General features: G+C 46.8%; 79 protein-coding genes and 1 pseudogene. 33 read left to right on the top strand and 47 right to left on the bottom strand.

Going from position 1 to position 102878, the window contains the following annotated elements:
• Nucleotides 1–422 precede the first annotated feature (422 nt).
• Nucleotides 423–1001: a cysteine dioxygenase gene (locus HLM86_RS14195; protein ID WP_076589767.1), complete on the top strand. Its 579-nt coding sequence runs from the start codon at nt 423–425 to the stop codon at nt 999–1001.
• Nucleotides 1002–1069: 68 nt separating this feature from the next.
• Here the strand turns inward: HLM86_RS14195 and HLM86_RS14190 are convergent, their stop codons facing one another.
• Together HLM86_RS14190 and HLM86_RS14185 are read right to left on the bottom strand one after the other, a co-directional pair.
• Nucleotides 1070–2401 (bottom strand): aminotransferase class I/II-fold pyridoxal phosphate-dependent enzyme, encoded by a 1332-nt coding sequence (locus HLM86_RS14190; protein ID WP_076589766.1) that lies wholly within the window; start codon nt 2399–2401, stop codon nt 1070–1072.
• 28 nt (nt 2402–2429) lie between these two features.
• Entirely contained in the window at nt 2430–3236 is an 807-nt protein-coding gene (locus tag HLM86_RS14185; RefSeq protein ID WP_076589765.1) for an SDR family NAD(P)-dependent oxidoreductase, read from the bottom strand.
• Nucleotides 3237–3953: 717 nt separating this feature from the next.
• On the opposite strand from HLM86_RS14185, the gene HLM86_RS14180 reads away from it, so the two are divergent.
• The 4 genes from HLM86_RS14180 (at nt 3954) to HLM86_RS14165 (ending at nt 8440) form a co-directional block, all read left to right on the top strand.
• The gene (locus HLM86_RS14180) at nt 3954–5006 is read left to right on the top strand and encodes a hypothetical protein (RefSeq protein ID WP_076589764.1); all 1053 of its coding nucleotides are present in this window, start codon (nt 3954–3956) and stop codon (nt 5004–5006) included.
• Between the two features lie 52 nt (nt 5007–5058).
• Complete coding sequence (locus HLM86_RS14175) at nt 5059–6096, top strand: hypothetical protein (RefSeq protein WP_076589763.1); 1038 nt, start codon at nt 5059–5061, stop codon at nt 6094–6096.
• 75 nt (nt 6097–6171) lie between these two features.
• Nucleotides 6172–6447: a hypothetical protein gene (locus HLM86_RS14170; protein WP_076589762.1), complete on the top strand. Its 276-nt coding sequence runs from the start codon at nt 6172–6174 to the stop codon at nt 6445–6447.
• A gap of 181 nt (nt 6448–6628) precedes the next feature.
• Nucleotides 6629–8440: an ABC transporter ATP-binding protein/permease gene (locus HLM86_RS14165; RefSeq protein ID WP_076589761.1), complete on the top strand. Its 1812-nt coding sequence runs from the start codon at nt 6629–6631 to the stop codon at nt 8438–8440.
• A gap of 4 nt (nt 8441–8444) precedes the next feature.
• Here the strand turns inward: HLM86_RS14165 and HLM86_RS14160 are convergent, their stop codons facing one another.
• Nucleotides 8445–8969: a glutathione peroxidase gene (locus HLM86_RS14160; protein ID WP_245798231.1), complete on the bottom strand. Its 525-nt coding sequence runs from the start codon at nt 8967–8969 to the stop codon at nt 8445–8447.
• Between the two features lie 338 nt (nt 8970–9307).
• On the opposite strand from HLM86_RS14160, the gene HLM86_RS14155 reads away from it, so the two are divergent.
• From HLM86_RS14155 to HLM86_RS14130, 6 genes are all read left to right on the top strand, one after another.
• A complete protein-coding gene (locus tag HLM86_RS14155; RefSeq protein WP_076589759.1) occupies nt 9308–9982 on the top strand; it encodes an ABC transporter ATP-binding protein in 675 nt (224 codons plus the stop codon).
• Nucleotides 9972–12467: an FtsX-like permease family protein gene (locus HLM86_RS14150; protein WP_170883531.1), complete on the top strand. Its 2496-nt coding sequence runs from the start codon at nt 9972–9974 to the stop codon at nt 12465–12467. Before HLM86_RS14155 ends, HLM86_RS14150 begins: the two co-directional genes overlap by 11 nt.
• The gene (locus tag HLM86_RS14145; RefSeq protein ID WP_076589757.1) at nt 12464–13549 is read left to right on the top strand and encodes a lipocalin-like domain-containing protein; all 1086 of its coding nucleotides are present in this window, start codon (nt 12464–12466) and stop codon (nt 13547–13549) included. Before HLM86_RS14150 ends, HLM86_RS14145 begins: the two co-directional genes overlap by 4 nt.
• 146 nt (nt 13550–13695) lie before the next feature.
• Complete coding sequence (locus HLM86_RS14140; RefSeq protein WP_076589756.1) at nt 13696–13914, top strand: VF530 family protein; 219 nt, start codon at nt 13696–13698, stop codon at nt 13912–13914.
• A gap of 128 nt (nt 13915–14042) precedes the next feature.
• On the top strand, nt 14043–15695 hold the full coding sequence (locus HLM86_RS14135) for an ABC transporter ATP-binding protein (RefSeq protein WP_170883530.1): 1653 nt from the start codon (nt 14043–14045) through the stop codon (nt 15693–15695).
• Complete coding sequence (locus tag HLM86_RS14130; protein WP_170883529.1) at nt 15688–17376, top strand: ABC transporter ATP-binding protein; 1689 nt, start codon at nt 15688–15690, stop codon at nt 17374–17376. Before HLM86_RS14135 ends, HLM86_RS14130 begins: the two co-directional genes overlap by 8 nt.
• A 51-nt stretch (nt 17377–17427) precedes the next feature.
• On the opposite strand, the gene HLM86_RS14125 is transcribed toward HLM86_RS14130, so the two are convergent.
• The 11 genes from HLM86_RS14125 to HLM86_RS14075 all read right to left on the bottom strand — a co-directional run bounded on the left by HLM86_RS14125 (nt 17428) and on the right by HLM86_RS14075 (nt 47362).
• Entirely contained in the window at nt 17428–19059 is a 1632-nt protein-coding gene (locus HLM86_RS14125) for a (2,3-dihydroxybenzoyl)adenylate synthase (RefSeq protein WP_170883528.1), read from the bottom strand.
• Nucleotides 19059–20459, bottom strand: a complete 1401-nt coding sequence (locus HLM86_RS14120) for a salicylate synthase (RefSeq protein ID WP_170883527.1) — start codon at nt 20457–20459, stop codon at nt 19059–19061. The genes HLM86_RS14125 and HLM86_RS14120 overlap by 1 nt, the downstream gene beginning before the upstream one ends.
• Complete coding sequence (locus HLM86_RS14115; protein WP_076589751.1) at nt 20452–21318, bottom strand: thioesterase II family protein; 867 nt, start codon at nt 21316–21318, stop codon at nt 20452–20454. The genes HLM86_RS14120 and HLM86_RS14115 overlap by 8 nt, the downstream gene beginning before the upstream one ends.
• Nucleotides 21315–22412, bottom strand: coding sequence for a Gfo/Idh/MocA family oxidoreductase (locus tag HLM86_RS14110; RefSeq protein WP_170883526.1), 1098 nt, complete (start codon nt 22410–22412; stop codon nt 21315–21317). The genes HLM86_RS14115 and HLM86_RS14110 overlap by 4 nt, the downstream gene beginning before the upstream one ends.
• Entirely contained in the window at nt 22405–34509 is a 12105-nt protein-coding gene (locus tag HLM86_RS14105; protein ID WP_170883525.1) for a non-ribosomal peptide synthetase/type I polyketide synthase, read from the bottom strand. Before HLM86_RS14105 ends, HLM86_RS14110 begins: the two co-directional genes overlap by 8 nt.
• 61 nt (nt 34510–34570) lie before the next feature.
• The gene (locus tag HLM86_RS14100; protein ID WP_170883524.1) at nt 34571–40735 is read right to left on the bottom strand and encodes a non-ribosomal peptide synthetase; all 6165 of its coding nucleotides are present in this window, start codon (nt 40733–40735) and stop codon (nt 34571–34573) included.
• A 113-nt stretch (nt 40736–40848) separates the two neighbouring features.
• Nucleotides 40849–42111 (bottom strand): MFS transporter, encoded by a 1263-nt coding sequence (locus HLM86_RS14095; protein ID WP_076589747.1) that lies wholly within the window; start codon nt 42109–42111, stop codon nt 40849–40851.
• A 4-nt stretch (nt 42112–42115) separates the two neighbouring features.
• A complete protein-coding gene (locus HLM86_RS14090; RefSeq protein ID WP_170883523.1) occupies nt 42116–44080 on the bottom strand; it encodes a TonB-dependent receptor in 1965 nt (654 codons plus the stop codon).
• Nucleotides 44081–44351: 271 nt separating this feature from the next.
• Complete coding sequence (locus HLM86_RS14085; protein WP_076589745.1) at nt 44352–45284, bottom strand: helix-turn-helix transcriptional regulator; 933 nt, start codon at nt 45282–45284, stop codon at nt 44352–44354.
• Between the two features lie 172 nt (nt 45285–45456).
• The gene (locus tag HLM86_RS14080; RefSeq protein WP_076589744.1) at nt 45457–46443 is read right to left on the bottom strand and encodes a helix-turn-helix transcriptional regulator; all 987 of its coding nucleotides are present in this window, start codon (nt 46441–46443) and stop codon (nt 45457–45459) included.
• Between the two features lie 310 nt (nt 46444–46753).
• Entirely contained in the window at nt 46754–47362 is a 609-nt protein-coding gene (locus HLM86_RS14075) for a hypothetical protein (RefSeq protein WP_170883522.1), read from the bottom strand.
• Nucleotides 47363–47669: 307 nt separating this feature from the next.
• Between HLM86_RS14075 and HLM86_RS14070 the strand changes: the two genes are divergently transcribed.
• Both HLM86_RS14070 and HLM86_RS14065 read left to right on the top strand, forming a co-directional pair.
• The gene (locus HLM86_RS14070; RefSeq protein WP_170883521.1) at nt 47670–47864 is read left to right on the top strand and encodes a hypothetical protein; all 195 of its coding nucleotides are present in this window, start codon (nt 47670–47672) and stop codon (nt 47862–47864) included.
• A gap of 3 nt (nt 47865–47867) precedes the next feature.
• A complete protein-coding gene (locus HLM86_RS14065; protein ID WP_170883520.1) occupies nt 47868–48425 on the top strand; it encodes a hypothetical protein in 558 nt (185 codons plus the stop codon).
• Between the two features lie 192 nt (nt 48426–48617).
• On the opposite strand, the gene HLM86_RS14060 is transcribed toward HLM86_RS14065, so the two are convergent.
• Nucleotides 48618–49499 carry a LysR family transcriptional regulator gene (locus HLM86_RS14060; RefSeq protein ID WP_170883519.1) on the bottom strand — a complete coding sequence of 294 codons (882 nt, stop codon included), beginning with the start codon at nt 49497–49499 and terminating at the stop codon, nt 48618–48620.
• A gap of 109 nt (nt 49500–49608) precedes the next feature.
• Here HLM86_RS14060 and HLM86_RS14055 point away from each other — a divergent pair, with 109 nt between their 5' ends.
• From HLM86_RS14055 to HLM86_RS14045, 3 genes are all read left to right on the top strand, one after another.
• Nucleotides 49609–49818, top strand: a complete 210-nt coding sequence (locus HLM86_RS14055) for a DUF2798 domain-containing protein (RefSeq protein WP_170883518.1) — start codon at nt 49609–49611, stop codon at nt 49816–49818.
• Nucleotides 49819–50320: 502 nt separating this feature from the next.
• Nucleotides 50321–53461: a chitinase C-terminal domain-containing protein gene (locus HLM86_RS14050; RefSeq protein WP_254868812.1), complete on the top strand. Its 3141-nt coding sequence runs from the start codon at nt 50321–50323 to the stop codon at nt 53459–53461.
• Between the two features lie 145 nt (nt 53462–53606).
• Nucleotides 53607–55454 carry a hypothetical protein gene (locus tag HLM86_RS14045; protein WP_170883517.1) on the top strand — a complete coding sequence of 616 codons (1848 nt, stop codon included), beginning with the start codon at nt 53607–53609 and terminating at the stop codon, nt 55452–55454.
• Between the two features lie 86 nt (nt 55455–55540).
• On the opposite strand, the gene HLM86_RS14040 is transcribed toward HLM86_RS14045, so the two are convergent.
• The 7 genes from HLM86_RS14040 to HLM86_RS14010 all read right to left on the bottom strand — a co-directional run bounded on the left by HLM86_RS14040 (nt 55541) and on the right by HLM86_RS14010 (nt 59958).
• The gene (locus HLM86_RS14040) at nt 55541–55675 is read right to left on the bottom strand and encodes an entericidin EcnAB (protein ID WP_076589739.1); all 135 of its coding nucleotides are present in this window, start codon (nt 55673–55675) and stop codon (nt 55541–55543) included.
• A gap of 222 nt (nt 55676–55897) precedes the next feature.
• Nucleotides 55898–56830 carry an ABC transporter substrate-binding protein gene (locus HLM86_RS14035; RefSeq protein ID WP_170883516.1) on the bottom strand — a complete coding sequence of 311 codons (933 nt, stop codon included), beginning with the start codon at nt 56828–56830 and terminating at the stop codon, nt 55898–55900.
• Nucleotides 56831–56978: 148 nt separating this feature from the next.
• Nucleotides 56979–57452 (bottom strand): DUF1842 domain-containing protein, encoded by a 474-nt coding sequence (locus HLM86_RS14030; RefSeq protein WP_170883515.1) that lies wholly within the window; start codon nt 57450–57452, stop codon nt 56979–56981.
• Between the two features lie 142 nt (nt 57453–57594).
• Nucleotides 57595–57867 (bottom strand): hypothetical protein, encoded by a 273-nt coding sequence (locus HLM86_RS14025; protein ID WP_143678267.1) that lies wholly within the window; start codon nt 57865–57867, stop codon nt 57595–57597.
• A complete protein-coding gene (locus HLM86_RS14020) occupies nt 57857–58216 on the bottom strand; it encodes a hypothetical protein (protein ID WP_076589735.1) in 360 nt (119 codons plus the stop codon). Before HLM86_RS14020 ends, HLM86_RS14025 begins: the two co-directional genes overlap by 11 nt.
• 252 nt (nt 58217–58468) lie before the next feature.
• A complete protein-coding gene (locus HLM86_RS14015) occupies nt 58469–59062 on the bottom strand; it encodes a GNAT family N-acetyltransferase (RefSeq protein ID WP_076589734.1) in 594 nt (197 codons plus the stop codon).
• Nucleotides 59063–59136: 74 nt separating this feature from the next.
• The gene (locus tag HLM86_RS14010) at nt 59137–59958 is read right to left on the bottom strand and encodes a helix-turn-helix domain-containing protein (protein WP_170883514.1); all 822 of its coding nucleotides are present in this window, start codon (nt 59956–59958) and stop codon (nt 59137–59139) included.
• Between the two features lie 201 nt (nt 59959–60159).
• Here HLM86_RS14010 and HLM86_RS14005 point away from each other — a divergent pair, with 201 nt between their 5' ends.
• A complete protein-coding gene (locus tag HLM86_RS14005; protein ID WP_170883513.1) occupies nt 60160–61989 on the top strand; it encodes a PI-PLC domain-containing protein in 1830 nt (609 codons plus the stop codon).
• Between the two features lie 394 nt (nt 61990–62383).
• Here HLM86_RS14005 and gcvP read toward each other — a convergent pair whose 3' ends face one another.
• From gcvP to HLM86_RS13990, 3 genes are all read right to left on the bottom strand, one after another.
• Nucleotides 62384–65248, bottom strand: a complete 2865-nt coding sequence (gene gcvP, locus HLM86_RS14000) for an aminomethyl-transferring glycine dehydrogenase (RefSeq protein WP_076589731.1) — start codon at nt 65246–65248, stop codon at nt 62384–62386.
• A 121-nt stretch (nt 65249–65369) separates the two neighbouring features.
• Nucleotides 65370–65750, bottom strand: coding sequence for a glycine cleavage system protein GcvH (gene gcvH, locus HLM86_RS13995; RefSeq protein WP_076589730.1), 381 nt, complete (start codon nt 65748–65750; stop codon nt 65370–65372).
• Nucleotides 65751–65784: 34 nt separating this feature from the next.
• A complete protein-coding gene (locus HLM86_RS13990; protein WP_076589729.1) occupies nt 65785–67080 on the bottom strand; it encodes a serine hydroxymethyltransferase in 1296 nt (431 codons plus the stop codon).
• A gap of 379 nt (nt 67081–67459) precedes the next feature.
• On the opposite strand from HLM86_RS13990, the gene HLM86_RS13985 reads away from it, so the two are divergent.
• The 6 genes from HLM86_RS13985 to HLM86_RS13960 all read left to right on the top strand — a co-directional run bounded on the left by HLM86_RS13985 (nt 67460) and on the right by HLM86_RS13960 (nt 74152).
• Nucleotides 67460–68083: a helix-turn-helix domain-containing protein gene (locus HLM86_RS13985; RefSeq protein WP_076589728.1), complete on the top strand. Its 624-nt coding sequence runs from the start codon at nt 67460–67462 to the stop codon at nt 68081–68083.
• A gap of 256 nt (nt 68084–68339) precedes the next feature.
• Nucleotides 68340–69458, top strand: a complete 1119-nt coding sequence (gene gcvT, locus HLM86_RS13980) for a glycine cleavage system aminomethyltransferase GcvT (RefSeq protein ID WP_170883512.1) — start codon at nt 68340–68342, stop codon at nt 69456–69458.
• Nucleotides 69459–69782: 324 nt separating this feature from the next.
• On the top strand, nt 69783–70817 hold the full coding sequence (locus tag HLM86_RS13975; protein WP_170883511.1) for a S1 family peptidase: 1035 nt from the start codon (nt 69783–69785) through the stop codon (nt 70815–70817).
• A gap of 343 nt (nt 70818–71160) precedes the next feature.
• Nucleotides 71161–72261 carry a S1 family peptidase gene (locus HLM86_RS13970; RefSeq protein WP_245798230.1) on the top strand — a complete coding sequence of 367 codons (1101 nt, stop codon included), beginning with the start codon at nt 71161–71163 and terminating at the stop codon, nt 72259–72261.
• A 58-nt stretch (nt 72262–72319) separates the two neighbouring features.
• Nucleotides 72320–73327 carry a S1 family peptidase gene (locus HLM86_RS13965; protein WP_170883510.1) on the top strand — a complete coding sequence of 336 codons (1008 nt, stop codon included), beginning with the start codon at nt 72320–72322 and terminating at the stop codon, nt 73325–73327.
• Between the two features lie 156 nt (nt 73328–73483).
• Nucleotides 73484–74152 (top strand): LuxR C-terminal-related transcriptional regulator, encoded by a 669-nt coding sequence (locus tag HLM86_RS13960; RefSeq protein WP_076589774.1) that lies wholly within the window; start codon nt 73484–73486, stop codon nt 74150–74152.
• Between the two features lie 38 nt (nt 74153–74190).
• Here the strand turns inward: HLM86_RS13960 and nadE are convergent, their stop codons facing one another.
• Nucleotides 74191–75018, bottom strand: coding sequence for an NAD(+) synthase (gene nadE, locus HLM86_RS13955; protein ID WP_076589723.1), 828 nt, complete (start codon nt 75016–75018; stop codon nt 74191–74193).
• A 110-nt stretch (nt 75019–75128) separates the two neighbouring features.
• On the opposite strand from nadE, the gene HLM86_RS13950 reads away from it, so the two are divergent.
• Both HLM86_RS13950 and HLM86_RS13945 read left to right on the top strand, forming a co-directional pair.
• On the top strand, nt 75129–75641 hold the full coding sequence (locus HLM86_RS13950; RefSeq protein ID WP_170883509.1) for a nicotinate-nicotinamide nucleotide adenylyltransferase: 513 nt from the start codon (nt 75129–75131) through the stop codon (nt 75639–75641).
• A gap of 30 nt (nt 75642–75671) precedes the next feature.
• Nucleotides 75672–76160 carry a hypothetical protein gene (locus HLM86_RS13945; protein ID WP_170883508.1) on the top strand — a complete coding sequence of 163 codons (489 nt, stop codon included), beginning with the start codon at nt 75672–75674 and terminating at the stop codon, nt 76158–76160.
• 25 nt (nt 76161–76185) lie between these two features.
• Here the strand turns inward: HLM86_RS13945 and HLM86_RS13940 are convergent, their stop codons facing one another.
• Nucleotides 76186–78030: a putative bifunctional diguanylate cyclase/phosphodiesterase gene (locus HLM86_RS13940; RefSeq protein WP_170883507.1), complete on the bottom strand. Its 1845-nt coding sequence runs from the start codon at nt 78028–78030 to the stop codon at nt 76186–76188.
• Between the two features lie 84 nt (nt 78031–78114).
• The gene (locus tag HLM86_RS13935) at nt 78115–79038 is read right to left on the bottom strand and encodes a LysR family transcriptional regulator (RefSeq protein WP_170883506.1); all 924 of its coding nucleotides are present in this window, start codon (nt 79036–79038) and stop codon (nt 78115–78117) included.
• Nucleotides 79039–79154: 116 nt separating this feature from the next.
• Here HLM86_RS13935 and HLM86_RS13930 point away from each other — a divergent pair, with 116 nt between their 5' ends.
• Nucleotides 79155–80333 (top strand): multidrug effflux MFS transporter, encoded by a 1179-nt coding sequence (locus HLM86_RS13930; RefSeq protein ID WP_076589719.1) that lies wholly within the window; start codon nt 79155–79157, stop codon nt 80331–80333.
• Nucleotides 80334–80395: 62 nt separating this feature from the next.
• Nucleotides 80396–80746, top strand: coding sequence for a hypothetical protein (locus HLM86_RS13925; protein ID WP_076589718.1), 351 nt, complete (start codon nt 80396–80398; stop codon nt 80744–80746).
• Between the two features lie 78 nt (nt 80747–80824).
• Here the strand turns inward: HLM86_RS13925 and HLM86_RS13920 are convergent, their stop codons facing one another.
• The 8 genes from HLM86_RS13920 to norR form a co-directional block, all read right to left on the bottom strand.
• Complete coding sequence (locus tag HLM86_RS13920; RefSeq protein WP_076589717.1) at nt 80825–81448, bottom strand: glutaredoxin domain-containing protein; 624 nt, start codon at nt 81446–81448, stop codon at nt 80825–80827.
• A 66-nt stretch (nt 81449–81514) separates the two neighbouring features.
• Entirely contained in the window at nt 81515–82396 is an 882-nt protein-coding gene (locus HLM86_RS13915) for a DMT family transporter (RefSeq protein ID WP_076589772.1), read from the bottom strand.
• Nucleotides 82397–82555: 159 nt separating this feature from the next.
• Entirely contained in the window at nt 82556–83890 is a 1335-nt protein-coding gene (locus HLM86_RS13910) for an MATE family efflux transporter (protein ID WP_170883505.1), read from the bottom strand.
• Nucleotides 83891–83949: 59 nt separating this feature from the next.
• Entirely contained in the window at nt 83950–85869 is a 1920-nt protein-coding gene (locus HLM86_RS13905) for a monovalent cation:proton antiporter-2 (CPA2) family protein (RefSeq protein ID WP_076589715.1), read from the bottom strand.
• On the bottom strand, nt 85866–86486 hold the full coding sequence (locus tag HLM86_RS13900; protein ID WP_076589714.1) for an NAD(P)H-dependent oxidoreductase: 621 nt from the start codon (nt 86484–86486) through the stop codon (nt 85866–85868). The genes HLM86_RS13905 and HLM86_RS13900 overlap by 4 nt, the downstream gene beginning before the upstream one ends.
• An 81-nt stretch (nt 86487–86567) precedes the next feature.
• Entirely contained in the window at nt 86568–87197 is a 630-nt protein-coding gene (locus HLM86_RS13895; protein ID WP_170883504.1) for an HAD family hydrolase, read from the bottom strand.
• A gap of 21 nt (nt 87198–87218) precedes the next feature.
• Nucleotides 87219–87578: a glutaredoxin family protein gene (locus HLM86_RS13890; RefSeq protein WP_076589712.1), complete on the bottom strand. Its 360-nt coding sequence runs from the start codon at nt 87576–87578 to the stop codon at nt 87219–87221.
• A gap of 104 nt (nt 87579–87682) precedes the next feature.
• Nucleotides 87683–89272, bottom strand: coding sequence for a nitric oxide reductase transcriptional regulator NorR (gene norR / locus HLM86_RS13885; RefSeq protein WP_170883503.1), 1590 nt, complete (start codon nt 89270–89272; stop codon nt 87683–87685).
• A 240-nt stretch (nt 89273–89512) separates the two neighbouring features.
• Here norR and hmpA point away from each other — a divergent pair, with 240 nt between their 5' ends.
• On the top strand, nt 89513–90685 hold the full coding sequence (gene hmpA, locus HLM86_RS13880) for an NO-inducible flavohemoprotein (protein ID WP_076589710.1): 1173 nt from the start codon (nt 89513–89515) through the stop codon (nt 90683–90685).
• 29 nt (nt 90686–90714) lie between these two features.
• Here the strand turns inward: hmpA and HLM86_RS13875 are convergent, their stop codons facing one another.
• Together HLM86_RS13875 and HLM86_RS13870 are read right to left on the bottom strand one after the other, a co-directional pair.
• Entirely contained in the window at nt 90715–91257 is a 543-nt protein-coding gene (locus HLM86_RS13875) for a hypothetical protein (protein ID WP_076589709.1), read from the bottom strand.
• The gene (locus HLM86_RS13870) at nt 91250–91789 is read right to left on the bottom strand and encodes a YaeQ family protein (protein WP_076589708.1); all 540 of its coding nucleotides are present in this window, start codon (nt 91787–91789) and stop codon (nt 91250–91252) included. The genes HLM86_RS13875 and HLM86_RS13870 overlap by 8 nt, the downstream gene beginning before the upstream one ends.
• A 384-nt stretch (nt 91790–92173) precedes the next feature.
• Here HLM86_RS13870 and HLM86_RS13865 point away from each other — a divergent pair, with 384 nt between their 5' ends.
• The gene (locus HLM86_RS13865; protein ID WP_076589669.1) at nt 92174–92434 is read left to right on the top strand and encodes a DUF5062 family protein; all 261 of its coding nucleotides are present in this window, start codon (nt 92174–92176) and stop codon (nt 92432–92434) included.
• A gap of 111 nt (nt 92435–92545) precedes the next feature.
• On the opposite strand, the gene HLM86_RS13860 is transcribed toward HLM86_RS13865, so the two are convergent.
• A complete protein-coding gene (locus HLM86_RS13860) occupies nt 92546–92755 on the bottom strand; it encodes a cold-shock protein (RefSeq protein WP_006960450.1) in 210 nt (69 codons plus the stop codon).
• Between the two features lie 378 nt (nt 92756–93133).
• Between HLM86_RS13860 and arfA the strand changes: the two genes are divergently transcribed.
• Nucleotides 93134–93334: an alternative ribosome rescue factor ArfA gene (arfA, locus tag HLM86_RS13855; protein WP_076589668.1), complete on the top strand. Its 201-nt coding sequence runs from the start codon at nt 93134–93136 to the stop codon at nt 93332–93334.
• A 43-nt stretch (nt 93335–93377) separates the two neighbouring features.
• On the opposite strand, the gene HLM86_RS13850 is transcribed toward arfA, so the two are convergent.
• A complete protein-coding gene (locus HLM86_RS13850) occupies nt 93378–94541 on the bottom strand; it encodes a threonine/serine exporter family protein (protein WP_076589769.1) in 1164 nt (387 codons plus the stop codon).
• A 456-nt stretch (nt 94542–94997) separates the two neighbouring features.
• Here HLM86_RS13850 and HLM86_RS13845 point away from each other — a divergent pair, with 456 nt between their 5' ends.
• From HLM86_RS13845 to HLM86_RS13835, 3 genes and pseudogenes are all read left to right on the top strand, one after another.
• Entirely contained in the window at nt 94998–95354 is a 357-nt protein-coding gene (locus tag HLM86_RS13845) for an NADH:ubiquinone oxidoreductase (protein ID WP_076589667.1), read from the top strand.
• Nucleotides 95355–95574: 220 nt separating this feature from the next.
• Nucleotides 95575–96741: a D-alanyl-D-alanine carboxypeptidase family protein gene (locus HLM86_RS13840; RefSeq protein ID WP_076589768.1), complete on the top strand. Its 1167-nt coding sequence runs from the start codon at nt 95575–95577 to the stop codon at nt 96739–96741.
• Nucleotides 96742–96780: 39 nt separating this feature from the next.
• Nucleotides 96781–97029, top strand: a pseudogene (locus tag HLM86_RS13835) (DUF6817 domain-containing protein); the annotation flags it as partial.
• A gap of 123 nt (nt 97030–97152) precedes the next feature.
• Here HLM86_RS13835 and HLM86_RS13830 read toward each other — a convergent pair.
• The 7 genes from HLM86_RS13830 to HLM86_RS13800 all read right to left on the bottom strand — a co-directional run bounded on the left by HLM86_RS13830 (nt 97153) and on the right by HLM86_RS13800 (nt 102255).
• Complete coding sequence (locus HLM86_RS13830) at nt 97153–97566, bottom strand: adenylate/guanylate cyclase domain-containing protein (RefSeq protein ID WP_170883502.1); 414 nt, start codon at nt 97564–97566, stop codon at nt 97153–97155.
• A 143-nt stretch (nt 97567–97709) separates the two neighbouring features.
• On the bottom strand, nt 97710–98225 hold the full coding sequence (locus HLM86_RS13825; protein WP_076589665.1) for a Pycsar system effector family protein: 516 nt from the start codon (nt 98223–98225) through the stop codon (nt 97710–97712).
• A 188-nt stretch (nt 98226–98413) separates the two neighbouring features.
• A complete protein-coding gene (locus tag HLM86_RS13820; protein WP_076589663.1) occupies nt 98414–99361 on the bottom strand; it encodes an adenylate/guanylate cyclase domain-containing protein in 948 nt (315 codons plus the stop codon).
• Between the two features lie 106 nt (nt 99362–99467).
• On the bottom strand, nt 99468–100313 hold the full coding sequence (locus tag HLM86_RS13815) for a toll/interleukin-1 receptor domain-containing protein (protein WP_076589662.1): 846 nt from the start codon (nt 100311–100313) through the stop codon (nt 99468–99470).
• A 111-nt stretch (nt 100314–100424) separates the two neighbouring features.
• Nucleotides 100425–100928 (bottom strand): hypothetical protein, encoded by a 504-nt coding sequence (locus tag HLM86_RS13810; RefSeq protein ID WP_170883501.1) that lies wholly within the window; start codon nt 100926–100928, stop codon nt 100425–100427.
• A gap of 39 nt (nt 100929–100967) precedes the next feature.
• On the bottom strand, nt 100968–101744 hold the full coding sequence (locus tag HLM86_RS13805; protein ID WP_083949365.1) for a nucleotidyltransferase domain-containing protein: 777 nt from the start codon (nt 101742–101744) through the stop codon (nt 100968–100970).
• A gap of 115 nt (nt 101745–101859) precedes the next feature.
• On the bottom strand, nt 101860–102255 hold the full coding sequence (locus HLM86_RS13800) for a hypothetical protein (RefSeq protein ID WP_143678265.1): 396 nt from the start codon (nt 102253–102255) through the stop codon (nt 101860–101862).
• Between the last annotated feature and the right edge of the window lie 623 nt (nt 102256–102878).

Here is a 102878-nt window from a genome sequence, read left to right as displayed (position 1 = left end):
ACAACGTGAAACGCAGTGATAATAAGGTGTGGCAGCCAGGCAGATTTGTTGGTTGCGTGCTCGTGTCATGATGGTGCCTAGGGATGGAATGAGAATGTCACGACTGTAACGGTTTCTTTTCGAGAAAGCGGAATAAAGATAAGTAGTTACGAGGCAGAGTTGATTTTTCTGCTGGGCGTCATACTTTGCTTACAAGGTGCCTGTCCTTGTTAAGGGAAATCAGTGAAAAGGCTCGTGGCAGGAACTTGATCATGGTTGTCGTTTGCAATTTACATTTAAAGTAGTGACAGGTGTCTACTATTTCAATACTTGTATGACACTTTTGATGCAGCATTATGTCTATTCATTCACCATCTATTAACAAATAGGGCGAATATGCCAGTAACAAGATGTGTGAGGAGGACAATGTGCAACATTCATCAATGACTCAGCAACAAGCGCCAGCACTAGCCGCGTTACTTGATCGGGATTATCGGCTTAACTTTCAGGATTTAATGGAACAAATTCAGCTGGTCAACAAGCCACTGTCTCTGGCAACGATTCGTTTTATTCTTGAAGATGTCGACGTGAATGAACGTGAAATTAAAGCGTTGGCGAGTTATGACCAACAAAACTATTGTCGCCAACGGTTATTTAAAAATGAGCATTGTGAAGTGCTTCTTATGAGTTGGCTAAATGGCCAACGCAGCAAAATCCATGACCATCTCAATACGGCTTGTGGGGTACGTATACTGTATGGTGAAGCAACGGAGACTTCGTTTGAAACGGCCGCTAATGGTCATATTTATGCATCTCAGTCTTCACTGTTCAAACAGGGCAGTGTGACGGTGAGTCAAAATAATGATATCCATCAGATTTCCAACCTTCAGGCCAACGATGAACCTTTGGTGACCTTGCATGTGTATTCTCCACCGCTACGTCAGTTTCATTTATATCAACTCGAAGGCGGTTCTCCTGAGCTGCTCGATCTCCAGCAAGATTCGTGGTTTTACGAAATATAAATACTTAAGAGAATAGAGCCGACGAACCGCCTCGAACGCCAGCTCTATTCGCGATGTAATCGCTTCAGTTATCGGTTCTCCTCAAGAGAGGTTTGGCTCCATGACGCGTTCAATATTTTGTTGATGGCGCTTTTCTGAGAGATTTCTTTCGCAAATGCGGGCAGAAGAACGTGCTCAGTATAGCCAGCGCCCAGCTGCTCGGATTCTTTGGTGAGGCGAAGTTTGAGGCTATCACAAATGTGATTGCACAGCGCATCAATATCATCGTTAGTATGAGAAATATTCAGTGCAATGCGCAAACCAGATTTACCTTTCCCGACGGCTGGAAAAGCCCCAATATTGACGTAGATGCCTTTTCTCATTAGGTCGTTAATGACATCACGTGTGACCAGCTCATTTCCTATCGCGATGAAGCGAATTGGGCTGGAGGTTTCAGCAATCAAAGGTAACCCATGATCGCTCACTTTTTGATTGAAGTAATTGATGAGGTCAAACAGTTGTGTTTGTAGCGTTTCTAATTCTTCGCTCATAAAAAGATCGAGTGACGCGTTCAGTGCGGCTAGATTTGCTGGTTGTAGAGGCCCTCCAAAAGAAAATGCAGGGCCGCAATAACGGACCAATTCATACAATTCTTTATTGGGTAGGACAATGCCACCGCCTGCGACACCGAAGCATTTCGAGAACGAAATTGCGACGACAGACTTTTCATCAAGATCGTGTTCACCCAATACATATCCTTTACCGTGCTTACCGCGCCAACCAGCACCATGGGCGTCATCAATATAGAGCCAAAAGTTGTCATACTGAGTCAGCATAGTACGAAGTTCGTCTAACGGGGCGAGATCACCATACATGCTAAAGACTCCGTCTGTTGCGAACCAGATTTTACGGTAGTGCTGGCCCTCTTTTAAGAGTGATTCAACGGCTTGTACGTCATTATGTTTGATGATTCGGACTTCTGCACCCGAGGCCGCGACGACTTTGGCTGATAACTGAATACTGGAATGAGCTTGTTGGTCAACGATCAATAGATCGCCTTTTTCAACTAGAACAGGTAAAGCACTCATGTGACCAAGAGTGGTGGTGGACGTGAGCAAAACATGGCCGCCAAACAAACGGTCAAGTTTGGTTTCTAGGGTTTTGTATAATGGATGGGACATGTAAGCCCGCGAGGCTGATAGTTGCGTTCCAGTTCTTTCGATTTCTTCAATCGCTGCGTATTTTAGTCTTACGTCGTTTTCTACGCAGAGGTAACTACACGAACCATAGTTACGCATTTTATGACCATCGAGAGAAAGGTATTTTCCATCATCAAAAATATCGTCCAAATCTAAATGGGCGATATTGTTATTGACCATATCTTTAGCGTAAAGATAAAAGTCATTAAGTCTTTTTTCCATGTGTAACGTTCCTTTTAATAATATTGATCTAATGTTTTAAATCTACAGATGTTATTTTATCTATTGTTCTGTAATAGGCGTAAGGAAAAATATTCTTGATAACCTTTATAATTATGCTTTCCTTATTGCAAAGCACTTCAAATTTACCATTAATAATCGATGTTATAAGTTTATCCGCGACGATGTCTGGGCTAATGACTTTTCCATGTTTACTCAGTGCTTTTGCTTCTGGTATTTGAAACATCTTCTCTCTGGTATACATGTTGGTATCTGTATCGGGTGGAAATACAATATTGACGCTGATATTAAAAGGTTTCATTTCCATTCTTAAACACTCAGCAAAGCCTGTAAGTGCAAATTTGGTAGGCGCATAGCTGACGTAGCCACACGCACCAAGGTATCCAGCAACACTTGAAACAAAGCTGATATTACCTATTGGGCTTTTTTTCAAGAATGGGATCGCTGCTCTGGTCACATTCACAGCACCCCAATAATTGACCTCAAAAACATGCCTGAGCGTTTCTTCATCAAGGTCCTCGAACTTTCCATAAGCCTCGACGCCAGCGTTATTAATGATTAAATCTATACCATGGGTGGTTCCGATAGACTGAATTTTCCGTTCAATATCAGATAGGTTTTTTAGGTCGATAGCATAGGTTTCTATATTGATCTCTGAATTTACGATACTCAGTTGTTTTTTTGATTTTATTAAGTTTTCTTTGTTTCTTGCAATCAAATGTAAGTTGGCTCCTTTCATTGCAAACGATTTAGCGATGGAAAATCCTATTCCTGTAGAACCACCCGTAATAACAACATGTCGTTTTTTGAAGTTCATTTTTAATGCTTTTTATCATTGTGTGAAAAAACCTTACATCATAAAGCGAATATTAATTGTTACAGCTAGGTGTAACCTTAAGTAAACCTAGATCTCGTCGCAAAAATAGAGCGTGTAATCTATTTTAATGTAATTATTGTTCTCTTTTTTATTCACCTGATAGTATCAGGAATATTGAGATCGATAATGTTATTAAACGAGTTGTTTTTTAAGGGTTTAATTAGGTGTTTCCCTGTGGCTTTAACACATGAACAATATCTGGAGCACGGTATGCCATTGAAAGTAAAAATGTATTTCACCATGGTGTTCAAGTAGAGGCTTACTTCTACTGGACTCTGCGCTACCTAGAACACGGCTGAGTCAGTTCGTAGACTGATGGGCATCAGTCTATTCTAGATAGCTGATTAATCGACCTTTTCGCATTTATATTCAGCTATGTTGCTATTTCGTCTATCAATAAAATATTTCATTTAAGTGACGATAAAGCAGCAAAAGATACCTAAGACAATAAATAAATAGATAAATGTGATTTACGTATCACTTTTTGCAGGAGTGACTGTTGTTTTTTTAACCTGACGCAAAAGCTCTCATCTGATGATTTGAATAAAACGAGACAGGCTACTAACTGTATAGGTTCGAGCGAAGTGGTTTCGATGTTTGAATTTTGCTTACAGCGTCAAAGTAAAAAGCATATTTCAGGACGAAAAGGTAAACAACATGATGAAAGTAATTGCGAAAATGACTTCGATAGCCTTAATGTTCATCACCTCTGGTGCCACGCAAGCCGCCATTGGAGACTACAAAGTTGTGTTAATACACGGTTTTCAGTCGGATCAACTTCAATCGAAACCCGATAAAGCGCAGGTGGAAAGAGAAGGGGAAGACTACTGGAAAGACTATTGGTTACAGTATTCAGAGGCTCGAATTGACTGGCCTGCTTATGAACGAGTAGAAGGGAAAATTTCGAGTGAATATGCTTGGCCAAAGTTACAGGAGTTATCAAGAGATCGTGTTTGCCAGCCAGGGTGTGTGTTTGTCACCCATTCAACTGGGGATCTGGTCGCACGCTATATTCTTGATAATCAAGCCAATTGGTTGTCGAGTGCCGGTTTAACGCCGCTTAATATCGTCGCCACTTTCGATTTCGCAGGAGCGGGAGGAGGCTCTGAACTTAGCGATATCTTGGTTAATGTTTTTGAAGGTGGTGGCGTGCTGAATGAAGCAATGCGTTATGCACTGGCTTTGTGGCTGGGCGAGATGCCTAATAAAGAGAATGCGGGTGTGCTCAATGACTTAAAAGTTTCCAACGCACGTCAGATTGCACGACTGTCTGAACACCGTATTCCGCGAATACGTTTTGTTGGAAATGGCACTGACTACTTGAAAACCACATCGGTCTTCCTGCCCGGTAACGATGACGGCGTAGTGGCTGCACATTCCGCTTGTGGTGCCGCGGATCCAGGGCGATACAATAGCTGTTCGACTCGTTTAGCGATGAACGGGAAAATGGTTTCCCAAAACAGAGGGGTGTCCAGTTTCATGCCTGAGCACTACCCGTTTATCATGGGTAACGGCTACAGTCATAGTGATGTTGTCGGGGAGAAGCATAAAGGTAAGGTTACCTCAAGCATGTCGCAAATTGCATTAGCCGATGGCCAATCTGTTGAGATACAAACCTACAAGGCAAAAAGCTGGTGGGGGACCCAATATCTTTATGTGCAAGGATCTAACCGGAGCACGATGTCTGAAATTGCTGTCGGATTACATTGATCTCGGATAAGCCGGGACAAAGGTCCCGGCGATTGAAAGGAGGGAGCGATCTATGCAGAGCAAGTATTTACTCGTGATAGGGTTATTGTTTGCTGGGGTGTTCGGTTTTTGGTTTTGGCCAGAGGCGGTTGATACCTCACAATATGCGGCGTCTCAGACAAGCACAGATCGAGGTGGCTCTATGGCCTTGATGCAAAATAAAGTCAGTAAGCTTACCTCTATACCAACGGCACCTCAATCAACGCGCTTGCTTGAATCAAGCCAAGCGTCTTTGCAGCAGGTCGCGTTGTTGCATCAACAGTCTTTGCAATATCCTTCCTATTCACAACCGATTACTGATGCGCACAGCCCTTACCTTAGCTGGAATGATTTCGACAGTGTCGAGACGCCTGTACTGAATGGAAAAGTCACGGCGTCGCTGAGCTTGGCAAAGTACCGCTATTTCTTTCCTGAGGTTATAGAGGTTGAACTTAGGTCACAGGCTGCAAGCACAACGGCTCAGCTGGATATTGTTTCAGTCGAAACGCAAAGCGTATTGCAATCACACGTATCAGATGATGGGCAATGGGGTATTGTGCCGAACCAAAGTTGGCCACAAGAGATTCGGCTCATTGCCCGAGTCGATTTTGAACAGGGGCAAGATGTAGTCAGTGCTGACATCCGCTTGTATCATTCCGTTGCCAGTGTGTCCGACGTTGGCGAAGGCTATGCACAAGGTCCAGACATGAAGGTGCCGATGATATTGGACGTTGGAAAGGCTGGCATTTATCGCGTGAGAGCGAATCTCTATCAAAGTGGAGGTGGGGCCATCGCCTCACTGGTTGAGAAGCAGCGATTGTCTACAGGTCTACAGAATATGGAGTTGAAAGTTTTTAAAGGGGTATTGCCGTCTGGTTCGAATGCCTTGGAGTTACGCGATGTGATGATAGAACGTATGTCCAGTTATCCGGGAGAAAAAGCCGGATATGGAAAAAGCGAGTCTAAGGCTTATCCAGTTGGTACGTTTGATACGGACTCGCTGTCTGATGACGCTTATCAGATGACGGAGCAAGAGAAGCAGCAACTGACTTTCTTGCAGCAACTCCTTTAGATGGACTCATTGGGCTGGATTAGGATGGAAAGTCTCTTTATAATTGTACAGCGTTTTATATTAGAGATCGGATTGATGACCAAAAAAATGATGATGGTGGCGTGTCTTGTTGTTACCTTGGTTGCCTGTTCAAGTCCACCGAAACCTCTAGAAACACCTTCACCCTTGCCAGAGCAAGTCGTTTCTCCGCCTGAGGCCATTAAGGATTCGCCTAACAATCACAGTAGAGGGATGGATGGTGAAGCTCTACTCAACAACCCACCAACCCGACAAATTCTTCGCTCACTTGAAAGCGTTGCAGAGACGTTGAATCTCTTGACCTTTGGCCTCTTTGCCACAGAAAAACCATAAGCGCTTCATCTTAGATTTGGTCGGATTTGCTTTGCAACGGGTTAAATACAAGCCACCTTATTGCTTGAACAAAACATCGAGTGTTAAGCTTTCATGAGTTCCCCTGCCAAGTCAGCACGAAAATACTTATCTCATCTGAGCGGTGTTGTTGCCTGAACGGCCATTAAAAAAAGGCGTATTTATGGACAGTCGCGAGGATATATTGGCAAATAACAAGCCGAAGCGACCTCATTCCGAATCGGATACAAAGCGTAAAAACCTAGGTATTCTTATTGAGTTAGCTCATTTTATTCGGCCTCATAAATGGAAAGTGATTGCGGCTCTAATTGCACTGGTTTTCACGGCTTCCTTGACGCTTTCTGTTGGTCAGGGGGTGCGATTCTTGATTGATCAAGGATTCGCTCAGCAGTCCTCTGAACAACTGAACCATGCAATTCAGATGATTCTCGCGATCACCGTATTGATTGCCATTGGTACTTTTTTCCGTTTTTATCTGGTGTCTTCGGTGGGAGAGCGGGTCAGTGCCGATATCCGACTTGCCGTGTTTAATCATGTCATTACCTTGCACCCCAGTTATTTTGAAACGAACGGCAGCGGTGACATCATGTCACGCATTACGACCGATACGACCCTGTTGCAAAGTATTATTGGTTCTTCCTTTTCTATGGCCATGCGCAGTGCATTGATGTGTCTGGGCGCCTTGATTATGCTCTTTGCGACCAATATAAAGCTGACACTCATTGTGTTGGCAAGTGTTCCCTTCATCCTTGTGCCTATCCTTTTCTACGGACGGCGGGTAAGAGTGCTGTCACGTAAGAGCCAAGATTCTATGGCCAATGTGGGGAGTTATGTGGGTGAAGCGATTGAACAGATTAAAACGGTGCAAAGTTATAGCCGTGAAGCGCAGGAAAAAGCGTGTTTTGCCCAAGAAGTTGAACGTGCTTTTGAGATAGGGCGTCGCCGGGTCAAGCAGAGGGCAATACTAATATCAGGCGTGATCGTGATTGTATTCAGTGCGATTTCAGGGATGCTTTGGGTCGGCGGTAATGATGTCATTACAGGTGTGATGTCAGGTGGCGATCTGGCGGCGTTTGTTTTTTACGCGATTATGGTGGCTTCCTCTCTGGCGACTTTATCTGAAGTGATGGGTGAGTTACAAAGGGCTGCGGGTGCAACAGAAAGGTTGATAGAGTTACTTAAAGTGGACAGTCTTATTTTGGCGCCGATCGAGCAACAACCGTTGGTTGAGACTCTGGCTAGCGATGTGGCTTTTCGAGAAGTCCAGTTTTATTATCCCTCCAGACCGAACCTCGCGGCCATTGAACATCTGACTCTAACCGTTGAAGAGGGTGAGGTTCTGGCGTTGGTTGGCCCTTCAGGAGCCGGTAAAACGACCTTGTTTGAATTGCTTCAGCGGTTTTATGATCCGCAGGCGGGTGAGGTGAGACTCGGAGGGGTGGATATTCGTGCTCTTGATCCTCAGGATCTCAGACAAAAGATGGCTTTAGTGCCTCAGCAACCGGCGTTGTTTAGTCATGATGTCTTCCACAATATTCGCTATGGTAACCCTCAAGCGACGGATGATCAGGTCGTGGAAGCGGCAAAAAAAGCCCACGCTCATGAGTTTATCACCCAACTGCCTCAAGGCTATCATAGCTTTTTGGGGGAGCGAGGCGTGCGATTATCTGGTGGGCAACGTCAGCGTATTGCGATTGCCCGGGCGATTCTGAAAGACCCTGACATTTTATTATTGGATGAAGCGACCAGTGCGTTAGACAGTGAGAGCGAGCATCAGGTTCAGCAAGCGCTGGAGGCTTTGATGCAAAACCGGACGACCCTGATTATTGCCCACCGATTATCGACCATTAAACATGCCGACAATATTGCAGTGCTGGAGCACGGTCGATTGGTTGACCGTGGCGATCATGAATCCTTAATGCAAAGCTGCCCTCTATATCAAAGGCTTGTGTCTCTGCAGTTTACATCTCGGTAAGGGCTTATAACGCTTTTTCTATTGCTTGTGTCACCGTTGGGGATATGGGTGATACTGAGCTTGGAAACGTTGCTAAGACCTGACCGTTTTTGCCGATAAGAAACTTATAAAAGTTCCAGCGGGGCTCGACACCGGCTTGCGCGCTGATGCGGGCAAAGGTCGGGTTAGCTTGTGGCCCACTGACGGACGAGCGGGCCATCATGGGAAAGGTTACTCCGTAATCGAGATAACAGATTTTGGCGGTGACCTTTTCACTGCCTCTGTCTTGTTGAAAGTCATTTGAGGGAAACCCAATCACAGTGAATTGCCTATCTTTGTAGACCTGATAAAGACGTTCCAGCTCCTCAAATTGGGGGGTGTAACCGCATTGGCTGGCCGTATTGACAACCAGTAACGTCTGCCCTTGAAATGCGTCACATAAGTCAATGGTTTTGTTTTCATTAAGCAAACGGTGTTGTGATTGAAGTACCTCTGGGCAGGACGTTGCCATCACCGCACTGCTCAATGGGATGAGTAAACCCGTGATCATCCAAATTTTGTTGATATTCATTGCAAACCTTGGTCCATGCTGTGTCAAATTGTTACTTATATTAGGCGTTGAACGATCATTCGGCACACTCAGTGTTGTCTCCCCATTATCGTGGTCACACTTTCTACGCCATTTACGCTGAGCCTGCAGCGTCATCGATGAAGACACAACATTAGTGTCAGATCAAACTAATCGCTTTTCTTTCCTCCAGCGACGCGGGTTTTGTGAGCGGGCGATGAACGCGAAGGCCCCAGTATCGTATGCTAATAAGAATTGATAGAGAGTGAAAAAAGGCGCATTAACCTAACGCCCAGTCGCTCACTTGCTCCGGAGAAAGCATGGATAACACGCTAGTGGTTCTAAAGGGTGCGACCAAGAACTTTACGGATGGTAAACAGAACCATCGTGTTTTGAATGGTGTTGATTTCACATTGATGGCAGGGGACAGTGTCGCGCTCACTGGTGCGAGTGGCAGTGGTAAAAGTACGTTGCTCAATATCATTGCTGGTTTTGAATCCATGTCAGGCGGCGAACTCAGGTTAAATGGCGACAAGACGCAGTGTTGGAAAGAAGCCCAATGGAGTCGCTTTCGACACCAGCAACTTGGTGTTATTTTTCAGCAGTTTAACTTACTGACGCCACTCAACGTGAAGCAGAATATTCGGTTCCCACTTAGTCTGAACCGGCAGTCTTGGAACGACTGGTGTGACTTTCTCGTGGATAGACTGAATATTGGCGATTTGTTGACACGGCACGTTGCTTCTCTTTCTGGAGGGCAGCAACAGCGAGTGGCGATTGCACGCGCACTGGCGCACCAACCCCGTCTGCTGCTGGCGGATGAACCGACTGGTAATTTAGATCACAAGGCGGGGCTTGAGGTGATGCATCTACTTACTGAACTTCTTGAACATAGCCAAACCGCGGTCGTGCTGGTGACGCATAGTGAAGCCTGTGCCGGCTTTATGCAGGATAGGTTTCATTTGGCCAACGGGTGCTTACAACATGATGAATAGGCGGACCCACATACCAACCGTACTGGCTCTATTTGTGGCGCATTACCGTCAGGCACCCTTGCAGGCGGCTGCTATTTTGATTGGTCTTGTACTCGCGGTGACCTTGTTTGTCGCTGTGCAGGCAATTAACCTCAATGCTAAGCGAAGTTATGCGCAATCCACGGAACAACTTGGCACAAAAGCCGCTGGCTTTATTCTCCCCAGCACTGGGCAAAAAACCTTGCCCGAGTCTATCTACTTTTCACTCCGTCAAGCGGGCCAGAGCCACATTTCGCCTGTGATTAAAGGACATGTCAGAGATGAAGCAGGAAGACGCTGGTCGTTTCATGGTAGTGACCTTATCGCGGTGATGACTGCCCAATTGGCTGAAGCACCATCGTCGCCGAAACGAGCTGGCTCACCACCTTCTATGTCGTTATTCGCGCCTTCTGTGCCTCTGGCCAAATTGCTGGCAGGCGAGGCGATGGTCCTCGTCAGTCAGTCGCGATATCGACAGATGGGTGATTTGCCCGTTTTGACGTTGGAGGGCATTGAAACCCAAGTGGTGGCAGTTCCAGATGATTGGCAGCTAGGAAATCGAATGTTCGCCGATATAGGCTTCGCTCAACGCTTACTTAACCAGCAAGGTAAACTGAGCTATATCGCGGTATTCGACCTTGCAGAGGACACCCAATGGCGGGCGGTGCTGCCGAGCAAAGTACGCTGGGTCGAGAATGATCGAGCATTGAGCTTGGGGGCGTTGACAAACAGTTTCCACCTTAACCTATCGGCAATGAGCCTACTGGCTTTCTTAGTCGGGTTGTTTATTACGTACAATGGCGTGAAGTACAGCTTATTAAAGCGCAATCGACTGCTTGTTCAGATTCGCCAAGCGGGCGTAACGTCTAAGGTGGTTTTACTCACTCTGCTTCTTGAGCTAAGCGTGATAGTCACTCTGGGAGTGACACTGGGGTTTATTATCGGCATCCAACTCAGCCATTGGTTACACCCGACGGTTGCGCTGACACTCGAACAACTCTACGGGGCAAACTTGCTCCCAGATCAATGGCAGTGGCAATGGTGGGCTCAGGCATTGGCACTGACATTGGCCGCGACCTTATTGGCTTGCGGGCAACATTTTAAATATCAACTTCGCCAGCCGCTTTCGTCTTACGGAGGTTTCTATCATCGGCCTGGACCGGTAAAAGACGCGCAGCTCTTGCTGGTTGGGGTCTTGCTTTCTCTGCTTGCCTTGACGGGGTTGTGGTTGAGTGAGCATTTTCGTGCAACTTTGTTCTGGCTAGGGGCCTTGGTGGTCGCCATCCCCTTTTATTTACCTCAAACACTGAGATCACTCGCAAACTGGAGTGAACAAAGGGCCGGAACGGGGCTGTTTCACTATCTGATCGCAGAGCTCAAAGAGCTAATTACGCCGCTGTCTCTGGCTATGATGGCCTTATTGTTGGCTGTGACGGCCAATATTGGAATGAATACCTTAGTCGGCAGTTTTGAAATCACTCTCAAGAAGTGGCTAGAGCAGAAACTGCACGCGGACATTTATGTCAATCCGTCGTCGGGAGAAATGGCCTTTATCGAGCAGGCGCTGGCACAACTGCCCGGAGTTGACCGAGTATATAAGCAATATTATGTAGAAGAAACCCTTCACGGTCTGCCAATACTGCTGGGAACCAAAGACAAGGCGAGTTTGGAGCAAACTATGGTCTTTCAGTCGCACGTGGAGCAGTTCTGGACCAAGTTTTATGCAGGTGAGGTGGTGGCCATCAGTGAACCCGCGGCAATAAAAGGGCACCTAAGTTTGAACAGTGAATGGGTGTTAAGCGGGCTCTCGAACACATCGATGAAGGTCGGTGCGATATTTCATGATTATGGTTCTCCCAAAGGAGAGGTGCTGATTGCTCCTTTACTTTGGCAACAGCAGGGTTTTACTTCTGTGCCGAGCAGTTTAGGTCTCAAAATTTCCATTGACGCGATGCAAATTCAGCAAAAGCTCGTGGAAGAGTTGCAACTCCATCCGAGCCAGATTTTTGATCAAGGGGACATCAAAGCAGCGGCGCTGAGCTTGTTTGCACAAACGTTTGCAGTGACCCGTGCCTTAAACAGTGTAACTTTGTTGGTTGCTGTGGTGGGCTTATTCTGTTCGTGTTTTATGCTGTTAGATGCTCGGAAAGCAGCGATCGCTCGGTTGTACGCATTGGGTGTCTCTCGGTGGCGATTGCTGTTGATGGCGATTGGTCAAATGACGGTGTTAGTGCTATTGACATTATTACTCGCACTGCCTCTGGGCGCTTTGGTGGGCTATGTGTTGACTGACATGGTGACCTTACGGGCGTTTGGGTGGAGTTTAACCTATCGATTTAATGGAGAGGAGGCACTGATGCTTACGTTGACGACGTTGCTTGTGACCGTATTGGCCACTGGAATTCCCTTATGGCGAACGGTGCACAGCCCCGCTGTGACACATTTACAAAATGAGGTTTTGTCGTGAAGGGTAAGCAATATGGTGTCATTTTGTGGGGGGCTTTAGTCGGGCTGTTGGGGTGCGATGAGCCACCACAGCAAGGTTTTGGATCTTTCCTATCTGGGGCGTCTACGCAATATGCTCAAGCCGTGCCGGATACCCAGCTCACATTTCCAACCGATCATGGTGCACATCGAGATTTTCGCCATGAGTGGTGGTACTTGACAGCCAACCTTAAGGACAAGGATGGAAACCCGTTTGGCGTGCAGTGGACTCAGTTTCGCTTTGCGGTAGCGGCGCAGCCTCCAATACCCTCAGGGTCTTGGTCTAGCCAACAAATCTACATGGCTCACAGTGCTGTGACGATGGAAGATAAGCATTACGCCGACGAAAAATGGTCTCGTGGTCAGCCAAAGCTGGCAGGTGTTGAGCTTGATCCTCTGAGGGTGTTTGTCGACGATTGGCAATGGCGCTCGCAGTCTAGGGACTTGTTCCCTGCGACACTTAAGGTTCATTCTGGGCAGTTTTCCTACGCGTTAACCTTAGAAAGTTCAGCGCCTTATCATCTGCAGGGCATACAAGGCTACAGTAAAAAAAGTGCCAATGGTGCGGTAGCCTCGCATTATTATAGCCAGCCTTTTATTGATGTGAGTGGTGAGGTGAGGGTTGATGGCCAATCGTATCAAGTGAAGGGGAAGGGATGGATTGATCGTGAGTGGAGTTCTCAATTTCTGCTCGATTCTCAGCAAGGCTGGGACTGGTTTGCATTGCATTTAAATGACGATCTCAGCTTGGTCGTTTTCCAGCTGAGGCAGACTAAAGCCAGCGATCATGGTTATGCCCATGCTCGGCTTATGTACAGGAATGGTCAGAGCCGGGCCATTGAACAGCAAGAAATCAAACTGAGAGCTACCGAGTATACACAAATACAGGGACGTGATTACCCGACTCAATGGGCGTTAGATATTGAATCACAGCAGATTAACCTCAGGCTTTCTGCGCTTAACGTGTATGCGAAAATGCCACTCACCATTCCATATTGGGAAGGCCCGATAAGATTTGAGGGCAGCCATTCTGGGCTGGGGTATATGGAATTGACGGGGTACTAAGCCTTAGCTTGTTCTTGCTCACGCGGTTGTCGCCCTTGAAAAAGTCACCGCCTTGCTAAAGCCGGCGGTCGATAAAGTCTGTCTGTTGGGCGGCAATCTGATATTATCCGGTTTTTGTTATACCCGTACTCTTAAGGATAAATGCCATGAGTCAGCAGCAACCTCATAACCCACTCCACGGTCTGTCCCTAGAAAAGATCCTCACTCGTTTGGTAGAACACTATGGTTGGAGTGGTTTATACGATCACATCGCGATTAACTGTTTTCACAAGGACCCGTCCATTAAATCATCACTAAAATTCTTGCGCAGGACCCAATGGGCACGTGACAAAGTTGAAGCGCTTTATATTCGAACGTTGGCCTAAACGGGACTGTGTCTCTATAGGGATGTTCTCCGGTTCGATATACGTCTGAAAGCGATAAAATAACACCTGATCCCGTTAGCAGCACGGGAGGCACTGGCCCACAATGGCGACCTTTGTGTGGAGTGTTTATGTTGCTTTCCAGTAATATGAGCCGGATGGCGGCGTTGAAAGCCATGCTGCTGAGTGAGCGGCGCCGGGTTGGATTTTCAATGATCAGCGCGGTATTGTGCAGTGTCATGGAACTGCTGCCTTGGTTGTTTCTGTACTTTGCTGCTCATACTATTTATGTCGGTCAATCTCCGACTCAATATCTGTTGTTGATGGCCATTACGTTGGTCGCCCGCTATGCCCTGTATGCGTTGGCCGTTTGGTCTGCTCATCTTGCGGCCTATCATATTATTCAAAAAACCAGACAACATATGGTTTTGGCGCTGGCCAAGATGAACATTGATACCTTGCGTTGTCTCAAGAGAGGCGACATCGAGAAACGAGTTTCTGATGATTGCCAGAGCTTAGAGCCGCTGATCGCACACCATAGTACGGATATCATCAACGGCTTGTTGATGCCGTTTCTCATGATATCGGTACTGTTCTATATTGACTGGCGTCTTGCTTTGATAGCCCTCGCGCCCTTGCCCTTGGCTGTTATCGTACAAGGCATAATGATGCGTGGTTTTGGCCAACGGCAGCAAAAATACACGCGAATTGTTGCCGATATGCATCAAGCTCAGATGGAGTTTCTTCGTAGTATTGGGGTGATGAAGTTGTTTGCCGTTGACGCGAATTCTTATCTCACCCTGAGTCGCACGATTCGTTCGCACAATAAGATCGTTACTGGTTATACCAAAGCCATGATTGGCGCTTGGGTGACGTTTGTCACACTGGCTCAGACATCCTTGATGTTAGTCGTACCCGCGGCGATTGGATTCGTCAGTGCGGGGCAATTGTCGTTGGTTGACTTGGCAATGGTCGTCTGCCTCAGTGCCGGGATTCTCAAACCTTGGTTGGATCTGACTCAAGTGTTTTCACAAATCCAGCAGTCTTTCGTTTCCATCGATAGGATTTTGCCTTTGTGCGGGACCCCTGACGCTGGAGTGGAGGCTTATCGCGCTCCTTTACTTTATTTGGCGTGTCACGACCTCCAGGTTTCACGTGGAGGAGTGTGTGTCTTAGAGCAGGTTAACCTGACTTTTACCCCCGGACAAAGGGTCACCATTGAAGGCCCGTCTGGCGCCGGAAAAAGCACATTGCTGGCAACCTTATCCGGCAGTCTGAGAGCAGAGCAAGGCAATTGGCAGGTCAATAGTGCTGACCTGAAAACGCTCGATGATGATAGCCGCCGTCGCTATGTTGCGGCGGTTGATCAGCAGGTGACGTTTTTTTCTGGCTCACTGCGCGATAACCTGTCATTAGCTCATCGTGATATAGCCGATGATGAAATATGGCATCTATTGGATTTGTTCGGCTTGAAACCATTGATTGCTCAACTACCGGGCCAGCTTAACGCTGATGTTGGTGAAGCTCGCCGCGCTTTCAGCGGTGGAGAAATGCAGCGATTAGCGATTATCCGTGCCGCGCTCGCGAAAACCCCGATCCTCATTCTTGATGAAGCCACTGCCCACTTGGACCGTTGCTCAGAACAAAATGTTCTTGACGCACTTCGCGGTTACTCACCACAACAGATTCAGTTGATCATCAGTCATCGACCTCAGCATGTTGAACACGTCGATGTTCGTTTAAGGGTAGCTGAGAGGCAAGTAGAGGAAATATCCATTGAATAAAGTACAACAATTGATCCGCCACAGCGGAGCAAAGACGACCCTGTTTTGGTATGGGTTACTCGGAAAAATCGCCACGGAGTTTCTTCCGGTGCTGATCTGGCTAGTGCTCTTCTCTTATTTTTTGTCGGCGAATACGTTGTCCCTCACTGCGATGGTATGGGTGTCCGTCATTGTGGTCGCTGCGCAATGGGCACTTGGTCAGACCACCAAGTTTAGTTTTCTTGGCGCGTATGAGATCACTCATGGTTTACGGAGCCAGCTTCTCAAAGATATTCGGCGGCAACCGCTGGCGACGTTGAAAGGCAAACGCCTTGGCGAAAAAGTGAAATTACTCACATCGGATCTTAAACAATTTGAAGATATTTTTAGCCATATGCTGGCTGAGTTTTTGTCTGCTTGGGTCATCCCTTTCGCCATGCTTGTTGTACTATTGTGGATACAACCTCTTGCCGGTCTGGCGTTGTTGGGTGTATTTTCGGTGGCTTTTGGTGTATTGATCGTGGCGGAAAAAGGATTCAGCCGTCGAGCCGAGCACTACCATTCCTCTAACATGGAGAGTGCCAATCAGTTATTGGAGTACATTGATTGCTTGCCCATGTTGCGAGGATTTGGTCGTAGCGATAAATTGGCGGTTCCTCTTTGTCACCAGATAGAAGAACAGCGCAAACAAGGCTTGGGACTTGAATGGGCCGGTGGGTTAGGAGTGTTGATCGCCACGCTGATTTTGGAGTTTGCGCTGATAGTGAATTTAACGCTTTGCGCATGGTTGATTGATATAGGGAAGATGACCCAAGAACAGTTTCTTGTGGTTGTGGTCGCGAGCGTGGCGTGCATACGTCCGCTGGCGAGGATGGCGGTGTATGCTGCCCTGCTTCGCTATATGTTAAAAGCCGCGGGGCGATTGCATCAGTTGTCTTGCATGCCCCAACAGCAGGCGGAAGGCACCGTGCCCTCCTCGTTTGACGTCGCACTCACCGATGTACATTTGTCGTTAGACAATCAGCCCATTCTCAATGGTGTCAGTTTGACCGCTGAACAAGGTCAGCATATTGCCCTAGTGGGAAAAAGTGGCTCGGGTAAATCGACCTTGTTGGATGTGATCGCCGCTTTTCATATTCCATCGCATGGCCGAGTACTTATTGGTCAGCAGTCGGTCGATGAAGTGGGCACTGTGGCTTGGTATCGTCACCTTTCCTATGTGACTCAGGATGTCCAATTACTGGGGGGGAGTCTGCGTGATAATTTATTGTTGGCAAACCCTAAAGCGGATGACCGCGCCTTGTGGGATGTGATTGAGGCGGCGGGCCTTAGCGATTTGGTTGCCAAACTACCGCTGGGGCTGGACAGTCCGATCGGAGAAAATGGCGGACAGTTATCGGGGGGCGAACGTCAAAGATTGTCGATTGCTCGAGCCCTTCTGCATGACGCGCCCATTCTGCTCCTTGATGAAATGACGTCTGCACTTGATCAAGATACTCAGAACAAGGTGCTCGCTGCGATTGAAACATTGGCGCAAGGTAAAACAGTCATTTCGGTGGCACATCGTTTGGATACCATTGAACATGCAGACAAGATTTACGTTATGGAGCGCGGTCAAGTGACGGGTAGCGGCAAGCACAGTGATTTGGTTCGTCACCATCGGCAGTACAAAATGCTTTGGCAGGCAGGTCAGAGCACTTAAGAAAAAACAGCCTCGTGAAGACACGAGGCTGTTTCTTGATGGCGGCAGTATTTATGCTGAGAGTACCCAGGGATTACCACAGGGTCCAGGTACGGCTTTTTTGTCGACCTTACCTACGGCTGTTTTTGGTAGTGAGTCAACCAGATGGAGTTCGTCAGGCATTTTGTAGGTCGCCACATTTTTAGTGTGCAGGAATTGTCGTAGGCATTGTAGCGTTAACGGACGGCCACGTCCGACCAAAGCGACACCAATCCGCTCACCCAAATACGCATCGGGAACGGCAACGACGGCAACCTGAGCAACTTGAGGGTGGCTTAGCAGGTGCTCTTCAATTTCATCGGCGGCAATGCATTCCCCCGCACGATTGACGACATCTTTGATTCGACCCGTAATTGTCAGGGATTGGTTAGCATCGATCCGCACCTTGTCGCCACTTCGGTAAAAACCATCGTGGGTAAAAGAGCGAGCGTTGTGATCCGGTGCTCTATAGTACCCGCGAAGGGTGTAAGGCCCACGAGTAAGTAATTCCCCCTCGACGCCCTGCGGGACTTCGTTGCCTTGTGTGTCGACGATCCGGATCTCGTCCCAATCACTGACCGCTCGGCCCTGAGTGGAAGCAATGATGTGTGCGGAATCCTTGAGTCGGGTGCAGGCGATCAATCCTTCTGCCATGCCGAAGACTTGCTGTAAAGTGGCGGGGAAAGCCGCTTGAATGGCCCGAGCATCGCTATACGCCAGTTTGGACCCTCCCACTTGCATGACTCTAAGGCTGGATAACTCTGTGTCTTCCCATTCCGTGGCTTCAGTCCACAATTGGGCTACGGATGGTACGAGTGCGGTGAAAGAAATACGATGCTGCTCAATCAATTCAAAACAGTAGTCAGGGCTGGCTTGATCAGAAAAGACAACTTGTCCGCCTTGATAGAGGGTACCCAATATCCCCGGACACCCTAAGGTAAAGTTGTGCGCAGCAGGCAAAACGGCAAGATAGACGTCATGTTCACTGAGCTCACCTGCCGCGGCACATTGGTGGATATTCAGCAGATAGTCATTGTGGCTGCGAGGTATCAATTTCGGTAGACCAGTCGTGCCACCAGAAACAAGAAACAAGGCGGGATGATCAGGATCAACGGTTGGCGGTGTGAATAGCCGCTCATTGACTTGGTTGGGTAAGGGGCGCGGGCTCTGTGGATGATTGAGGACATAAGTCTGCGTTAACTGAGCATGGTTCTGCCTCAGCGCCTGAGCCATATCGCTTCCCGCAACACCTTCGCCGATGTAACCTTTTGCCCCTGATACGGCAACAAAGTGATCAATTTCAGTCAGGCCATGGGCGGGTAGGGCCATGATGGGAACAAGGCCTGCTCGCTGAAGGGCAAAGAAGGTCAAGGCAAATGGGGTACTGTTGGTGAGTTGCATAACAAGGCGATCGCCAGGCTGAAAGCCTTGATTGATCAGCCCTTGCGCGACCTCATCAGCCTGCTTGAGCAACTCACGATAGCTCAACGTTGAGTCCATATCGCGGACGGCGACCTTTTCAGCCTGTCCATTGGCGGCTTGGGTCAGCAAGCTCCAAAGAGGTTGGTTGTGCCAGAGACTCGCGTCATCATATCGTTGTTTTTGCTCCGTGGCATACGGGGTAAATCCGTGTAGCAACGACTCATTGTTGATGTCTGAAGGCATTATTCTTCCTCGCAGGTTATGCTGGCTTGGCAGGTCTTTGGGCTGACGGTCGTGTCTTCAAACACAAGGTGGTCAAGAACACACGCCATTTTTTCACAGGTTTCTTCCCATTCTCTTTCTGGGGTGGATAGACAGATGACACCGGCTCCAGCCTGAAGCATGGAAATAGCGTTTTGTTTATAGGCTGCTCTAAGAACTAGAGCTGCATCGAAGAAACCATTTTGGTCTGTGATCAAGACGCTACCGCTATATAAACCCCGCGGTGCGAGTTCAAATCGGGCGATGGCTTCAATCCCTTCGCGTTTTGGGATACCAGAAGCGGTAATGGAAGGAAATAATATCTTAAACGCATCCCACGACGACTTGTTGTCAGACAAGGTTCCTCTAACGCGAGAAGCAAGATGCTGAACGCTGCCTCTTTCAGACACATGCATAAATTCGGTCACGTTCACTGAGGTGGCGGGGCAGACTTGCTCAAGTTCTTCGATCGCCAGTTTTACGGAAGCGGCGTGCTCGGCAATTTCCTTGGGGTCGGTCAGCAGTTCTTGCTTGAGCTTGAAGGCTTGCTGAGCATCCTTGGGCAAAAAGCGCGTACCGGCAAGAGGTTGTGTACTGAGTTGACCGTGTTGGTCAACTTCTAAAACGGTTTCAGGGGAAAAGCCAAAGGCTTCAACGTCATTGAGTTTTAGCATAAACGATCGAGCGGGCGTATTGTTGTGGCGGCCTGCAATAAAGCTCTTTCTGATATCAATCTTCGCCGGGATCACTGCGGCACGCGATAAAATGACTTTTTTATACTCGCCTTGTTGTATTTCTTCTACCGCGGCACCGACGGTTTTCTGATAGTGGTCTTTGATCTGTTGCTGGTTGACAATATCATCTTGGGTGAGTCTTTTTTGTACTGGGTCATGACTTGGCGTTTTCTCTCGATGCAAATCGACTAGGCGAGTAATGTCGGCGATGACAGCCTTATCGATCGCTCTGATCACCAGATGGGTTGACGTGATACGAAGGTCAATCTCAGGGACAAATAACTCTAGCAATATTCGCTCAGATTCTTTTTGCTTGATGTGATGAGCAAAGTGGCTGAATTCAAAGTCAATCCGGCCAAAAATACGCCAGTTATCTAGTGTCAAAGCTTGTGAGCATTGATTAATCTTCTGACAAAGATCATGTGGCTCGACTCGATGTGTATGGCCATAAAAGTCAGTCAGTTCCCCTTGACTATTGACAGAGAGGTTGGCCAGTTTGTTTATCCCGATTGCCCACTCGTCATTATGTTCATAAAGCAGATAGTGTTGGCAAAATGGGCCGGTAGTGAGTTCAGCAGCAAGCAACATAGGAGAGCAATTGTGCTCCAGTTCGACGATGTGGTACTGCTGGGTATGGATATTAGCCATGATGTTCTCCGAATATTGTCTTAGCGGTATGATGGGCGTCGGTACATGTGTTCGCGAGTGTGACGGGTGCAGCAGCGAGCTCCAGTACTTTTTGAATGAAAGTCTGAGGTTGAGCCGTGATATAAAAGTGGTCTCCTTGCAGTGCACATACGGTGACCTCTACTTGTGTGCTGGTGTTGATCCATGCTTGCCACGCGTTCACTTCTGATGGCCATGCCTCGGGATCTTGCTCACCGTAGACTAATGTGCACGGGGTCATGTTGAGTTTGGCGCTGCTGCCTATGTCACACAAATAACCTTCAGTAGCGGTAAAGTCGGCTCTTAGCATGGGAAGAAACACGGGCAGGAGTTCTGGGTGTTGTTTGAGCACGGGGCTGCCGCTTCCAATGGCGATGAGTTGGTCTACAAACGGTTCATCATCCAAATGACTGAGTTTGCGACGGCCTTCTAGATGCGGTGCGTGGCAACCTGAGAGGATCAACTGGCGGATGGGCGAGGTTGGTCCGAAATGGTCTTCAAATTGTTTGCATACTTCAAACGCAACTTGAGCACCCATACTATGCCCACACAAACGGAGCGTTGCTGCCTGTGCTGCTGGGGTTTGTTTCCTCCAGATCAGTAGGGCGTCAAACAGTTGTTCTGCGAGTTCATTGATGCTGGAGAGTGGTTGTTCTCTCATACGTTGATCGCGGCCCGGATAGGTAGCCAGCAAAACTAGGCTTTGATTTGGCAACACATTTGGCTCTAACTGTGTCCAACTTTTGAAGGCGCTATAGCTGCCACCGGCGAAGGGAAAAATGACCCATATATCTGTGATTTTATCTTTACTTTGAGACAGTGTTTTGAATACTGGATTCATCCGTTTTGAACTCCTGAAAGTGTGTGGCTGGGTAGGCTAACCCGCGTTGCGACTGGCAGCGCTTGTTCATGAGGTTTTCCGCAAAGTGCGAGAATCTCATCCCATAGCTCGGCGACATTGATTTGATGTTGAATGGACAGGCCTAGATTGGTTTGACGGCCGTCAACCAAGAGAGAAAATTGTTCAAGTACGAACATAACGGCCTGTGGACCATCATTTTCAAAGTGGTCTTTAAGGCGACTCGGCTGGTTGTGAAGCACTTGAGTGGTGCTGGCATTGAGATAATGGCCCGGATGGTCTGTCACACTCTGGTATAAACTGAGTTCCTCATTTTGGTGATCATCAGCGTGTAATGTCGGTGTCCAGATCACGGGACCGTAGCTATCGCTGAGAGACAGGTAACCGCTTTCCCAACCAAGCATCACTCGGTGCATCGCCAAACTGTGCATATCGGGATCATTAGGATCGAGGTAGTTTTGCAGTTGCAACAGATAGTCACCATTCGGGGTGGTGAGGTTGATGATATCAAACTGCTTTTGATGGCCTAACTGGATTGGTGTGGGTTTACTCTCTTCTCCGAGCGATTGCAGCAAGATATCAAGAGTGGAGTAAAGGAGCTGACGGCTTGTGGTCAGATTACCATAAATGGCGGTTTTTCGTGTTTGGCTGCGCAAAGATTGACAGGATTCGATCAGCGTTCTGCCCGCCGTTGATGTGGCATAGAAGCTGTTGACTCGATAGTGTACGCCATGCGCTGTTGCTAAAGCATGATGCCTTTTGAGTTCAATGGCAGACACGGGATGTTCCTGAATCACGTGGATGTTGCGTTTTAGCAGCGCTTCGACCAACAGATTTCCGGCTCCGCCAATCACAGAAGCACGGATAACGACGCACGCAATATCAATGTCTTGTGGGAGCTGTTCCACCTCGTTGTACAAAGGAACACCGAATGCTTCGGCCAAGCTTTTCGATCTTGGGCTGCCTTTAGAGATAATACCGGCTAACACCAACTCTGGGTGAGCCTCAATAAAGGCATTGAGGTAAAGTTCACCAAATTTTACGCCGACGATGACGACTTTTTTTAGTCTATTCATGGTTTGATACGTCCATTGAGTGAGGTTGGGAGCTCTTCAAGCAAGGAAGAGGAACTCGGAGTAGTTGAGAAAGTTCACTGGCCAGTTGTTTGACATTGTGAGCTTGTAATAGGGTGTAATGATCGCCGGACATGGTTTTTACATCAGGGGCACAGCAGGTACTCCAACCATGGCATTCGAGAGACGCTATGGTACGGTCCTGATAGCTCATGAAATCCAGATGATTGTTTTGTTCTGCCGCAAACAGTGTGACGGGCAGCGAAGGCATGACAGGCGGTTGATAACCGAGCATTGCCCGCAAGTTGGTGCGATAGACGGCAAGCAAATGTGCAAGACTGCTGTCATCAAACACATGTTCTGGCATCGCTTGATTACATCGTTCCGCCAGTGATGTGCAGAATCTCAGGTCAGTGCTAAAGTCCGGTGACGACGCGTTGGCCAAGTCGGGAAAGCGCCCAACCCAATCGGCGTAAAAATGCTGGCGGATACTGACATCATTCAGTTGAGCTGAATCGCGAGTGCTGGGTTTGTAACTGTCGATCAAAACGCAATGGGCAACGTCTTGGCCAAGGTTTGTGAGCTGGCTGGCCAGCTCGTAGGCCACCACTCCGCCAAATGACCAACCGGCCAACTGATAAGGCCCCTGCGGTTGAATGGTTTGGATCATGGTCAGATAATGGGCAGCCAGTGCTTTGATGTCTGGCGTATCGCCGAATGTATTCTTCTCAGGGTAAGCGAGGCCGTACAGTGTCACATTGTCCAGTTCGGCTGCCAACGGCTGGTAACTGAGTAAATGCCCCCCAATCGGATGGATGATAAACAAGCGCGTTTGCTCGCTTTTCGCGTGTGGAGTGAGTAAGACCGGAGCAAGTTCACCTTGTTCCTGTTTCGCTTCGACAAGCAGGCAAAGACGCTCAATCGTGTTGTGAGTTTGCAAATGTGCAGCGGTCAACGACAGATTAAAATGCGTATTGATCTGGTTGATAAGACGCACCGCCAGCAGAGAATGGCCACCCAGTTCAAAAAAGCTCTGATTGACCATAATATTCGTGTGATTGAGGCACTCAGCCCATAGTTTCGCCAGCGTTTGTTCACACGTGGTGGCTGGTGGTCTAGGAGTGTCGGGTGTTTTTGCGATCGGTGCAGGTAGGGCCTGACGGTTGACCTTGCCATTGGCGGTCAGAGGCAGGCTATCCAGTGCGATAATTTGCTCGGGGCACATGTACTGTGGCAGAAGGGTGCGTATATGTTTGAGTAAACCTTGGTTGTTGACAGGGCTGTTCTTTGCATAGACCACATAAGCCACAAGCCCGATGTCAGTGTTTGCTTGCCGGATCGGCTGGACAATCGCATCTTGTATTTGGACTCCTAGGCTCTCTGAATCGCTCAGACGTAAGGTGCTTTCAATCTCACCCAATTCAATTCGGTAACCATTGATTTTCACCTGATGATCACCTCGGCCCAGAAACTCAATGTTTCCGTCAGGCAGACATCGCCCTAAGTCCCCTGTTTTGTAAAGGCGCGTCCCATCGATAGGATGGTTGATGAACGCGGCAGCGGTTTTGTCGTCATCCTGCCAGTAGCCTTTCGCTAGCCCTTGGCCACCGATATAAAGTTCACCCGTGACCCAGTCAGGGGTAGGGTGAAAGTTGTGATCCAAGACATAGAACGTCTGATTTGCTAAAGGTTTTCCATATGGAACGCTCGCGCAGTCGCTGTAACTTTGAGTGATAGGGTGGCAGATCGACCAGATGGCGGCCTCTGTTGCGCCTCCTAAGCTGAGCAGATCCGCGTTTGGTGTTACCTGTTTTAGTCGGTCGGGCAAGGCCACCGGGATCCAGTCACCACTCATCATAATCTGCCGCAGTTGTGGTAAGTCCGATTCACTCTGTTCAAGACAGTCGGCCAGCAACTGAACAAAGGCAGGAACGCTGTTCCAAATCGTTGCGCCACAACCTTGTGCCAGATTGACTAACCCTTGAGGGTCCTTGGCTGGTGAGGTTGGCGGAATGATAAGCTGCGCCCCTTGGCTGAGCGTTGAAAAAATATCAAAGACAGATAAGTCAAAATTAAGGGCCGAAATCGCCAATACCCGGTCAGCACTGTTGAGGCCAATGCGTTGATTAATATCGAGTAGGGTGTTGACCACCGCTTGATGATCCATCATCACGCCTTTTGGTGTCCCAGTCGAACCTGAGGTAAATATGACGTAAGCCAGATCATCAGGAGCAACGATGGCGGGTGTAAAGTCAGGTTCAGGTCTTGCCTCATGGTCTGGGACCAACACAAGGTAGCGTTGAGCGAAAGAAAGGTTCGGCTGCTGAGTGACCACCGTCTGCACTTCTCCCTGTTGCAGTAAGGCCTCAATGCGCTTATTGGGATAAGAGGCGTCGACGGGCATATAGGCTTTGCCTGCCAACAAAATGCCGATAGCCGCGATCACTTGCTCCCAGCCTTTATCCATGACGATAGCAACCAGAGGAGAGTCATCGCCGACGTCTTTTATCTGGGAGGCGAGTGCACATGAAGCAAGCCACATTTCTTGATAGCTTAGTGTGATTGAGCCTTGTGTGATCGCGATATGATCCGGCCATTGCTCCGCCCCGTGACGAATCATGTCACACAGTGTAGAGACAGCGGCAGAGTGGTTCTGGTCTATGAGTAACGCCAATGAGGCCTCTGTTGCATTGGCCTTGTGGCGTATGGCTTGTTGGGAGTCAGTCAATGCGGGCACTGGTGATTTTTCCCATTGGCACGATGGCAAAGCAGTGACGAACTTTGTGTAGGCGTTAAACATGGCGTCGAACACACCCGCTCTAAGGTGTGAAGGTTGAATCGTCCACTTGATGTCAATGCCTCCGCAAGACGAAGGGACCAACATACAGTCAAGATAAACATGCGGGGTTTGTGCGCCAAACTCGGTCAGTTTGCCTAGGGTTAGCGCCTTATGCTGGCCTACTGAGGTGGTGTCATTAAATACGACGGGCATTCCTGTGCTTAAGTTTTGATTGAGGCGATTTTTTTCTCTTAGAACGTGTTGTCCATCAAAACTGGCGTTGGCGAGATCATTGCTCATACGCTGTTGTATTTGATGCACTAGGGTAAGAAAATCGTGCGCCTCACCCGCGTTGCATTCCAGCATGGAGGTCGTGGAAAGGTTACCGATCACACTCTCTGAGGCCGGTTGCATCATCTGGCGATTGCTGTGGAGCACGTTGATGGAAAAATGGTCGGTGGCACTCCATTGGTTGAGTACGACGCAAAAAGCAGATAACAGAGTCATCGACGGTAAAACGTTGTGGGACAATGAGGTCCGTTGAATAGAGGACCAGGTTGGTGCATCAATTCTTTGGGTCAGGACGCCTTGAGAAAGATCATCGCTGCGCGTTTCTGCCAATGGCAATGCCGGAGCTTCGGGTAAATTAGCAAGCCGATCCCGCCAGTATTGGCGAGCGGTGGAATAGGCTTGAGAATCTTCCAGAGAGGTGCGTTCACGTAAGTAAGCATCTGTCGTCATGATGGGTTTTTCTAGCACGAAATCAGGGATGTCGTACAGAGATTGCCATTGCTGGAATAGGGTATTGAGGCTTTTGCCGTCAGCGACCACCAAGTCGGTGACCAAATGCACCAGACAGGTGTCGGCGTTGAGCTGCAAAATACTGATAGCAAACAGAGGCCATTGATCGGTTGGGATACCTTGAGCGGCAATCTGTTCTCTTGCCTGTGCGACGGCGTGCCCCTTTTGTTGCTCTGCCATGGGGCTCAGATCAACATAGTGAGGTTGGTATTCTGGCACCTGATCGTGAATGACGTAGTCCCCGTCACGAATGAAACCACGCAGTTGGTCATGATGCTTAACCAGAGTATTCCACGTGTCAGTCAGTCGCTGTCTGTCCAAATGCTTAATTTCTAATTCGGCATAAAAGTGTGCAATGCCGTTGCCCAGAGAAAATAGACGGCTTTCACCGAGCCAATAGGCGTTTTGCAGAGGCGTTAACGGGTAGTGTTTGTCTAAGCTTATTTCGCTTGATGGTTCGGATCTTGGGTGCGCGTCCCCCTCGCTTGAGACGACGAACGGCGCTTGGATCGCAAGACAAAAATCGGCAAACATCGGATGTTCGAAAATCTTTTGCAGACTGGCTTGATTGAACCCCATCTGTTGGAGATCGACAATCATTTTCGTCGCCATTAAGCTGTCGCCACCACTCTGGAAAAAATCACTATCCTGACGAATAGAGTCGTTGAGGTATTGGCCCCAAACTTGACGTATGAGGTCGTTATCCTGATGGGACTTCGGGTCATGATTATCGGCGATATCCGCCTGTGATTCAGCGCCCGTTAGCATAGCAACAAAGTCTTTCAGTACCGGCTGTTCAAAGATCAGTTGTAAACTTGCTTGGTCTAAACCCCGTTGATTGAGTGTTACGATCATTTTGGTTGCCATCAGGCTATCCCCCCCAGTTTGGAAGAAATCATCAGTGTCGTCGATGTGACGACCGAGCATGTCACTCCAAATCTGTCCAATATCTTCGAGCAATCCGGAAGCGAGAGAGCTTTGTGTTGAAATGGTGTGCGGTTCGGCCCCACTTTGAGTTAAGGGGCGTTCTGGGGCAGTCAGTGTTGTCTTGGTTCCTTGTGCTTTAGCAACGACTAGGTGCTGGCGCAGCACGGAGACATCGCTTGTTGGGTAGGTAAACTCAGGTTGAAAACCATGGTCAGACAGCAGCGTCAGCCACGATGGCAGGGTCAGCATGGCGCTGTTTTGAGACTGTCGGAAATCATCGAAGGCGTTGAGGCCTTCAATAAACCCGACTGTGGCGAGTTGCATTGGACTGTACTGGTCGGTGGCTTCAATAAAGATGAGATACCCGTCTTGAGCCAACAACCCATGCAGGCGCTCAAGTGTCTGGGGTAAATTCGTCGCATCGTGCAGCACATTGACTGCCAAGATGACCTGATAGCCGTCATCGACGATCAGGTCGTTGTCTGGCGGTTGGTTGATATCAAACTGCGCGTAACTGACCTGCGGGTACAGGGCTAACGTGTGTTTTGCTTCTTGAAGAAAAACGTGAGAGACATCGGTGAATCGATAGTGATGTATTGCTTCGCCTGCGGCGGCCAATACGGCTCGTGAGGTGGAAGCGGTGCCAGCGCCAACTTCAAGGACTTTTATCCCCTGACCAAGGGTTTGGATGATTTGACCAGCGCTGTGGTTAAGGATTTGAAGAGAGGGGTTGGTACGATAAAGGCTATCGGTTACGTCCTGATTTTTGAACAAGATCTCCAACGCAGAACGCTGGCCATTAAGCAAGGTTGGATGCGCCTGAACACTGTCTTTCACGTACTGCGATAACCGCTGACACCATGGCTTCATTGGCAGCACAACGCTTGGTGCCGCGGGGAAATTACCAGTGAACCGGAAGCCATGGGTGTGGTGAAAAATGACGCCTTCACGTTGTAATTGGTCGAGCCACAGTGAAACCAGTTTGTGGTGTTTGGCCGTCACGTTCAATTGGTTGACGATGTTGTCCAGTGAGTAGTCTTGGTGATCAGTGACAAACAGCTGGTGATCGTTGAGTGTTTGCCAAATCCCTGCTAAGGCCTGATGTTCCAAGTTGGCCCAAGCGGACGTGACTTCGGTAACGACAGTGTCTGAAATCTCGGGCATGGTGACACCGCGCCAGTGTGTCACGGAAGACGCCGAGACGTTAGGCAATGAAGGTTGAGGACAAGCCGCGACTTGCGCCAATAACGCAAGGTAATCGGTAAACATGGCGTTGAGCGTCGCCGCTGGCAAAACCCCTTCCATACAATACCAGTTAAACGCCAGACCCGCGTCGACTTCCATGATTTGATGATCAAGCCATACTTGGGGCGTTTGGCTCAAAACATACACAGGATCACCTAAAAGGCGGGTCATTGCCTGTTCAATGTCCATGCCATCCATGGACATACCGAGCATGCTGGTAAAGACGACAGGCACCAATGGCAGGCTTGCCTCTTCATCACTCAGTCTGTCGGTGTTTTTGAGGTGTTTGGCCATTTCTCGGATCACTTCAACCCCGTTGATCTGGCTGTGTCCAAGACGTTGCCAAAGTTTGTCTTGCGTATTGGCCATGTGTTGCTTCAGGCTCAAAGGTTGGGACAAATCGAAATCCATGAGCAGAACCGATGTAAAATCCCCAATGAGTTGATCAACGTCTTTATGGAAAGGCTGGCGATTGAAGAATGTCATGTTAAGAGTGAATTCAGGAAACGTTGCCCATTTGGCTAATGTGTGAGCGAACAAGGTCAACAGGCCGGCTGACGGCGTCACTCCCCACTGTTGCCATTGTGATTTAAGGGCACACCATTGCGAAGCAGGCAGCGTTCCTTTGAGAGTCCTAAATTTAGGCGGCGTATTCTGGTGTGAACGATCAATCGGCAATTGCGGTGCCTTGGGCAGTGTTGGTATGGTGGTTTGCCAGTACGCCCATGAGGATTTCCATTCCTCCTGCTGGCGTAATTTCTGTTCATGCATCACGTAGTCACGAAACGTGAAGGGCAATTCCGTCAAAGGTTGGCCCTGATAGGCAAGGCTTAAATCATCCATCATGATCTTAAAACTCTGAACATCAAACTGGAGCAAGTCGAGGTTCATATGCAGCCTCAATGTGTTGTCGCACAGTTGGCTGATCCTGACGTCAAATAAAGGCCATTGTCCGGCCGGACGAACGTCATGACGCATGGTGTGCCTGATCTCATCAAGCGTTTGTTCCCGAACGGTATGATCCAGTAAACTCAAATCCTTGATGGGAATGGTGAAGTGGGGAACTTGCGCCTGCACGACCTGTTTGCCGTCAGGCATAACCGTCATCCGCAGCATATCGTGACGTGTGATCAACGCATTCCAAGCCGATTCAAACCGGTGCGGATCAAACTCACTGTTTAGTTTGTCCCACTCAAACACGACATTGCAGGCAATGCCTCCATATTTGACCCAAGATTCTCTGCCAATCCAATAAGCATGTTGGATGGGCGTGAGAGGGAAGGGGTGATGGCGGTTCGCAATGTCTACCTCAAAAGTGACGTCGGGGGCCTTGTTGATATCACTCTGCTTTCTACTCGTGATGAATGTTGCCAGTCCAGAGACGGATAGGTCTTGATACGCTTCCCCCGCACTGAGCGAAACACCAAACTGTTTTTTAATGGCGGCGCTGAGTTCAAGAAATTGAAGAGAATCCATGCCGAGTTGCAGCAAGTCTTCAGACTGGCCAATTGCGGTTGCGTGGCTGAGTCCCAATTGATAGCGAACGCGTTCTGTTATCCAGACTGTGGCGTCTAGTGCATTGATCGTTTGCGTGTGTTCTGTGTTTTTGGGTGGGTGCAGCACAGGTTGATTGGCGGGTATTGCGTTCGATGTGCTAGGTGAAGCAGGACCGAAATAACCTGAAAAATTCGCATGCTGGGTATCGAGGTTGCCAGCCAGTGAGAGTGGTTCACCATGAAGTAAACTCTGACTTAAGTGCCAAAGCCCTTCTTGAGCAGTGATGGTATGCATACCGCTTTGACTCAGTTTATCTCGCAAGCTCTGGCTGCGAGTCATGCCGACGTTATCCCAAGCTCCCCAGCCAATACTCATGATATGACAACGACGGCCCGAGTGGGCAAGTGCAAAGCCCTCGATGTAGGCGTTGGCCAAAGCATAAGCGCCTTGCCCGGGTGCACCGAGAGAAGCAGCGGAAGAGAAGCCAACTAAGTACTGTGCGTTATTGGCATCTAACCATTGGTACAAGTGAGAAAATGCCGATGCTTTTGTCGTGAAGAGCTCCTGTGTTGCAGCGGTGTTCCAAGTATTGAGCATGCCATGAAAGGTTGTGCCTGCCGCGTGAATAGCGCCTACCACAGGCAGGTCGCGGTGCCATTGGTTGAGTATTTTTTCTAGCTCTCCCTGCTGCGATAAATCGCCAATTAGGGTTTCGATACGGCAGCCTTGTTGGGCCATTTCTTCGCAAAAATCAGGCCAGTTTGCATGCAGGGTTCGGCCAAGTACCGCAATGTGCCTAGCCCCTGACTGGGCGAGCCATCGGATCACCCATCGACCTATTCCCCCCATTCCGCCGGTGACTAAATGCCAACCCGCTGTGGTAAACCATTGAGTGGGTATGGATGCGCCGCTTGAAGGGGCGGGAACCAGCTTGGGCAAAAAGTAGCAGCCGTTTTTAAAGGCCAGTTCATGGCTGTGATTAAAGGGTGCTGCTCGCATGGCCTCCGCAATCAGGGCCGAGTCGTCAGCGTTGATATCCAGTAGGTTGATTGTCTTGTTTGGGTATTCTTTGCGAGCCACTCGCAGCAGAGACATCAAAGCGAATTTTTCAGGAATGAGTGGATCGCTGGCGTTTACCTTAATGGCCTGTGATGTGATGACATACAGCACCTCAAAATCCTGACTGAGGGTGTGTGCTAATGGTTCGCTGATGTCGGCCAAAGGACCGTCAGGTAAGACCAACAGGGACTGACCTGATGACAGGGTATGGAATTGGCCCGGATGTTGACGCGCCTGTTCAATATCATCGGGTGTCATTGTCAACGTTTTGTCACTTCTATCGATTGGCTGCCACTGCCACAAATACCGATTGTGAGGTGAAGGCAACAGGTCGAGATGCGGGTTAGCGCTGAAACTTTGTGTGTGGATATCACCAAGCCATTGCCAGTGGCCCTTTTCGGTTTTGGCTTGCAGTGTGTAGTTGGTGTTGCCCCACATTGCATTGATTTGATGGACGGCGACCTGATTCAACTGTTGTGGTGAAAAGGTGTCGGAGACGCGTATCTGCCATTGTTTGTCCGTGTCATGAACAAAGGTCGGTCGCTGCTGCAAGAACACGGTTTCTAAGTCTGGTTGATCGCGATGTGCTGACCAGTCCAGATAAATAAGGTTGCCAATGTGTTGAGGCGCTGGGCTTAAAGCCTCTGTGGCTGATGCAACCGTTGGAGGCAGGGCGTTGAGTAACCAGTCCGCGGCCTCAACGTGGTCCTGACGATTGAGAGGCATTCGTGCGTGACGGCTGAGCGCCGCTTTAAGAGATGTGGCGGCATGGATCAGTGCGGCGATATCGGATAGGCCTATTTGTTGGTGTTCCGGTGCACTGGCCAGACTTGATCTCAACCACTGTTCGGCCTGTTGTGTTGATGGCAAGGCTTGCGTGGTTCGCACCAAGCTTTGATCTTGCTGACGGTAGTATCCCTGCTCGACCAGTGTTTCAAGCAAGGCGCTAACAATGCCTCGGTATCGAGGAAGTAATCTTCCGCCACGAATGATGTTCTTGACCGTAACGGGGGCATCGGAAAGACAAGACCGGATAACATCTTCAATAGCACAGCAACGCAGCACGGTATAGCACGATAGTGGCGTAGCTGGAAGGTCGGTGATTGGCGCAGTTTGCTGACAATGAACGGTTGTGCTGGTGTCACTTTCGTACCAGTATGCTTGCTGATCAAAAGGGTAAAGCGGCAAGGGACATTTACGACCGTTCAGCGCCAATGCGGAAGGCCAAGGGGCATTGATACCTGCCGCGTACATGGCACACAACACATCACGATCAGACTGTTGAGTCTTCGCTTGTGCATGATAGGCTGAAAACCACAACGCCTGTTTTGGTTCGCACTCTCGTTTGCCGATGGCGGTGAGGTGAGCTTGGGGGCCCATTTCAACAAATACATTATAACCCTGATCGATGGCCGTTTCTGTCGCTTGTCTAAAGTTGACAGGTTCACGAACATGGCGAGTCCAGTACTGTGAGTCTAATTCGCTGGCGTCGGTGATCTTCCTACCTGTGACTGACGATATTAATGGCAGCTTACCCATGAGTGTGTTTACGCCAGCGGTAAAGTTCGAAAATGTAGCCAGCATGTCATCGAGTAAGTGTGAATGTGCGGCGCAGGGAACGTCTAGCTGACGATATGGGATGGATTTGGCGTTGAGTTCAACGATGGCAGCTTCTACGCCCTCGGTGAGCCCAGAAAATACCTGATGCTGATGGCCGTTACAGGCGGCAAGATCCAGTGGAGACAGGCTTGAGATACGTTCGGTCGCTTCTTGACTCACAAAGACAGCCAGCATCGACCCGGATTGGTGCTGAGCACATCGATGCATCAACCGTCCACGTTCTGCGACGAGCTCGATCGCCATTTGATGACTGAGATAGCCGCCAATCACACATGCGCTCAGTTCTCCGACAGAGTGCCCCATAACGGCATCGGGTGTGATCCCTTTAGCCAGCCAGTGCTTGGCTAAAGCGATTTCAAAGGCAACAATCGCCAGTTGCGCATAATCCGTACGACGAAGTAAGTCGGTTTTTTCACCAAACATTACCTCGGTTATTGTGTGTTTAAACCTATCTCGACAATATAACTGACTGTCATCAATACTTTGCTGAAAAGCTGGGCTGTCGAGGTAAAGCTGTTGGCCCATTCCGGAAAATTGACTGCCTTGTCCGGTAAAGCACCAAGTCACTTTAGCAGGCTGTGGCGAATGCCCTAGGTGGATCTTTTGTGATGTTGGTTGTGATTGAGCGAAACACGCCAGCTCCGTAGAGGCAGACATATCGCAACGCACCGCAAGTCGATACGGCAGATCGGTGGCCCTTGCATTGATCGCAGAATAGGCGATGTCGTTGATGTCAGTTGGATTGTTCAATTGCTCAGCGTAGTCGTGGGCTAGAGCGCGTAATGACGACATACTGTTGGCTGATATCAATAAAGGAGGTGCGTTGTTGGCAGGTTCAGTCTGGTAATCACACGATGGTTTTTTTGGGGCGGATTGCACCAACATATGACAGTTGGTTCCGCCGATACCAAAGGAAGAGACTGCGGCGGTTCTGGTTTCCTGAGACCATTCTGTGGTTTGAAATGCAAGATCAAAACCTGAGCCCTCAAGCTTTAATGCTGGGTTGGGTTGTTGAAGGTTTAATGATGCGGGTATTTTTCCCCGTGATACCGACAGCACTGTTTTGATCAGCGATGCAATGCCTGCCGCGGTATCCAAATGACCAAGACTGCTCTTGACGGAGCCGAGAATACAGGGGCTGGCGTGATCACTGCGTTGATAGGCTTGTTTAATGGCGGCCACTTCAATGGGGTCACCCAGTTTAGTGCCCGTCCCATGGGCCTCAATCATGCCGACGTCATCTGCCTTGAGATCGGCAAGGTTTAATGCGTCTTTAAGTACCTGAGCTTGGCCACTGACTGATGGCGCGGTAAAGCCGACCTTGTCCTGTCCATCGTTGTTGATGGCACTGCCACGTAACACCGCCTGAATGGTATCTCCATCGCGCAGGGCATCGTCCAGTCGTTTTAAGACCACGCTCCCCACACCGTGACCGCCAAAGGTGCCATTGGCGTTGGCGTCGAATGGACGACACAAGCCATCTGGTGAGAAAATCATGCCCGGTTGATACTCATACCCCGATTTCTGTGGAAATGACACCGCAACACCACCAGCTATCGCCATATCACATTCCCCAGAACGGAGGCTTTCACAGGCCAGATGTACGGCCACTAAAGAGCTTGAACAGGCGGTTTGGACGGTGAACGCCGGCCCCGTCAGGTTGAGTTTGTGGGCAACACGAGTGGCAAGGTAATCTTTGTCATTGCCGAGCAGGGCTTGCAGACCTTTGACTTGACCCACTTGGGTCACATCGAACGCCTCAAAAGAGGAATAAGTGCTGGTTCTAATCGAACCGAATACCCCAGTTTTGCATTGAATGGCGGTCGGTGCGTAACCTGAGTGTTCAATTGCGTGCCAAACGTTGTGCAAGAACAGTCGTTGCTGTGGGTCAATAGAGCGGGCTTCGGTCGGTGAATAACCAAACAAGGCGGCATCAAAATACTCGGGATTTTCGATATTTGCGCCACTGGCAACAAAGTGCTCGCGCTGATACATATCAGAGGCAATACCAGACGCTTCGAGCTCTTGCTGGGAGTAGTAGGACTGGCCAGTCAGGCCATGGGTGAGGTTGTGCCAGAAAGCGTCAATATTGGGTGCTTTTGGAAATTGGCACGCGAGCCCTATAACGGCAATTGGGTCACTGCTGCCATATTGATTGTCTAGGTTTTCCATTTTATCCTCGGATTGCAAGTGGCCGGGCGATCTCACGATACCCGGCGTTTTCAGTCGGTAATTATTTCGCTCGTTGGCGGCGATTCATTTTTCGGTTTTCTTGTCTTAACTGCCTTGATAGCGCTTCAGGGCTAGGCGTTGAGCTCGTTGATTGTTGAGACAAGGAGGCGGCCAGCAATGAGGGTGATGGATAAGTGAAGAGGTCAGTGACCGATATCCCCATCCCTTGCTGATGGAGTGCCGCGTGCAATTGCACCAGTTGCAATGAGCTGGCGCCAGCGTCGAAGAAGTTTTGTTTTTCGCCAATGGTAGCGGTGACAATGTGTTTAAATGCATCTTGTATCTGACGAACATTCGCCGGATCGTGACAGGCGACATCCTCGCTGATTTGGTCCGATGGCGTCGTAGAGTCGTTGATATAACGCGAGTACGACGGGTCTCCCTGACTCAGTTGATCAAATCCCATCGACCAGCACTCAGGTTTAGACGCCAGCGTTTTGAGTAAATCAACATATTGGCTGAACATTTGTTCTAGCAAAGGTTGGGGCAAAAGTGCTTCGACTGCGTCCCAATTGAGACAAAGTTGGCCCGACGATTCATAGACTTGATGATCGAGCCAAATTTGAGGGGTCTGTGAGATCCCCCAAACAGGTTTTAGCCACCCTGAATCGGACAGAAAGTCGCTGTCTGAGGTGCCAAGTGCGCTGGTGAAGACCACTGGCATGGTGGTGCTGGCTTCATTGTTCTGGCGAGCAAGCTCACGCATGACCCAGACGGCAGAAACATCACTGTGTTGCAAATCGTTGGCGAGCTGGGCTTGCAATCGTTTAAGACTCGACAACCAAGACGTTTCGGGATGCCATGCCAACAGTAGCAAGGTGGTGAAATCTCCGAGGACCTGATTAAGTTGCGGATGGACATCGGGTCTGTCAAAGAGGGTGAGGTTTAATGTTAGGGACTCTGACTGACTCCACGATGACAGTGTTGCAGCATAAGCACACATCAGAATGACCGAAGGGGTCACTTGATGCCTTGCCGCCATGGTTTTGAGCGATTGCCATTCGTCGATGGATAAAGTTGTGGCACAGCGGATAAACTTAGGATCCTTGAGTGTCGCTGGATCCGATTGGATCGGAAGATCTGGCGCCGATGGCAGTGTCGGTAGTTGGCTGAGCCAGTAAGCTTTTGCCGGAAAGGTGCCCAAGGTGTTTTCTGGGGCCTGTCGCCAAGCAACATAGTCCCTGAAGGTGAGTGTTAACTCTGGAAGCGATGCCATAGGGTGATGATAAAGCGTTTCCAGCTCGGATAAGAAAATCTGCATACTCAGTCCGTCTAACATCATGTTGTCGAGGCCGACAAAGAGTCTCGCCTCACCACTGACATGGATGGCGGCTTCAATCGTAAACAGAGGCCAAAAAGCAGGATCGTTGACCTGATGCGATAATCGATCGCGGATTGCATCAGCCTCTGGGCAGTCCAGTTGTTCGACAGGGTGACATCGCAGTGAAAATGCAGGGACTTGGATAAGCACTTGTTGTTGGTGGTTACGCACGACTGCTCGGAGCATGTCGTGACGTTCTATGAGCCGATTCATGGCGCGGTTAAAGCGAGAAAGATCTAGGTGTGGTACCCGAAACTCTAGAAAGAATTGCGCGCTGGTTTCTCCCAAGGCAAATCCGCGTTGACGTCCAATCCAATAAGCCTGCTGAACATCCGTCATGGGGAATGGCAAATAGCGGTCGTCAGGTTTTGGGGATAGGGCTAACAGACTTGGTTGAGTGTCAATGTCTTGCGGGGTGAGAGTGGCAGCAAACTCGGCCAAGGTCGTTTTGATAAAAATATCCGTCAAATCCGCTTGGTAACCGGCTTTACTCAGAGCGCCAATACAACGGGTCGCCATCAGGCTATCGCCTCCCAACAAGAAAAAGTCACTATTTCTGTCGAGTTCCAATTGATTAAACAGAGCCTGCCATACCGCGGCGAGTGCATGTTCTTGTTCCGACTCAAGTGGCTTTATCGTCTGGCATGCCTGAGGTGCTTCAAGGTTAAGCCTCGATAAAGCTTGGCGATCGACTTTGCCATTGGGTGTTAAAGGCAAGGCTGGCATAAAGGTAAAACGTTTTGGCACCATATAGCTCGGCAGTTGATGGTTGAGCTGGGCGATCAAAGTATGAGCGTCGGGTTTAACCACCGGATTATCATTTCTTAACACATACAGATTGGTAAAGGTCGTGCTATCTGTGTGTTCTAATTGCAATTGGGTTTGGTCAAAAAGATCCTGCATTGCTGGTGCGGTCAGGACTTGTGGCGGCGCTGTCTCTAAAACCTGAGCGCTGAGTAAAGCCCCCTCGTCCAACGTGTTGATTTCAAGTATCAGAAGCAATCCCTCGGGAGCGAGCAAAGGGATGATCTGGTTCAGGTAATCAACCGTGTTTTGTTGACGGTGGAGCGCATTGTTGAGTAACAAGACATCGGCAAAACCGTCAGTGAAATCGGCTGAATGGGCGGGATAAAGTTGAGATTGTGCGTGGCTAAGGCGGTTAAGACGCGCCGTCGCATTCTGAACCATTGCCAGCGATGAATCGAGCGCATGATAGTTGAGTTTTTCGGGGCCTAACAGGGTAGCAAGGTGCTCGGCCAATCGTCCGCTACGTGATTCACATTCTACGACGTTCACCGCTCGGCCGAGCTGATTGCTTAACGCTGAGAGAGCAGAAACACATTGGGTTATTTGATTGTGAGTCTTGGGATTAGCGAGGACCATGGCTTCCGGTGATAGTGTCGTTTCAAGTAGGCTGTGAGCAGGGGCGTTGCCAGTAATGATGAGGTTAAGCTGACGACTCGCTTGGTCAATCTCGGCCTGAGTACCAAATCCTCTGGGCACAGCGGGCGGGTTGTCTATGAGTTGGTAAGTCTGTGTGTTGAGCGAAAGAGAGGCTGGCTCGACCTTCTGGGCAAGATCTTTCGCGCAAAGCAGCTGCATCCATTGCTCAAATAAGCGTCTGTAGTGATCGTTCACGCCATAGCGGTACTGCCACTGTTGCAGTGTTTCTGCCGTTCCGCTATCGGGTAGATAATTGGTGAGGTGATGGTATAAAAATGCGGCTATGTCGGCCTGTGAACAAGAAGGTGATGACAATGAAACCGCCGCAAACAAATCTTGATAGTTTGCTGGGAGCGCGGGTTCTGGTTTCACCTTGGTGCATAGTGTCATGCCCTGAGTCACCACAAAACCTTCCAGTTGTTTGTCTTTGCTGCCTGATGGATTGAGTGCCAGCGTAACGCCTTGGTGAACGCCTTCGAGGCGGCCGAGTGCGGCATCAATTTCACCTAATTCAATCCGGTATCCGCCGATTTTGACCTGATTGTCTTTGCGGCCAAGAAACTCGATGGTGCCATCTGGCCAATAGCATCCCGTATCGCCCGTTCGATACCAAGATTGAAGATCACCTGAATCTGGGCATTGTGTTTTTATAAACTGAGCACAGGTTTTTTGTGGGTCATTCCAGTAACCCTGAGCCACACCCACGCCACCGATCCACAGTTCCCCTTGGACCCAATCAGGGCAGTCTTGACCCGATTCATCGACAACCCGATAACATTGATTGGTCAATGGATAGCCATAAGGGATGGAACGCCAACTAGGATCAACGTTGTCTACTAAGTATTCATTGGACCAGATCGCGGCTTCGGTTGCGCCGCCCATTGCACTAAAAGTGCCACGAGGAGAAAAAGACCGATATCGTTGTGGGAGCGATAAATCGATCCAGTCACCAGACAGCATGACCGTTCTCAACTGAGATGGAGCCGTCAAGGCCATCCCTTCGCAAAACGTTAGGAACATATCAAATAGGGCTGGGACCGTATTCCACAACGTGATGTGATGTCGTGACACGAGCTCGCTCCATGCCATGGGGTCACGTAACTGAGTTTCTTTAGGGAGAACCAGAGCTCCCCCTGCCGCTAAGACACCGAACATGTCATAGACCGAAAGGTCAAAATGCAGTGCCGACAGGGCAAGGACACGATCCTGTTGGCCAACTTGATGACGTTGATTGATGTCAATACAGGTGTTAAGCGCCGCCTGATGAGAAATGACGACCCCTTTGGGTGTGCCTGTCGAACCTGAAGTGTAAATGATGTAGGCGGTGTCGCTGGGTTGACGTTGAGTTTCTATGGCGGTCAATTCACTCCCTTGTGCCTCTTGCCAGTTGATGTGGATGGATTGGGTCCATTCTTTGTCCAACTGAGCGGTTTGGCAGCGAATGACCAGTCGGATATTGGCGCTGTCGACAATCGATTGCCGACGAGCAATAGGTTGGTTGGGGGCTATGGGCACATACACCCCCCCAGCATAGAGAATGGCTAACGCAGCAACCACTTGGCCGACACTTTTTTCCATACTGATGGCGACGTGTTCACCTTGGCTCAAACCTTCGTCAATCAGCACTTGAGCGAGCTGCCTCGCCTTGGCCGTGAGCTGGCCATAACTCAACGTTCGTTCTTGGCTGATCAACGCCATTTGGTCAGGATTGCCTTGTGCGTAATCAAAAATTCGCTGGTGAAGTAGCCCACTTGGGATATTGCCGACCGGTAGATTTCGTTTCAGACGAGTGGATTTTTGATCGTGGGGCAGCAAATCAGGCAGAGGCTGACACCAAGCCTGGGGCTGGGTCAGTATGTGTTCCACCAGTTGGGTAAAGGCCGCGAACAGGGTATCGATAAACCCTTCAGGAAAGAGTTCATCGATGCCATCCCACTGTAGAACGATGCCATCCCCTTGTTTAAAGGCGACAAAATCGAGCCATACTTGGGGGGTTTGCGATATCCCCCAACCGGGTTGTCCTAGTGGGCCCTCGATCTCATCGCCAAACAGCGAGTTACCCAGATTACTGGTGAAGACAACCGGAGCGCCGTGAGGGTGTGTGCCATTCTTTTTAAGGCTACGTAACACTTCAACGCCAGAAGTGATTCGGTGTTCATAAAGCTCGGCGAATCGGCGTTGATGAGCCTGAATCAGATCCGTGATATTGGCGTCATCAATATGGGTATCGATGAGCAGAATATTGGTAAAATCTGCGAGCATTCCGTTGACGGCATCATTGAATGGGTGGCAATCGAACAAGGTCAAGTTGAGCAGCAGTTTACTTTGACCACTCCAACGCGCCATCACCGCAGCATAGAGAGTCGCCAGAACCATAGTCGGAGTGACCTGATGTGCGGACGCCAGCGCCTGAAAGGTCTGCCATTGGTGTTTATCTAGAGAGTGTTGTCGGCGCTGAAAGGACGGCTTTTGTTGCTGAGCGGGCTCCTGAACCAGAGGCAGATTTGGCGCGGCTGGCAGGCTCGATAGCTGACTTTGCCAAAACGCCTCTGCGGTGTGTCTTTGTTCCCTCAGCTCATGATTTTCTTGTTGCAGGTAGCTGAGAAAATCATAATCCGTAGGGCGGGAGGGTAATGTTTGCCCTTTCAAAAGAGCGGAAAGTTCATTAAAGAACAGACTAAAGCTTGAAGCGTCCATCACCAGTAAGTCGATGCTCACGTGAATACGACATTGCTGTTGATTGAGTAAACTCACCTGAACATCAATGGTCTGCCCCTGATTCACGTCCAGAACTCGGTGGCTAAGCTTATTACGCAAAGTGAGCATCGCTTGCTCAGCGTCATTTGAAGATAATTGAGTAAGATCGTGACGGGTGATGGGGTGCACTGCTTGGGGTTTCTTCCACTGTTGCGTACCGTCATGATTGAACGCGACGCTCAGCATAGGGTGGCGGTGAATCAGGGTGTTGATGGCACTTTCAAGCGCATTCGGGTCCAGATTTTGGGTATTAAATTCTTGATAAAGATGGCAACCGTTGCCGCCCAGAGGTTGGTGTTGATCCCGGCCGACGTAGTAGGCAAGCTGAACTGGCGTCATGGCAAAGGGTGTCCCTTGTGTCATGGTCTGGTAATTGGGGGCTTGAGGTGCCACATGACTGGCCGTTGAGGCCATTTTTGAGATCACCAAGTTCTGAATGTCAGCTAACGTTGGGTGCTGGTAGATGTCTTTTAGCGTAATTTTACATCCTGCGCGTCGACACTGGTTGACGATACGCATAAGAAACATCGAATCAAGGCCCAACTCAAAGAGATTGTCAGACGAGTTGAGCTCGTTGTCTGGGATGTCCAAGCACTGGCAAATGGCGTCCCGAAAATGAGAGATGATGGAGTTGTGATCAGACATGTCGGTCTCTTACTTAAGCAAATTTTGGGAAAAAGAACCCCGAGCGGTTGGTAGTACAACCGCAAAAAGTGAGGCAGATTTGATTAGCCCGCGGGTGCGGGCTGGATGAATTATCAGGGAGCTTGCTGGTTTATGGCGTTACCCTGAGGTTGAGATTGAGGTTGGACTAAATAGCGCAACAGCAACGCCGCCACGACGGTGGTGCAAACCGTTATTGCATAATGGGTTTGGTAATCGAAGCTGGCGATCACCCAGCCGCAAGCCATGGCCATTACGATAGCAACGATCATGTCCATTGATTGAAACAAAGAGAAATCGACGCCAGATTGAGAGCCGTATGACCACGCCATCATAAGGGTATACAAGGCGACAAATTTAACCGCAGCAATGAAGGAATTAAGGACAAAGAGCGTTTCTACGCCTAAGGGTAAATCAATATATTGAGCAGACTGCATCCATAATCCACTAAAAATGATCGCCTCGATAGCTAGACAAGCCAGTAACATTTTAGGTGCGCTGACACGGTTGAGTAACCAGCCACTGAATGCGATACCGACCAAGCCTGTAAGTGCTCCACCCCCTGCGGCGAGTAATCCGAGATCCTCAAGTGCGATCCCTTTGTCGCTGAGAAAGGGCATCATCATCGACTGGACGCCACGTGTGCCTAACTGGCAAAGTGCTACTAAGATTAACCCCTGCTGCACTTTGGGGTTGAGGATAGCGCTTTTCAACGACGGTTTACTGGTCAGTCTCTTTTCACTCGGTGTAAACGGCTGGCTCAAGAGGTTCATACTTGGGATCGACATGATTGACACCAAAGCCATCAAAACCAATGTGGCGGTTTGCCAATTGTAGGCGCCGGTCAGATAGATGAACAATCCGCCACCCACCATTGCTCCTAAATAGCCGCCGCCCACTTGCATTACATTGCCGATCCCCCGTTGCGTTTGAGGTAGGCGATCGATGGCGAGCCCATCGGTGCAAATATCGGCAAAGGTTGACAACATGGCAAGCAGTAACACGGCGGAGAACAAGAGCAACGGTTGCTGTAAGGCTGGAGTCAGAGCCACGACGCCAAGAACAAGCAATATCAAACATTGTGCGAGTAAAATGATGGCGCCGTGACTTTTGAAGGTGTTGCCTTGCTTGCGTCGTTTCTCGATATAAGGCGCCCATAGAAATTTGAGAGCCCATGGCAGCATGGCTAAATAGAGCAGACCTATTTGTGATGTCGACACACCTTCAGAACGCAACACCGCCGGGATCCCCTGTAAGGTGAACATGCCAATTAGGCTCTGAATGGTATAGACACCTGCCATAATCGCGAGCAGTGGTTTCAGGCCAAAACTTTGGTCACAACGTGCGTTGCGCGTCATAAAATTACCACTCCATCTTTAGATTAAGGCCAATTTCTCGGCCAGTACCATAATTGCTCATCGTCGAGGTGCCCATAGCAAATGCATAGGTTTGGTAGTCTCGGTCGGTAATGTTGTTGCCGAATAGGCGTAATGAAAGGTTATCATTCACCGCGTAACGCACCGACAGATCGACGATGGTGTAGGCAGGTTGAGATAAGGTATTTGCTTCGTTAAAAAAGACTTTTGACGTATATCGAGCATGACTGCTAACTGAAACGCCGTCGAGTAGAGACTGAGGCAAGAAGTACTCAATACCGGCTACTGCGGTGGTCTGTGGAGCATAAATCAGCGTATTCCCTTGATAGTCGCTACCAGACTCAAAGGTGGACTTCCCAAATGTGCCACCGATTGTCAGTGTTAAATCGTTTGTTGGGTAGTAGGCCATATCGATCTCAAGCCCCTGACTTTTTGCCTCCCCCATATTTCTTAACACTTGATTGCCCTGACTGGGGTCCCCAGTGTAGAGTTGAATATCCTTTGTCTTAATCCAGTAGAAGGCGCCACTTAGACTCATTGTGTTGTCAGCAAAGGACGAACGCCAGCCGAGTTCACCATTGAGAGATTTTTCAGCATCGTACCCGTTTTTGTCCGCACTACTTCTTGGTACGTGGCTGTAACCACCGGGGCGATAACCACTGGCCAGTGAGGCAAAGAGTCTTGAATCTGGACTGAGCTGCCAGCCTATTGCGGTTGCCGGAGAGAGCACACTTTCAGATTTTTTCTGATCATAACCATCAATAGTCCCTCTTGTATTACCGCTATAATCTGAGTGGGTTGATAGGTAGGAAGCTCTCAGGCCTGCTGTTAAGTCGACGGTCTCGGTTAAGGCATAAGTCGTTTGGCCAAACAGGGCATAAGTATTGGTCTTGATGTCGTTTGTTGCGCCGGAAGCATTGCCATCAAACTGGCGGCTTTCTGCATAGACGCCAAATAAGGTCTGCAAAGTGTCGCTAAAATGTGTGTTAGCTCTGATCTCTTGACTGAAGGTATTTTGGTTTTCTACCCATTGACCACCAATGTACTGACGATCAATGTTTCGGTTTTGGTATGAGGTAATGCTGCTGAGCTGGGTGTCGCCAAAATCATAACCGATGTTGAGTGCGTAAGCGTTGACCACTCGTTTTAGTTCAGGAATAGGTTGACTGGTCGCTTTCTGGTTGTACTCCTCTTTTGTAAGATACCACTCTTCATGGCTGTCCAGATTGTCGCTTGACACGGATAGCGTGACAGTCAGTGGATCATTTTCAGGTAAGTAGTGAAAACGAGCGACACCACTGAACTCTTTGACGTCATTCGCATCGTCACTATTGCTCGGTAGGTGCGTAATGTTACCTTGATCTTTCAGAGATCGAATCACCACATCGGCATAGGCTGAGTCGCTGATCGCCACTGCGCTTGAGCCGTTGAATTGTTGGCTGAGGTTGCTGTAAGTCACCTCTGCGGAACCTTTGGCCTGTTCGGTGGCCTTTTGGGTCACAATATTGATGATGCCACCCTGTGCATTACCCCCATACAATGTTCCCTGTGGCCCTCGTAACAATTCGACGTGCTCGACGTTCAAAAGTTGCTGGGTGGCAAAAGCGCTGTCTTGAAGGATGCCGTCAACATAAATACTGACCGTTGGCGAGTAGAAATCAGGGGAGCTCATTCCACGTATGGTTGTGTTGGCGTAGGTTCTATTCCCTCGAGTTTGGATGACCAGCCCAGGAAATGCTTTTTCTAGGTCCTTGACCTCATGAATTCCAGCGTTTTCCAGCTCTTCACCTGTTTTGATCATCACCGAACTATTGATACGCCCTATCGGAATATCTTGTTTTGTTGATTCAACGACCATGACGTCATCGTAGTTTTGTTCGGCAATCGTTTGTGCACTGAAAGTAGCGGCTGCAACGGCGAGCACGGAAAAGGCAGGAGCGTTCCTGTACATGGTAGATTTATCCTGTGGTTTGATATTTTAACATCTATATTGCTGATTCACTCTGTTATCTGCTAACTCAATAGGGTGGAAAAACAGCGCGAACCGACGTTTTACAAGGGTGAATGGTTTTTTAAACAATAATTATAATTATTTTGTTCATTTTTATAAGGTAAAAAATTGTTTTTAAAGATTAAATTGGTATTCTGGTTTGTTGCTTCTGTTCGATTTCAATCAAGACCTTTTGGTTTCGCGGGGCAAAGAAGGCAATGCGGTCATGCTTTTATTGTGAGTGAATAAAACAAGAAGGCGTGCAGCCAAACTCTTTTTTAAACGTGGCAGTAAAGTGGCCATGATTTGCGTAGCCTACCTCATGAGCGATGTGGGCGATGGGGAAGGTGGCGGTACAAAGTAATTCAATGGCTTTGGCCATTCTTTGCTGAACCACATACTGATGCACCGTGGTATTCAATTCATTTCGGAACCAGTCTTTAAGTGACGTTTCGTTGGTGCCTATACGGCGGGCCAATTGCGTTATGGTGGGTGGGAGCATGAACTCCTTATCGAGAATACTCATGGCTTTTTCCAATCTTTCACTGTTATCTCGGCGCTGGCATTTGCCACTGTCTTCGAGTAAATAGCGCACGGCATCACTCATAAAGGAGTAGGAAAGGTGGCGTTGTATCCCCTTGTCCGGAACATCATGTGCAGACAAACGCACCGCCATACGACGAAAGGCATCCGTTGACGGTTTGATGATCATAAACGGGTTGCGGCGTTCAAGCTTTAACTGGGTCGATAGGCCAATTTGCATGACATCGATGTATTCGATGAGTACCGAGCGTGGGATCTGCAAGGCAAACAGCTGCGTTAATTGGGGCTGATAGCGACACAGACCGGAACGCACATTCGAATAACACAAGGCAATACTATTACTAGGAAATATTTTGGGTGAACCGAGACTGTCAATCTGATAATACACGGCACTGCCCAAATTGAGCATAATGGTGATGGCGTCACATTCGGTTTTATCTGGAGTCTCGAGTTGTGTTGGGGCGTGAAAGTGTCCCTGAAAAACACTCAGAAGAATCTCATCGTTCAGCATGTTGCAGCGCAGCGAGAACTCTCCACGATTATGCTTGAATTGGATATTGCCATTAGACTGAATGGATTCTTCCATTAAGTCGAGGTTAAAAGGCAGTCGGTAGTAAGCCATATGACGTTAGTAACTGTTTTAATAATGAGAAACATTATCATTAACAATGGGCTATGTCTATTATTGCATTAGTTAAAAAGCTCTAATATCAGCGCAATGTTGGCGGCCTTATTCAACAGGGACTTAACATTTTTAATGTCATTACTTATCAGTACTAGGCTGATAGTACATACTAACTAAACTGACGCGCCTTTCGGTATTGGAGCGGGTTTTCCCCAAAGTGTTGTTTAAACAGTTTGGTGAAGTGTGATGGACTGGCGTAACCTACCTTAAAGACGATATCGATGATTGGGTGATCAGTCGATTCCAGCTCTTTTGCCGCGATGGTCATGCGAGTTTGCTGAAGAAGCTTGGAGAAAGTGGTATTGAACAGCAATCTAAACCCACGTTTAAAACTGGTTTCATTGGTGCCGACTTCTCTACACAACTCATTGATGCTCCAGTTTTTTCCTGGGTTAGAAGCGATCATGTCGTGTGCCTTACGAATTTTATTGAGCGTACGGCTCGACAGACTAGAATTATCGTCATATTTTTTCTTGTTCTGGATCAGTTCTAGTTGATTAAGCAATTTAGAGAGGCATTGGTATGCTTGAGAGACGGCGTATAAATGATTGGTTGCGTCGCTGCTTTTTTGGATGTTTTTGGTTTCTAACTGACTGATAAATTGCTGGATTTCCACATTAGTATCAAACACAAAGGGGCGATTATCCGTACGAGGGTTAATGCCGCTGTCTTTGAGTTTGTCACTGATTTGCTGATAAATATCAGTGAGGTACTGGCAATCAAACCGAATATCTGCGATTTCGACGAAGCTTTCCGATTCGCTAATGAACACATCGTTGAACGATGTGGCTGAAAAGATCAACACACTTTTTCCCTTCTCTAAGCTCAAAGGGGTGTCTGCACCGTTGTGCCACACAATGCGCTCACCTTTGATCACGGTCAGTAATCTCAGGCAATATTTTTGTTCGTTATTTGCCATTTGATGTGAGGTGCAGCCACCGTAGCCAGACAAGGTGTCGATCTGACAGCCGAGACAATTTCCCCAAGATTGGCAGCGCGGGGATTGACCAAATGACAACAAGTGCCGACTTGCAGTCGGGCAGCACCCCGTGATCGTGAGATCCGTTGGGCTCGATTCTAAATAAGCTTTGTTCATTATCGGGTTCCATTCAAAACTGTTTTTTCAGCTTGTGCACACATGCTTAATACAAGTAATGAGGAGAGCCTCACGCGAAGCTACCTGAAATTTTGGTCGGGTGTCTCATGATATATATGATATTGATTCTTATTATTGTTCTTATTAGCGAGTGGCTATTCTGTGGGCCAATCGTCTTTCTGTCTACTCGAATTGGAAGTCTTTTTCTATATATCGGGACCCAAATTGAGTAGTAGTTGGTGGGATTGATGTCATCCAGTACTGTGCTCAAGATAAGTGAGAGGGCCCAAGAACCATGATCGGATAAGGCTTATAACAAGGATAAAGAGCGTTGAACGCCAGCGGGTATCTGCTGATAAATAGGTTGTACAACCGAAAAATGCACGTTACCGAGAGAAGGTGGGAATTGGATATCGATTGCTTTAGGTGAGGCTTGGGTATGCGTGGCTGAAAAACGAAATTCGATGATGTGGCTGTGCTGGGCGTCTGGAGAATAGGGCGCAGGGATCAATTGAGCTGGTGTCTCATCAATGACCAGTCGGGTGCCTTGTTGAATGATATAAGAAAGTCGAGAGTGCAGTGTGCTGTTCATTAAACGTCGTTCTGAAGATGGGGTGTCTGCGCCGCCCAATAACCACAGATGAATATCAGGCAACTGCCTCATCCAGTTGTCCACATCAACCGACAGTGTGAGTTCAATTTGTTGGTCACGCACATATAGACGAGCAGAGGTTTCTTCTAGGGCATGGCCTCTTGTGATTGTGGGCATAATCAAGCAGATAATGAGCGTTAGCGCAGACATTCGATGGGGATTGAAACACAGATGAGGTTTACTCGCATTTAGCCCAAAAAGAGAGAGGTGCTGCAACTCAACCCGTAAACGTTTCGCAATAGGGAATAAGTAACAAAATTTCATCATCGCTGTTCTCTTCCTTATCGCTTGGGCTTTTTTAGCGTAGATGGCTGTGAATAAGCGTCAAGTTATTGGTTATAAGCGTGTTAGGTTTGCCTCTATTTTATCGACCTATCACGTCATACGAAGGCTGAGGGCTGGAAGGTTGTTCGTGAATATTTGATTGTTATTTAAAGTGGTTGGTTGATTCAACGTTCAGAAGCCATGCTTAAATTAGATTTAGTTATTGATTTTTATATTGTTTTAGAATTTTCATCAAGAGTGTGCGCTTGGCTGCATATTTTGTATTATTCAGGTTATTTAGTTGGAGTAAATGACCATTTTGAACCACATTTACCCTCTTACGATCAATGATGGTGGTCGGTTTAATTGTGGTGTCTGGATGAGAGAGATGAGTTCCATGTTGGCTTGTGATGATGACGGCGAGATCCTCCGATGTCGGTCATCGGTAGATAGCGTCACTCAGTGGGATAACGCTGCAGGTGTAAGAGAAACGATGCAGGAGTAAATAATGATGAAAACGATAACAGCAGTGCTAACGACGTTTCTATTGATCAGTAGTGTTGCGGCCAAGGGCATTGATTGTGGCAAACTTCCCGTTTGGAGTGACAGCATTAATGGTTTGGTAGTGAACCAACACAATATTTATTGTGGTGAAGCAAAACAGGACTCGTTTGGCGGTATCGGTTTTTATTCTATGCCGAACAATTTTGCTCCCAGTACGCTGACCTCTGTGGGGGCAGCATTCGATGAGAGCGAATTTGGAATTTACACGCTGCGTACCATTAATTTAGCCGTTGGCGGACGCACGGTTGTCAAGGCGTTTAGTACCATGTTCCCAGTATCGTGCTCGGTGAGCCAGATTAATGCCTCTATTGTGCATGCGCGTATCGCAAACCAAGGTGGATGTGAAAGTGTATCTTGGGCAGAGTGCGGGCTTAGTGCGCCAGAAGACAATCCAAGTGATCAGTATTGCTTAGGTCACAATGGTCAGAGTTTTACTATCGCGACGGCAACACTGCCTCACGAACCGAATAAAATAAGCACGGGTTTTCCCGTCAATGAATAACGATGACTCAGCTTGGATGGGACAGATAATCGGAAAACGATCTGTCCTATTTTTCGGTGCTAAAACTGTCATTAAGGCGGTGAGGAGCGGTTGAGCAAATTATATTGGTGGTTTTTCTGATTCCCACATGATTGAGCTTTAACCGTGGCGTTCCGTCCTGCGTCCTTAAAGGCCCACCTCAAATCCCGATAGTTAGAACCTTAGATTGGCTTTTAGAAAGTCAACCAATTTAGACGCCCTGGTGCTGAGCAGTTGTCTGCGATACCAAATCGCATAGATATCCCGAACAGGCCCTTGCCAATGGGGTAGGACCCTGACCAACTGGCCAGTGTTAAGCTCGGTCTTTACTTCCGTCAGTGGCAGTAATGCAATGCCAAGGTGATGGGTGGAAAACTGTTTGGCAACGTTCAAGTCATTGAGAAGAATACGCCGTTGAGAAGGTTGGAAAATGGTTGTTTCCGTTCTGTCAGCCTCCAAAGAGAGTTCCCAGATCAACAAGGGCTCAGTGATGATCACGCTCAGGGCTCGCATATCTTGGGGATGAGTGAGTTTGTTGACTGTATTGAGATAAGCAGGGCTAGCAACGAGAACGGTGTTGACCGTACCGAGTTTCAGTTGTGTCAAATCTGAGTCACGCTGTTTACCCGTTCGAATAGCAATATCGGCGTTGGAAGAATAAAAATGGGCCATGGTATTGCTGAGTTGCAGTTCCAGCTCAATGTTGGGGTTGTCATGGAGGTAACGCGATAGCGGCTCTTGTATGCAACTGGTCACTAAGTTGGTCGGGGCCAATAACTTAATCGGCCCGCGGTCGCTGGATACGTCGTCGAGCAGTTCATTGACGAGAGAGTCGATAGAGTTGACATGAAAACGGGCTTTTTCATACAACTTCTTACCCTCACGTGTTACCTCAAAAGTATGACTGTTTCTGCTGAGCAACTTACAGGAGAATTGATCTTCGAGCGCTTTAATACGTCGGCCAATGGTGGAGGAAGGAATATTGAGATGTTGACTGGCCAACTTAAAGTTTCCAGCCTCAACAACCGAAACGAAAAGTGAAATATTGTCATGCATAGTTTGAAACCAAATATGGGTTTTAGATACTCATTTTGTTAAATGGAAATCATAATTGGTTTCAAATATAGTTTTTCTCACACCATCAGGCAAACGTGAGAATCAAAATATGAAGCAGCGGGTTGTATTTACAGTCATCATGTCATTCTTTCTATCATCGTTAATGACCCTTTGGGTCACCTACCTAAACTTGGGTAATGGGCCTGAGTTTCTCCGTTCTTGGGGACAGGCATTTCTGTTCGCGTGGCCAGCCGCTGGTGTGATTTCCTTTTTGCTATCGCCAGTCGCTCATCGTCTGACGATCAAAGTGCTGATGTAAACACTGTGTGGTGGTCTTCGCAGTACAACCATTCCGAGGGAAAACAGGGGTAAATGTTTGCCGAGCGGTTCAGTGTTAATCCAAAACATATTGATTTTTATTATGTTTATTTGATATCGCATTGTTTAGTGAATGAAATTAGCCAAATATAAGTCAATCATTCTAATCAAGTGACGGTTTTTTCTGTGGGAATAGTTATCGCGTAAAACTTTTGCTCGATCCTCTTGTCGAGTCTTGTCTGGAAGACCTCTTTAGACGACGAATCCGATCCTCGCCCTTGTCACTAGGGCTATTAGCCTTATGTTGTCCCCGCCATGCACTCTCGTTAAATTTGTCAAAATATGAGTGAGAATGCTTAAAAAAACATAAAAACCACCTGAAAATAATGAAGAATTGTGAAATTTGATAGTGAGTTAATGCAAGCGTCATCGATTTATTCAATCCTTTAAAAGTTATTTCGAGTCGTGAAATAGCGATAAAATAATTTAGTTGGGGATAACCAATGAATAAAATCATGGATAACAACATGTTTCGCTTGAGTACTCTTAGCGCGACATGTTTGCTGGCTTTCAATAGCTATGCAGCAATGGATTGCAGTAACTTGGAGCAGTGGGATGCAACTCAAGTTTACTGGGAAGGCGATCAAATTCAATACCAGAATGTGGGTTACCAAGCGGCATTCTGGACTCTGAACAATATACCATCAACCCATTCAGGTGATTGGCAAGAGTGGAAACGCCTCGACAGTTGCAGCAACGGTGGCGGTAGTGAAAATCAGATTCCAACGGTGACGCTGACTTCTCCCGTTGTGAATGACGCCTACGTTGTTGGTGAGACGGTACTGTTAGTGGCTAGCGCTACCGACACGGATGGTCAAATCGAGCGGGTTGCGTTCTATGTTGATGGTGCCTTGATTGGCCAATCTTCTTCGGCGCCTTATCAGGCGAGCTGGACCGCTACGGAAGGCTCTCATACCTTGAGTGTTGTCGCGACCGATAACGATGAGGGGGACAGTGAGGCTAGCTCGGTCACATTAATGGTTGAAGCCGAGGAGGGACAAAACGTTCCGCCAGTCGTCACACTGAACGTGTCTCAATCCAGTGTTTCATTAGGGGATGCGGTGACATTGACCGCCGACGCCACCGACAGCGATGGTGAGATCGCTCAAGTCGAATTTTTTGTAGGCGGAACATCGGTTGGCACTATGAGGACTTCTCCCTACCAGTTTGATTACGTAACCGACCGCTCGGGTCAATTGAGTGTGTTCGCCAAAGCGACCGATGACCAACAAACCACAAGTGACTCTACTCCTGTGATCTTAACGGTCAATAGCGATGCAGTGAGTCAACGCTGTCGACCTGACGGTTTGCATCAAACGGTGGGTGTTGATGTGCCTTACTGCGATTCTTACGATGAAAATGGCCGTGAAAAAATGGGGTCGGATCACCCTCGTCGGATGATTGGCTACTTTACTAGCTGGCGTGCGGGTGATGACAAACAAGCGGCGTATCTTGTCAGTGATATCCCTTGGCAACAACTCACACATGTCAACTATGCCTTTGTCAGTATTGGGTCTGACGGTAAAGTGAACATTGGCGATGTCAATGACCCAGATAACCCAGCCGTTGGCAAGCAGTGGCCGGGCGTTGACATTGACCCAGCTCTGGGCTTTAAAGGTCATTTTGGTGCTTTGGCAACGTATAAGAAAAAATATGATGTAAAAACAATGATTTCAATTGGTGGCTGGGCGGAAACGGGGGGCCATTTTGATGATGACGGTGTCAGGGTCGCGGATGGTGGATTCTACTCCATGACGACCAACGCTGATGGTTCGATCAATCATCAGGGCATCGACACCTTTGCTCAATCCGCTGTGGACTTGATTCGTCGATACAAGTTTGATGGCGTCGATATTGATTACGAGTACCCCACGTCTATGGCGGGAGCGGGCAACCCTGATGATGCAGACTTTATGGAGCCACGTCGTGCACATCTTTGGGCGGCCTATCAGGAGTTGATGAAAGTCTTGCGTGAGAAACTTGATCGTGCGTCTGCCGCGGATGATGAGTATTACATGCTGACTATCGCTTCGCCATCCTCAGGTTACTTATTGCGTGGTATGGAGGACTTTGATGTCACCAAGTATCTCGATTACGTCAATATTATGTCCTATGACTTACACGGTGCTTGGAATGACCACGTTGGTCACAATGCGTCACTTTATGACACGGGTAAAGATTCTGAGCTGGAGCAATGGGGTGTTTACTCTGAGCCGGCTTACAAAGGTATTGGTTATCTCAATACCGACTGGGCGTACCATTACTTCCGCGGTTCGATGCCTGCGGGTCGAATCAACATTGGTGTTCCTTACTACACGCGTGGTTGGAAAGGGGTAACCGGAGGGAATAATGGTCTGTGGGGCCGAGCGGCCTTGCCCGATCAGTCACAGTGTCCTCCGGGCACGGGCGTTGGGGAAAAAAATCACTGTGGCAACGGTGCCGTTGGCATCGACAACATGTGGCACGATACTGACCCTAAAGGCAATGAAATGGGCGCAGGCTCCAACCCTATGTGGCATGCCAAGAATCTAGAAAATGGAATATTAGGGACCTACGTACAGGCATACGGTCTCCACCCAGAGATCAATGAAGACGATAAACTGCAAGGCGAGTACTCCCGCTACTTCGATGACGTTGCCGTCGCGCCGTGGCTGTGGAATTCACAGAAGAAGGTGTTCCTTTCTACGGAAGATGATGCCTCCGTTCGTCGTAAAGCCGATTACGTTGCCGACAAAGAAATAGGCGGCATCATGGTTTGGGAGTTAGCGGGTGACTATAACTGTTACTTGTTTGATGATCATGGTGAGCGTTCAGAGCATGTTGATCTCACTGAGCAGGCCTGTGAATCTGGTCAGGGTGAGTTCCACATGGGTAACACTCTGACCAAGATAATCTATGACAGATTTACCACAGCAACGCCATACGGTAATACGGTAGCGGAAAACGAGACACCCGCAGAGTCGGTTGATATTTCGGTCGCGGTCAAAGAGTTCGATATCGGTGACAGTAATTACCCCATCAGCCCCAAAGTTGAGTTTACCAATCACTCAGACGTGACCCTCGCGGGTGGCACTGAATTCCAATTCGATATTCCTACTTCGGCCCCAGATAACGCCATAGACTGGTCTGGTGCCAACCTGAGCGTTCTTGCCTCCGGTCACAGTCGAGATAACAATATTGGCGGTTTGGATGGCAATATGCATCGTATTTCCGTCACGCTTCCTGCTTATCAACAACTGGCCCCAGGTGATTCGTTCGAATTTGAAATGGTGTATTACATGCCGATTTCCGGCCCTGCCAATTATACCCTAATTGCTAATGGTCAGGCCTTTGCCTTTGCCTTTGAACACCCTGAATTGCCGCAGGCGGATTTGAGTGATGGTGGTTCCGATGGCGGTAATAATGGTGGTGGAACCACTGACCCTGAAGACGTTATTGAGTGGGTACCAGGTCAGACGCAAGTCAGTAATGGTGACACCGTCCGCGTTGAAGGCGAATGTTATGTCGCTCAGAACAACCCAGGTCCATGGGAAACCCCCTCGCCAAGTAGTACATGGTTTTGGCAGCAAGTGCCTTGTCCATAACCAGTGTGTTGGAGAGCGGTGTATGGGCGCCGCTCTTGAGCCATTTGGCTCACATCAAAGCGCATGGACAGAGTATGCCGTACTTCTATGCACTGACAGTAAGTTGTTAGCCGTGGTTTGGCTTTAACTCAAAGAGAGAAAAATAATGAAATTGAACCCACTAAGTGTTGTGATTGGCGTTACCCTATTGCCGTCTTTTGGTGCTTTAGCGCAAAGCATAGAGCAGACATTGACCTTTACTCCAGATAACTGTGCTCCTGGTTGGTATTGTCAGTATAAGGCGACGGCGGATGATGAGGGAGGGCTGGATGTAAACCATCTCAGCAGTTACGCGATGTCTTTCCGTTCTAAACCTCAGGTCAATGGTGTGACGGTTGGCGATTCGGTTTGGTCAGAGGGTGTGAATGTGGTGACTGGTGTGGATGCGGCTGGTCAAGCCGCGACTATCTGGCCTACATTCAATGCCGACGTTGTATTTGATGGTGAGCCAAACAGTGGCGGGCCAGACGAAGGGGGCAATAATGGAGGAGACAGTAATGGCGGTGCTTTGCCGACCGAAAATGCGATTATTCATCACGTTACTTTCCCATACAATGATGCGCAGACGACCATCGATGTTTTCCACCTAGGGACCGATTACGCCAACGATGTCGTGTTGTCCAACCTTATTGCCGGAAGTTTGTATTCTTATCTGGTCGAAAAGAAATACCCTGAGGTGAATTTTAATCAGGAATACTTGGTCGGCTCTATCCTCTCCCAGCTTCTTCAAGAAGCTGGGTTGTCAGACACGAGAATTAACCCCGATTATGATCCAAGTGCTACCAAGCAGTCTATCCATGAACCAGGTTATGCCAGTCAGCTTCTGGCGGTAGGACAAGGGGGGCCTTATCAAATCAATGACTACAGCAAGCGCCTTCCGGACAAGAGCACTCCAGGCGCTTTGGGGCTGATTAACTACAATGCGTTGCATGCTAGCCTTGGTTATAGCATTGATGATCAGGATAACGACATCCAAAGTGGAGCCATTGGCCCTGATTCACTGGAAGACATTTACTTTGGTCCGATTGCGGCAACGTACTTTCAGTTCAATGATATTAATCGTCTTGAAGTACTGGCGAGTCAAAGCTGGTATCAGAATCAAGAAGCATGGAATACTTGTTTCAATACCGCCCTGAAGGATGAGAGTTTTACTCAGGATCCTAACGCGCTGCGTCTGACGGATTTCCTAATCAATGTGATCTACAATGCCGGAAGTTATAGTACGGCATTTGGGGATTACCTTGATGTCTGTGTTGACGCATACTCCAATGGCGTGACGACTGAGCTGCCGTATCTTAATAGCTATGATTTAGGTCCGGAAGAATACAAACAGTCTATATCGGCAACCGCGGAAGAGTGGTGGTATCGTTACCCGCGTCAAGTTTCGTTCTATGTTGATCAACTGTTTGGTCAGGATTTGATTGAACACGGCCTTAATATGTCTAATCACGAGCAGTTTACCGTCGCTGAGATTAGACCTGTTTTTGTTAAGGCATTTACTCAAATTTCCTATAAACCTACTGACGAGAGTGCGCCCGTCTTTATTGATGACAGTACCGCTGCTCAAGCATTTGATCAGGCGATGTCAGAAGCGGGGGTCACAGAGGCGACCTCTTATGCGCTTTCAGACAAGCAAGGGCGAGCTGCTTTGTTCGACTTCTTGTATACCGTGTTTACTCAGGTTGAATCTCGAACGGCGCCACTGGACGCGGTCAGCGGAGAAGTCACGTCTGAAGGCGGCGATGGTGGAGACGGTGGTGTGACTCCGCCGCCAAGTGGTGAATGGAGTGAATCAGCCATTTATGAGACGCCGTGTATGACGGTCACTCTAGATGGTCAGGAATATCAGAACCAGTGGTGGACACAGGGAGACAGACCGGATCCAAATTCAGGAGATGGGTATTCTTCCTCGGTTTGGCGCTTCCCTAGCTCGGCCAGCAATAACTGTCCTTAACGAGCTCACCCAGAGTAGAGGGAGCCCCTTTTACTCTGGGTGTGCCTAAAGGTCATCGCGAAAGGGATGAACGTGAAGGGCTTGGTCTATTCTGTCGCTTCGTGTACCGCTTCTTTTGTATCCTTCCATACTTTTGAGGAGTCTTGCTTCATTCCTTCCCAAGTACTTGAACACCCTGCAACAAACAGCGCTATGCTGACAAGCAATATTGACATTTTCATTGGACTAGCCTTAGTGGACGTATGTGAATGATAATAGTATCAAAAAATCAGTGAGGGTTCCTAGGGAGTGATGAACAAAAGTGGGCAACGCCACCGTGACGCGATCTGGAAGTATTGACGCCTTTGCGCGCACGAAGGCGAGACAAAAGCGCCAATAATCAGCTGATGAGTGAGGTCTGAACGCGCTGATGTGAAATAAGGCTTGACCTTAGCATCTGCTGTTTAACCGCAAGACTGGTGAGTTAACCATTTTTCGACGTGGCCATTGTTTTGTTTTAGCCATTGTTTGGCCGCATCTTCAACGGACAATTTCTCATCGTCCACAAGCATAGCGGCGAGCGCAATTTGCTGATTGTCTAGCGAAAACGCGCTAATAATGTCAGCGGCGCACTGTGATTTAGCTGCAAGCGTTTGTGATACCGCGATTTTTAGCCACCCACCCACAGGATTACCACAGTCCCATTTGTAATTGGGGTTGACGCCCCAGGATGCTTTCTTCTCACATTGCTCATCATAGGCAGGAAACTCAACAAACTTGCCCTCATATTTTGCTTCGACCCAGTTAGGCGACCAGTTAAAGATTAAAAACGGTTTCTTTTCGGCCATGTATTGTTTAATTTTTTCATTAATCGCATTGCCGTCTTTCAACTGAACCACATCAAATTTAAGCCCGAGCGCCCTGATGCGTGCCCTGTCTGGTTTTTCCCATGGGCCCGTATAATAAATGCCCAGATCTTTGCCTTCTGAAAACACGGCGGCGCAGTCTTTTAACGCTGTCCAGTCAGGCAAACCTGCGCATTGCTGCTCAGCATAAGCTGGGTACCACCAATCTTCCCGAGTGGTCGCTTGGTGCGTCGTGCCTGCTTGAATATGACCAGAATCGACCATCTGTTGAAACTTGGAGGCCATGGAGCCTTCCCATACCTCGACTTGTACATCCCCTTCATTGTGAGCGAGTTTATACCACTGAGCACGGGCGTCGGTGTATTCATATTTTATCGGTACTTTCTTTTCAGAGAGCAGCGTGCCCAACACCTTAGTTAACACTTGTTGACTGCTCCAGTCTAAAGAAAGCAATTTCACAGGTTCATTGCTTAATGCTGGGGTACTCACACTAAGCATGCTCATGGCAATGATATAGGGGAACGATTTCATGACAGTCTCATTGGTAAAAACAGTGGGTCATTAAAAAGTAGAAGAGAGGGCCGAGAAACACAAAAGTTTTACTGCTTGGGAAAAAAATCGAGATGAAAAAACCAGTCACCCACATAGGGTCACTGGCTGCTGACTACCGTCATTTTGGCTAGGCTTTCGTGAGCTCTTGAGGGGCAAACTCAAACTGTTCGATGGATTTTATTGGCGCGCTGTTTGCCAAAGTGACTGGTTGATTTTCGGCTTCAATCCATTCGCCAGACTCATTTTTATAGCTGTAAAAAGCAACGCCTGTTTTCCAGTCTTCATCCAGTAAAATACGCAGCGTTACGTTATGCAGATCAGTTCCTACGGGCGGGATGCCAGGATAAGGTTGATAGCCCTGAAGATTCATCATAATGTGGCATGAAGACATGGTACATTGATAGTTAAATGTACCATTTAAATCCGTGAACACATTGAGAGGTGGATTCACAGATTGAAATAAATGGCCTTTGCCGACAATGGACTTATCCCTTTGGCAAATGAGCAAGTTCACATCGAATCTCTGACCTCCAACGAGTCCATTACCTATGTTGAAATGGGCTGCGAAGATCTCACTGGGTGTTTTATCGGTCGTGTTCATTTCTCTCTCCAACGTTGATTAGTGTTATTGATAACGTCTAAAACGTACGAAAGAAGTCGATAGTGTTCAGTATCAAGTTGGTATCAACTGCTTTTCCCTCGAGAAAGCTGAGCGTTCACCATGCTCGGAAAGAATAGAATATTTAATTGAGACCCACGTTCATCATTGCCTGAGCAAGAGAAGTATTGATGAGTCGGTGAAGTTCACGGTGTTCTAATGTCTCTACTCTGAGTTTGGGCGGGTTGAAAAGGGCACGGCTTAGGATCTCACCAATATTGTTAATGTGGATATAGCGGTCAGCAATGCAAGCTATCATGTAGGTTCTGATATGTGGGGTCGATGCGTCAAGTTTGAGTAACTCAGCACATCGAACCGCCTCTTGGACTCTTTCTCGGATCCCGTGTTCAGAAAACACGCGTCTGCCCTTCTCCATTGAGCGTCATCGTCATGTCGAACTCTTCACTCTTTCTCAAGACCGCGAGAAAAAGAGACTCGCGGATCTGTTGTTTCATCGCCTCATTACTGGCGACGTACTCGCTGAATAAGTCGATGGCTTGCAGGTCGGTAATATCTTGTTGGCTTGCGATACCGGCCAAAACACTTTTATTCAGGTTGGATGAAACGTCAAAATTGAGCTCTTTTGCTTTCATAAGCATCATTTTGATGGCTTTAATTTTTTGCGCGCGAGTCGTACAAATTTTTAGCTCATGCTTGTTGTAGGTAAAACCGATTTTATCGAGTAACTGACTCAGTTCTTGGTACATATTTTCCTCTGAACCCTTAAATTGACGGATTGCAATGTTAACGATATCTGTTTAAAAACATAGACTGAATCTGATTGCACTTAAATGTAAAAATCTAACATAACAATGACTTAGTGTTTTTTGAGTAAAAATTCGTCCGTTAAGGGAATCAAGTTTGTCCTATTTGTCGTTTTAATCACCAGTCACAACAGTCGAGCTATGGGAAAGGGAGGCACCACGATGTGAGGAACGAGTGCCTAGGCGTTTGTGTACTTATGAAGAACGAAGATGAGTCAGGTATTGTTTGACAGTTAACCCGTAGTAGAGCTTGTCATCAAATCCGTTGTTGGATTGATAGTATTGGTGTTGCCGACCTTCCAATACATAGCCACATTTTTCGAGTGTTTTGTACGAGCCGGTATTCGATGCAAAGCAATCGGCACTGATTTTGTGGCTACCCAATTCAGTGAAGGCGATATTTGTCATCATTTGGCAAGCTTGAGTTGCTATTCCTAGGCCCCAAGCATGGGCGGGGAGCTGATACCCTACCTCATGGTTACCTGATAGCAGGGGAACTTGAGTGACGGCCGTCATCCCCATATAGCGCCCGTGCTGATCACGAATAATAAACGTTGGATTGTCTGGCCATGAACCGTTGGCGATCGAAGCCGCTGTATTTTCTAAGATGGAATGAAAATATTGACGGTAGAAACGTTCGTCAGCGGGTGCAAAAAACAGATACCGATTGACTCTCTCATCATCTAACATCGCGATAATGTCACCGAGATCGGATTGCTGAATCAACTGAATGGCCAATTTATTGTGAAATGGAAACGGTTTACCTTGCTTTAACGTTGAATATAACATTGGATACCTCGTATTTTGGGAAGATATCTTAATGGGGTTGGCCGACATAATAATTGGACTTTTGCGTCAATCTGTCACTCAAAATCACCATAGATATCAATAGTAAGGTCTCGGTTTTTGAGGTAGCGAGAGGGTGTGCGCATTAGCTGTTGTTTAAGCGCTCGAATTAAGTGTGACTGATCGGTAAAACCAAATTGCTGAGAAAAGGCGGCCCAATCAACGTTCCCTTCTTCGCCGTACAAGGCGAGCACCATTCGCTCAAGTTTGAGCAACATTTGATACTTTTTCAGGCTCAGCCCAGTTACTTGCCTAAAACTGCGTTCTAATGTTCGGCGTGAACAAGCACATAGATTAGCGATCTCAGGGATGGTTAATGATTGGCTATCCTTGTCTAAGTGGATATTGGCGGTTTGCGTCAGTTTAAATGCCTTGTCTTGATTCAAATTGAAGTTGATGCTTTTAAAGTACGTTTCTAGGTAACGGGCTACCTCGTTCTTATTCGCACACTGCCATAAACTGGCGTGGAAGTGTGCGGGAAATTGTTCGTTGATCCAACCCGCCCAGAAGCATTGATTGATTTGTGTTGCAGCTTTGGTATTGAATAAATAGAGCCCCTCTGGTCTTAGGGTGATCCCGATTCGTTGCAGCGGAGGGTGATCATTGAGATTGAGTAGGTACTCACTTGCGGTCAGCAAGTGGCTTCCTTTACCGGCAAACAACTGACTTGAACGGGTGTAGTGGTACGGCTGATCCGGTGGGGTAAAGACGATATGGGCTCTGGGATTGGGGATGAGGTTTGGTCTTAAGGTCGTTGGTTCCTCATCGCTGACTTGGAGATACCAAATCTGATGCACTAACCACTCGTAGCCGATCAGAGGCTGTTTCCACGTTATCATTGAATTCATTGCCTTTTATTGTTGAACCTTTTGTATTTGTCTCCAATCTTTGGCCTCGAACCTGATGGATCTATGGGTAGATGATACCAACATGATACTGAAGTGTGGGCGCGGTATCTCTATGTTTAGAAGGTGACACTATGATGATTTTGCGTTGTTGACTCACTCTTCGCCTAAATCAATGCCAAAAAGGGGAATCCCATGACCATGCCCGTATTTTGTTCGTTAGAGAACGTAAAAAATAACCAATTTCGTTGCCATCGTGCCACCAAATTCGAATCCGGCTATGCGTCCCCTAAGTGCCTTTTTCGGTTGCTTCCTCAGGGGGGCCATATTTATGCTATCCAAAGTGTCGACACGGGGCAATTCTATCAAAGCCATATTAGTCGAATGGTTGATTTTGTCGATGGTGATGACCAATTATGGGACATCCTGCCGATTCCGGGCCAAACCCATATCTACACCATTAGGAATCTTGGCAACAACCAATACATGACCCAAAAAGCATCCCAATTGCATTCAGGTATGCCAAGCGAATCTGAATACTGGATTGTTGAATCGCGTGATGATCTGGGACAGAAACTGGGTGATTCATTCTATGGTTTTCTCAAAAACGATGAGACTGCGGAATACCGAAGTGAGCTTGCCACGCAAATGGAAAAAACACCCCAAATACCCCATTGTTTGATGAAGTTTATACGATTTTCTGATGGCACGTTTGCGATCCAGAATCAGTCCAATTATGAGTTCTATCAAAACCATATCACATCCATGGCTAAGGAAGTGACGTCATCCGGTCAAAAATGGTCCTTAGACAAGGTCGACGACACCATTAATACCTATTATCTGAGGAATGTGCTTAGTGGCGAATACATGACCCATCGCGCATCTCAACGGCATACTGGTGTGCCAGGGCCATCAGAAATGTGGGTGATTGAAGAGTACCAATGCCTACAGACTGCTGGGTGGATGGGGGCGAATATGCCCTTGCTCGCGAACCAGCGTTTATGTGATATCTGTATACCCGGATCTCATGATTCTGGGACCTACCAACAAATCGATAGTACTCGGTACGGGACGGTAGCGGCCACCAAAACACAAATTTTTGATATTCAAATGCAATTGATGCAAGGCGTACGGCAATTGGATCTGCGGCCAGCATGGTGGAACGCGGCGTTTTATACCGCTCATTATACTGATATCGAAGAGGGCAGTGAGTTTGCCAACGCATTTGGCGCAGGTTTTCAGGGCGCGGTAGGAGTGGCGCTATCGGACGCGTTTGCGCAGATAAACGCATTTTATTCTGATCCCAATCATTCTCAGGAATTACTGATTGTGAAATTCAGTCACTTTATTGATTGGGATCGCCGAGACACCGGTGGGGCCCATAATGTGTCACTGCGACAAAAACAGAATTTTGTTAGCCTGGTTAAGCGTACCTTGGGTAAACGGTTGATTAAGTTAACTGAAGACACGGAAAATTTGTGTGTCTTGACGGTCAAGGGATTACTTGACCATGGCAACATACTGGCTATTTTTCCTGATGACTTCAGTGAGGTGGTCTCTGGACAAGAGGGTTTGTGGTGTGAACATCAATTGGCGAGCAGAGGTGAATCTTCGATTACAAACGACTTGCTAAAAATGATTGATAGCCCTTTGAAACCTCTCGGTCAAAAACAAAACATGGAACAGTCTAGCCATATCGAGGCCCCGTTTATGATGAACCTATCATGGCAGCTCACTCAAGATCAAAAACAGGCCATGAGTGCGGCGCTATTTAGTACGCCAACCCTTCTGAATTTAGCCGACAATGCCAATCTGGCGCTGAGCCCGACGTTATCTATATGGCTGGGAGACAATACCATCAATCACAGGTATTACCCGAACGTCTTGCAAACAGACGCCTGTTTTGAAGAAACGACCAATGCGGTTTATGAGTCACTGACACTGTGTAAGCTTATCCAACGATTTAATCAAACACGATCAGCTCAGAGTGACGCCGAAGTCGCCCACGCGTTTCACTGTGTATAAAGTGGTCTCTCGGTATCTAAGGACAGACGCCGAGGTTGTTATGATGAAATCAAGTGCAAATTTGTGCCTTCTAATGTTCAACTACAACCCAGTGCTTGTCTGCTCGGTTTTATATTATCTGTATGGATAAACGGAGAACTGAAATGGCGAGTAATGTGTTTGTTACCCATAACGCTGAAGATCATATTGAAGTTGAAAACTGACTCACTTGAAAGATCTGCCATGCGTCGTTGCCTCTGGACACGAGGCTTCAGAGGAAGTCCCTCAAGTTTAGAAAAACGCTTTTTTTCAGCTTGTTAACGATCATTGCCCAGAACAACAAAGGCGAACCAAACGGTTCGCCTTTGTTATTCAAGTCAGTTTCTAACTTGGTTATCGGTGATCAACACACCATTTAATCTTCGTAGTTGTCGATGCTTGGGCACGAACAGATCAGGTTACGGTCGCCGTATACATTGTCGACACGGTTTACCGTTGGCCAGTACTTCCAAGACTTCGTGGCTGGTGATGGGAAGCAGCCTAATTCGCGAGAATAAGGGCGATCCCACTCGTCTTTTGCTAGGTCCACTTGTGTATGTGGTGCGTTAACTAGAGGGTTGTTCTCTAATGGCCACTCACCCCTTTTCACCTTCGTCATCTCTTCACGGATTGCAATCATCGCCTCACAGAAGCGATCAATTTCTTCTAGGTCTTCAGATTCCGTAGGTTCAACCATGAGTGTACCCGCCACTGGGAACGACATCGTTGGGGCATGGAAACCGTAGTCCATCAGACGTTTCGCGATATCTTCTTCGCTGATGCCTGTTTCTTCTTTAAGCGGACGAATATCGATAATACATTCGTGCGCTACGCGGCCATTGGAGCCACGGTAAAGAATAGGGTAGTGAGGGCGAAGACGTTCCATCACATAGTTAGCATTCAGAATGGCAACTTTAGTCGCATCGGTCAGGCCAATTTCACCCATCATGGCAATGTAAGCCCATGAAATCGGCAAAATAGACGCACTGCCCAAATCTGCCGCAGAAACGGCATGATCACTGCCCTCAACACCATTCTCGATATGACCTGGCAGAAAAGGTGCTAGATGAGATTTTACGCCGATAGGCCCCATACCTGGGCCGCCACCGCCGTGCGGGATACAAAAGGTTTTGTGCAAATTTAAGTGGGACACATCAGAGCCAATAAAACCTGGTGAGGTGAGACCCACTTGCGCGTTCATGTTTGCGCCATCTAGGTACACCTGACCGCCAGCCGCGTGAACCATTTCACAGACGTCTTTGACTTGCTCTTCGTACACGCCGTGTGTTGAAGGGTAAGTGATCATGATACTTGATAAGTGCTCAGCATGTTTTTCGATTTTTGCTGCAAGATCGGCCATGTCGATGTTGCCATCTTCATCACATGTCACCACCACCACTTTCAACGACACCATTGAAGCGGTTGCCGGATTGGTGCCGTGAGCTGAGCTTGGAATTAGGCAGACATTACGGTGGCCTTCGCCACGGCTATTGTGGTAGCGCTGAATGGCAATAAGACCTGCGTACTCACCTGATGCACCTGAGTTAGGTTGTAGTGAGAAATCGTCGTAGCCAGTAATTTCACATAACTTTTCTTTAAGATCTTTCGCTAGGGCTGAGTAGCCTGCCGCTTGTTCCATTGGCGCAAATGGGTGGATTGAACCAAATTCGGGCCAAGTTACTGGAATCATTTCAGCGGCTGCATTCAGTTTCATCGTACAACTTCCGAGCGGTATCATACCGTGAGTTAGCGAGAAGTCTTTGTTCTCAAGCTGTTTCAGGTAACGCATCATCTGTGTTTCACTGTGGTGCGTGTTGAATACTGGGTGCGTAAGATAGTGTGATGTACGGCGAAGTGCCTCAGGAATGGCGGCAAATTCATTGCCTTCGATTTCTGAAGAAAGGGCAGCGACTTCTTGGTTTACACCAAATACGGCAAATAACGCGTTGATATCTGCCGTTGTTGTGGTCTCATCGCAACTGATACCCAGTTGATCATTGAGCTTGCGCAGGTTGAGGTCAGCGGCTTGCGCTTTTTCAAAAAGTGCTTGGGTTTGAGCACCTGATTTAATGGTAATGGTATCAAAAAAGCTATTGTGAGCGAGCTCGAAGCCCGTTTTTGTCAGCCCAGCGGCGATAATCGCCGTCATATGGTGGGTACGACGAGCAATCGTACGTAGACCTTCTGCGCCGTGGTAAACCGCATAGAAGGAAGCCATGTTGGCCAGCAGAGCCTGAGCGGTACAGATGTTTGAGGTCGCTTTCTCGCGGCGGATGTGCTGTTCACGAGTCTGCATTGCCATGCGCAGTGCTTGGTTGCCGTTGGTATCAATAGACACCCCGATAACTCGACCAGGCATCGTACGCTTGTGCTTATCACGAGTGGCCATGAATGCAGCGTGTGGACCACCGTAACCCATTGGCACACCGAAGCGCTGAGCACTACCGATGACCACATCTGCGCCCATTTCGCCAGCGGGTTTAAGTAGAGCAGATGCAAGAAGATCCGTTGCGATTGTGACGAGTGTTTTGTTTGCCTGTGCCTTTGCGATGATATCGGTCAGATCTCGAACTTCACCTGTTGTGCCAGGGTATTGAACAAGGGCTCCAAATACGTCTTGTTCTGGTAGTGATTCTAACGCGCCTACCTGAACATCAAAACCGATGTATTTTGCCCGAGTTTTAACCACTTCGAGTGTTTGTGGGTGCACGTCGTCAGCCACGAAGAATACGTTGCTTTTGCTCTTACCTGCGCGTTTACATAATGTCATCGCCTCGCCTGCGGCGGTCGCTTCATCCAATAGAGAAGCGTTGGCAATATCCATGGCCGTCAGGTCCATAACCATTTGTTGGAAGTTCAGTAAGGCTTCAAGGCGACCTTGTGAAATTTCTGGCTGATAAGGCGTGTAGGCGGTATACCAGCCAGGATTCTCTAACACGTTACGCAGAATCACATTGGGCGTGAAAGTATCGTAGTAACCCTGGCCAATAAAGGAACGTTTAACTTGGTTTTGATTAGCAAACTCTTTCATTGCAACCAGCATGTCAGCTTCACTTTTGGCATCGCTGAGTGACATCGGCTTTTCAAGGCGAATTTGCGCGGGAACGGTCTCGTCGATAAGTGCATCTAGGTTGACGGCGTTGATCGCCTCCAACATGGTTTGTTGGTCTGATTTATTGGGACCGTTGTGGCGTGCAACGAACTCATTATTTGTGCTGAGGCTTTGAAGTAATTCAGTCATTGTTCTTTACCTACTCCATCATTCGAGTATCGGATATCATTGCTGATAGTATTAATTATACGTTCGAATCTTAAAAAAAAGCTGCCTCCTGAGGCGGGGGCAGCTTTAAAGGCTTGTCTTATTACTCGTCTTCAATCGAGTTCAGGTACTCTTCGGCATCTTTCAGGTTGTTGAGCTCCGATGCGTCTGACATCTTAACTTTTACAATCCAGCCACCCTCATAGGGTTCTTCGTTGATAAGCTCTGGACTGTCTTCCAGCTCTTCGTTGATTTCAACTATTTCACCGCTGATTGGGGCATAAATATCGGATGCCGCTTTAACTGACTCAACCAGTGAAAAGCTGTCACCGGCTTCGATGTCCGCTTCAACTTCGGGTAGGTCAACGAATACAACGTCACCCAGCATTTCTTGTGCGTGCTTTGAAATACCTATGGTTACTGTGCCGTCACCGTTGTCTCGTACCCACTCGTGGCTATCTGCAAACTTCAGTGTGTTGTCCATTGCTTAATCTCCAAAAAATAACTGTAAATATTGTTTATCGGTAAAGTGGGAAGCGCGTGCATAGTGCCTTCACTTCTTTTCGAACGCGCAGTTCTACTTCTGCATTACCTTCTGGGTTATCGACCAACCCATCCAGTACATCGCCAATCCAATTACCAATGAGTTTGAATTCTTCAGTGCCAAAGCCGCGGCTTGTCCCCGCAGGCGTCCCTAAACGGATGCCCGATGTAATCATAGGCTTCTCTGAATCAAATGGAATGCCATTTTTGTTACATGTGATTCCGGCACGTTCTAGTGCTTCTTCGGTGGTGTTGCCTTTCAGGCCTTTGGGACGCAGGTCAACTAGCATAAGATGTGTGTCAGTTCCCCCGGTGACTATGTCACAGCCGCGTGTCTGCAATACCTCAGCAAGGACCTTAGCGTTATCAATCACGGAATTAATATAGGTGTGAAATTCAGGTCCCAACGCTTCGCCAAATGCGACTGCTTTTGCCGCAATGACATGCATTAAGGGGCCACCTTGCAATCCTGGAAAGACGGCCGAGTTGATTTTCTTGTTGATGTCTTCGTGGTTGGTGAGGATCATTCCGCCGCGAGGTCCGCGCAATGTTTTGTGCGTCGTGGTGGTAACGACGTGTGCATGTGGCAGTGGGCTAGGGTGAGCGCCTGTTGCAATCAACCCTGCGATGTGCGCCATATCGACCATCAAAATAGCATTGACTTCGTCTGCGATTTCTCGGAATTTCGCGAAATCGATAGTACGAGGGATCGCGCTGCCGCCTGCTATGATCATTTTTGGTTGATGTTCTTTAGCCAGCGCTCGTACATCGTCGTAATTGATTTCAAGAGTATCGCGATCAACACCGTACTGTATGGCGTTAAACCATTTGCCAGAAAGTGCAGGGCGGGCGCCGTGGGTCAAGTGGCCACCGGCGTCCAATGACATGCCAAGAATGGTGTCACCAGGTTGCAACAGTGCGAGCTTGACGGCACCGTTCGCTTGAGCCCCAGAGTGAGGTTGAACGTTGGCAAACTCACATTTGAACAACTGCTTCGCTCGCTCAATCGCAATCGCTTCTACGGTATCTACATGTTCACAACCGCCATAGTAGCGACGGCCCGGATAGCCTTCTGCATATTTGTTGGTCAGGCAGGTGCCTTGAGCTTGCATCACCGCCTTTGAGACAATGTTCTCAGACGCGATTAATTCAATTTGTTCGTTTTGACGTGTGTTTTCCGCTTGAATACCGGCGAATACGGCGTCGTCTGTCGCAGTAAGACTCGTAGAGAAAAAGTTCTCTAGGCTGTGATTTTGGTAAGTGTTATTCATGATAGATGACCTTACATTCGTGCTGACGAGATGATGAGTAGAGTTGTTATCCTCGTCAGTTCTTTTCTATTTACTGCCTTTATAAACGAAAGACAGGGTGGATTCTGTGCCCCAGACTGATTCTACAATCGCGGGAAGCCGCCCGAACCGAGTGACGCCATTACGGCACATTCGTGTCGGAAATCGCATCTCTATAACTAACAAGTTGGTAACATAGCGGTTGTTGGGCAAATGATCAATCAAAAATTTCCTATTGGAAACAAGGTTTCTGAAAGTGTTAGCCGAAGCACGGTTTATTTCGGTCTTCTATCTTTCCTCTCTAAACGGCTTAGTGCACAATAAAATAGACTAAGACGTGACCATTACTTTAGAGGAAAACATGGCCGAAGATATCTATGATGAGTACCCATCGTTAACGTTAGCCAAAGAGGCGCATGATCAGACGATTGAGCCTCTAAGATTAGGTCAGAGAATTAAGGATGTTCGAGCAAAATTGGGCATTACACTTGAAGAAGCTAGCCAGCGAACTGGTCTGGCCCGTTCAACCCTAAGTAAGATCGAGAACGAACAGATATCGCCGACGTTTCAGGCGATGCAAAAACTGGCACTTGGCTTACAAATAGATATGCCACAACTCTTTGAGCCACCGAGAAAAAAAGTAGCAACTGGGCGTCGTGACATTACGCTACAAGGACAGGGTAAACCCCACCCGACACCGACCTACGAACATGAGCTGTTGGCGACTCAACTTTCCAATAAGAAAATGATGCCGTTTAAAACTCGGGTCCGTGCTCGAACCTTTGAAGCCTACGCGGATTGGGTCCGTCACGATGGCGAGGAGTTTCTATTGGTTCTTTCCGGATCAGTGCTGTTTTTTTCTGAGTTTTACGAGCCAGTGGAACTGCGTCTGGGCGACAGTGTTTACTATGATGCCAACATGGGACATATGTTGACGTCAACGAGTGCCGAAGATGCTGAAATATTATGGGTAACGGCAAAATAAATCGACTTGGGTTAAGTTTCCTATAGTGAAGGCAATCGTTTCCCTTGCTGTGTTTTGGTGGAATTGACATTTAACATTGAGTATTTTGTCATCAAAATAGAGCGAAGCGTGTTGAATTTTAATGTGAATATGATGTTAACTGTCACATTTTTTGCGCTTTATTGTTTGTTAATGATGCAAAGCAGGGCGACTCGTGTTTATTATTGGAAACAAGGTTTCCTGAATGGAAAACAGACCTGATTAAACGGAGACAACGATGAGTCAAGATCTATTGAAAACACCTCTGCACCAACTCCATATTGCTGCAGGCGCTAAAATGGTCCCTTTTGCTGGTTATGAAATGCCTGTTCAGTATCAACTGGGTGTGAAGAAAGAGCACTTGCATACTCGTGAAGCTGCCGGTCTCTTTGATGTGTCTCATATGGGGCAACTTCGCCTGCATGGGCAAGGCGCTGCGGCGTTTCTTGAGTCATTGGTGCCTGTCGATATTATTGATTTACCTCAGGGCAATCAACGTTATGCTTTTTTCACCAACGAGGAAGGCGGTATTATGGACGACCTAATGGTTGCCAATTTGGGTGATCATTTATTTGTTGTGGTCAATGCGGCGTGCAAGGCGCAAGATATCAAGCACCTCGAAGCGCATTGTCCCGCGGACGTTGAGCTTGAAATTATAGAAGACCGTGCCTTGCTTGCGCTACAAGGGCCTCAAGCAGTCAACGTGCTGACTCGTTTTAATAGTGACGTCGCTAATATGGTGTTTATGGATGTCAGAAAGCTTAATATCTTAGGTGTTGAGTGTATTGTTAGCCGCAGTGGGTACACGGGTGAAGATGGTTACGAAATTTCGGTGCCGAATAGTCACGCTGAAGAACTGGCGTCGGCACTGAGTGCAGAAGACAGTGTCGAGTTGATTGGTCTGGGGGCAAGGGATTCCCTGCGTTTAGAGTGTGGTTTGTGTCTGTACGGCCATGATCTTGATGCGACGACGACGCCTGTTGAAGCGAGCTTGTTATGGGGGATTCAAAAAATCCGCCGTTTAGGTGGTGAGCGAGAAGGAGGGTTTCCCGGCTCTGATATCATTCTCAAGCAAATTGAAACCAAACAGGTGTCCCGCAAACGTGTTGGTCTTGTCGGTCAAACGAAAGCGCCTGTGCGTGAAGGCACCGAATTGTTTGATGGCGATGGTAACAGAATTGGTCAGGTGACGAGTGGTACCGCTGGCCCCAATGCGGGCAAACCGGTTTCTATGGCCTATGTTCAGACAGAGTTGGCGGGATTAGGGACACAAGTATTTGCCGATGTTCGTGGAAAAAAACTGCCAATGAGTGTTGAAAAAATGCCATTCGTGCCACAGCGCTATTATCGCGGATAGAATTATCGTTCAGGGGCCTTAGCGGCCCCTTTTCTTCGATACGGTTCTCCTCGATACGGTATTAAGGTCCTTGGCGTTGCAGTATTACTCTCCGTAGCGCAGACGTCGATTCATTGTAGAGAGCGGAACAGTTCAAACTCTGGCGTCTGCGAATTAGATTGCCCTTTTGTTACTCATATCTTAAGAAAGATCACATCTTAACAATCAAGATCGTGATCAAGCTCTCTTATTGACTATTGAGAATTTGCTCTTATTCTTGTGCCTGATATCTAGGGTGGAAATTATAAATAACTATTATTCACTTTATTTTTCTAGGTTTACAAAATGAAAATGTTGGTCAAGGTTTTACCGCTTTCGTTGTTGTTCTGCGGCTATTCCTCCCTTAGTCAATCGGCTGAGATTTCCCCGTTTATCGTCAATGGTTCTTATACCAGCGTCACCACTTATCCTTCCTTTGTGAGCTTGTTTATTGACATGCGTAAGTACAATAATACCTATAGTGCTGGTAGCTACTGTGGCGGAACGTTATTGGATCAACAGCATGTTCTTACTGCTGCGCATTGTGTTGACGACATCGAGAATCAGTTATTTACTGCGGTGGTGCCTAAGTTACAATTTGAATCGTCTTTCCCATACACGGCGGAAGGCGTAATGGTCAGTGAAATCTATTATAAAAGCTCTTACGACGAGGATCAGTTGATAGATGATATTGCGATTCTAAAACTGACTAAGAAGATTCCAACCGTCAGCTCAGCTGATTATGTACAATTGCCTGATACTGGGGATTCGGCCCGTTATCGTAATACGGCTGAGGCCTTTTATGCCGTTGGACACGGAGATACTCAGCCAGACTTTGATAATCAATCCTACTTAGCGTCAACTCAGCTAGAATATGTTAGTGCGGCGATTTGCGGTCAAGAGTACAAAAGAAACCCAAACGATAACTTATGTATGGGTTCGTCAACGGTAGGAACAAATAATCTAGATAATGCTGTATGTCAGGGGGATTCGGGCGGCCCTTTGTATTGGTACAATGGTGGTCAATACAAGCAGGTTGGGATCACCAGCTTTGGTCCTGGTGAACAGCTTAGTTCCGTTGGTTGTGGCGATCCCAAGGTTATTGCAAACTCAGTGTTTACCGAAGTCCTCGACCATAAATCTTGGATTGAATCGGTTGTTGCTGGTTCGGAAACACCCAAAGTTCAGGCGACGGAATCCGCTAGAACGGCTTACCTGAATGGTGAGGTTTCTGTGACGACCTCTTCTAATAGTGGTTCGTCTGGTGGAGGTTCGTTCGGGGTGGTCTCGCTGTTCCTTATCATGAGCGGCTTTTTGAGAAGGGGGCGTAACGTGGCCTAATCGTTCTCTAAACTCGAGCGCGTTGACTCATGGCGCGCTCGATGTTCCCCGATAGTCTTTACTCTCAATGATTGTTCTTATTCCTCCCCCTGTTGTAGGGAGAGAGTAAAGGCGCTGATGACAGCTCTCTAGCACTTCCCATCCACCTCAGGTGACCATCCATTTCGATCCTACTTATGTTCCTCGAGTTATGATAATTAACGATTATTTATTACGGAGCTGAATGAATAAAGGGTGATATTTAAACAAACTTAAACATAGAAGCACAAAGTCGTTATCCGACCTCTTTATTTTACCGCACTGCGGAAAAGTAAGACCGTGAGCTTGGTAGGGGCACTGTTCTATGCAGCACCGTTTGTTTATGGGAGCCCTAACCTCAATGTTGAAATGTGTCACGCGTATATTAATCATGCTCTCCCCACTGTCCGTTCAGGCTGTGGAAGTTCACCCTTATATCGTCAATGGTCAGTACGCTAATGTGACCACTTTCCCTTCAATAGTGAGTTTGTTTATTGACCGTATTGACTATGATGGGCTTTATTCTGTTGGGAGTTATTGTGGTGGAACTCTACTTGATAGCCAACATGTGTTGACGGCGGCACACTGTGTGAATAATGACATAGGGGTGCAATTATTCACGGTGGCGGTTCCCAAGTTACAGCTTGAGTCTGACTTCCCATTTAACACGTTGGAACGTGCCCAAGTTAGTGAGATCTACTACCCCAATAATTATGTTCATGCCAACGTAATGAACGATATTGCTATTTTAAAATTGGTGACGCCGATGAAAACCGTGAGCGCCGCTGATTATGTGCAATTGCCTGCGAAAGGCGATGCGGCCAGCTATCGTAATACAGCAGAGGTCTTTTATGCGGTTGGGCACGGAAATACTGCAGCAGGGATTGATAACGACCCCTACTTAGCGTCGACCCAGCTAGAATATGTTAGCGCGGCGACTTGCAGCCAAGAATACAAAAGAAATTCAAGTGGTAACTTATGTATGGGTTGGCCGAAACCTGCGGCGAATGGGTTAGATCAGTCGACGTGCAACGGCGACTCGGGTGGGCCTTTATATTGGTATACCGGAGGTCAGTATAAGCAGGTGGGTATCACCAGTTTTGGCCCAGGGCCTAGTCTTAGTAACGTTGGCTGTGGCGATCCAAAGGTGAAAGCCAATTCGGTCTTTACGGACGTTCTTGAACATCAAGCTTGGGTGACCTCTGTGTTACATGGTCATCAGACGCCAAGAGTCTTGGTGACCGAATCGGCACGAAGGGCTTACTTGAATGGTTCAAATGTTCCGAGTAAACCGGATGTCAATACGGGAAAAACACCAGATGGCGGCGATGTTTTGGATTCAAACACCAGTGGTGCTGGCGGGGTAGGGTTTATTTCACTGTTGTTTTACGTTGGAATGTTGTTCAACAGGCAATTAACCAGTTAGAACCTCAACACTTTCTTTCCTACACTAAAAGATAGGGTAGGAAAAAAGAGGCGATGGAATGGCGAGACTTGTTTGGTGTATGACACTCCTGCTGGTTTGTTTCAAAGCGGCTTGTTTGGAGATTTCCCCTTATATTGTCAATGGCAGTAACGCTAACATTGTCAATTACCCTTCTTTCGCGAGTCTATTTTATCGTAATGGCAATGTCTACCAAACTTCTAGTTACTGCGGTGCAACCATGATCAACAGCCAGTATGTGCTCACGGCAGCACACTGTATTTATGGTGCCACTAACACTATGCTCTACACCGTTGTTGTCCCTCAGCTAGAGGATGAGGCCAATTTTTTGTCGACACAACAAGCCCGAGCCTTAGAATTCTATTATCCTGATGATTATGTGAATTCCAGTTCTGAGCGTTGGCCTAATGATATCGCCATCATCAAGTTGGAAACGGCGCTTGCCGTATCGGATTATTCGTCATTGCTTAATACCACAATCAACAACTCTTTTGTTAACCCTGCTGATTACAAAGCCATAGGCCACGGTTATATTGAAGGTAACGTCGCAGGGGGAAGTCGGCTGCTAGAGACATCGCTTGACTATATATCGACGAATAGCTGTCAATCGGAATTTGGCAGCAAGCTGACCGACAAGCAACTTTGCTTCGGAGGTCCTCAATCGGGAAGCTATCAGAATTCAACCTGTAACGGAGATTCTGGTGGGCCAGTGTATTGGTATAACGGTGTTCAATATGTGCAGATAGGCATTACCAGCTTTGGTCCTGATGTATGTGGTAGCACGGCGTATACGGTAACATCAGTGTTTACAGATGTTTACGACTACACTGGCTGGATCAACAATGTGATCAATGGGTTGGAAACCCCAAAACACTACGTGACGGTGTCCAATGGTGCCCGCGTGCTGATTAGCAATGATGGATCCACGTCTTCTGCAACCAGTTCGGGCAGTAGTGGTGGTGGTTTCGAATTAGGCCTCATCATGGGTTGTCTATTCCTGTTTGCCTGCCGGCGTCATAATCCGTCTGTATTACCACCTCATAGTTAAATAGCGATATTCTCAAAAATAAGACCTCGGGCTAAGTGTATGAGTACTCAACTCAAAGCAACATCGCCCGCGTCTTTCTCAAATTGTTGCAGTTGACTAATGACGACGCAGACATAGTTTTAGGAGACACGATAAATTATTTGGGAGAGATGGATGATGGAAGACAAACAAAACCTTGGAGTTATCCTTCTCTCTGACGTCAGTATGCAAGCTAGCTTGCTCCAGCGTGCATTAGGTCAAGGTATTGAGCGCAACGTGATTGTCGTCGGTTTAGAACAACTGGTTGAGGAACAGAGTATCCTCTGTACTTTGGGCGACATTATCTTATTTGATTATCATTATCTTACGGATGAAAAATTTGAGTATTACAATCTGGCTCGACTGACTGACGGTGGCAGTATGAAAGAAATTGTCATCAACTGCCCAAAAGATGTCCCTTCGACTCAGCTCTTTAAATGGCGCAACCTTGTGGGTGTTTTCTATGTTGACGATGAAATCGAATTGCTACTCAAAGGCATGGAAAAAATCATTCAAGATGAAATGTGGCTATCGAGAAAGGTCGCTCAGGACTATATTGAGCACTTTCGCTGTGCCAATAATGTTGAGACGTCACAAGCGTACACGAACTTAACCAAGCGTGAAAAAGAAATTATGCTGTTGTTGGGCCATGGCGTTTCGAATCTACAAATCGCGGAAGAATTAGCAGTCAGCGAGAATACCGTTAAGACGCATTTGCACAATATTTTTAAAAAGATCAATGCCAAGAACCGACTTCAAGCCTTATTATGGGCGAACAACAACATAGCGCTTGAAGAAAGGGTGTGATGCCCACTTTTCGTCGCTATGTTGTTTTTTGGTTGTGATCAATCGTAGATGGTTGGTATCGCTTGGCGTTTATGCTGCGTTGCCTTATAAATAGAGATCAGCTGCTCTGACACTTTCTCAGAGACGTCCTTACCCTCAAGAAAATCATCAATTTGGTCGTAAGTCAGGTCAAGGGCGTCTTCGTCGGCTTTTTGTGGAGCGAGTTCTTCCAAATCGGCGGTGGGGGTTTTCTTAACCAAAAGATCCGGAGCTCCAAGGAAAGAAGCCAGCTCGCGAACTTGTCGTTTACTCAATCCAAACAATGGTGCTAGATCACATGCGCCATCACCAAATTTAGTGTAAAAGCCGGTAATGTTTTCTGCTGAATGATCGGTACCAAGGACCAAGCCGCCGACGTATCCAGCAATTTCGTATTGAGCAACCATGCGGGCACGGGCTTTGACATTGCCTTTGATGAAATCTTGTTTCGACGCGTCTTCAGGTAAGAGGCCAGTGTCATTGAGGGCAAGATGCGCTGAGGTGTGGAGGCCATCGACCCCCATTTTAATGTTGACGGACACAGAGTGAGTGGGTTTAATAAAATTAAGAGCAACTTGTGCGTCATCTTCGTCTTTTTGCTCTCCATAGGGAAGGCGCACAGCAATAAATTGGTAATCACCACATTGATCAGCGTTCAACTCGTCAATCGCGATTTGTGCTAGACGGCCGCAAGTCGTCGAGTCAACGCCACCACTGATGCCAAGAACGAGCGCTTTGCATTTCGCGTCTTGCAACTTGCTTTTTATAAACTCAACACGACGTGAAATTTCAAATTGAGGGTCGATTGAGGGTAAAACGCGCATCTCGTCGCGGATTAGCTGTTCCATGATGTTTCCTTCCTGCAAGCAATGATATTAGAGAATTAATGTTAATATCATACCTCAAACCGTAGATTAGAAAACTGCGAACAACGAAATCGCAGTCACTGGGGGAAAAAATGAAAAAAATAGCTGTCTTTGGTAGTGCATTTAATCCACCAAGCCTAGGACATAAAAGTGTGATTGACGCTTTAGGGCATTTTGACCGAATACTATTAATCCCAAATATTGCTCATGCGTGGGGCAAAGATATGCTCGATTACTCGATTCGTTGTCAACTGGTTGATGCTTTTATCGACGATCTGGGTTGTGAGCGTATTGGTCGCAGTGACATTGAAGAAAGATTATATCAACCGGGTGAAAGTGTGACTACTTTCTCAGTTTTGACTGAGTTACAGCGTCTATACCCAGAAGACGAGATTACTTTCGTTATTGGGCCTGACAATTTGTTTAAGTTTGCTAACTTTTATAAGGCAGAGCAAATAGTTAGCCGTTGGGCTTTGTTAACATGCCCGCAAAAGTTAGCGATTCGAAGTACAGACATTCGTCGAGCTATTAATGATAAAAAAGAAGTTAGTGGATTGGTCACACCTAAAGTTTGTCGTCTTCTTGCCGAAAAAAACTATTACTGAGTAACCTAGATAGAGTCATTTGAGATGTGGATGAAAACAAGTATTTTGCCAATTGTCGTAGGGCTTTTTTCGTTCACCTCGAATGCATGCCCCCTCTATGATGACTCTCAATCGTCTGATTCTGTCATGTTTTCTTCTCAAATGGGCCTATGCATTTCTTGGTTGGATGGAATAAAGTACACATCTGACAAGCTAGATGATGTGAATACTTGGTTCATAGATGACGTTGAGGCTGACTATACAGCCTATTGGTCAGATTGGTTTTTGCAAACAGAAACCAGCCCTATTCTCTCCCAGAACCTCGCTTCTAATTACATTGGTTTGGGCATTTGGATTCCTTCTGAACTTGAAGATAAGGTGAGTCTCAATGATACCGATGAATGGCTGATGAGCCATGGCTTGCAATTGAGTCTTGGGTTTGGTGATAAAAAATCAGGGGAACCTCGGCTGAGGTTGGACTATCGATGGCACGATGACGCGGAAAGAAATGTGATGATGCAGCTAGAGCTGCCGTTCTAAGGGCGGGTGAGATCGGATGACGCCGTTATCTTAATACGTTCAGATGCTTTTGAGGTGTGTCTATACCACGCTGAGCTTCGATAATGGTGTTCGGTCTTTCTGGTCTGGAGTAAAAATACCCTTGAATCTGATCACATCCCATGTGATGCAACTGACTTAACGTGTCCTGACTTTCAACCCCTTCTGCAACTAGGTCGACATTGAGATACTGAGCGAGTTGGATAATGAGCCAAACCACTCGCTCAGACGTTTTGTTGCTTAAAATATTGCGGACAAACGTCGCGTCAATTTTAATGCAATCAATAGGGTAGCTGTGAATATAATTGAGGCTGGAGTACCCTGTACCAAAATCGTCCAAAGCGATGGTGAAGCCCATTGTTCTCAATTGGTTTAATACTGAACTGATATCGTTTGTTTGTGAAAGCAACACGGTTTCAGTGAGTTCTATGGTAAATTCATTGGGCGAAAAACCGTATTTATTGAGGTTGGAGATTAAATTCCCCAAGTACTTTTGTGTATTATTAAGCTCATAAGCTGAGCAATTGATCCCGAGTTTGGTTTTATAGCCAAGGCCCTGCTCTAGTTCTTGTTTGGCCTGACAGGCTAACTCAACGATGCGCTCTCCCAGTTCAACGATCAAACCTGACTGTTCTGCCGCTTCAATAAATTCAAGGGGGGATACCATGCCAAGTACACTGCTCTGCCAGCGGGCCAGAATCTCGAAGTACTTCCAATTGCTTTGCCCCTTGCGGACAATCGGCTGGGCTAACACATAGATTTCACTTGGTTTGTGGTTATTTGTGTCCAATTCATTACGCAATGCATCAATCACCATGGTTCTTCGATAATACTGGGCACTGAGATGCGTATCATAGCACTGGACTTTTGACGTGCGTGACTGTTTACATTCTTTGAGCGCTAAGCTGGCGTTAAATATGAGCTGATCGGCGGTCACTTGCAGGTGATTCTTCCGCGCAATGCCAATGCTGACACTGACGTTAATATTGTGGTTCGGGTCTCGATAGCCACTCTCCAATTTATTCAGAATTGTGCAGCATACTTCGAGTGGGTCCCCATGATAAGTGACAAAAGCAAATTCATCTCCTGCAATTCTGAAGGCATACCTTGTGTTTTGAATCGAAGTTTCAATGACTTGAGCGACAAACTTAATCACTTGATCACCGATGTAATTGCCGTAGAGGCCATTGATAGACTTAAAGTTGTCAATGTCTACATAGGCAAGTGAGCACGCGCCGGAGTCAGCGTTCGGTAAGCTTTCTAGAGTGCTTGACAACATGCTTCGGTCAAGTAATCCGGTCAGATTATCGTGAGAGACTTCATAGCTCAGTTGCTTCACCAGACTGTCTGAACGTGCTGATAACCACTTTTCTCTCAGGCTGTGGACGACTAAATTGGCAAAAAATGAATGGTAGTACACCAGATCTTGCGTTTCTTCGAGCGGAGATTGGAAGGTGGAGAGTAATACACCCAGTATGTCGCCAGAACGGGTCCTCAGTGGTATACCAAGATAGGCTTTCAGTTGATGTTCTCGAATATAGATATCGTCCGGAAACTCGGCGGCAACATCATCATAGATGACGAAGTCTAGCTCGGATTTACTGACATGGGCGCACGGGGTGCCGCGTAGAGAGTAGGAGACCGGTTCTTTTAGACCGTTGTTGCAGGCGTAAGACAACGTTTGCGCATTGAAGTTAAACTTGTCGATTTCAATGATACAAGTGCAAAAACTTTTGAATTGCTCGTGCAAGACCAGAGTTACTTTATTAAGCAGCTCTGCACCATCCAACTGAAGTGTTGCATTGACAACATCTATATCAATAGATGACGTCGCTGTTTTGATCTTAGCCATTCGATCAACCTAGTCACTCGCGATTTAAATCACTTGTTTGTTGTTATTATTACTTTAAAAATATGGTACAGATCTCATAATAGTTCAAATCCTATCGTTATCTTTTTCGTGGCGAGTCGTCGACGTCGATTGCTCTTTCGCGAGACGCTGTTTGAGATAATCTAAGAATAACTGGGTGCGGGTGTGCTGGTAATCCAGTTTTGGGTAATAGGCGTAAACGGTGGCTTCATCGGCGGTAATTTGCGGTAGTATTCTCTTCAGTTTGCCAGCTTTAAGTTCATCTTTAATCATCACATCATTGGAAATCAGTATGCCCATGGCATTTTTGGCCGCGTAATAAAGCGCTTCTGGATTGGTCGTAGCCAGTTTGCCTGAGAGGACGATTCTTTTACCATTGCTAAGAATAATTTCTCTTTGTGGCCGTTCGCCCCAAATCAATGCGTTGTGTTGGGTGAGCTCCGCGATTGTCTGTGGCTCGCCGTATTTGGCTAGATAGTGTGGGGAAGCGTAAAAGCCCGCTTTATGCTCGAACAGCGCTGTGGCTTTAAAACTCAGGGAGTTGAGTTGTTCAATTTCTCTACTGATGAACAAATCCAGACTCAGCTCCGGAAGCTGACCCGGTATGGTGGTGATTAACTGAATCCGAATATCAGGGTACATCTGCAAAAACTCGTCCAGATATTGAACTAAAAATTTAGAGCCCACCGTGATGGTGGCACCAATTTTAAGTAGACCTGCGGGTGTTTGGTTGACTGAGCGAGTTTCATCGACGAGGGACTGCCAACCATCTAATTGAACTTTTGCTCTTTGATAAAAAAGCGCGCCTGCTTCAGTCTGAGTGACTCTGCGCGTTGTCCGCTTTAAAAGCTGGACGCCAATCCGTTCTTCAAGCCAGTGGATCCGTTTGCTGATGGCTGAGCTGGTGGTGTTCATTTTGCGAGCGGCGCCGTTAAAACTGCCCTCATCAACGACACGAATATAGCTTTGTACAGTTTGAATCCAATCCATAATCGGCCTGATTATTTCCCAATAAGAACTAATTACTTTCCAATTGAACATATTATCATTTACAGGAATATAATTTAAGATTGGTTGCATAATAAATCAACAAGATGTGCACTGTGATGAAAAAGACACCAATATTGCTGGCGATGATGATTATAGCAACAGGGCAGGTTGGTGTTAGCATCTATCTCCCCTCGTTGCCAATGATCAGTGCGTCTTTGAATGTCCAGCCCGCAGATGTGCAAATTTTTGTCACCCTATTCTTGGTTGGCTTTGGCGCATCACAGTTGGTTTATGGTCCTTTGTCTGACGCGATAGGTCGGCGACCAGTGTTTCTTTTGGGGCAGGGGATCTACTTGTTTGGTACCCTGATATGCCTTTTGTTTTCCGACAACCTGTGGTTATTAGTCTTTGGGCGATTGTTACAAGGCTTAGGGGCAGGGAGCGCCTCGGTATTGGGACGCAGTGTCTTACGCGACAGTTATGACGGAGCGGAGTTGACGAAAGCGCTGTCTTACTTGTCGGTCACGGCGTCAATTATGCCAGTGATTGCGCCCATTTTTGGTGGTTGGGTCGCTTTTTATCTTGGTTGGCAAGCGGTGTTGACGTTTGTACTGATTTACTTGGCCGCTATTTTTACTTTGGGTTACTTCGTGCTTCCGGAAACCGTCAACATTATCCGTTCGGACAACAGTATCGCTGCAGTTATTAATAATTACGCCAAGTTAATCACCAACTCACAAGTGCTAAGTAGTGCCAGTTACAACTGGATTACTTATCTTGCTTGTGTGGTGTCGCTGTCGGTGATGCCGTTCATTTTACAGCATCAATTGGGGTTGAGTGTTGCCCAGTATGGCGCCGTGATGGTGATGCCCTCGGCTGGTTTATTGATAGGCACCTTGCTACTGAATGTGCTGAATCGCTATCTGACAACGGGCAAAATCTTAGGGTTGTCGATTATAGTCATGTGGGTTTCGGGCGTGTGGCTCGTGTCGAACCCGTTGTCGCTGTTTAACCTTGTTGTGGCTTTCACGGGCATGACTATCGCGCAAGGTTTGTCTTTTCCTCTATCTCTTAGCTTGTTACTCGGACCACATAAGACACAGGCTGGTTCGGTCTCTGCTTTATCGGGTTCAATCCAAATGGGTATCGCGGGTGTACTGGGTGGCTATTTGGTTGAACACTGGATAGATAGCCAATGGGGGCTGGGTATCTTGTATATTGTATTAGCCAGTATCATGGCTTTGGTATTGTGCATGTCTCGGTTGAGAAAAAACCCGCTAACAGAGTTTGCTTGAAAGCCAGTAATCGGCTGATACAATGCAGCGAAATAATCGAAAATTTGGCTGAGAGGTCACCGATGGAACACCAACAGTTTGAACAGCTTGTTAAAGTGCTGTGTGAGCAACCCAACTTACCAACGGCGCTTGATATTTTAAAAAACCATGATGATGACGAGGTGGCGCAAGCCGCGCTGTCTTTGGTTGGACAGTTCGCAATGGCTGACGTTGAAGGTGAGAAACGAGTCTATCATGTCACCTTTGAAGAAAATGAACAGGGTGAAGAACAAGAGTATGTTGAGCACATCATGAATGAAGGCGATGATGTGATTCGTTTTGTTGCTTGGTTCTTTGATGCAATGTTTGGTGTAAAACGCAAGGAAACCTATCAGGTGGCGGGCAAGACATTCAAGCAACCCAAGCGGAGTTAGGCAATGTAAAGCCCCTGAACACAAGGCGTTCAGGGGCCGTTTAAATAGGGGGATGTCGGGCTGCGTCTCAGGCCATATCTATCCCACTGATGTTTGGCTATTGTCCATATTCACGACATTGTCAGGGACTGGGCTTTGCCCTTTTTTTGTTAGCCAGTCGGCAAGATTATCGGCGCCACCAATGTACTCGCCATCTAACCAAATTTGGGGAACAGTTACCGGTGTTTTTTCTCCAATCATGGCTTTGACCTCTGGAATCATTCTGTACAACGCTGCGCTGTCTTTGACCACATCATAATATTGATAATCAATGCCTGTGTCATCGAGCCATTTTTTGGCTTTGACACAATAAGGGCACGTTGCTTTGCCATAGACAATGTTGCCTTTGAGCGTATCCCTCTGAGTCCATTCTTGGATGATTGACTGGACCAGTACGCCTCGGTTGAGCGCCTCGCCCTGACTGATGACTTTACCTTCAACCATAAGGATGGGTGCGTGCCAAGCGCCGACCTTTAAGGGTTCCCACCAGTGAGATAGCCAATCTTTCACTTCCAGCTCTACGGGCACTTCGGCCAGTTCGTTATCAAACGTGTCGGTCAGAATGTCTTTGGTCAAGGTACACTCCCCACAGGGTATCTTGACGCTAAAGGGTCCCCAACTTCCGCCCCAACGATAGAGTGTTACTTTAATCGGATCTGCCATTCTACTATTTCCCCATCAATTCGCTGCTTACTCTAATAGAACGGTATGTCCTCAGAATAATTTCAGTTATCGGGCTTTTTTTGATTCCCATTGAGTAATAAAAGCAATCGACGCGATGATGATCGCTGCCCCAACCCAAAGGCGGCCTGGTGGAACCCAACCAAATACCATCCAGCCAGCCAAGACATTGAGTGGCAGCTTGGCATGATCGAACGGTTGAACAAAAGAAGCATCCGCGACCGCGTATGCTTTTACAATAGCCCATTGGGCGAGTGCTGTCAGGGCGCCTGCACCGAGCAATACCAGCCAGATTGTCCCACCAGAGGGCATTTGCCATTCAGGGAGAGCAAGTAACAGATTGAATGGGGTAATAAGGATCAGCAAATACACTACCATGGTCGAGGGTGAGTCATCAGATGAGAGCTTTTTAACCATTAGGGAGTAGCAGGCCCAAAAAAATGCGGCACCAACTGGCAGTAATGTTGCCCAGCCAAAATCTTCAGCCCAAGGTTCGAGGATTATCATCGCGCCGATAAAACCAGAAAGGGTTGCCCCCCATCGAGCGGGTCCGACTTTTTCTTTGAGAAATAAGCCCGAGCCAACGGTGGCAAACAGGGGAGAAGTCATCAGGAGCGCGATACCCTGCCAGATAGGGACAGGGTAAGCGAGTGCCCACAACCACAGTTGAATGCCAATCACCGAAAGAAAAACGCGAAAGACATGCAGGCCCAAATGGGCCGTTCGCAAAGACTGACCAATACCTAAGGTTTTCAGGTAAGGGAGTATCACAACCAAGGCGATAGCGTATTGAATCAAGGCAACTGTGGTTGACGAAAGACCAAATTGAATACTGGCGACCTGAGCTAAGCTGTTGACCAAAGCAAACGCTAAGCCAGCGGTAAGCATCCAGCTTGCGCCCTGTACAGGGTGGTGACGTTGTGTGTTCATAATATTGATTTCGGAGAAATAGTAGCTTGAATCATACGTTTTTCTAGACAACACGTCACGTATCTATCCGAGTGTTGTCAGGTAAAAAACGCTGCGATTGCAGGATGTTGCTCTCTCGGTGTCAAATTTTTCGGATCTCTTCTAAGGTCAGACTTTGGGTTAAACGGCGATCTTTTTTTCTGCCTTACGAAGAACACCTTGATAAAGCATCCAGGCGAATAACCCTGCAAGCACATTGCCCATCATCACACCCCAGAATAACCCCTCAATCCCGCCTAGGTGAGCGCCCAACCACAAGCAAGGAAGGAAAAAGGCGAACAAGCGCAAAGCCGAGATACTTAATGCGGTGTAGGATTGGCCTAGGGCGTTCGATATGGAAACCATCAGCATACAAATACCTAATGGACCAAGGCTGACCGGAACAATCAGGAGGTGCCAAGTGACGACTTTGGTGACTTCAAGATTACTGGTCATCAACGCCGCTAGCGCATCGGCACAAAACCATGTTGCAACAGCAATAATCAGTTGAAACCCTAAAATGAAGCGACAAGCAATCATCACAAGCCGGCGGATATCACTCAGGTTATTGGCACCCAGCAGCCGTCCAACCATAGGCGGCATTGACATCGTCAGAGCCAAAACGGCGACAATAGCAAAAAATTCAAAACGTGAGCCTAATGCCCATGCGGCGACTGCCGCGGTGCCAAAACCGGCGAGAAGTTTGGTTGCCAGCATAGAAGAGAGGGGAGGCAACAATTGGCTCACCATTGCTGGCCCCATAATGTGACCGAGTGACCGCAAGCTATCGATTATATTCAGATCACTCCAATCGAAACTCGTCCAATGTTTGCGCATGACTTTAGGGCAGACCATCAATATGCCGATGCCGAAGGCAACGATGGTGGCCATCGCCGCACCATTGATACCAAGATCAAAGGTAAAGATAAAAAGTGGGTCGAGTAAGAGATTCAGTAAACTGGTTACCATCATCATGGTACCGGGCAGCAGGGTATTGCCATTAGCGCGACAAACACTGTATAAAAAATACAGTACCGCGCCAGTCCAAGCACTGATGAGCCAATAGATCCAGTAACTCTCAATAATGGGATAGACGGTGTCCGGAGCACTCAAGAGAATGAGAATGGGCTCGCGGATCACATAAATGAGTAAAGAGATCAAGGCGACACCGATGCTACCAATGATGATCACTAACCCACCCAATTGGCGGGCGAAACGTTCATTACGTGCTCCAATGGCTTTTGAGATGACCGCTGTTGTTGCAATTCCCAGCCCAACCTGAATACCAATAATGATCATCTGAATCGGCAGGGTAAAGCCCTGTGCAGCAAGGGGCAGTATGCCTAGTTGGCCGATGAACGCACTGTCAACAAGTTGAAAACTCATGATAGATAACACACCAAACAACATCGGCCATGTCATCTTGAACAATTGCTGACCAAGTGTTCGCTTGGATTCACTCTGGGTTGTACTCATAATATTGGGGGGTTCCGTTACGGTTTATAATCAGACCCGAGTCGGGTCGCTGTTTGGGGTCAGTGCTTTTTGAACTTGTCGGCATACCCTTTCGGTGGTGGGGTCCAGCCTCGCTCACCCCCTTCATGGTTGTCTGAGCGATCCGCCGCCATGGCGGCTTTTATCTGTTCTTCGAGATGGATGAAGAGCTGTCGGTAATTGTTGTCAAATCGTTGGCCTTGTGAATCGTCTTGCCAAGCATGATAGAGGCGGTCTGACTTTTGATTCTCGATACGTTGATAAGCGGCTTTTTGTTGCTCTGCTAAGAAGGGGTGATGCCCAAGCTCCGTCATCGCTTTCACGCCCAACGCCAGTGCGGAATGATACGTTTCGGATTCAATAATATCGGCACCTGCCTGACGAAGCAAATAGCCATGACCACGGTCAAAAGCACGAGCCAGAATTTTAACATGAGGATAGGTGTGTTTGACATATTGGGTTAACTCGACACTGGCTTCCTGATTGTCGATAGCAATGACTAGCAATGCTGCGTCCTTAATGCCAGCGGTATGCAGTAAATCAGGGCGAGTGGCGTCGCCAAAGTAAGCCTGAGTTTTGATTCGGCGCATTAGGTCGACCTGAGCCGATTGGTGATCCAACACGACAGTTTTAATGCCATTTGTTATCAATAATCGGTTAATAATTTGTCCAAACCGGCCAATGCCTGCAATGATGACAGACCCTGTTTCGTCGATATCATCAGCTTGTTGATTATTGGACTGGTGTTCAAAGCGTGGCAAGATTATTTTGTCAAATATGATGAATAGCCCGGGGGTCAAAAGCATGGATAAAGCCACAACTAACGATAGGATTTCAGCGGTGCTTTGAGGCAAGACATGGTTTTGCACCGTGAAACTGAGAAGGACAAATCCAAATTCACCTGCTTGTGCAAGACTCAAGGTAAACAGCCAACGATTACTGTTTTTTATCCGAAAAATTAAGGCCAGTGAATATAAAATGGTGGCTTTGACTAGCATCACCCCGAGCGTCAGTGTCATGATCAAAGCAAAGTCGTGAAGCAGAATAGAAAAGTTAATGCCAGCGCCGACAGTAATAAAGAACAACCCGAGTAAGAGGCCTTTAAATGGGTCAATATTGGATTCTAACTCATGGCGAAACTCACTGTTGGCGAGCACGACACCGGCGAGGAAAGCGCCAAGTGCCGGAGATAAACCGACCAAACTCATCAAGGCGGCAATCCCGACGACCAGCATCAAGGCGGTGGCAGTAAAGATTTCTCTCAAACCTGAACTGGCGACAAAACGAAACAGCGGCCGACTGAGATAATGTCCGCTGATGACCAAGCCAACCACAGAGCTGACGATAACCAAGGCGTAAGCCCACCCTGGCAAACCGGTTACTAAGCTTATGTCATCATGGTGAGCAGCCGCTTTGTCAGCTAGATTCTGCGCAGCTGCGACCAGTTCAGGCAATGCAAGCAGAGGGATAAACGCCAACATTGGGATAACGGCAATATCCTGAAACAACAAGACGGAGAACGCGTTTTGACCGCCGTCTGTTTTACTTAGGCCTTTTTCATTAAAGGTTTGTAAAACGATAGCAGTTGAGGAAAGCGCAAAAATCAGTCCGATGGACAGCGCTATGGACCACGGTTGAGAAAAAAACATGGCCACGGCGGTGATGATTAGGGTCGTGGCTCCCACTTGCAGGCCGCCAAGGCCTAACAACCGATTGCGCATCGACCACAGCATCTTGGGTTCGAGCTCTAAACCCACCAGAAATAGCATCATAACAACACCAAACTCAGCGAAATGCTGGATGGTGGTGGTTTCCTCTCCGACGAGGCCAATAATAGGGCCTATTACGACCCCTGCCAGTAAATAGCCCAACACGGAGCCAAGTCCGAGGCGTTTGGCAATTGGCACTGCGATCACCGCGGCAACGAGATAAATAAACGCCTGCAAAAAATAGCCCGTCATTGTGTTCCCCCCAATAAGATGTCGTCGAGACAGTGACAGAGTTTGTCGACTTGGGCTGCTTTGTGATAATCAAGCTGGTTGGCCACCAACGCATTCAGTAATTTAACCCAAGCCTTAAGGTGCTTGTCGACTCGGCCATCTTCTTGCGCGGTTCTGGCACCAAAGAGAGCAAATGGAGCAAGGTACTGCATGCCAGTCAGCGTCGCGGTTTGCTCAAGTGGCTGCAGCAATTGTCGGATCGTGAAATGGTTGTAGCCTTGAGATTGGTATGCCTCTTCATTGCCCCCTGCGGTTAATGCGCACAGGAATTTTTTACCCTGTAAGGCGGTGCCCTCCTGACCATAGGCAAAACCATACTCAAGCACGAGGTCTTGCCATTCCTTGAGAATAGAAGGCGTTGAATACCAGTAGAGAGGAAATTGAAAAATAATGACGTCATGCTCAATCAGCCGTTGTTGTTCCTTGTCGATATCAATGTTGTACGTAGGATACTCGTAGTACAAATCGACACTGGTCACCCCTTCAATGTGTTTCAAAACGTCAAACAGAGGTTGATTGACCTCAGAACGGCGCTGTGATGGGTGAGCATAGAGGACTAATACTTTATTCTTTTGCATGGCTGAGCACTTAGGTTTCTGTTATCCCAATTTATTTTCGCACACAGGACAAGGTTTAACCATGGCCTTACGAGCCACGGTTTAGGCCAACGGTGGTGTGTTTTGCTGTTGAGAGACAAAATGTTCGATAATGCCACTCAACTGTTCTACCACCAAAGAAGCGCAGTGAGCGAAATCCAGTTGTTGACCGTGGGTGACTAAACAGCAAGGCATATCGGCATTGGTGGCTGCTTGAAGGTCGTATAAATAATCCCCGACATAGAGTATCTGATGTGGGGCAAGTACCCACTCATCGGCTAACGCCAGTAAGGAATCAGGGGTGGGCTTAGGCGGAAAATGTTCACGGGTGATTAATCGTGAAATATTGAGTTGGTTGAATTGCGTCTTTTGCAAAGCGGCTTGCGCGCAATTTCGGGTAATAATCGCGGTTTCAAAAGCTTGGCTTTTTATAAATTCCAATAGGTTATGGCAACCTGGCATCGGCTCTGAGTGGCGAGCATCATCCAATTCATGTTGAAGAATAATACGATGAGCCCGTTGCGCAGATTCTGGGCAATCAAGCTCATCAATGTAGGTGAGCAAATCGGCATTAAGCGGACATCCAATTTGCTCACGTAATCCTTTGAAATCCATATTACAACTGACCAGAGTATTGTCTAAATCAAACACAATCGCTTTGATGTCGGAGGTGTTTAATGGCACAGCGGGCATGGTATTTCCTTCGTTTGAGTGTTAAGCGAATTCCTTTTCCAAGTAAGCTACGATATCCGAAGATTCGTACATCCACTCGACTTGGCCTTCTTTTTCAATTCTTAAACAAGGCACCTTAACTTTACCACCACCAGCTTCGAGATCTGAGCGGTGAGTTGGATTACTTTTGGCATCTCTTAACTCAATCTTAACCGATTGACGTTTCATTGCACGTCTTACTTTGACACAAAAAGGGCAGGCATCAAATTGATACAGGGCCATGGTTTGGGCTTTGCTGTTAGCCGACTGCTGGAGAGCTTCAGAGCGGGTGATACCTTTGGGAGAAAAGACAGCGTTAAGTACCAAAATAAGGCGGCCTAAAAACCAACGGATAAACTTCATAATGTTCCTTCCAAAATACAACGAATGGATGACTATCTATACGGGCGCAGAGCCCCGATGATCGAATGGTTCTCGAACCGCGGCCATTGTAACCAAGTTACTTATCAATGAGAACTTATCTTATGATGCTTAGTGACCGTGATGCCCAAACGTTTTGCTAGCCTAGTCAGGTTAGCTCGGTCCGTTTTGAGCTTTCTTGCCGCCTGTGCCCAGTTAAACTCGGCTTCGGTAAGCGCTTGCGTGATCAACTGGCGCTGATAGTCGTTGGTGGCTTCCCTTATTCCTTGGGTCGATTCGATAGGCATCCTCTCAGAGGTGCCCACAGCGGCTTCCTCTGGATGAAGCAGTGACACGGGGTTAAGCTCGCCGAGATCGCTTGGGGAGACGGTCACCCATTGACCATGTTCCCCTCTTGCTTTCGCTTTTAACGCGGCTCGGTTGAGGACATGCTCCAGCTCTCGTACGTTGCCCGGCCAGTTATAGCGGGTCAATAGAGTTTGCGCATCGGAGGCCAACTTTATTTGCACTAGGCCTAATTTTCGTCTCGCCTGCTCAAGAAAATATCCCGCCAGTAGGACCACATCGCCTTGGCGCTCTCGAAGCGGTGGGACAGGGATCGGGTAAACGCTTAAGCGGTGATAAAGATCGGCTCGGAAACGACCTTCGGCCACTTCTTGCGGTAAATCACGATTGGTGGCGGCCAGTATTCGAACATCGATGACTTCAACGCTGTCTTGTCCGACGGGCTGAATTTCATTGTTTTGCAAGGCGCGAAGAATCTTACTTTGAGCAGCCAGTGGCAGTTCGCCAATTTCATCGAGGAATAGCGTTCCACCATCAGCGAGGGCGAATTTGCCCAAACGAGATTTATCGGCGCCAGTGAACGCCCCTTTGACGTGGCCGAACAGTTCACTTTCGAGCAAGTTTTCTGGGATGGCAGCGCAGTTAACGTAAACCAACGGCTGTTTACGGCGATTGGAGAGTTGGTGAAGACTACGTGCGACTAATTCTTTACCCACTCCCGTTTCACCGTTAATCAAAATATTGAAGTCAGACGGCGCTACCACATTAATATCGTCTTTAAGGGAGATCATTTTAGGGCTGGAACCAATGATTTCACCGCCTTCCCGCTCCCAGACATCTTGGTTCAGCTCTTCAAGTTTTTGCTGAGTCTGTTTGGCTTGTCGTTCGAGTTGATTAACGGTCATGGTTACCTTAAGTGTAGAGGCAACGATCGCTGATAAGGCGTCTAAACTTCGTTTTGGGATATTGTCGAACACGTTGGGTGTCAGACTGTCCAGCGCCAATACCCCGAGTAATGCATCGGCGTAGATCAAGGGCAAACCCATACAGGCATGCATCGGTAAGTCACCTTCATAGTCGACCAATAAAGTATCAAATGGGTCAGGTAAAGGGCTATCGGCATCGAAACGCACGACGGCTTTGGCATCACATATGGCTTTAAACCTTGGATGTTCGTCGATTTTAAAGCGCCGCCCGAGCGTGTCTCTCGTTAAGCCTTGAATTGCCAGAGGCACTAAGGTATCCCCCTGAACGGAAAGCAGCGCAACGCTGTCACATCGGATAGCCTTGCGGATAGCATCCAGTAATTTGTTGAATCGCTCATGTTCATTGTGGCCACTGGCCAGACCGATGGTCATATCGATGAGAGTGGAAACGGAGATGTCTTGCATACTACACCTAACTGTTTTTTGGAGACGGGAGACTATCACAGCGATGACAAAGTCAGCGGTACTTGTGTATTAAACTCATTATGGTGTCATTTTAACACATTTTAAGTAGGTTAAAATGACTTAATTTGATGGGCTAATTGATGAAATTCCAGTGAGTTAGGCGGTTTGTGAAGTTGGCATCAATCGTGCTCTTTATAAAGATAAATACAGACCCAAATCATCCGTTAGGAGAAAAGAAACATGCTAAATGACCACCATGTTGCTGTCGTAAAAACCACGATTCCACTGCTTGAAAATGCCGGCCCAGCATTGACTCATCACTTTTATCAGCGGCTGTTTACGCATAATCCGGAGCTTAAAGACATCTTCAATATGACTCACCAGAAAACTGGACGTCAAGGTGTGGCCTTGTTTGAAGCTATCGCCGCTTATGCAAAAAATATCGAAAACCTAGAGGCTCTGACATCCGCGGTTGAGCGTATTGCTCACAAACATACCAGTTTCAACATTCAGGCCGATCACTACCAGATTGTGGGCCATCACTTAATTGAGACGCTACGTGAACTTGCTGCGGATGCCTTTACACCCGAAGTAGAACAAGCGTGGACGGCTGCTTATTTGTTTTTGGCTAAGGTGTTTATTGACCGAGAAGCCGAATTGTATTTGCAGCGCAAGCAAGCGGTAGGGGGATGGGAAAATGCTCGTCCGTTTGAGGTCATAAATAAGACAGTGGAATCACAGTTTGTGACCAGTTTTGTCCTCAAACCTGTGGATGACGGTGATGTGTTGGATTTCCAGCCAGGACAGTATATCGGTTTGGAAGTTAAGCCCTCGAATGATAGCCACAATGAAATACGTCAATATTCTCTTTCTCAAAAACCAAACGGTAAGAACTATCGAATTTCAGTGAAACGGGAGCTGGGAGAGCACCTTGGGAAAGTGTCTAACTTTCTCCATGATGGTGTCAACTTAGGCGATACGGTTAAACTCTACGCGCCCGCTGGGGATTTTTACTATCAGGAGAAAGGGACCCCTACAGTATTGATTTCAGCCGGTGTTGGCGCGACTCCGATGCAGTCGATGTTGCAAACGCTCGCTGAGGAAAACAAGCAGGACGTGTTGTATCTCTATGCATGCAACAGTGATCAGCAGCATTCTTTCCGTGAGGAAACGTCTGCCATTGTTCAACAACAAGGATGGCAGCAATTTACTTGGTATCTGAATGGGCAAGCGCCTTTTTCAGGGCAAATGGAGCTAAGTCTTATCAACGACCATTTGCCTTTTGGCCTTGCCGACTTTTATGTGTGTGGCCCTGTTGCTTTTATGGACGGTATCGTCAAGCAACTGGAAGATAAAGGGGTGTCGAGAGAACGAATCCACTACGAGGTTTTCGGGCCTCATGCCTATTTATAAACGAGGTAAAGGCTTCCATTTAGGTCGCCTTACTTACGCTTAAACCGCTGCTTTATCCATTGAAAAACAGGGTTTGAACCAGTGATAGGCGGCGCGTTCTCGTCGCCTTTGTAATAACTCCGTAAGAACTGCGTTCTTAGCGACTGGTCGTCGAGGTGACCAAGATGACAGAGCCATCTAGCGCTGTGTTCAGCATGATCATTTGCTAGGCTGAAGTCCATGCGCAGATAGCCCTGGAGATACAGCCAGAGATGAGTCACTAGAGTGAGCATGTGCTCATCTTGATAGTCAAAGCGTTGTGTGTGATCGTGACCAAGATTATCATTTAGGGCTTGTCGCATGGCAATGACAGACGACTGGTGAGCTTCGATCTGTGCCACGCATTCGATATGCGCCTTGGTCAGTATTCCCAGAAGAATGGTTTCTGGGCGTTTATCTGGCTTACTGTGTTTGACTTTCTTATAAAGATCATCATTTTGATTCAGGATGTGTTGCCACAATTGGGGTTTGTCATGAATGACGTCTAAAGAGTCGATGTTGATATCTGAAAACGCCTGATGGATATCAGTCATTGGATTGCAATGTGTCTAGGTGAACTTCGAAAGACCCTTTGTCGCAATCAATAAATAGACTGGTTCCGGTGATCATGACCGACAATTCCATTCCACGCTCAACGATGTCTGATAGAGCCTCAATATGGCTTGGATTAAATCGGTAGATATGAGCATCATATTGGTGAACTTTGTTCTTGGTTTGTTCCCACCACACGTCTGATTTACTGTTGAAGGTGAAGACGTCGACACGTTTTGCCAATCGTGTCGATTTCTTGATACGATCGAGTGAAGGTTCACCTACGTCTATCCAGTGTATAATCGTGTCATCAAGCGCTTTTTGCCAAAGATCTGGTTCCTCTATCGAAGACAAGCCTTTAGTAAACGTTAACTCAGGATGGTAGTTGACACAATATGCCAGTACCCGAGCCATCATTCTTGCCGTGGTTTCGGAAGGATGCAGTGCTATCGTCAGCTGTGGGGTATCGTACACATCACGATTAGTATCAGACAGTGACAGACGAAACTTATAAATAGTGGGTTTGAGAGCCATGGATCCTCAGTATTTCTATTGGTTTGAGGCGGGTTAACACATAGCCGCCTCATTGTTTTTCTCTGCCGATACAATCGTTATCTCGGTCAAAGGCTGAATGGGCGGCTATCATACCAAGGACCTGAACAATCGGGTACAACTCCTTGTGAAGTTGTCGGGTTTACACCGTTATTTTGCCGAAGGACGAGAAATCAGTGATCAACGGCGGTCTTTTTGGTCTCTTGGTTCCTTAACGACGTTGCGATTGTCCGGCTGACGGTTCCTTCTATGGCGGATATCGCCGAGTTTTATCACGAAGACTTTTCGATTTGAGACCAAAGTAATTATGTCAGGGCAAGGGTTTGATATACTGGAAGTAAAATCGATACAGAGGAAGTAAAGGATATGTCGAAAACCACCAAGATCCTTAATGAAGACAAGCTGGTTAAAAAAGCGTTAGAGGTTGGCCTTAAGATGGCGAAGTTGCAAGGATTTGAGTTGCCGAGTACGTCTCAACCGATAAAAATCAAAGCTGTGTACTTGTTTTTAGTTGAGGTTAATCAAATCACGCCGCTTCCTGAGGACAAACTGGACGGCTCTAATATAAAGAAACGACTGGCTTTATGGATGCGCAGCGCGTTGCCTGAGGGCGATTCTCTTAAGTAGATTGAGATGGGGGCGTGCTGGAGGAAGTGGCTCCCAACTTGGTGACAAACAATAGGCAAAAAAATAGCCAGCGTAAACGCTGGCTAACGAAAATCTTTGTAGTTTAAAAACTTAAACTAGCTTGATGTTCTCTGCTTGAGGACCTTTTTGGCCTTGAGATACAGTGAACTCAACTTTCTGACCTTCAACTAGAGTACGGAAACCGTCGCCAGTGATTGCAGAGAAGTGAGCGAAAACGTCAGGACCGTTTTCTTGTTGGATGAAACCGAAACCTTTAGTTTCGTTGAACCATTTAACTGTACCAGTAACAGTGTTAGACATAATGTATATCCTTGATAAATCTTGTAAAAGCCATGACGGCAACGATAGCGTGGAAAAGGAGATTGCTATTGCGCACGACGTTACGGAAGAAATACAAGAAATCCAACGAAACGGCGAAATAAAAACAAGTACCGTTTTCTAGCTGCCCTTAATGATAAAGATTAGTGGCACTAAGTCAATATAATTCATATTATACTTTTCAATTACTGTCGATTTTCACTAAAAACTTGCGCTATGTAGGCTTTCAGAAATATTACTGATGATGAAATACAGAGTGTAACATTTGTCTGAATGGTGAATTCTTGGCTCGAAATCAGATTTTGGGTCACATTACTGTTCATTACTACTATTTTCTAAACAACACACTAGGAAACACTCATGGGTAAAAAATCCATCGATAAACCCTCACTCACGGCGAGTTTAGAGGTTGGGAGAGGGGACGTTCACGATAACGCTTTGAAGGCGGTTGTGACGAGTACTTTATTTAAAGTCAGAGTCGAAAAAGCGAAACGAGGTAAAGGGAGCTTTACACGCAAGATGAAGCACAAGGGCAAAGAGCCCTATTCAAAAGCCGCCTAGCACTTTTGAATAGGGCTTTTTTAAGCCTTGGTCACGCACGGCGTTAACGTTCTATTTTGGGAGGGAAGATCGAGTAAGCGGTGACTTGCCCTGCAACGATAGCAGAAAACATAAAGAGGGCAGATAGACCGATGCTTGGAATCGGCAATATGGCTTGATCAAAGACAGATTGACCTGCGCTCACCAAGACACGACTGCCCGGGACGAGAATAATAATGCCTTGAACAATGTAAATAGACCCTGTTAACGCCATTTTTTTCGCCATCCAAGTGCCATATAAGGTAATCAGTACTGTTGTTAGCCAAGTGCCCACCACCCAACCGCTTTCGAAACCAAGGTAGAACGGCCCCCACATTCCCAACACGGCCACCGGCAAACCCAGAAGAATATCCTTTGGTCTGGCACGAAAAATAACCCCAAGAGAAAGTGAAAGTAAGAACAAACCGGCGACGTGTAACCAAGGTGGAATCTCATTGATATAGAAGGCAGTGTCTGCTTTACCCCACATTGATTCTCCAATACTCAACCCCATCATAATACCGACAAAAAGTTTGATTAACGTGAGGAAACTCTGCCCTAAAAGACTGGTGCCAGAGACAAGGTCGTTAAATGCGAGACATTCGAAAGCGTTCGCGATCGATAATCCGGGTACAAAGAGAACGATGGCGGCAATACACAAGGCCCATATGGGAATGTCTGGGCTGACACTGGCAAAGCCGGTGACCAAAATCCCCGTCATCAATGCTGCAATGAACTCCACTGCAATAGCCCTTCTGGCTTTGCAAACGAGCTGCATGCCCCACACGAGAAGACCCAGTAAGATCGCGAGATAAACCGCCTCTAGGGTACTGCCCACCAGCATCAGATAGGCGGGAGGGATGGTCATATTGGCCAAGGCAACCAGCCATTTAGGATAAAGGATAGGCGAAGGAACCGGCTCTTGGCTCGGTTGATTAATTCGAAGAATGGTGTTGGCCAACAGGCTGAGGTTGATGGACGCGGGTTGGTGGCGCTTCATCACCACGGCATTGTTATCGTTGGGAAACTGATAGTTGATTGTCGTCGGTGTGGCTTGAATCATGACTTCTACACCTTGTTTTCGGGCATAGAACTGAGTGTATTTCTCTAACCTGTAGGGCGCGCAGCCACTGCGATGTAATGTGTCACCGATTTCGACGATTTTACGGATTCTGTACTCTGAGGGCATGGTTTCTGACAGAAAGTGTTGAATGGCCGCAAAGGTAACAAAGGTCATCGGTGTAATCTAGAAAGAATCCACGGGACAGTGTCTAGAGTCACACTCTTTTTACTGGCTTCATCGTTTACCCGTCGTTGTGTGCTTTGTCTGCTGTTTGGCGGGGCTCGTGATGGTTAATTAATGAGCTAGATCACAAAAAAACAATCGAGTCAAAATGTAAATATTGTTAATGAATTGTAAGTTCATGTGCAATTTTGGCCTGATTAGGCCCCAAGTACGCTAAAGTCGTGCTATCTGCCCAATGGCTTTATTAACTTTTCTGTTACATGAAGATTTGGGTGGGTGAATGTTAAACAATTTGGGCGTTTTTACTGCTTGAAATACGCCAGAAATTGTAGAAAATACCTGCAAAATGAGTTTGCAAAAATGAAAAGATGCTTTCTCCGTCTTTAAAGCGAGGCAACGATGAAACTATTTCTCATAATCATGGCGTCAATTTCAGCAGGCGTCCTATCTGCGGATCACCTTCATTCCTTTATGCTGGGTTTGTCGATTGCGGCACTGGCGGTGGGAAGTTGCTATTGGTTTGCGTTTAGAACGACGCGGTTTCCGGAACTCGCGATGGTGTTGCTTATTTGCGGGTTACTGTCCAAACTGGTGATTACAGTGGTTGGCGTGAGTTGGGGTATGGCTCAGGACATCATCACCTCACCATTCGTGTTTGCGCTCTCTTACCTATTTTTCTCTTTGGTGGTGACCTACCTTTGGTTTAGTTATCGAGATAGCATTACTCCAGATGTCATCAAAGAAGTTCAAGTTTAGTCAATCGTCTCTTTTGACCAACATAAATGCCGAAGACCCGTGTTGATAGCACGGGTCTTTTTGTTGCGGCTTTACCCATTACGCCACTCAACTCTAATAAACGACTAAAAATTATCAATAAGAGTAACGAATGGTGACAAACGCAGTCCATTTTAGGATGGATTGTTTATACTTGTGGGCAATGCACATACTAAGACTGTAAACAGAGTTGGTGATGCCCATGAAAAAAAAGTCAGTTTTCAATCTTTCGTTTTTCTCCATATTTGCTGCCACTTTTAGTCCTTTTTCTGCTTCCGCCATTATTCCAGAGCCGCCCAGCCTGAGTGCGAAAGGCTATGTTTTGATCGATTACAATACGGGCCAAGTATTGGTTGAAAAAAACGCAAATAAAAGGCTTAACCCAGCCAGTCTGACTAAGCTGATGACGGCCTACGTGACTGGCCAAGAGGTTAGGGCGGGTAACATCACCCTAGATGATAACGTCTTGATCAGCAAAAAGGCTTGGGCGAAGAATTTTCCGGACTCATCAAAAATGTTTATCGAAGTCGGTACGACAGTCCTTTTGATGGATTTGTACCGAGGATTGATCGTACAGTCTGGCAATGATGCCAGTGTTGCAATAGCAGAGTATGTGGCGGGGAGTGAGGGTGCCTTTGTCAACTTGATGAACACTTGGGCTGACAAGCTTAATTTAGAAAATACTCGTTATAGCAATCCGCATGGTTTGGACAGTCAGGGCTTGTATTCGACGCCCCTTGATATTGCCAAGCTTGGTCAGGCTATCATCCGTGATTTGCCGGATATTTACCCCCTTTACAGTGAAACGTCGTTTACCTACAACAGCATTACTCAATACAATCGCAATGGTCTATTGAGAGATCGCAGTATTAATGTAGATGGAATGAAAACAGGCTACACCAGCGGTGCAGGCTACAGCTTGGCGACGTCAGCAACGAGTGGAAAGATGCGTCTGATTTCAGTGGTGATGGGGGCAAGCAGCAAAAAAAGTAGGGAGTCTGAGAGTAAGCAGCTTTTAAGTTATGGGTTTCGCTTTTATGAAACGGTCTCTCCGACGAAAGCAGCGGATACGGTGACGGAAACCAAAGTTTGGATGGGTAATCAGGATTATGTTGATGTGGGTATTGAAAACGACATATACATTACCTTACCAAAAGGCAGTGGCGATAAGCTGACGGCGGAGGTGGTATTTGAGCATGAGTTAGTCGCCCCCGTAATGAAAGGGGATAAGGTGGGTGTCATTGTTTATCGAGTTGAAGATGAGCAAGTGGCCTCTGCGGACTTATTTGCACAGAGTAAGGTCGATGAAGGCAGTGTGTTGAAGAAGTTATTGGATTGGATCAAGCTAGGCATGTCGCGTTGGTCTTAAAGGGAATGAATAGGCCATTGATGAGGAATGATTCAGATTATGAATAGATTTAAAATACTCCAAGAGCTTGGTGCAGGTGACTTTCAGCATCTCAATGTGTCACTGGAGTCGCATTTAAGAGGGACTGAAACCATCCTGAAAAAATGGGGAAGCGATGAAGTGTTGCAAGTGGCGGGTTTATTTCATGCCGCGTTTGGCACTTCTGGTTTTGATGCGTCTATGGTGTCTTTACATCAACGTCAAGACATCGCCAATGTTATTGGCCAACAGGAAGAGGCTTTGGTCTATCGGTAGTAACTCATACTCGATCTTACACATCCGCTTGGTAATTAAGGTACGACAGAATCGCTTATTAACAAAACCGTTTTGGGTTACGTTGATGAAAGTGGAGAAGTATGTGTGTCAGATGCCTTAAAGGGGACTCACATTGAATTCTAACTTGTCGCCGACTTTTACCGACTTATTGACTGGGTTTCCTATCCATACTAAATCACGATTATTCGTTCCTGCAATCCCGACTTTAGTACACAAGATTGTTCCATGGTCTATTCCGATACCAAAGTTAGCACTTGAGTATTTACTCATTTTTGTATGAACTTTGGTTTCTGTGAGCATATACTTCATTTGCATAGCCGCTTTGACTGCATTACTTAATGAACGTTTCGTAGTTCCATAGAAGAACACAAGCATACCATCACCATTGAAACTCCTTACTTCACCACCCATAGACTTCGCGATTTTTACGATGGTATGGAAGTATGCCATGTGCAGCTTAGCGACTGAGGTTCGATTATGTTTATTTAACGTTTTAGTTGACCCCCTCATATCAATGTACAGGGTTGTAGCTTCGAACTTTAGTCCTTTATTTCCGTGAGTCATCAATGTCAGGTACTGTATAACACTTCTCAACTTCAAATGAATCGTCAATGATTTCTGTTACTTTATTTTCTATTTCTCTCTTCATCGTATCAGCTCAATACCTTAAATAAACCAGCGATAGCTACCGCCGAACATCCCATAAGAGTTAGCCATATTGATTTTTTAAACACACTATATTTGTAACTAGCAATTACCGAGTTGGTTATAATTTGACTTGCTATCATGTATTCATATTTTGAAGCGCAATAGTTATCAATATCTAGAGATTTAGACAACTTATTTAAGTAAGAGTGAGGTGTGTAGTTTTCAATATGACCAAAAAACAATAAGTTGTCATTTTCTATAACTGAGCTTTTTTTATGTGCCCAAGGTAGCGATAGAGAGGGAATAAAACTAGACAAGCACAATAACAGACTCAGCCCAAAACAAACAAAGCTGAGATAGATCAGCGCCTCTGATACTGCTGAGTAGTCTATGTCTTTTGTTACTCGTAAAACGCCAAAAAGGACTACCCCATTAGCCGCAGTTAAACTTGCTGACTTAGTTTCTGCAAATTTCAACCAATCGTTAACATTGCTAAATATTTTCTCTAATTGTTCTTTCATTATAATTCTATCGACCATACGCAACTAACAAAGTATCAGATGGCTTGTAACTTAAAGCCAATCTAACGACTCCAAATAATATTGCACTGTTGATTGCTAAAATTTCTGCATTCTTTGCCTCTGAAAATTTGAACCAATCAGTGGTTTTATCATAAACATATTCGAGCTTTACATTTTTATCATTCAGTTTAAATTTCCTTAACATCTGTGAAATATGGATCTCCACCAAATACTTCACCGCTATAATCTCTGACGGAAACTTCTTTTTTTGTTAATAGATCATCTTCAATATATGCACAATCAGGGTGCGACTTTTTAAGCCCATCATATACAGCTTTTGTGATCAATATAGGGTTATGCGATTTCGTATCAAACTTTGTTGTTTTGAAGAAGTGATAAAAATATTGCTCTTTATGCTTAATCATTCTTGAACAAGTAGACTCAAGATCATCTATAAAGTCATCATATGATCTCGTTTGCCAATGCCAATCATTAATATTTGGATAATAGTTACCCTGATGAACAGCAGGTTCAGAAGTAATTTCTGTTTTATTAGCAAGATCAGTTAGTCTAGAAGCTATGTTTGCAGGCTTTCCTAACCAAACAAGGCTACGATAAAATTCTTTTTCTGCACCTTGCCGAATCGCCCCACTTTTCGTAATTAACATTTTCCCATAATCTATACCAATACCGCACTTAAACTCAGTGTCCTTTATTCTTTTGTTCAAAATATACTGGCATACGCTATTCATCAAAGTTGCAGTATCCATAGCACATTTGAAACAGTCATCTTGATCAAATACGACCATGACCCTATCACCGATTATATTTCTAACATGCCCACCATAGTATCTTGCACAAGAAATCATTGAACGAACAAAAGAAGAATACACCTTTGCTAAAGTTTTTGGTTGCCTTGATGCACTAAACTTAACCGAATCACGGATGTCTACATATAAAACACAGCTTTCAAGTCTCTTACACTTTTTCTTCTTCGTATCTAGATTATCGAATGTAATACTAGGATCATCAAAATTGGGGACAAACTTTGTATCAATAATCTCTATTTCAAAGCTACTATCAAGAACGGTTGTTACTTGTTCATCAATTTTCTCAAAAAAATCTTTTAATGCCACCTATACCTCCTAGCTACTTAACGCCGCATTAAGGTGTTATGCACGCTTGGCTATACTTGAGCGAATCGAAAATGCCAAGCGTGAGGAATCACTCTTAAATGCTTTTTTAAAAGCGTTCTAACTGTTTTCTAATTGCATGAATGAGATCACTTGCAGCATTATCTCTAGATGCATCAATATATAAATAATCCTGAAGAAGGGGTGGCATATTGTCATGTTCAACACCTAGATTCACAACAATTAACGTTTTGTTTTTCTTCATTCTTCTTGTAATAAAATAATTGCACTCAGCCTCTGTCCAACCAGAATGCTTGGACAGGAAGTTATTCGAAAGAAATATAACACCAAGCTCACAATCATCTAGACCTTCACTTACCTTGGCAGTAATACTATCGCCAGCAATAATCTCTTCTTTGTCGTACCAAGCTTTCAATTCTGATTTTTGAATTTCATTGAAATATGTATCAACAATATTTTTGTCTCTGGATGAATGTGACAAAAATATTTTTTTCTTTTTCTCAATCACTGGCCTACCCCAAATATCATACATAACATCCCTATCAGGAAACAGAAAGAGCTCGTTTTTATTAACCGTCATAATGTCATCTACGTTTGCTGAGTCAAGAAACGTAGCTAATGAATAACCTTTACGAAATGCTGCTTCAATCAACTCATTTACAAATATGTTATAAGCTCTGACCTTATGCGGGTGATGTTTTGAAAGCCAGCTTTCAAAATCTCTATCGTCTTTTTCGAAACTTAGACAAAAATACAGTTCCAAATTGTATGGATTATTATTTATGAATAGTCCACATCCTGTCATCTGAAAGCGATCAAATCGGTCTAAGACGTCTTTAACAAACTCCCTTTCGTTTTTCCGATCTCCGTAATCCAAAGAGAACAGATATGTTTTATGATTTAGAAGGTTATCTACCATATCTTCTGGCTTCATTTTTCTCCTAGCATTTAACGCCCTGTTAATGGGCAAAATATAGTGGCTAAAATGAGCGACGAAGGAGCAAAAGCCAACTGTATTTTGTCCTTGTTAAACAGCTTGTTATGTTTACTTATACACTTTTATTTCAAAAGAAGCCTTGTGTTTTTGAGCCAACTCTCTATTTCTTTTTATATATTGTTCAGCATTTAGAGGTGATAACCGCGCTTCAATCGTAATTCCACAGCTTCCACATTTGTGAGTAGCTTCGTTTGTAGACCAAGATATAAGAGGCGAAAGTTCTTTCTTTGAAGCCCAACAGGTTGGGAAATAAGGTGAACCTGTTGGCTCTCCGTCTTCATTAACTAAATACCTAGCACCTAAATAACCAACATTTTGTGGCTCTTTATCGTCTGACTCTTTGAGTAGCTTTAGCTCTTTATCTTTCTCATAAATAATGTCTTCAAGTTCTCTGATAACTTTCTTAGCATCAGAAAGAGAATCCATCATTTCTTCTACTTTACCCTTTAGAATAGCTCGATCTAAAGCGCTGTCTGATTTAAGTATAAAAGATCCAATATCTATAGCGCCTTTAATACTGCTAATAGTTGTAGCTATTATTGATAACGGCACAAACCCTCCTTAGTAAAATTTGTCCGATTAAACAGTTTGTTAACTGCCATATACGCCATTCAGTACACCTATAAAAAAAGGATTTAATTTACTAAAATCAGTTTCAATTTTCGATTGTTCTTGTGCTTTATCCTTGAACCTTATCAACTCTGACTCAATAAAAGTACTGATTACATCTATACGAGGAAGATAAGCGCTTTCAAATCCTTTTCGTTTGTCCTCAAGCAGCTTGTGAATAGCTGATTTCAGTTCCTGGTTCCCGACTAACTCGTTTACTAAAGTTTCAAATTCCATCGGTACTACACCACGATCCTGCTCTATCCATTGCATCGCTAATATTGGCCTAAGTACGTAAAAGTACTTTTTAATTCTAACTGTATCGCCTTGTAAATACTCTCTGAAATTTCCATTGGCCATATGGGAGTAATGATAAAAACATGAACGTGGTGAATACAAAGAAGGAATCAGAGTTTTAAAGGCTTTAGTAAACGCTTCATTTTGCTTGTATACGATAGGAGAATTAAACCACTCAATAAGTGCAGGATTCGACTTTCTAAGAAGCTTTAATGCTTTTTTTAAATCCCAACCATTTATATCTAATAAATCATTTATCGGTTGTTCGACAACATCTCGGCAATACTCGTGATCAACTTGTAAGTACCAGTCCTTTTCTCGAACATATACAAAGCGCACGTCAAAATCACTGTCGGCTGACGGAAATCCCCATGCCCGACTTCCTGATTCACATGCATATAAAATTTTAATGTTTTCTTCTTTTTCTAAAGACTCAAGGTTCTCTAATATTTCTTCACGCACTGACTTTCCTTTTGGCAGTTAACGCCCGCATAAGGTGCGGGAAACGCTTGGCTATAATTAGCGAAGAATGAGCGTCAGCCAAGCGTTGGACGTCACTCTTGATGCGCTTGTTAGGTTAAATATCTACACAAGTACCGCTATAAACAGCACCAAACGCATGATAATACGTAAAACTTTTATTCTGAGACTCGTTATGTTCATTTACAACCAAATAATCAATTTTTGTATTCGGCTGATAGTAAGAAATAGACTTAAAGGAGTTTTCTTTACTACCAAAGGCTAGGACTTCAATACGATCAGCATGATGATTATTGAAAGTTTTACTGCTTATTTTTCCAGATGATTTATCAACTATAAACTCCTTATTTAAAGGGGAGCGATAAAAGTCAGGTAGGTCAGATAATTTGCCATTATCATCGACAATAGTTCCGTCCAAAACCATACATTTGTAGACATTGGCAAATGAAGTGAATGAGAAAGTAATAGAAATTAAAAAAACTAATGTACGCATATTCACCTTTAACCTAACATTCTTAATTACAGGCAGTCTCGTTTTTCTGTCTGCGCGACTTTCAACCAATCTACCATAAGTATCTAAAAAATAAAGTATAAACGTCGAATTTCGCATTCTACCATTACCTAAAAACAAGACGCCGTGTTATCACTTTTAAACAAAGCGCGTTATCTTAGGAATGAGTAACTAAAACCTTATTATTAACGATAGCTTATCAGTTATGCTGCTGACAAAACGAGCCAGCTCTCTCGGTAATACAAGTCATTTTCATGCTTTACGGTCACATAAATCCGATAAACTGTATCCATGCGCAGGTAAAAGGGCTGACATAGCTTCTCCCTAACATTAGGAAAATTCGCCTAAATTTGGAGACATCAAATATGTGGAGCAAATGTGCTAAATGATTTTGGGACAAAACTGATTTAGGGCAACCTGTCAGATATGGTCACATCGAGTAAACGAAACTGACAGATTACGTTCAGACTAATTCAGTCTATCTTGTGAACACCAAACGACTTTGTCGTATCTTAATTACCAAGCGATTCTGTCGTAGTCGCTAATTACCAAGGGAAATTGACGGTGGTCTTTAACCGTGCTTTTTAAATGTTTACTTTGAACAT

This window comes from Vibrio ostreicida (assembly GCF_013074385.2).
Lineage (GTDB): Bacteria > Pseudomonadota > Gammaproteobacteria > Enterobacterales > Vibrionaceae > Vibrio > Vibrio ostreicida.
The sequence above is the reverse complement of the archived record's forward strand: the minus strand, read 5'-3'. Positions and strand labels throughout refer to the sequence as shown.

What these genes read in the sequence shown, in the direction of transcription:
- HLM86_RS14195 (WP_076589767.1), top strand. Translation starts at nt 423, where the DNA reads ATGACTCAGCAACAAGCGCCAGCACTAGCCGCGTTACTTGATCGGGAT.
- HLM86_RS14190 (WP_076589766.1), bottom strand. Translation starts at nt 2,401, where the DNA reads ATGGAAAAAAGACTTAATGACTTTTATCTTTACGCTAAAGATATGGTC.
- HLM86_RS14185 (WP_076589765.1), bottom strand. Translation starts at nt 3,236, where the DNA reads ATGAACTTCAAAAAACGACATGTTGTTATTACGGGTGGTTCTACAGGA.
- HLM86_RS14180 (WP_076589764.1), top strand. Translation starts at nt 3,954, where the DNA reads ATGATGAAAGTAATTGCGAAAATGACTTCGATAGCCTTAATGTTCATC.
- HLM86_RS14175 (WP_076589763.1), top strand. Translation starts at nt 5,059, where the DNA reads ATGCAGAGCAAGTATTTACTCGTGATAGGGTTATTGTTTGCTGGGGTG.
- HLM86_RS14170 (WP_076589762.1), top strand. Translation starts at nt 6,172, where the DNA reads ATGACCAAAAAAATGATGATGGTGGCGTGTCTTGTTGTTACCTTGGTT.
- HLM86_RS14165 (WP_076589761.1), top strand. Translation starts at nt 6,629, where the DNA reads ATGGACAGTCGCGAGGATATATTGGCAAATAACAAGCCGAAGCGACCT.
- HLM86_RS14160 (WP_245798231.1), bottom strand. Translation starts at nt 8,969, where the DNA reads ATGATCACGGGTTTACTCATCCCATTGAGCAGTGCGGTGATGGCAACG.
- HLM86_RS14155 (WP_076589759.1), top strand. Translation starts at nt 9,308, where the DNA reads ATGGATAACACGCTAGTGGTTCTAAAGGGTGCGACCAAGAACTTTACG.
- HLM86_RS14150 (WP_170883531.1), top strand. Translation starts at nt 9,972, where the DNA reads ATGATGAATAGGCGGACCCACATACCAACCGTACTGGCTCTATTTGTG.
- HLM86_RS14140 (WP_076589756.1), top strand. Translation starts at nt 13,696, where the DNA reads ATGAGTCAGCAGCAACCTCATAACCCACTCCACGGTCTGTCCCTAGAA.
- HLM86_RS14135 (WP_170883530.1), top strand. Translation starts at nt 14,043, where the DNA reads ATGTTGCTTTCCAGTAATATGAGCCGGATGGCGGCGTTGAAAGCCATG.
- HLM86_RS14125 (WP_170883528.1), bottom strand. Translation starts at nt 19,059, where the DNA reads ATGCCTTCAGACATCAACAATGAGTCGTTGCTACACGGATTTACCCCG.
- HLM86_RS14120 (WP_170883527.1), bottom strand. Translation starts at nt 20,459, where the DNA reads ATGGCTAATATCCATACCCAGCAGTACCACATCGTCGAACTGGAGCAC.
- HLM86_RS14115 (WP_076589751.1), bottom strand. Translation starts at nt 21,318, where the DNA reads ATGAATCCAGTATTCAAAACACTGTCTCAAAGTAAAGATAAAATCACA.
- HLM86_RS14110 (WP_170883526.1), bottom strand. Translation starts at nt 22,412, where the DNA reads ATGAATAGACTAAAAAAAGTCGTCATCGTCGGCGTAAAATTTGGTGAA.
- HLM86_RS14105 (WP_170883525.1), bottom strand. Translation starts at nt 34,509, where the DNA reads ATGGAAAACCTAGACAATCAATATGGCAGCAGTGACCCAATTGCCGTT.
- HLM86_RS14100 (WP_170883524.1), bottom strand. Translation starts at nt 40,735, where the DNA reads ATGTCTGATCACAACTCCATCATCTCTCATTTTCGGGACGCCATTTGC.
- HLM86_RS14095 (WP_076589747.1), bottom strand. Translation starts at nt 42,111, where the DNA reads ATGACGCGCAACGCACGTTGTGACCAAAGTTTTGGCCTGAAACCACTG.
- HLM86_RS14090 (WP_170883523.1), bottom strand. Translation starts at nt 44,080, where the DNA reads ATGTACAGGAACGCTCCTGCCTTTTCCGTGCTCGCCGTTGCAGCCGCT.
- HLM86_RS14085 (WP_076589745.1), bottom strand. Translation starts at nt 45,284, where the DNA reads ATGGCTTACTACCGACTGCCTTTTAACCTCGACTTAATGGAAGAATCC.
- HLM86_RS14080 (WP_076589744.1), bottom strand. Translation starts at nt 46,443, where the DNA reads ATGAACAAAGCTTATTTAGAATCGAGCCCAACGGATCTCACGATCACG.
- HLM86_RS14075 (WP_170883522.1), bottom strand. Translation starts at nt 47,362, where the DNA reads ATGATGAAATTTTGTTACTTATTCCCTATTGCGAAACGTTTACGGGTT.
- HLM86_RS14070 (WP_170883521.1), top strand. Translation starts at nt 47,670, where the DNA reads ATGACCATTTTGAACCACATTTACCCTCTTACGATCAATGATGGTGGT.
- HLM86_RS14065 (WP_170883520.1), top strand. Translation starts at nt 47,868, where the DNA reads ATGATGAAAACGATAACAGCAGTGCTAACGACGTTTCTATTGATCAGT.
- HLM86_RS14060 (WP_170883519.1), bottom strand. Translation starts at nt 49,499, where the DNA reads ATGCATGACAATATTTCACTTTTCGTTTCGGTTGTTGAGGCTGGAAAC.
- HLM86_RS14055 (WP_170883518.1), top strand. Translation starts at nt 49,609, where the DNA reads ATGAAGCAGCGGGTTGTATTTACAGTCATCATGTCATTCTTTCTATCA.
- HLM86_RS14050 (WP_254868812.1), top strand. Translation starts at nt 50,321, where the DNA reads ATGAATAAAATCATGGATAACAACATGTTTCGCTTGAGTACTCTTAGC.
- HLM86_RS14045 (WP_170883517.1), top strand. Translation starts at nt 53,607, where the DNA reads ATGAAATTGAACCCACTAAGTGTTGTGATTGGCGTTACCCTATTGCCG.
- HLM86_RS14040 (WP_076589739.1), bottom strand. Translation starts at nt 55,675, where the DNA reads ATGAAAATGTCAATATTGCTTGTCAGCATAGCGCTGTTTGTTGCAGGG.
- HLM86_RS14035 (WP_170883516.1), bottom strand. Translation starts at nt 56,830, where the DNA reads ATGAAATCGTTCCCCTATATCATTGCCATGAGCATGCTTAGTGTGAGT.
- HLM86_RS14030 (WP_170883515.1), bottom strand. Translation starts at nt 57,452, where the DNA reads ATGAACACGACCGATAAAACACCCAGTGAGATCTTCGCAGCCCATTTC.
- HLM86_RS14020 (WP_076589735.1), bottom strand. Translation starts at nt 58,216, where the DNA reads ATGTACCAAGAACTGAGTCAGTTACTCGATAAAATCGGTTTTACCTAC.
- HLM86_RS14015 (WP_076589734.1), bottom strand. Translation starts at nt 59,062, where the DNA reads ATGTTATATTCAACGTTAAAGCAAGGTAAACCGTTTCCATTTCACAAT.
- HLM86_RS14010 (WP_170883514.1), bottom strand. Translation starts at nt 59,958, where the DNA reads ATGATAACGTGGAAACAGCCTCTGATCGGCTACGAGTGGTTAGTGCAT.
- HLM86_RS14005 (WP_170883513.1), top strand. Translation starts at nt 60,160, where the DNA reads ATGACCATGCCCGTATTTTGTTCGTTAGAGAACGTAAAAAATAACCAA.
- gcvP (WP_076589731.1), bottom strand. Translation starts at nt 65,248, where the DNA reads ATGACTGAATTACTTCAAAGCCTCAGCACAAATAATGAGTTCGTTGCA.
- gcvH (WP_076589730.1), bottom strand. Translation starts at nt 65,750, where the DNA reads ATGGACAACACACTGAAGTTTGCAGATAGCCACGAGTGGGTACGAGAC.
- HLM86_RS13990 (WP_076589729.1), bottom strand. Translation starts at nt 67,080, where the DNA reads ATGAATAACACTTACCAAAATCACAGCCTAGAGAACTTTTTCTCTACG.
- HLM86_RS13985 (WP_076589728.1), top strand. Translation starts at nt 67,460, where the DNA reads ATGGCCGAAGATATCTATGATGAGTACCCATCGTTAACGTTAGCCAAA.
- gcvT (WP_170883512.1), top strand. Translation starts at nt 68,340, where the DNA reads ATGAGTCAAGATCTATTGAAAACACCTCTGCACCAACTCCATATTGCT.
- HLM86_RS13975 (WP_170883511.1), top strand. Translation starts at nt 69,783, where the DNA reads ATGAAAATGTTGGTCAAGGTTTTACCGCTTTCGTTGTTGTTCTGCGGC.
- HLM86_RS13970 (WP_245798230.1), top strand. Translation starts at nt 71,161, where the DNA reads ATGCAGCACCGTTTGTTTATGGGAGCCCTAACCTCAATGTTGAAATGT.
- HLM86_RS13965 (WP_170883510.1), top strand. Translation starts at nt 72,320, where the DNA reads ATGGCGAGACTTGTTTGGTGTATGACACTCCTGCTGGTTTGTTTCAAA.
- HLM86_RS13960 (WP_076589774.1), top strand. Translation starts at nt 73,484, where the DNA reads ATGGAAGACAAACAAAACCTTGGAGTTATCCTTCTCTCTGACGTCAGT.
- nadE (WP_076589723.1), bottom strand. Translation starts at nt 75,018, where the DNA reads ATGGAACAGCTAATCCGCGACGAGATGCGCGTTTTACCCTCAATCGAC.
- HLM86_RS13950 (WP_170883509.1), top strand. Translation starts at nt 75,129, where the DNA reads ATGAAAAAAATAGCTGTCTTTGGTAGTGCATTTAATCCACCAAGCCTA.
- HLM86_RS13945 (WP_170883508.1), top strand. Translation starts at nt 75,672, where the DNA reads ATGAAAACAAGTATTTTGCCAATTGTCGTAGGGCTTTTTTCGTTCACC.
- HLM86_RS13940 (WP_170883507.1), bottom strand. Translation starts at nt 78,030, where the DNA reads ATGGCTAAGATCAAAACAGCGACGTCATCTATTGATATAGATGTTGTC.
- HLM86_RS13935 (WP_170883506.1), bottom strand. Translation starts at nt 79,038, where the DNA reads ATGGATTGGATTCAAACTGTACAAAGCTATATTCGTGTCGTTGATGAG.
- HLM86_RS13930 (WP_076589719.1), top strand. Translation starts at nt 79,155, where the DNA reads ATGAAAAAGACACCAATATTGCTGGCGATGATGATTATAGCAACAGGG.
- HLM86_RS13925 (WP_076589718.1), top strand. Translation starts at nt 80,396, where the DNA reads ATGGAACACCAACAGTTTGAACAGCTTGTTAAAGTGCTGTGTGAGCAA.
- HLM86_RS13920 (WP_076589717.1), bottom strand. Translation starts at nt 81,448, where the DNA reads ATGGCAGATCCGATTAAAGTAACACTCTATCGTTGGGGCGGAAGTTGG.
- HLM86_RS13915 (WP_076589772.1), bottom strand. Translation starts at nt 82,396, where the DNA reads ATGAACACACAACGTCACCACCCTGTACAGGGCGCAAGCTGGATGCTT.
- HLM86_RS13910 (WP_170883505.1), bottom strand. Translation starts at nt 83,890, where the DNA reads ATGAGTACAACCCAGAGTGAATCCAAGCGAACACTTGGTCAGCAATTG.
- HLM86_RS13905 (WP_076589715.1), bottom strand. Translation starts at nt 85,869, where the DNA reads ATGACGGGCTATTTTTTGCAGGCGTTTATTTATCTCGTTGCCGCGGTG.
- HLM86_RS13900 (WP_076589714.1), bottom strand. Translation starts at nt 86,486, where the DNA reads ATGCAAAAGAATAAAGTATTAGTCCTCTATGCTCACCCATCACAGCGC.
- HLM86_RS13895 (WP_170883504.1), bottom strand. Translation starts at nt 87,197, where the DNA reads ATGCCCGCTGTGCCATTAAACACCTCCGACATCAAAGCGATTGTGTTT.
- HLM86_RS13890 (WP_076589712.1), bottom strand. Translation starts at nt 87,578, where the DNA reads ATGAAGTTTATCCGTTGGTTTTTAGGCCGCCTTATTTTGGTACTTAAC.
- norR (WP_170883503.1), bottom strand. Translation starts at nt 89,272, where the DNA reads ATGCAAGACATCTCCGTTTCCACTCTCATCGATATGACCATCGGTCTG.
- hmpA (WP_076589710.1), top strand. Translation starts at nt 89,513, where the DNA reads ATGCTAAATGACCACCATGTTGCTGTCGTAAAAACCACGATTCCACTG.
- HLM86_RS13875 (WP_076589709.1), bottom strand. Translation starts at nt 91,257, where the DNA reads ATGACTGATATCCATCAGGCGTTTTCAGATATCAACATCGACTCTTTA.
- HLM86_RS13870 (WP_076589708.1), bottom strand. Translation starts at nt 91,789, where the DNA reads ATGGCTCTCAAACCCACTATTTATAAGTTTCGTCTGTCACTGTCTGAT.
- HLM86_RS13865 (WP_076589669.1), top strand. Translation starts at nt 92,174, where the DNA reads ATGTCGAAAACCACCAAGATCCTTAATGAAGACAAGCTGGTTAAAAAA.
- HLM86_RS13860 (WP_006960450.1), bottom strand. Translation starts at nt 92,755, where the DNA reads ATGTCTAACACTGTTACTGGTACAGTTAAATGGTTCAACGAAACTAAA.
- arfA (WP_076589668.1), top strand. Translation starts at nt 93,134, where the DNA reads ATGGGTAAAAAATCCATCGATAAACCCTCACTCACGGCGAGTTTAGAG.
- HLM86_RS13850 (WP_076589769.1), bottom strand. Translation starts at nt 94,541, where the DNA reads ATGCCCTCAGAGTACAGAATCCGTAAAATCGTCGAAATCGGTGACACA.
- HLM86_RS13845 (WP_076589667.1), top strand. Translation starts at nt 94,998, where the DNA reads ATGAAACTATTTCTCATAATCATGGCGTCAATTTCAGCAGGCGTCCTA.
- HLM86_RS13840 (WP_076589768.1), top strand. Translation starts at nt 95,575, where the DNA reads ATGAAAAAAAAGTCAGTTTTCAATCTTTCGTTTTTCTCCATATTTGCT.
- HLM86_RS13830 (WP_170883502.1), bottom strand. Translation starts at nt 97,566, where the DNA reads ATGAGGGGGTCAACTAAAACGTTAAATAAACATAATCGAACCTCAGTC.
- HLM86_RS13825 (WP_076589665.1), bottom strand. Translation starts at nt 98,225, where the DNA reads ATGAAAGAACAATTAGAGAAAATATTTAGCAATGTTAACGATTGGTTG.
- HLM86_RS13815 (WP_076589662.1), bottom strand. Translation starts at nt 100,313, where the DNA reads ATGAAGCCAGAAGATATGGTAGATAACCTTCTAAATCATAAAACATAT.
- HLM86_RS13800 (WP_143678265.1), bottom strand. Translation starts at nt 102,255, where the DNA reads ATGCGTACATTAGTTTTTTTAATTTCTATTACTTTCTCATTCACTTCA.